Genomic DNA, 110,820 nt, shown 5'->3' on the forward strand with positions numbered 1-110,820 from the left:
CACAGGGCGCCAAGTTCCAGGCGCTGTCGCACGGCCCTCCAGAGTTGCCCATGGGCGAAGGCGTGGCCAAGCGGGCTGAGCTTGGCATCGTCCTGCAAGGAGCGGGTCAGGCTCTCCAACCGGATGCGGAAATCCGCGACATCCTCTTCGGTGCGCGGCCCGCGCTCATCACCGTCCGACGCGGCCTCCTCTGCCATGGCCCACAGGCCCGCGGCATCGATCGGCGGGTGCATGATCCACCCGCGTTCCCAGGCTGTGCTGAAGAAACGGGATGCACGGTCCACATTGCTGGAGCGTGCGAGCGGGTGGGGGCGCGGCGGGCTGCTCAAGCGTCAGAACTCGTTTGCTGCACTCTGCAGCTGGCTGAGGCGCTTTGGCGCGACCATGCGCCAGCTTCGATTGAGCCAGTCTTCGACATTGTCCCAGTCAACGCCCGGACGGTTCAAAATTATCCCCACCCATCCGCTCGCGCCATAATAAGCGGGCTTGAAATAGGTGTCGGGCGCCGTCTCGGCGAGGCTTTCCACCTCGTCAGGGCCGCCCGTCTTGACGAGCAGAGCGACATGCTCGCTGCCGTGATGCGTGTCGCTGAAATGCGCGAAATACTTGCCGCTCTTCCCACTCGTCCGCCAGGCCGGTGCACCGTGGCTCTCGCGCTCTTCGGCCTCGGGCATTGCCAGGGCCAATTCGCGCGCGCGCTCCAGCAGCCAATCGGCGCGATAATGCCGTCCGACATATTCGGCGAGCTTGCGCGGATAGAGCTGGTATTCGGCCAGGATTACCCGGCTTGCCAGACTTTCCGCCGTATCGCCGGGCAGGATAGCAACGGGCAGCTGGCCCAGCAGCGGACCGCCATCCAATTCCGGAGTCACGATGTGCACCGAGCAGCCACCGAAGGCATCGCCAGCATCGATTGCACGCTGATGGGTGTCGAGTCCCTTGTATTTCGGCAGCAGGGAAGGGTGGGTGTTGACCATCCGGCCTTCCCACCCGTCCACGAAATCTTCCGTCAGGATCCGCATATAGCCGCATAGCGCAAGATATTCGGCACTGCTCTTGCGCAGTGCTTCGTTCATTATCGCCTCGTGTGCGGAGCGATCCATTCCGCGGTGATCGTGAGCAAAGGTCGCGATACCTTCAGCTTCGGCAATGCCTAGGCCGGGCGCCTCCGGATTGTTCGAGGCGACGAGCACGATTTCGTACGGACAATCTGGCAGGCGCGAATGAAAGAGCAGGGCCGACATCGTCGTGCCATTGCCGGAAAGGAGGCACGCGACCTTCGCCTTTTCAGGCATCGTGCGATACTTCCCAATCGGCTCTGCCGCTCCAGGTTCCGACCGATCCGCGCACCGTGCAGCCGCGAGAGCCTTCGATGATCTCGCCGATCCGGTAGACGGTTTCGCCAGCATCCTGCAGCGCAGCCGTCACGGCGTCCGCCTGGCCAGGCGTCACCGCCAGGACCATCCCGATCCCGCAATTGAAGGTGCGCGCCATCTCGCCAGGCTCGATATTGCCCTGCGCCTGCAGGAAAGCCATCAGGCCGGACTGCGGCCACGCATCGGCATCGACCACGGCGCGGGCGCCTTCGGGCAGAACCCTCGGCAGGTTTTCGAGCAGGCCGCCGCCGGTAATGTGCGCCAGCGCATCCACGCGTCCGTCGCGCACCACGGGCAGGAGGCTCTTCACGTAAATTCTCGTCGGCTCCAGCAGAGCTTCGATCAGCAGACGATCCTGATCGAACAAAGCGGGGCGATCCAGTTTCCAGCCTTTGTCTGCGGCGAGGCGGCGTACGAGCGAGAAGCCGTTGGAATGCACACCGGAGCTTGCCAGGCCGAGCAGCACGTGGCCGGTCGCGACGCGATCTCCGGTCAATTGCTCGCCGCGCTCCACCGCGCCGACGCAGAAGCCCGCAAGATCGTAATCGCCATCGGCATACATGCCCGGCATTTCCGCCGTTTCGCCGCCGATCAGCGCGCAGGCCGCCTGCCTGCAACCGTCGGCAATGCCGGCGATCACACGCTCGGCCACGCCATTGTCGAGCTTTCCGGTGGCGAAATAGTCAAGGAAAAACAAAGGCTCTGCACCCTGAACGATCAAATCGTTCACGCACATTGCGACCAGGTCCACGCCGACGCTGTCATGCCGGTTCGCGTCGATCGCCAGTTTCAGCTTCGTACCGACCCCGTCATTGCCGGCGACGAGCAGCGGATCCTTGTAGCCAGCCGCTTTCGGATCGAAAAACCCACCGAATCCGCCGATCTCGCCATCGGCGCCGGGCCGCATCGTGGTCTTGACCAGCGGGCCGATCGCCTTGACGAGCCGGTTGCCCGCATCGATGGAAACGCCCGCCTGTTCGTAGGTGTAGGATTGCTTGCCGGAATTCATGCACCTGCCATAGGCTTTCGGGCTTGGATTTCCACTCGGCATTGGGCAAAAGGCTGGCGATTTCCCCGATGACGATGCTTTCCATCCCCTCCCGCCTTCGTGACGCGCCAGCGCCCGCCCTTGTCGGCGCGGTTCTGGCCGTGCTCGCGACGATGCTTGCGGTCACCGCGCTGGTGGCGCAGGTGGGCGGCAATCGCGGGATCGCGCCGGTCGCGAGCAGCACCGATATCGACGTGCGCGGGATCGAAGTGAACGTCACCGGCGATAATGCGGAGGACGCGCGCCAGAATGGATGGCGCGAAGCGCAGCGCCTGGCGTGGGAGAAACTGGACGGGCCCGATATTCCCGACTCCCGACTCGAGTCGCTGGTCTCGGCCATTGTCGTCGAGCAGGAAAATATCGGGCCGCGCCGCTACGTCGCCACGCTTGGGGTGATTTTTGACCGGCAACGCGCCGGCGCCCTGCTTGGTGCGAGTGGATCTCGCTCGCGCTCCGCCCCGATGCTCACTTTGCCGACCATGATTTCCGGCGGCACGCAAACCATGTTCGAAGTGCGCAATCCATGGCAGCAGGCGTGGGCGGAATACCAGTTCGGATCGAGCACCATCGATTACGTGCGCCCCTCCGGCTCGGGCGGTGAATCGCTTCTGCTAACATACGGCCAGACCGGTCGCCGCAGTCGTGCCTGGTGGAACAATATCCTCGACCAGTTCGGCGCGGCAGACGTGCTCGTGCCCATCGCCAATCTTCGCTGGGAATGGCCCGGAGGGCCGGTGGAGGGACGTTTCACCGCACGCTACGGCCCGGACAATCGTTTTCTCGAAAGCTTTACCATGCGCGCGGAAAGCGCCGAACAGTTGCCCGCCATGTTGCGCCGTGCCGTGGCACGTTTCGACGCGATTTTCTCCGAAGCGCTCGAGAGCGGCACGCTGAGCCCGGATCCGACGCTTACCCTCGACAATGTTGAGCTCAGTCCGCAGATCCGTGCGCTGCTCGACGAAGCGCGTCGTGCCGAAGCGGAAGAAAGCCGCGCTGAGGAGCGCGATGTTCCCGAGCCGACTGCGCAGCCAACGTCGGAGCCCAACGCGCTGGATCCCGACACGCTGGTTGCGGCAAGCGCGATCTATGTGGTGCAGGTGGCAACGCCTACCAGCGAGTCCTACGATACCGCGATTTCGCTCATTCGCGGTACGCCCGGTGTTCTGGGCGCGACCTATACGTCCACCGCAGTGGGCGGCAATTCCATCATTCGCGTGACTTACTCTGGCGAGCTGTCCGCACTGGCGGCCGCCTTGCGCTCTCGCGGCTGGGCCGTGAACGAGGGATCGAACGCGCTCGGCATTTCGCGCTAGGTGCGCAGGATCGGTGCGGCATGGAGCAGATCGCTCTTCCATTGAAGGCTGGCAGCGGGCCGGACCGGATCGTGATCGGAACCGGGAATTCAAAGGTCGCCGAAGCGCTGTCGGCTCCGCAAGGCTGGCCATATCGCACCGCCGTCCTCACCGGGCCGCCGCGTTCGGGGAAATCGCTGTTCGCGCGCTGGTTCGCCGAGAGCGAGCTGGGCGAGAGCGTGGATGATGCGCACACGCTGCCGGAGGACGCGCTTTTTCATCGCTGGAATCGCGCGCAGGAGAGGGGCACGTCCCTTCTGATAATTGGCGGAGAGCCGCCGTGGGATATCGCGCTACCCGATCTGAAATCGCGGCTGGGCGGATCGCTGCAGATGGAGATCGGTCAGCCGGATGACGATCTGGCGCGCGACCTGCTCCTGTCCCTCGCTGCCGAGCGCGGGCTCCCGCTGCGAGACGATGCCGCCGACTACCTTATTCCAAGGGCCACGCGGTCCTATGCCGATCTGGAACGGCTCGTGGCCACGATCGACCGCTTGTCCCTGGAGCGAAAGGCCCCACCTACTCTGGGAATTTGGCGTGATGCGCTGGAGGCCGTCCACGGCCCGCAGGAGCCGCGCTTGCTTTAGGCCGGTTTTGATGGGAAACTGATACGACGATGTTCGACAGGCTTGTCTCCTATCTCGACTCGGTTCGCGCGCGCGATCCTTCGCCGCGGTCCCGTTGGGAAATCCTTATTTATCCGGGCGTCATCGCCCTCGGTCTGCACCGCGTGGCGCACTGGCTTTACGAGGCCGAGCTGTTTTTCTTCGCGCGGGTGGTGAATCACTTCAGCCGTTTCCTGACCGCGATAGACATCCATCCCGGCGCCATCATCGGCCGGAATTTCTTTATCGATCACGGCTTTACGGTGATCGGCGAGACCGCTGAAATCGGCGACAATGTCACGATCTACCAATGCGTGACGCTGGGCGGCACCAATCCAACGAATGGAAAGGGCGGCAAGCGCCACCCGACCCTGATGGACGGAGTCATCGTGGGGTCCGGCGCGCAGGTTATCGGCCCGATCACCGTGGGCGAGCGGGCGCGCATCGGCGCGAATGCGGTCGTCACGGATGAGGTACCCGAGGGCGCGACCATGATCGGCCTGAAGGCCAGATCCACGCTCGTTCCGGCGGAAGACTGGATACGGGAATTCATCCCATACGGTACGCCTTGCGATGAGCCATGCGAACCTGCGCCGACCGAGCGTGTGCAATTGCTGGAACAGCAGATCGCTGCGCTCACCCGGCAGGTGGAGGCTATGAGCAAGGCGCTGCCTGCGGACCAGAGGGCCGAGGGCGGCGAGGCCGACCTTTTCGCTGAACGCAAAAGCGGCGCCGAGCGTTGATGTCCGCTTCGCCAGGCGCGCCAAATGTCGTTCCGTTTCCCGGCAACCGGCAGCCGCAACAGGTCGGTTTCGAGCGGGCCGAGCTCATGCGCATTCTCGATCTCTACGGCCGCATGGTCGCTGCTGGCGAATGGCGCGATTATGCGATGGACTTTGCCAAGGATTGCGCCACCTTCGCCGCCTTCCGCCGTGCTGCGGATACGCCCCAAATGCGCTTGGAAAAGCGCCCGTCGCTGCGCAATCGACAGGGCATGTGGGCGCTTTTCGGAGAGCAGGGCCAAGTGCTCAAGCGTGGGCATGAACTGGCTAGCGTTCTTGCCCCGCTTGAGCGTCGTCTGGTAAAAGCCGTCGACGCTTGATCAGGCCGCAGCGAGATATCCCGTGATCGGCAGCCTTTCTTGAAGCGAACCCGGCAGGCGGTCCACCAGTGCGGTGCGGATCGGTGCCCAGAACGCAGATAGCGTAAGTAGGGCCGAACCGATCACAAGTGCGGTGAGCGCAAAGGTCAGCTCCACCGCGCCGAACCGGTCGAACAGGAAGGTCAGCGCGATCAGCACGTAAGCGAGCGCCGATACGAGCAGCGCCCGGCGGTCGATAGCGAGGGCGACGAGGCCGAACGCGATGTACACTCCTAGCACGGCCAGCGCCGCGCCGACGCCAAGCTGGTCATTGTCCATGACGCCGATAAGCGCGAAGACCGGATGCGCGATCATCGGAGCGGCGACCAGGTGCAGCCAGAAGGCAACGTCGCTGCGGCGGGTCTTGCGTTCTCGGTCGCTCGTGTCCCAGCGCATGGCGAAAGCGAAGACGCCAAGTCCGGCAGCGAATACGAGCGTGAGGATGATGGTCTCCATGTCGGTATTCTGCGGCTCGAAAACGGTTGCGATTGCTGCGGCGAGAAGTGCGATCACGGTGACCGCTACCGACGCTGCGCCTGCGGCGACCGTGATTGGCACCATGAAGCGCTTCCAGTGAAACCATGCGCCCGCGGCGGCGGCCAGACCGGCGGCGCCCAGCACGAGAGCGACGACTTCATCCGTCATGTCGGGAAAAATAGACCAACCGACTCCGAAAGCCGTGGCAGCGACGCCTCCGATAAAGGCGAGCAGCAGAAGGATGCTGGGCAGAGCCATACGCCGCCGACGGGTGAAGAATTCGGCCAAGCCCCACGCGCTCGCCGCAACGAGCACGCCTCCGAACAGAGCCGTCAGCGCGCTCCGGAGAGTAGAGAAGGCGTAATATGTCTCCCACTGCTCCTGCGAATAATCCATTCGCCAATTCATCGCATCGATTAGGTCGGGGTATACGCCGCGCGCCACCTCCCCGGCGATCGCCTGCCCGACGGCGCCCATGGCTACCAGCATGATGACAACACCGATGGCGACGAAAATGTCATTGAAGGAGCTGACCAGTCGAAAGTTCTCTTCATCCGTGATCGGCATCTTGCGCATCTGCGCGACATGGCTGCGCAACGCGCTTGCCGCATCTTCGGTCATCGCTCCGCCCGCGACAGCGTCGCGTAGATCCTGCTCACTATACATCGACGTTCCCCCGTCTTTATCCCGGCGAAAATGTGCCGTCTCTGTGTTGCAATGTCAATACACCCATTCAGCCTAGCGCTTCCAGTGCGGCGACCAAATCTTCCAGTCCATCGATCGTGGCATCGCCCCCCAATTCCGCCAACCGCACGTCGTGATAGCCGTAGCGGCAGGTGACCATTGGCACGCTCGCGGCCTTGGCGGCGCGCACGTCGTAGGTCGAATCGCCCACCATCGCCGCGCGGCCTCCGCCGCAATCGGCGATGGCGGCGCAGAGCATATGGGATTTAGGCTTGGCTCGATCCCACCCCAGTGTGTCCCCGCCATAGATCGCTGCGAAGTGGTCCGTCATCCCCAGTGCATCCAAGAGTTCGCGCGCTGGCTTCTCGGACTTGTTGGTGCAGATCGCCAAGGCGCATCCGCGCTGCGCGAGCGTGTCCAGAGCCGCCTTGCAGCCGGGGAAGGGGACGGTGTTCTCGGCGATATTTGCCCAGTAATGCTGATGAAGTGTCGCGATGAGGATTTCATAGGTCGTGTGATCAACGTCACCGCCTGTGGCGTGCAAAGCGTTGGAAAGCATCATGTCGGTCCCTCCGCCGATCATCGAGCGGAATTTTGCGAGAGGGACGGGTTTGCGGTCGATCAGTGACAATGCGTGGTTCACAGCCGGGCCAAGGTCGAGCGCTGAGTCCACCAGTGTTCCGTCGAGGTCGAAAAGGACGATGTCGAAGGGAAAATCGGCCATGGCATACGCGCATTAGAGAGCGATGTGGAAACCGCAATCGTTTGATGGCATTGGCCCCTGCATGACCGAAAAGAGACAGATTGCCGCGATCATCCTTGCTGCGGGCAAGGGCACCCGCATGAAGAGCGCAACGCACAAGGTGCTGCACGAAGTGGGTGGGCGTTCGATGATCGAGCATTTGCTGGCGAGAGTCGAAGCGTTGGGCCCGCAAAAGCTGGTCACCATCGTCGGTGAATCTCGCGAACAGCTGCACGATCGGCTGGGCGAACGCACCGCTTTCGCCGTGCAGGAGCCGCAGCTCGGCACCGGACATGCGGTGCAGCAAGCGGAAGGCGAGCTTAGCCAGTTCAGCGGCGATGTACTGGTTCTCTACGGCGATGTGCCGTTCGTTTCGACCGCGACGATGCGCGCCATGATCGATCGGCTCCACGCCGCCGATGCACCGGCCGCCGTCGTGTTAGGTTTCGAGCCGGAGGATCCGCTACGCTACGGCCGCGTGATCGCGCAGCAGGGTCGGATCATGAAGATGGTCGAGTGGAAGGATGCTACCGATCAGGAGCGCGCCTGCACGATGTGCAATTCGGGCTTGCTCGCCGCGCGCGCCGAAGCCCTTTTTCCGCTGCTGCGGCGCGTTTCGAACGACAATGCGCAGGACGAATATTATCTGCCGGACATCGTCAATATCGCCATCGCCGACGGGCACAATTGCGCCGTGGTCAGCACGGACCGGCCCGATGAGGTCACCGGCATTAACAGCCGCGCTGAACTCGCCGCTGCGGAGGCGCAGTGGCAGACGCTCAAGCGCGAAGAGGCGATGGAAGCGGGCGTGACTCTGCGCGCGCCCGAAACCGTGTTCTTCAGCTACGACACCGATCTTGCCGAGGACGTTGTGGTCGAACCGAACGTGGTGTTCGGCCCTGGCACCAGCGTCGCGAGCGGCGCGCATATCAAGGCGTTCAGCCATCTCGAAGGCGCGACCATCGGCGAGGATTGCGAAGTAGGCCCGTATGCTCGACTGCGTCCCGGCGCGGTGATGGAGAAGAGCAGCAAGGTCGGCAATTTCGTCGAGATGAAAAAGTCCGTGCTTGGCGAAGGCGCGAAGGCCAGCCACCTCACCTATCTCGGCGATGCGACGGTGGGCGAAGGCGCGAATATCGGCGCCGGCACGATCACCTGCAATTACGACGGCTATTTCAAGCACCGCACCGAAATCGGCGATCGGGCCTTCATCGGCTCCAACAGCGCGCTCATCGCACCGGTGAAGATCGGAGCCGACGCGATCGTCGCCGCCGGGAGCGCCGTCAGCCGCGATGTCGATGACGGGGAGCTGCGCATGGTGCGCGCCGAGCAGATGGTAAAGCCGGGCTGGGCGGATCGCTTCCACGACACCATGAAGAAAAAGAAAAAGGCCGAAAGCAAGTGACCGACCGCTACGAGGGCAAGCCCTTCCTGCGCCTGCTCGACAGCTACGTGCTCGACACGATCGGTCATCTGGACGAGGCCAATCGCAAATGGCTGGTCGAAGCCGAACCATTCTTTCGTGAAACCTTCGTCGCTTCGGGCGGTTGGCGGGATATCGTGGCGCAGCGCATGCAGTTTCCGGACGGCATGGATGCGTCGATCGTCGAAGTGTGGACCAAGGGGCGCACAAAATTCATGGCGATGGGCGGCGAAGAGCTTGATCCGGTCGAGTTCACCCACCGCTTCGTCGACACCAATTTCCCGCATTGATGCGGTAGGGGAGCAGATCCAATGTGCGGAATTATAGGAATTGTAGGCACGCGCGATGTCGCGGCGCGGCTGGTCGACGGTCTCAGGCGGATGGAATATCGCGGCTATGACAGCGCCGGTGTCTGCACCGCGCATGATGGCGAGCTGCTGCGCCGCCGCGCCGAAGGCAAGCTCAACAATCTGGTCGAGGAGCTGGCCAGCAATCCCGCGCCAGGCGAAACCGGGATCGCCCACACGCGCTGGGCCACCCATGGCGCTCCGACGCAGAAGAATGCGCATCCGCACGCCACCCCGGCCGTCGCGCTCGTTCACAATGGCATCATCGAGAATTTCAAGGAGTTGCGGGACGAATTGCGCGCCGATGGCCGCACCTTCGAAAGCGACACCGATACGGAAGTCGTCGTCCATCTGATTTCGCGCTGGATCGAGGAGGGCATGTCGCCCGAAGAGGCGGTGCAGACCGTACTTCCCCGCCTGCGCGGTGCATTTGCGCTGGCCATTGCCTTCCGCGATCATCCCGATATGTTGATCGGCGCGCGGCTTGGTTCGCCCCTTGTCGTCGGCCACGGAGAGGGGGAGATGTTCCTCGGCTCCGACGCGCTCGCGCTCGCGCCGCTGACGCAGGAGATTTCCTATCTAGAAGAAGGCGACTGGGTCACGATCACGCGTGACGGTGCGGCCATCCGCGATGCGGACGGAAACGAGGTCGAGCGCGAAGTGCGCACATCCGGCGCGTCCGCCGCGGCGATCGAGAAGGGCGATTATCGCCACTTCATGCAGAAGGAGATCTTTGAGCAGCCGACGGTGGTCGCGCAGACACTGCGCTCTTACCTGCGCCCGGGCGAGCAGCGCGTCGCACTGCCGCAAATGGATTTCGACATCACCGCGATCAACCGCATCACGCTGGTCGCCTGCGGCACGTCGTATTACGCCGGTCTCGTTGCGAAATACTGGTTCGAGCAATTCGCCCGCGTCCCGGTCGACATCGATTTCGCCAGTGAGTTTCGCTATCGCGAACCGATCCTGCCCGAGGGCGGGCTTGCGCTGTTCATCAGCCAGAGCGGAGAGACGGCGGACACGCTGGCGGCGCTGCGCCATTGCCGTGAACAAGGGCAGACCATTGCCGCTGTCGTCAACGTGCCGACCAGTTCGATGGCGCGTGAAGCCGATCTGCTGCTCCCGACCCATGCCGGGCCCGAAATCGGCGTCGCCTCGACCAAGGCCTTCACCTGCCAGCTTGCCGTGCTTGCCGCGCTCGCCGCGCATTTCGCAGTCAAGAAGGGCCTGATGGATCGCGAGGAAGAGGCAGAGGTCGTCGAACACCTGCTCGAGGCGCCAGCGTGTCTCAATGCCGCGCTCGACCACGATGAAGAGATCAAGGAGATGGCGCATCTGATCGCCCCGGCGCGCGACGTGCTTTATCTCGGGCGTGGGGCGGATTTCCCCTTGGCGCTGGAAGGTGCGCTGAAGTTGAAGGAAATCAGCTATATCCACGCCGAAGGCTATGCTTCTGGCGAGATGAAGCATGGCCCCATCGCCCTGATCGACGACAAGGTTCCCGTCATCACACTGGCTCCATCCGGGCCGCTGTTCGAGAAGACGGTTTCCAACATGCAGGAAGTGCAGGCGCGCGGTGGGCAGGTGGTGCTGATATCGGACAGGAAGGGTATCGAGGCGGCCGGTGAAGGGTGCATGGCGACCATCGAAATGCCAAAGGTGCACCCGCTGATCGCGCCGCTCGTCTATGCCGTGCCGGTGCAGCTGCTCGCCTATCACGTGGCGGTCGCCAAAGGCACCGACGTTGATCAACCACGCAATCTGGCGAAGTCCGTCACCGTCGAGTGATCGGCGACGTGATGCAAAAAATGCGGCGCTTTACGGGGCCCTAACCATTTCGCGCCTATGGCCGAAATGTGAGCAAGAACCCGACCGGATTGCCCAAATTGCCTTTGCGTCTCAACGCATTGGAAGTGGTTGGCCTGCGTTCGCCGAGCGAAGGCGATTGGTCGCGCCTGCGCGCCCTGCAATATTCCGATATCCACAAAGCGTCCCGCATCCGTCTGTTCGCGCACGCTATCGCGGCGACATTGGTGCTGACGCTTTTCATCGGATCGATCCCCATCTGGATACTCGGCATCTGGATGGCGTCCGTTGTCGGAAGCGTCTTCTATGTCGGCCGGATCGAGCAACAATTCATCGGCGTGGCGCGGCGATCGATGTCGTATCAGGAATTCTGCCGACATGCCGGGGCGGTCGCAATATGCGCGGTGCCGTGGGTGCTCGCGCTGTTTTTCTTCGTGCCGCACGGCAACCTCGCGCAGCAATTCGGACTGTGGACGCTGGTTGCGATGCTGATCGCGGGAAGCGCCGTTACCTCGTCTTCCGCGCCCGTTTCGGTCATCGTGTTCGATCTGGTCGTCGGCGTAACGGGCGCTGGCTCCTTCGTCATCAGCGGGGACGCACTGTTCGCCATTGCCAGCTTCGCATTCGTCTTGGCGATGGTCGCCGGCGCTCTCTCCTCTGCGCGGACATATCTATCGGCTCGCATCGCGGAAGCGGGTGTCGCCGAAAAGGACGAAGTCGTTTCGCTGCTGCTGCGTGAGTTCGAGGAGAAGGAGTCCGACTGGCTCTGGCAGGTCGACAACAACCGCACCCTGCGCGCCGTTAGCCCGCGCTTCGCTTTCGCCCTTGGTCGCACCCCCGCGGAAGTGGAAGGCGAGCGCTTTATCAAGCTTATCGCGGGCGACGATTTCACCAGCGGACAGGTGCCGCGCAGCCTGCACGATCTCGCCGAACGCCTGAAACGGCGCGAGAGCTTTTCCAACCTTCTGGTCGAAGTGATAATTGCCGAGCAGCGGCGTTGGTGGGAGCTTTCAGGGACGCCGATGCGGGACAATGGCGGCGGATATATCGGCTTTCGCGGCGTGGGTTCGGACGTGACCGAGCAACGCGAAAGCGACGAGAAGATCGCCTATCTCGCCCGCTACGATACGCTGACGGGACTTCCCAACCGCCTGATGCTCACCGAGGCTCTGGGCGAAGCGATGCGCTTTTCCGAGCAGTGGCGTTCGCGCTGCGCGTTCCTGATGATCGACCTCGACCGATTCAAGCAGGTCAACGATTCGCTCGGTCACCTCGTCGGCGACCGCCTGCTCAAGCAGGTCGCGGAGCGCCTGCAGGAAGTTTGCACCGACAACGAACAATGCGGACGACTGGGCGGCGACGAGTTCGCCGTGGTGTTGCGCGACGCGACCGATCACCTTGTCGTCGACCACGTTTCCGACGCGATTATCGAACATCTTTCCAAGCCATACATCGTCGACAACCACACGCTGTTCATCGGTGCTAGTGTCGGCTCGGCTATCGGACCGCGCGACGGACAGACCGTCGAGACGCTCATGCGAAATGCCGATCTTGCCCTTTACCGGGCGAAGGATGACGGGCGCGGGATGCACTGCACTTACGAGCCTTCGCTGCATGCGCATGCCGAAGAGCGTCGGACGCTTGAGCTTGCCCTGCGAAAGGCGATCGCGAATGACGAGCTGCAGCTGAATTTTCAGCCCGTCGTCGATGCCAAGACCGAGGGCGTCGCGAGTTTCGAGGCGTTGCTGCGCTGGAACAGCGCGGAACATGGCTTCGTCAGCCCGGCAAAATTCATTCCGCTCGCCGAAGATACCCGCCTCATCATTCCCATCGGCGAATGGGTCATGATCGAGGCCTGCCGCCAAGCCATGCGCTGGCCTGCGGAAATTCGCGTTGCGGTGAATGTCTCGGGTGAACAGCTTCTCGAGCCGGACTTTGCCGCCACGGTGGTAAAGGCGCTGACGGCGACGGGCCTACCGGCTCACAGGCTGGAGATCGAGGTTACCGAAAGCGTGTTCCTTCGCGATCCCAAGACGGCGAATGCGACACTGGAAGAAATTGTCGCGCTTGGCTGCTCCGTTGCGCTGGACGATTTCGGCACGGGCTATTCGTCGCTCGGCTACCTTCGCAACAATCGGTTCAGCACAATCAAGGTGGATCGCAGCTTCGTCCAGGGCGCGGCGCAGGAAAGCCCGGAAAGTATCGCGATCATCCGCGCCGTTGTTGCGATGGCGCAGTCGCTGGAAATGTCGACGACAGCCGAAGGCGTGGAGACCGCTGAAGAGGCCGATCTCATCCGCTCGTTCGGCTGCACGAAGATCCAGGGATATTACTTCGGCCGACCGATGGGTGCAGAAGAAGCCAAGTCGCTGGTCTTCCGGACGCGCCGCGCGGCTTAGGCGCTCGCCAGCGCGCCGATTGCGCTTTCGAACAAACGCCTGCCATCGCTGCCGCCATGGGCGTCCTCGATTGCGCGCTCAGGGTGGGGCATCATGCCAAGCACATTGCCTGCCGCATTCAGAATGCCGGCGATATCGCGGCGCGACCCATTGCAGTTTTCGGTGTAGCGGAAAGCCACGCGGCCATCGCCCTCCAGCCGATCCAGCGTGGCATCGTCGGCGAAGTAATTGCCATCGTGATGCGCCACCGGGATTTGGATCCGCTCACCGGCCTCGAAGCCGCCTGTGAATATGCTCTGCGTATTTTCGACGACCAGTTCCACCGTGCGGCAGATGAAAGTCTGTTCGGCATTGCGCATCAGGGCGCCGGGAAGCAGGCGCGCTTCGGTCAGCACCTGGAAACCGTTGCAAACGCCCAGCACCGGCACGCCGCGTTTGGCCGCTTCCGCGACGGAGCGCATGATCGGGCTGTTGGCCGCCATCGCGCCGCTGCGCAGGTAATCGCCGTAGGAAAAGCCACCAGGCAGGGCGATGAAGTCCAGACCATCGGGCAAGTCGGCATCGCCATGCCAGATCTGGAACGGATCACGACCCGACACTTCGCGCAGCGCGACGAGCATGTCGCGATCACAATTGGAGCCGGGGAAAGTGACGACCGCGGTCTTCACGCTGCGACCTTCTCGATGCGGTAATTCTCGATCACCGTGTTGGCGAGAAGCTTCTCGCACATTTGTGACAGGGCCTCGTCGCTCGTCTCATCGGCCACGTCGAGTTCGATCAGCCGCCCGACGCGCACGTCCTCCACCCCGCCGAAACCGAGGCTTTCCAGCGCGTGATGCACTGCGCGGCCCTGCGGATCGAGGACGCCGGGCTTCAGGGAAATATGAATGCGGACTTTCATGGCAGAGCGGCCTCTTGCGATGCGGAGAATTGCGCCGCTGCCTATGGCGAGATGCGGGCCGAACGGCAAGGGGGCGGCGCGGGTGATCCCCGGGCCGCCCCTATTCAGAACCGATTGGCAGTGGGTCAGTCTTCGGCGACGAGAATGCGCGTATCGGCGCGCCGTTCCGGCACGAGATAGGTCTGCGCCATCTGCTGCAGCTGCGCGGGCGTGAAGCTGTTCATCACCGCTTCGATCTCGCGCACCCGGTCGAGCCGATCGGCTTCGCTCTGCGCATCGTTGACCACGCCCAGCCAGAAGCCGTTATTCTCTCGCGACTGGCGGATGTTTTCGAGGATGGGCTGGCGCGCGCGCAGCAGCATGTCATCGCTCACCGCTTCGTCGCGAAGCTCGGCTGCAAGGCGCGTAATGATACCGCGCACATCGTCCGCCTGCGCAGGATCAATGACCGCGGCGAGGCTGAGCGTGCCGAGATCCTCGAAATCGGAGCTGGTCGAATTGGAGACAAGCGGGCTGTAGGTGGCCGCCAGTTCCTCCCGCAGCGTTTCGATCGCCTTCAAGCGCATGAGGCCGGACAGTAGCGTCAGACCCACATCTTCGCGGAAGTCGCCATCGTCTGTCGTGCGCCAGATACTGCCGATCAGCGCCTGATCGGCCTGGCCGGTATGGGTGTACTCGTTCACTTCGTCACCGGAGAGGTCGACGAAGGTGACTTCGCGCTTTTCTTCGTAATCCGTGAATTCGGCCTGCCGCTCCGGCAGCGCGCCGAAGCTTTGCGCGACCGCTGCAATCGCCGCATCCGGATCGATATCGCCGACGATGCCGATCTCGATCGCGCCATCGGTGGCCGCTTCCAGCACGGCTGCCTTGAGTGCTTCGCGATCGACGGAGTCGAGCTGTTCCCGCGACGGGAAGGCGAAATATGGTCCTTCGGCGATCTGCTCGCTGGAGCGGAGTCCGAAGACCTGCGACGGCTGCGACAGGATCTGGCCCCAGATGGTGTCGATAAACGCGCCGAAACGCGCATCGGCCTCGGGACGCAGGCCGATATCGGTGAGATAAGCGGCCGCGACCTTCATCTGCGTGTCGATATCGTCGGCCGTCGTCGTGCCGCCGACCGAGAAGGTGTCGGTGCCGGAACCGATGCCGCGACTGACCTGCTTGCCCGCCAGAATCTCGGTAAGCTCGTCGGAACTATGCTGGCCGAGGCCACCGACTTCGGAAGCGAGCTGCAGATAGATGCCGGCGGCCGCCGCATTCATGTCGTCGAGCGCGAAAGAGCCGCCATCCATATTGACGGAGAAGCGCACGCGGCCCGGCTCGAAATCGGTCTGCTTGATATTGAGGCGGACATTGTTGGCGAAGGTAACGGTGCGAATGCCCAGATCGTCGATCATCGTGTCCGCGATAACGCTGCCGGGCATTCCCCAATCGTCATAGGCGAAAGCGACGGCGGCGGTGTCTTCCGGTTCGGCGACGGCGAGGGCTGCGCTTTCATTGTAGACCGCAGCGACCGCTTCGTCGCCGCCTTCGAGTTCCTTCGCCGTAACGCGAACCAGAGGCTGGCCTTCGTCCCACGCGTCGCGGAAGGCGGCATTGACGTTTTCGAGGGTGAGCTGCGGGCGCATCGCCTGGAACAGATCATAGCGCCATTGCGGATCGGTGACGAAGTCGTTTTCCGTCGCCACATTCACCAGCGCCATCGCCAGTTGCGAATTGGTGCGCGCTCCGGCCTGCTCGGCGCTGCGGCGCAGCGCGCTGTCGACCTGGGTGAGCGCGTAGTTCAGTTCGTTCTGGGTGAAACCGTATTGCAGCGCGCGGCGCAGCTCCTGCTCCGCGATGGCGAGACCCTGGTCCCAGGCTCCATCGCGCGTGCTGACGCTGATCGCGGAATATTCGGCCACATCATCGTCGGTGCCGATGCCGAATCCGCCGCCAAGGATCGGGCTGTCTTCCGCATTGGCGATGCGGGTCATGCGACGATCGAAGATGATCGTCGCGAGGTTCTCGAGCTGACCGGACATCCGCTCCGCCACAGAGTCTACGGGATCGGTGTAGGGTCGCAGCTGATAGATTGCGGCGCCTTCTCCGATGGTCGGATCGACAAAAGTATCGAATTCGGTCTCGCGGTCGAAATTCGCGGTGCCGAGCGAGGGTTGTGTTCCCGCGTCACCGCGCGGCTGCCAGTCGGCAAAGCGGTCCCGAATCTTGGCCTCCATTTCAGCCACGTCGAAATCGCCCACCGCAATGAAGGTCACATTCTCGGGGCGGTAGAAGCGGTAATAAAGATCGCGCAGACGCTCTGCCGGGGCTTCGCGCAGCACGGAATCAAGGCCGATCGGGAAGCGGCTGACATAGCGCGTTCCGGGAACGCGGAAGTCGAACAGATCGCGGAAGTTGCGCAGGCCCGCGGTGTCGCGCACGCGGCGCTCGCTGACAAGAATTTCGCGTTCGCGGTCGACGGCTTCGGGATCGAAGGTCAGCTCGCTCGCCGCTTCGCGCATGAGGAAGAGCGAGGTGTCGACCGTCTCGTCATCCACATTGGGAGCTTCGAGCATGTACACCGTCTCGTCGAAACTGGTGTAGGCGTTGGTATCCGCGCCGAAGGAAAGGCCGAGCCGTTCGAGCAGCGGGATCATCTCGCCTTCGGGAACGTTCGTGGAGCCGTTGAAAGCCATGTGCTCGATGAAGTGAGCGAGGCCCTGCTCGTTCTCGGCCTCCGCCGTGGAGCCGAAATCGACATGCATGCGGAAAGAGGCAGCGCCATCGGGCGTGTCGTTCTGCATGATCGCGTATTTCATGCCGTTTTCGAGGGTGCCGTACGTCACGGCAGGATCGGGCACGATGTCGCTCGCTTCGACGCCCCAGCCTTCGACCGGGCCCTGCTGCGCCATTGCCGGCGCAGCCAGGCCGAGCGTCAACGCCAGGGTTGCGGTGGAAATGCTTGCGGAAAGCGCGCGGCGTATGGTCATCGGTAAAATCCCTCTCTCTTCAATTGGATGAGGAGGTCGCACGCGCCCCTGCGCGCAATGCCCCCTTCGTAGCATATACTATGCAGCCGCGATGAACCGGAGACAACTGGCTTTGGGTCGGTATCTGCCTACTTCTTCGGCTTGGGCGGGGTCTGACGAAGGCGCGAGCGGTGCGCGTCCATGTCCAGCACTTCGCCGGGTCCCTTATCCTCGCCATTGAGCAGGCCGAGGCGCCGGGCGACTTCCTGATAGGCCTCTTCCTCTCCGCCCAGATCGCGGCGGAAGCGGTCCTTGTCGAGCTTCTCGCCCGTGTTGAAGTCCCACAACCGGCAATTGTCCGGGCTGATCTCGTCAGCCAGGATCACGCGGCTGAAGTCGCCATCGTAGATGCGTCCGAACTCCAGCTTGAAGTCGACCAGCCGGATGTCGACCGCCGCCAGCATCCCGCTCATGAAGTCGTTGATGCGGATGGCCATCGCGGCGATATCCTGCATCTCCTCGTGCCCCGCCCAGTTGAAGGCGGCGATGTGCTCTTCGGAGACGAGCGGATCGCCCAGCGCGTCGTCCTTCAGGTAGTATTCGATCAGCGTGTGCGGCAGCATCTCGCCTTCCTCGATGCCGAGGCGCTTGGCTATGGAGCCCGCCGCAACGTTGCGCACCACCACTTCCAACGGGATGATCTCGACCTGCCGCACCAGCTGTTCGCGCATGTTGAGGCGGCGGATGAAGTGGGTGGGGATGCCGATATGCGAAAGGCGGGTGAAGACGTGCTCGCTGATGCGGTTGTTGATCACGCCCTTGCCGTTGATCGTGCCGCGCTTCTCCGCGTTGAAGGCGGTGGCATCGTCCTTGAAGTACTGGATGATCGTGCCCGGTTCGGGGCCTTCGTATAGGATCTTGGCCTTGCCTTCGTAGATCTGGCGACGACGGGACATGCAGCGGGGCCTTTCAGCTGTTCCAAAAGCGAGCGCCCCGGCGTTGCGAAGCGCGTTCGCAGTGGCCGGGGCGCGGTTGGCAAAGCCTATACACCCGCGCGACTGCAAGGGCAATCGGCCCGGCCGAGCGCGAAGGGGGTGTGACAAGTGTGACAGTGTCCAGGGCCGAAACGGCGATATGTGACCTTGGCGGCGCGAACGTGTGACCTTCAGGCAAGTTATTGTGACCCTTCGCGCCGAAGCTGTGACCTTCCGCCGGGAAACCGTAACCCGGCAGGTGTGACCTTCCAGGCCGCCGATTGTAACCCTGCGGCGGGAGAAGGAGTTGGTCGCGGACGTCATGCCGCCACGTACAGCAAGCAAACACGGCTGTAGGACAGACTAAAGCCACATGCTCCGCTGCTCGCCCGGGGAGCGTTGCCGACCGTGCAGCCGGGAGCCCTACGAATGCAGCTTTGCCGCGGTTTCCGCCACGCGCTTTCCGAGATAGCGCGCGCCGTCCAGCTCGACTTGGCTCGGCTGGCGGCTGCCATCGCCGCCGGCGATCGTCGTGGCGCCGTAGGGCGCGCCGCCTTTCACATCGTCCGTGCCCATCTGGCCCTGGAAGCCATAATCGAGACCCACGATCGTGCAGCCCATATGCAGCAGATTGGTAAGGATGGAAAACAGCGTCGTTTCCTGACCGCCATGCTGGCTGGCGCTGGACATGAAGGCGGCGCCCACCTTTCCGATGAGCGCGCCTTTCATCCACAATCCGCCGGTCTGATCCCAGAAAGCGGCCATCTGGCTCGACATCCGGCCATAGCGGGTCGGCGTGCCGACCACGATGCCGTCATATTGGGTGAGAGCGTCCGGGCCTTCGATGACTTCGTGGCCTTCCATTGTCTGGAAGCCCGCGCCCTCCACCACCTCCTGCGGGGCGGTTTCGGGGACGTGGCGAATGTCCGCCTCGTGCCCGGCATCCCGCACACCTTCGGCCACGGCTTCCGCCATTGTCGCGGTGTGTCCGTAAGAGGAATAGTAGAGAACGAGAATGCGGGCCATCGGGCAATCCTTTGCTGTGAGCGTATGATGGTGCAATGAGGGGCGGACCCGCACGGTTCCGGCGGGCGACTTGCAACCCGCGCGCGCCTCGCCAGATTGGTCGGCCAGCTTTTCACCGAGGATCCCCCGCATGGAATCGATTGCCGCCGACCTGGAAACGATGAAGCGCGTCCCGCTCGCCGATGAGCATGTCGCGATGATCTGCGAGATCGGCGAGGAGCGCGACTATGCGAAAGGCGACATGGTCGCCGAAGTCGGCGCGCCGATGGATGAATTCGTCTATGTGCTAGACGGCGAGATCGAAGTGGTCGACCCGTGGTCCGGCAATCGCCTGCTCGACGCTTCGCTCGGCCCCACGCAATTCATGGGCGAAATCGCCTTTCTCAACGCGGGCAGCTGGTTCCTGCCGATGCGGGCGGCCAAGGACACGAAGGTGATCGCCGCCCCGCGTGAGGCGATGCTGGAGCTGATGAGCATGGTGCCGGAGCTTTCCGACCACATCATCAACGTGTTTGCCGCCCGTCGACGTCGCCAGTTCGAGCTGCAGAACAGCTCGGTCAAGCTGATCGGCGCGGATCGGGATGGCAATGTGCAGCGCATCGAGAGTTTCCTGCGGCGCAACCGCATTCCGTATGAAAGCTACGATCTCGACGGGCGGGACGAGGAAGCGCTGGAGGTCTGCAACCTTACCGGGCACGAGCCTGCCGTCGTCATCGGCAAGAACCAGGTGATGGAGGAGCCGACCCCGCGCAAGGTCGCCCAGCGCCTCGGTCTCGACCTAGACATCTGCGCCAATCGCGAATTCGACGTGCTGATCGTCGGCGGCGGGCCGAGCGGCGTGGCGGCCGCCGTCTATGCCGGGGCCGAGGGGCTGTGCGCGCTCGTCGTGGAGGACACGGCGATCGGCGGGCAGGCGGGCACGTCCAGCCGGATCGAGAATTACATGGGCTTTCCCACCGGCATTTCGGGCGCAGACCTCGTCTATCGCGGCGAGATACAGGCGATGAAATTCGGCACCCGCTTCGCCATGCCGCGCCGCGTCGGCTCGCTCGAGAAACGCGAGGACGGGCTATTCTGCGCCACGCTGGACAATGAGGACGAGGTCTGCGCGAAGACGGTGATCGTCGCCACTGGCGTACAATATCGCCGCCTCCCGCTGGACCGGCTGGAGGAATTCGAAGGGCAGGGTATCTATTACGCCGCAACAGATATGGAAGCGCGGTTCTGCCGCGGATCGGACGCGGTGGTCGTGGGCGGCGGCAATTCCGCGGGGCAGGCCGCCATGTATCTCAGCCGCACGGCGAACCATGTGCATGTGATCGTGCGCGGGGACAGCCTGGCGGATTCCATGTCCGAATATCTGACGAAGCGGCTGGAAAGCGATCCGAAGATCACCGTGCACTACAACACCGAAGTCGGCGCGCTGCATGGCGACGTCCGGCTGGAAGCGGTGACGCTGAAGGGCGCGGATGGCGAGGAAAAGCAGAGCTGTGGCGCGCTTTTCATCATGATCGGCGCGGCGCCCAATACCGGCTGGCTGGAAGGGCTGGCCGATCTCGACGAGCGCGGCTTCGTGAAGACCGGCGACGATATCGGCGCAGGTTCGCCTTACGAAACCTCCACGCCGGGCATTTTCGCCGTGGGCGATGTGCGATCCGGCTCGACCAAGCGTGTCGCAAGCGCGGTGGGCGAGGGCAGCGTGGTGATCGCCGCGGCGTGGGCGCATGTCGCGAAGGTTGAGGAAGAAGTCTGAGGTTCGTGGTCACGTTCGCGGTGACAGTGGAGAGACTGTGTTTGTTTGTGTCCGCGCCTCCGCGCGGACATCCTCGCTAGACGCGCAGCAAGCTGCGCCCGCTGCGGGCGGCCGTGCGGCCTTGCCGCCTCGCGGCGGAGCTCCGCAAAGCCTTTGAGATATAGCGCCACTATCGTCGCGTTTATGCGACGACAGCGCGCGAATTGCGCGCCCGCAGCGAGTCCGGCTCTGCCGGACGGAAGCGAGGAAAGCCAAGGGAGCGGACGCGACCGCCGGCGCTTGAGGCCAACAAGCAAACCATTTTCTTCCTTGAAGAAAATGGTGCCCGGGGGCGGATTTGAACCACCGACACGACGATTTTCAGTCGTCTGCTCTACCCCTGAGCTACCCAGGCACATGATCGTGGCGGACGATATTCGGGGTGACCCGCCAGCGAGTGAAGCGCGCCTATGGCGAAGCGCGCCGCGCTTGGCAAGGGGGTATCAGTCCTCCCGCGCCACATCCTCTGGAGAGGCGGCCAGGCCGGGCACGGCGTAGCCATCGTTGAACCACTGCGCCAGATCCCTGTCGCGGCAACGCTGCGAGCAGAAGGGCGTGAATTCGGCCATGCGAGGCTTCTTGCAGATGGGGCAGGGTCGTGATGTCATGCGGCGATAAGCTGGGCATGCGGGGCCGCGATGGCAAGGGCCGGATCGGGCCTGATCGACAGCTCTTTTCCGGTGCGCCGCTTCAGTTCCGCCAGCCACTCTTCGCTCAGTCTCGCCAGCACCGAAGGGTGCGCAGCCAGTTCCACACTGCCCGGCCCCTCCAGCCGCTCGGCCCGGCGCAGCAGCAGCCGCGCCGCCGCGCCCGCAGGATCGTGGCGCAGCAGATGCAGCAGCGAAGGACGCGCAAAGCGAGACACGATCTGCACGAAGCCGAAGCCGTTCATAGCCGTGCGCTCATGGTCGAAATCGGCAAGAGCATCCTCAATGGCGGCATCGACGGCCTTGCGATCCGCCTTCGCTTCCAGCGTCGGGAAATCGACGCCGATCACCCCGCCAAGGTCGAACAGCGCGATACCCTCTGCCAGAGGCGCGATAGCGGCGAACGCCAGGTCGCGCGCGGGCAAGTGACCGTCCACGTCAACCACTGTCATCGCCGGGGTCGGCGCGAAATGCAGCGATCCGCCGGAAAAGCGCAGCACGCCTTCGGCCGCCACTGAGTAGATCGCTTCCCAGTCGCCCGCCGGGAAGGCGCGCATCGGTCTTGCGCTTTCGAGACTGTCCGCCAGCGAGGGAGCGGGGCGTAGGGGTTCGTCCGTCGGGCGGACATGCGCCAGCTTCACGCGGTTTGCTTCGCCAATGCGGCTGCGCGTGACGAGGAAGCGCAAATCGGCGCCTTCGCTCGCGTCGCGTGGGAGTTTGTCGACCAGCGCCTCTTCACCGCTCGCAAAGCGGGCACGGCCGCGCTGTGCCCCCTTCGGCTTTGCGATCAGCGTGCCTTCGGCGATCTCGCCCGCTTCCAGAGCGCCTGGCCAGCGGATGCGGGCGGCAATGGCGCGATTCCCGCGATAGAGGATCGCGCGTTCCTCTCCGATGCCGTGTTCGACTTGCCAGCCGTCAGACATCGAAGCCCGCCGCGCCCAGCAGCGTTCGCGTTTCGTACAGCGGCAGGCCGATGACGCCTGAATGGCTGCCCTGTATCCACGGGATGAAAGCTTCGGCCATGCCCTGGATCGCATAGCCGCCCGCCTTGCCGTGCCATTCGCCGCTGGCGATGTAGGCGTCGATCTCCTGCGGGGAGAGGCGCTTGAACTTCAACTGCGTTTCGGAAAGCCGCTCCCGCACATAGCCATCGGGTGCAGCGAGCGCGATGGCGCAGAGCACCCGGTGGCGGCGACCCGACAGCAATTCCAGGCACCGCCGCGCCGTCCCCTCGTCCTCGGCCTTTGGCAGTATGCGCCTGCCCGCCGCGACCACCGTATCGCCCGCCAGTACATGCGCGGCGCCACCATCGATGGCTGCCGCCTTCTCGCGCGCCATTCGCAGCGCATAGTCGCGTGGGATTTCGCCTTTGAGCGGCGTCTCGTCGATATCGGCGGGAGACACGCCATCCGGCTCGACACCCAGGCGCGCGAGCAGGTCACGCCGCCTTGGGCTGGCCGATGCAAGGATGAGAGAAGGGCGCGGCGTCGCCATGCCCTTGATATCAGGAGCCCTGATAGCCCGGCGGACCGCCACGCCCCGGCATGAAGCGATAGGTGATGCGCGCCTTCGTCAGATCGTAGGGCGTCAGCTCGCACAGCACTTCGTCGCCAACCAGCACGCGGATGCGGTTCTTGCGCATGCGCCCTGCGGTGTGACCCAGAACCTCGTGACCGTTTTCGAGCTCCACCCGGAACATCGCGTTCGGCAGCAGCTCCACCACCTTGCCGCGCATTTCGAGGAGTTCTTCTTTAGCCATCCGGTATCTCAAGTCCTTTTGCATTCATGCAGAAAATGTGTCGGGCGCGCATAGCGGCACCCTTTGGAAAAGGGAAGAGCGCCCTGCGTCGGGGAAACTGTGGCCGGCTTGTCACGCATCGGGCGCGACAGCTTGTTACAAAGGACCACCTTGCCTTGTTGCGCGTTGCGCTCGATAGACACGAAACAGGTGGGGACCGAAAACTTTCGTTCAAGGATCACGGATTTGCGCCGCACCCGATTAACCAGCCTTATCGCCATTTCGAGTGCACTGTGCTTTTCCGCCAGTGCCATGGCGCAGGATGGCGAGCCCGAGCCCTCGCCCGCGCCAGAGCAAACGCAAGACGATATCGAGGTGGATGCCATCATCGTGATCGGCGCGCGGCTGGCCGGCACGGTCGAAAGCGAGCAACCGCCGCTGCTGGAACTCGATGCAGACGATATCGCCGCATACGGCGTCGGGTCGATTGCCGAGCTGCTCGAACAATTGGGCCCGACGGTGACGAGCGGCAGGGGACGCGGCGACGGCGCGCCGGTGATCCTCGTGAACGGTGTACGCATCGGATCCTTTCGCGAATTGCGCAGCTATCCACCCGAAGCGATCGAGCGGACCGAGGTGTTCAGCGAGGAAGTCGCCCAGCAATATGGCTATTCACCCGACCAGCGGGTGGTGAACATCATTCTCAAGGACAATTACCAGAGCATTGAATTCGAAACGGAATACAGCCAGCCTTTCGATGGCGGATTCTCGCAGCAGGAAGCGGAGACCACCTATCTGCGCATCGATGGACGCAGCCGCCTGAACGCCAATCTGGAATTCGACAATACGTCCCCGCTGACCGAAGGCGAGCGGGACATTATCCAGGCCGATGGCAGCCAGCCGACATTCGCTACCGATCCCGGCCCTGCCGATTTCCGCACTCTGGTGGCCGATGCACGCGGTTACGAGGCGACGCTCAACTGGGTGCGCACGCTCGATACCAGCGGCACCTCGCTCAGCCTCAACGCGACCTATGAGCGAGACGAGCGATTGAGCCTGCAAGGCCTGGACAGCGTGCTCTTGACCGATCCGCTGGGCGAGACGGCGCTGCGCACATTCAACGCCGTCGATCCGCTCGCGGTCGATTCCGTGACGGACAGCTATTCGGCGGCGGCCACGTTCAACACCGATATTGCCGATTGGGAAATCACCGCGACCGCGGATGCGACGCTTTCGGACTCGCTCAGCCTCACCGATCTTGCGCTCGACACGGATGCGCTGGTGCTCGCCGCTGCGGCTGGCGATCTCGCGCTGGATGCCGATTTCGGCACATTCGGCGATGCAGGGTTCGAGCGGGCGGAGAGCGATACCTACACAGTCAACGCGCTGGTTACCGCGCGCGGCAATCCGGTCCTGCTTCCCGCCGGTGAACTCTCCACCACGCTTATCGCCGGATATCGCGCCAACGGCATCGAAAGCGTGACGACCGGCGATATCGAGTCCAGCGTCGATCTCGATCGCACGCGCTGGCAGGGCGGGATCAATCTCGGCATCCCGATCACCAGCCGCAGCGAAGGTTTCGGCGGCGCGCTCGGCGACATCTCGCTCAACCTCAATGGCGGTGTCCTGGAACAATCGGATTTCGGCACGCTGACCGACTGGTCCGCCGGGATCACCTGGGGCATTTTTGCCGATATCACGCTGGCGGCGACCTATGTGGAGCGTGAAAGCTCGCCGTCGCTTACCCAGCTTGGCGCGCCGCAGATCGTCACGCAGAACGTCCCCGTTTTCGATTTCACGACCGGCGACACGGTGCTGGCCACGGTGACGAGCGGCGGCAATCCCGATCTGCCCGCGCAGCAGCAGAACGACTGGATTTTCCGCGCGATCTGGGAATTGCCCGAATTCGCCGACTTCCTCGACAACGGCACGTTTCAGGTCGAATATTTCGACAACAGTTCGCGGGACACCACGAGCGGTTTTCCATTCCTGACGCCAGCGATCGAGGCGGCGTTTGCTGATCGTGTGACGCGCAATGATGATGGCCGCCTGACCGCACTCGACCGACGTTTCGTGACCTATGCCGAGCAGGACACGCGCAGCCTGCGCTTCGGCCTCAATCTTCGCGGCTCCTTCGGCGAGCCGGACGAAGAAACGCAGGAACGTCCGGCTGGTGAGGCGCGCGGTCGCCCCGGGAGCGGAGGCAGTGAGGGCCGTCGCGGTCCGCCCAATGCGGAGCGGTTCGCACAGATCCGCGCGCAATTCTGCGAAGCCGAGCCGGACGTGCTGCTCGAACGGTTCCAGGCGGCCGCCGATGCCGCTGCCAATGGCGAGGATCCGCCGGTGGGCGAGGATGGCGAGCCGATCAGCCTGCCGCCGCGCTTGCTCGAACGGCTGACCGGAGAAGACGGTCGGATCGATCCCGAGCGCTTCAATGCGCTGCGTGAACGCTTCTGCAGCGGAGACGGCCCTCCGGCCGGGGCGCGCGGCGGCGGGGAAGGCGGCCCGCAGGCGCGCGGCGAAGGGCGGCGAGGTGGCGGCGGCGGACGCCGTGGCGGCGGTCGAGGGATTTTCGGCGCTGGCGATGGCCCACCTGTCTGGCGCTGGTTCGCCAATCTCAATTACACGGTCGCGCTGGAAAACACCGTACTGATCGCCGAAGGTATCGATCGGCTCGACCTGTTGAATGGAGACGCCCTGTCGAGCACCGGCAATCCGCGCCACAGCGTGCGCTGGCGTAGCGGACTGTTCTATGACGGCTACGGCGCGTTTATCTTCGGCGACTACACCGGTTCATCGCGCATTACAGGATCGGACGTGCTCGGCACGAGCAGCGATTTGTTCTTCGACGATTTCGTGAGGATTGACCTGCGCACATTCGTCGATCTCGGCCAGCGCGACGGCTTGGTGGAGGCGGTGCCCTTCTTCAAGAATGTTCGCGTGGGCTTCGATATCGAGAACATCTTCGATGCGCGCCAGCGCGTGACCGATGGCAATGGCGATACGCCGCTGGCCTATCAGCCCTTCCTGCTGGATCCGCGCGGGCGAACATTCGAGCTGGAGTTTCGGAAGTTGTTCTAGGCTTCGTCATTGCGAGCGCAGCGAAGCAATCCAGTGCCGGCGTTTGCACTGGATTGCCGCGTCGCCTTCGGCTCCTCGCAATGACGTTTAGAGAGCGCTTCCCGCCGCGTAGCCGCTCGCCCAGGCCCATTGGAAATTGTACCCGCCGAGCCAGCCGGTGACGTCGACCGCCTCTCCGATGGCATGAAGGCCTGGCACGCTTTTCGCCTCCATCGTCTTGGACGATAGCTCCGCCGTCGAGATGCCGCCCGCCGTCACTTCGGCCTTGGCGAAGCCCTCACTGCCATTCGGGTTGAAGCGCCATGCGCTCAGCCGCTCCTCCGCCGCCCGCAACCGCTTGTCCGGCACATTGCCGAGATCGCCCTCAATACCGAGCTGATCCACCAGCACGTCGGCCAGCCTGTCCGGCAAGGCATCGCGCAATATCGAGCGCAAATGCACAGATGGCGTGTCCCGCTTTGCTTCCAGCAGCCAGCCTGGCGCGCGGTCCGGCAGGAAGCGGATCGTCACCGGCTCGCCATGCTTCCAATAACTCGACGCCTGCAGGATGGACGGCCCGGACAGCCCGCGATGGGTAAAAAGTGCCGCCTCGCGAAACGCGGTCTTTCCTGCTCTCGCCTCGACCTCTGCGGCGACGCCCGACAATTCGCGGAACAGCACCTCCTCGCCGCCCAGCGTCAGCGGCACCAGGGCGGGGCGCGGCTCGACCACTTTCAGGCCGAATTGTCGGGCGAGGCCGTAGGCGAAATCGCTCGCGCCCATTTTCGGGATGCTCGGCCCGCCAGTCGCGACGACGATAGCCCGTGCGGTGAAGCGACCGTGCTGCGTAGTGGCGGAGAAGAGCTCACCCTCGCGAGCCACCGCGCTCACTTCCTCGCGGCAGCGGATCGTGACTTTGCCCGGCCCCGCAGCGCATTCCTCCAGCAGCATGTCGACGATCTGGCGTGCCGAACCGTCGCAGAATAGCTGGCCGAGCGTCTTTTCATGCCATGCGATGCCGTGCCGCTCCACCAGGTCGAGGAAATCGCGCGCCGTGTAACGGGACAGCGCGCTCTTCGCGAAATGCGGATTGGCGCTGAGATAATTGGCCGGACCCGCTCCGATATTGGTGAAATTGCAGCGCCCGCCCCCCGAGATCAGGATTTTCTTCCCGACCTTATCGCTGCGCTCCAGCACCAGAACATCGCGGCCACGCTGTCCGGCGATTGCGGCGCAGAACAGCCCGGCGGCCCCACCGCCAAGCACGATGGCATCGAAATGCTCGGCCATCAGGGGGTCGGGAGCGCGGTTTCCGGCTCCCGCCGTGCCGCCACGAAATAGAGGACCGTGCCGAGCGCGACCATTCCGAGGAAGACGGTCACCGCCTGTCCACTCACTTGCAGGGCGACGAACAGGCTCACCGCTATGGCGATGATGGCGCAGGCGAGATGGATCGGGTTCAATCTGCCCTCACGAAATTCGAGCGTGGGCAGCGCGGCGGCACAGATGCCGTACGTCACCAGCCGGATCAGCGTGCCAGCCACCGCCAGCACGGCGAAGCCTTCCCATACGCCGAACAGGATCGATGCGCCGCCGGTGAACAGGATAGCGTTGGCCGGCGTCCCGTATTTCTCGCTCACGCCGAGGAACCAGCGCGGCAGCATGCCTCGCTGCGCCATGCCGTAGATGAGGCGCGGCTGGGTGGTCGACCCGTTGAAATTGTTGGCGGCGATGCTGAAGGCGGCGGCCACGACGATGGCGACCGCGCCGATATCGCCCATCGTTTCCAGCGCCGCGCCGGCCAGCGCGTTGTCCTCGTTCGGCACGGCAGGCGCGATAGCGAGATAGGCCCAGATCACCGCCATGTAGAGCGCAGTAACAGCGGCGACCATCGTCACGATGGCGAGCGGAATGTCGCGGCGCGGACGCTTCATTTCGCCCGCCGGTTCCGTCACCGCCTCGAACCCCATGAAGGCGTAGAAGGTGAGGAGGACAACCGTCTCCACCTTGCTGAATTCGGGGATGGCGAAACCGATGCCGGGATTGCCCGCAAACAGCGCCGAGACGACCAGCGCGACGAGTGGCACCACCTTGATTACCGTCATCACGCCCAGCGCACCGACCGCACGCGTCATGCCGACGAGGTTCACCCAGGTGATGATCGCAAGGATCGTCGCGATCGCGCCTGCCTCCATCACCGGGTCGGCCATCCAGGGAAACAGCGCGGCGAGGTAAGCGACCATGACGCTGGTGTTGGCGGCGGCGGTGACGATGGCGCTGGCATAGCGCGCCCACCCGGCCTGAAAGCCGACGAAGCGCCCGAAGGCCGCCTCTCCATAGAGCACAGGCCCGCCGCTATTCTCGAACCGCCCCGCAAGCCAGGCATAGCACAGCGCCAGCGGCATGAAGGCGACGCCGCCCGCCAGCATCAGCCACGGGGCGAAGCTGCCGACGCCTGCGGCCAGCACGGCGGGCAGGGCGAAGATCCCCGCGCCGATCATGCCGTTCACCGGAAAGAGCGCCGTGCCCCAGAAGCCGACCGTGCGCGGCGGTGCCGTGAGTTTGTCCATCGGCGGGGAGATGCCCGCCTGCGCCCGGCGAAGCAAGCGATTGAGAAACGCGCATCCCCCGCCTATCTCCTCAACCATGTCGCGCACCGAAGCAGGTTCTCCGCCCGATCCCCGGGGCAAGGAGCGGTTCAACGAAGAGCGCGCGACGTACACGGTGAAAGGCGGCAGCAGTCAGCCCGATCTCGAGGTCGGCGTGAAGGCCATTCGCGATGTCGTGAAGGTGCTGAAGCCGACGCCGGGCGTCTACCGGATGCTCGATGCGCGGGGCGATGTGCTCTATGTCGGCAAGGCGCGCAGCCTGAAGGCGCGGGTGGCCAATTACACGCAGATCAAGGCGCTATCCAACCGCTTGCAGCGCATGGTCAGCCAGTGCCGCGGCATGGAAATCGTCACGACGGGATCGGAGGCCGACGCGCTGCTGCTGGAAGCGCAGTTCATCAAGAGATTTCGCCCGCCTTACAACGTCTTGCTGCGCGATGATAAAAGCTTTCCTTTCATCCTGCTGCGCGAGGGGCACGACTATCCGCGCATCCAGAAGCATCGCGGCGCGCGGCGGGCAAAGGGCAGCTATTACGGACCCTTCGCCAGCGCCGGCAGCGTCAACACGACGATTAATGCGCTGCAGAAACTGTTCCTGCTAAGGTCTTGCACGGACAGCTTTTTCAGTCGTCGGGACAGGCCCTGCCTGCTTTATCAGATCAAGCGTTGCAGTGCGCCGTGCGTCGGCCGGATCGACAAGGACGGCTATGACCAGCTGATCCAGGAGGCGAAGGATTTTCTCGGCGGGAAGTCGGGCGCGGTGCAGGCGCGGATCGAAAAGCAGATGGCCAAGGCGGCCGAGGATCTCGACTTCGAAACCGCCGCCCTGCTGCGCGACCGCTTGCGCGCGGCGACCTTCATTCAGGGCTCTCAGGCAGTCAACGCGGACGGTGTGGGCGACGCCGATGTCTTCGCGCTTCATGCCAAGGGCGGCCAGATCGCGGTGCAGGGCTTCTTCGTTCGCGGCGGACAGAACTGGGGCCACCGCGCCTTCTTTCCGAAGAACACGGGCGACCTGGAAGAAGGCGAAGTGCTCGCCGATGTGCTGCTGCAATTCTACGAAGAAGTGCCGCCGCCGCGCCATATCCTCATCGATCGTGAATTGCCCGAGCAGGAACTGTTGGAGGAAGCCTTCAGCGGCTTGGCCGAGCGCAAGGTGGCCATTTCCACGCCCCAGCGGGGTGAACGCCGCAAGCTGATGGAGCAGGCCAAGCGCAACGCCGTCGAAGCGCTGGAACGGCGCCTTGCCGAAAGCGGCACGCAGGCGAAAGTCATGCGCGAGTTGACCGAATTTCTCGAGCTGCCCGAAGTGCCGACGCGGATCGAGGTCTACGACAACAGCCATATCCAGGGTGCAAAGGCGGTGGGTGCGTTCATCGTCGCCGGGCCGGAAGGCTTCGTGAAGAACCAGTATCGCAAGTTCAACATCAAGACCGCGCAGACGAATGACGATTTCGGCATGATGCGCGAAGTCATGGAGCGCCGCTTCAGCCGCGCGATGAAGGAGGATCCGGATCGCGAGAAGGCGGGAGTGTGGCCCGATCTCGTCCTGATCGACGGGGGCAAGGGGCAGATGTCCTCCGTGCGCGACACTTTGGAGGAGCTTGGCATCGACGACGTGCCGCTGATCGCCATCGCGAAGGGTCCGCATCATGGGCGTGAAGGGCGCGAAGTCTTCCACTTTCCCGACGGGCGCGAAAAGACGCTGCCGACCAATTCGCCTGTGCTGTTCTATCTCCAGCGCCTGCGCGACGAGGTGCACCGCTTCGTCATCGGCGCCCACCGCGCGAAACGCAGCCGCGCCATCACCGCATCACCGCTGGATGAAATCCCCGGTATCGGCCCGGCCCGAAAGCGCGCGCTGCTGCTGCATTTCGGCACAGCCAGCAAGGTCCGCGCCGCGGCGCTGGACGATCTGAAACGCGTGCCCGGCGTCAGCGAGAGCGTCGCGCAGACAGTGTATGACTTCTACCACGCGAGCGGGTGAGGCGCCTCACCGCGTCCCGTCGCTCCAGCCGCCTTTCATGTGCGAGCCGTCGCAGAAGGGCTTGTTGCCGCTCTGGCCGCAGCGGCACAGCGCCATGCGGTTGCGAAGCTCGTAATCCTCGCCATCGGCGGAAACGACGCGCAGGCCGCCTTCGACATAGAGCGGTCCGGAGCATTCCTCCGCCGGATCCTGCGTGACGGAAATGCGCTGTCCGCGCTGGGCGTGGACGGGTTCTCCGGTCTCGTTATCGATCGCGACCAAACGGCCCGATACGCAGTTCGATATCTGGTCGAGGAAAATGGCCGCATGCTCCGGATCGTCGGTCTTCTCGACCTCTTCCCACACCGTCTTGTGCGTGTCGCAGAAGCGGGCGATGGCGCAGAGATCTTCCTGGTCGAGCAGGGTATAGCGCGGGCCTTCCATGCGCTTGGCCTGCTTTTCGTAAGGCGCGCGGTCGGCGACCTCGGTGCCGTCGAAGCCCTCTTCCGCGTGGGAGCCGTCGCAGAAGGGCGCGTTGCTGCTCTGGCCGCAGCGGCACAGCATCATGGTGGGCTTGGACTCGAAATCGCCGGTCTGCTGCCAGTTAATGCTCTCGCCCGCAGCATTCACGCCGATGGCCTGTTCGATCAGCGGCACGCGGCCTTCGACCTTGTAGGGGCCGTCCTTGGTGACGGTGATCTTCATGTCATCGGCCATGTCATTGCTCCACGAGATTGCTTTGCGCGCGCATGCGGCGTTCCTGAAAGGCGAAGCGCGCGGCCTTGCCGACATCGCCCTGAAAGGAGATGTTGACGGTGGCGCCTACGGCCGATCCCACGACCGGCACCAACATTCCCGCCCGGCTGCGGAATCCGGCAAGGGCAATGGCGCGAGAGACGCGCTCTATCGCCTGGTCGACCACCGGCAGGATGCGCTTGTGATCGGCGATGATGAGATCCCCATGGGGACCGATCATCGCCTCCAGAGCGGCAATGCGCGCCTTGCGCTCCTTCGGATCGTTGATGGCGCTGAGTTCGAGGATTTGCAGGCGGAACAGCTTCTCCCGCTCGCCTTCGCCATCATAGCCATAGGCGCGCCCGGTGTCGCGGATGACCCGCAGCGCGATGCCGATGGTGGCGGGGATATCGAGCCCGGCTGTCAGCACGCCACCGAGGCCGGCCGCAGCCCCGCTTGCCCCGCTGATCCCGCGCGCAGCACGGGATACGCGCTCCGAAGCGCGACGTGCGGCGGCGATGTCTTTGGGGTCGTGATCGAAGTTCACCAGCGCAGGCGCGCCGACGGCGGAGTCGATACCTTTAAGCACCGCCTCAACCAGCGATTTCGGCACGATGTCGGCAACCGTCTTGCCGAGCGGGTGGGTGAGGCGTTCGACTCCGCGGCCGAGCCAGGAGGCCTTGCTGCGACGAAAACGGTCCTGCTGTTTCTGGAAATCCATGCGGAGGAAACGGCGTGCCGGCGCGCCCGTTCCGCCGCATCATTCCATATGGCGCAGCATGCCTTCCTGCGTCACGCTGGCGACCAGCCGTCCGTCGCGCGTGAAGACCTGTCCGCGCGAATAGCCGCGCCCGCCGCCGGACCACGGCGCTTCCATCGCAAACAGGAGCCAGTCGTCGAGCGAGAAGGCCTCGTGAAACCAGACGGCATGATCGAGGCTCGCGCCCTTGACCTGGCCGCTATGGATGCTCTTGCCGTGCGGCTGCAGCGCGGTGGCAAGGATCTGGAAATCGGAGATGAACGCCAGCGCCGCGCGATGAACGGCGGGGTCCGACGGCAGGGGAGCAATGGTGCGGAACCACACATGGCTGACGGCGGGGCGCTTTTGCGGCGCAAGCCAGTCGCGCGGCTCGACCGACCGGAAATCGACCGGGAAGGGACGCAGCAGCAATTGCTTGATCGGGCCGTCCGGCACCTTGCCGGCAATATCCTGGCGGATCTCGGCGTCCGGCGTCAGTTCTTCCGGCGGCGCGATATCGGGCATGTCGGGATGCTGGTGGCGCGGCCCCTCGACCGGCGTCTGGAAGCTGGCGGTGAGGTTGAGGATGGGCTTGCCTTCCTGGCTCGCCACGACGCGGCGATTGGAAAAGCTGCGTCCGTCCAGATCGCGCTTCACCCGGTATTCGATGGGCAGATCGTCGCTGCCGGGGCGCAGGAAATAGGCGTGGAGCGAGTGCACATCGCGCCCATCTGCCACCGTGCGGCTCGCCGCGCCGAGCGCCTGCGCAATGGCCTGTCCGCCGAAAACGCGCCCTGTGCCGTCCGGCCGGCGGCGCCCTATGAAGGTATCGCCGCCCTTCGCGTCGAGATCGAGCAGGAAGACGAGGTCGGCGACGATCTTTTCCGGCGTCAGATTGCTGGCTTGCGCTGATTCCATGGCTGCGGCCCATGGCGGCGCGCGCGGCCATCCGTCAAGCCATACGCAAAAGCCCCGCCCGGATCGTCTCCGGGCGGGGCCATTTGTCCGCGCTCCGCTAGCGAGGGAAGCGGATCAATGCGCGAGAGCCGCCAATAGCAGCAATGCGACGATATTGGTAATCTTGATCATCGGGTTCACGGCAGGGCCTGCGGTATCCTTGTAAGGATCGCCGACCGTATCGCCCGTCACCGCGGCCTTGTGGGCTTCCGAGCCCTTGCCGCCGTGATTGCCGTCCTCAATGTATTTCTTCGCATTGTCCCATGCGCCGCCGCCGGCGGTCATGGACAACGCGACGAACAGGCCGCCCACGATCACGCCGAGAAGCAGGGCACCGAGCGCCGCAAAGGCGTTTTCCTGTCCGGCCACCGCGAGGATGACGAAATACACCACGATCGGCGCGAGCACCGGCAGCAGCGAGGGGATGATCATCTCCTTGATTGCAGCCTTGGTGACGAGGTCGACCGTGCGCGCATAGTCGGGCTTTTCGGAGTAATCCATGATGCCCGGCTTTTCCTTGAACTGAGCGCGCACATCCTTGACCACGTCGCCAGCGGCGCGGCCAACGGCGGTCATGCCCATGGCTCCGAAGAGGTAGGGCAGCAACGCGCCGAGGAGCAGGCCGACGATGACGTATGGATTCTCGAGCGAGAAATCGACGTCGGCTGCCGGGAACAGCTCCGCAAGGTCGGTGGTGTAGGCCGCGAACAGCACGAGAGCCGCAAGGCCCGCCGAACCGATGGCATAGCCCTTGGTCACGGCCTTGGTGGTGTTGCCGACCGCATCAAGCGCATCGGTCTTTTCACGCACGCTTTCGTCCAGACCGGCCATTTCCGCGATGCCGCCGGCATTGTCCGTCACCGGCCCGTATGCGTCCAGCGCCACGACCATGCCCGCAAGCGCCAGCATGGCGGTGGCGGCATAGGCGATGCCCATGAGCCCGGCGAGCTGGTAGCTGACGATGATACCCGCCACGATGGCGAGCGTCGGCAAAGCGGTGGACTCAAGACTGATGGCAAGACCCTGGATCACATTGGTGCCGTGGCCCGTTTCCGAGGCCTTGGCGATCGAGCGGACCGGACGGAAATTCGTGCCGGTGTAATACTCGGTGATCCAGATGATGACGCCGGTCAGCAACAGGCCGATCAGCGAACACCAGAACAGGTCCATGCCGGTGAAAGGCGCGATGGACGACGTGCCTTCTTCGGCAATCGGCGCACCGGGATCGACTGCGCCGAGGTTTTCGCCGCCGATCACCGCATTCATGTCGCCCAGCGCATATTGCGTAACGAAATAGATCAGCGGTACGGAAAGGACGGCGGTGACGATGAAGCCCTTATACATCGCGCCCATCACGTTCGTGCCGCCGCCAAGCCGCACGAAATAGGTGCCGATGATGCTGGTGACGATGCAGGCACCGCCGATCAGCAAGGGCAGGGCGACCAGCCCGGCGAAAACGTCTGCGTCAGAGTTGAACAGCAAGAGCAGCGTCAGCACCATCGTCGCACCGACGGTGACGACATAGGTCTCGAACAGGTCGGCGGCCATGCCGGCACAGTCGCCGACATTGTCACCCACATTGTCCGCAATGACGGCGGGGTTACGGGGATCGTCCTCCGGAATGCCGGCTTCGACCTTGCCGACAAGGTCGGCGCCCACGTCCGCAGCCTTGGTAAAGATACCGCCGCCGAGACGCGCGAAGATCGAGATCAGCGAGGCACCGAAGGCCAGCGCCACCAGAGCATCGACGATGATCCGCCGCTCTCCGGCATCGGAAAGCGACAGGCCCATCACGTTGACCAGCACATAGTAGAACACGGCGATGGCCAGCAGGGCGAGACCCGCGACCAGTAGGCCAGTGATTGCCCCCGCGCGGAAGGCGAGAGTGAGGCCCTGTTGCAGGCCCTTCATCGCCGCCGCCGCCGTGCGCAGGTTCGACTTCACCGAGATATTCATCCCGATGAACCCGGCCACGCCCGACAGGATCGCGCCGATCACGAAGCCGACAGCGCTCAGCCAGCCGAGGAATATGGCGACCAGCACGGCCACGACCACGCCGACCAGCGCGATGGTGGTGTATTGCCGCTTCAGATAGGCTTGCGCGCCTTCCTGAATGGCCCCGGCGATTTCCTGCATTTTTTCGTTCCCGGCATCCGCGCCGAGAACCTGACGACTGGTGACGAAGCCGTACACGACGGCAAGCAGCCCCAGGACAATAGCTATGAGTACGAGGTCCATGACCTTGCTATCCCCTTCCCAAAATGAAAACGACCCGGTTTGCCGGGTTCGCGTGACGGGAAGGCTTAGCAAGGCGGCGCACATCCACAAGCGCAAAACGCGCAGTTTTGCACCGAGTCGGGAAAATTCGCCTGTCGAGCCTCGCTATTCGCTGTCCGGCGCGTGCCGATAGCCGAGCCCGTCGGCGTTAATCACTGGCTCGCCATCGAGGAACAGAGGCGCGAAACCGCGCGGCTCGACGCTGCCGATGCGGGTGGCAGGCACGGGCGGGAAGGTTCCGTCTGGCAGGGTGAAGAGCAATTCGTAATCGTCGCCCCATGTCATGCAGTCATGCCGACGATCGGGATCGACGACCGGCACTTCGCCGCTATCGATCGCGATCGATAGCTCGCTCGCCTCGGCCATGCGGAATGCGTCGAGAAGCAGACCGTCGGAAATATCCATCATGGAATGGGCCAGCGGGGCGAGATCGCGCCCTTCGGCAAGGCGCGCCATCGGGCGGGCGTAGGCGGTGGTGTCGCCATCCGTTTCGTCGCGCAAGGTCTCGTAGCCGAGCATCGCCGCGCCGAGCGTGCCGGTAACGAACACCGCATCGCCGATCTCGGCACCGGCGCGGGACGGGACAGGCGTGTGGCTCGCCCTGCCGATAGCGGTGAGGCCGAACGCGCGCGGACCATCGCCTGCCACTGTATCGCCGCCCAGCAACGGCACGCCGTAATGCGACAGCGCTTCGTCGAGCCCTTCGATGAACGCCGAATCGTTCTCGCCCAGCATGTGGCCCAGAAGAATGCCGACAGGCTCCGCGCCCTTCGCAGCAAGGTCGGACAGATTCACGGCCACCAGCTTCCAGGCAACATCGGCCATGTCCTGCTGCGGCAGGTAATGACGGCCTTCGATCATCATGTCGTGGGTAAGCACCAGCGTTTCCGCGCCGATCTCGATGACGGCGGCATCGTCCGCCAGGCCGCGCGCACCGTCATGCAGCATCAGCCCGCGCAAGGTGGCGATAAATTCGGTTTCATTCATGTTCGTCCCCCCCGATTGCGCGAGACTAGTCTCTGACATCCTTCGCCACCGCGTCCAGCACGCCGTTCACGAACTTCGCTTCGCGCTCATCGAAAAAGGCGTGGGCGACGTCGACATATTCGCTGATAGCCGTCCCCACTGGAATGTCGGAGCGGGCCATCAATTCGTAGGCGCCGCAGCGCAGGATCTGCAGCATCGTCTTGTCCAGCCGCAGCAAGGTCCAGCCTTGTGCCAGCTTTCCTGTCAGCGTCTCGTCGATCTCGGCCTGGCGAGCGATCACGCCGGAGACGACGTCGTCGAAGAAATCGACCTCGGCATCCTCGTACTGGTCGTCCTCGATTTTCGCGCCGAGGCGATGCTGGTGAAACTCGTCCAGCAGTTTGGCGAGAGCGGTCTTTTCCATGTGCCACTGGTAAAGCGCCTGCACGGCGGCAAGGCGGGCGGCGGAGCGGGCGCGGCTGCGGGCGGGCGTGTTCATCAGAGCCTCACCGTCACACTGCGGGCATGAGCGGGCAGCCCTTCGACTTCGGCAAGAGCGGCGGCCGCGGGGCCGATGTCTTTCAGCGACTTTTCGTCGAGTTCGATGAAGCTCGTGCGCTTCATAAAATCGAGCACCGACAGCCCGCTGGCGAACCGTGCGCGGCGGCCGGTCGGCAGGACGTGGTTCGGACCGGCCACGTAATCGCCGACGGCTTCCGGCGTGTTACGGCCAAGAAAGACGCTGCCGGCATGTTTTATCTGCGCGAACATCGCTTCTGGGTCGGCGATCGCGAGCTCGACATGTTCGGCGGCAAGGCGGTTGGCGAGCGCGGGGGCCTCTGCCGCCAGATCCTCCACCACGATCACGACGCCGTGATTTTCCCAGCTCTCGCGCGCGGTCATCCTCGTGCTCAACTGCGCCAGCAGCACGTCGACCGCATCCTCCACGGCGGCGGCGTAGGCGGCACTGTCGGTGATGAGGATGGACTGGCTGTCGGGATCGTGCTCGGCCTGGCTCAGCAGGTCGGCGGCGATCCAGTCGGGATCGTTCTCTTCATCGGCGATGACGAGGATCTCGCTCGGCCCCGCGACCATGTCGATGCCGACCACGCCGAAAAGCTGGCGCTTCGCCTCTGCGACCCAGGCATTGCCGGGGCCGGTGATGACGTCGACCGGCTTGATCCGCGTCGTGCCGTAGGCGAGCGCGGCCACGGCCTGCGCTCCGCCCACGCGCCAGATTTCGTCGACACCGCAAATATGCGCGGCGGCCAGCATCAGCGCATTCATCTCGCCATGCGGGGTGGGGGTGGTGACCACCAGCCGCTCGACTCCCGCGACCTTGGCAGGAATCGCATTCATCAGCAGACTGGAGGGATAGGCCGCGCGCCCGCCCGGCACATACATGCCTGCTGCCTCGACTGCGCTCCACCGCGCGCCGAGGCGCACGTTCTTCTCGTCGCGATAGTCGCGGTCTTCCGGCTTTTGCCCTTCGTGATAGGCGCGGATGCGCTCCGCCGCGAGGTCGAGCGCGCGCTTCACTTCGGGTTCGAGGAAATCGTAAGCGGCCTTTGTCTGGTCCGCCGAAATGCGCCAGCTGGTAAGCTCCGCCGTCAGCGCATGCTTGTCGAACCGCATCGTAAGGTCGCGCAGCGCCTCGTCACCCCCGGCGCGCACTCTTTCGAGGATGTCGCGCACGTCGCGCTCGACGCTGTCGTCGCTCTCGCGCCGGTCCTCGACGATGCGTGTGAACTGCGTCTCGAAATCGGGCTTGTTTGCGTAAAGGCGGCGCATCAGGCAGCGTCTTTCATTGTGGCGTTGCGGAAGCATTCGACCAGCGCAGCGACGCGCGGATCGGTTTTCAATGCGGCGCGGTTGACGATCAGGCGGCTGGTGACCTGCATGATCGTGTCTTTCTCTATCAGACCATTCGATTTCAGCGTCTGCCCGGTGGAGACGAGATCGACGATCCGTCCCGCAAGGCCGCTATAAGGCGCAAGCTCCATCGCGCCGTTCAGCTTCACGCATTCGGCCTGGATGCCGGCCTTCTCGAAATGGCGGCTGGTGATGTTCGGATATTTCGTCGCGACGCGCAGATGGCTGGCATTGCCGTATTTGTATTCGACCGGCTCCTTCGGCTCGGCCACCGAGAGGCGACACGCGCCGATGCCGAGATCGACGGGTGCGTAGAGCTCCGAATAGTCGAATTCCTCGATCACGTCGGAGCCGACGATGCCTGCCTGCGCCGCGCCGAATGCGACGAAGGTGGCGACATCGAAGGCCCGCACGCGGAAAATTCGCATCTGTCCGCTTTCGTCGGCAAAGCTCAGCGAGCGATCCGCCTTGTCGTGAAAGGCCGCTTCGGGCACGACGCCCGCACGCTCCATCACGGGCACCGCCTCTTCGAGAATGCGGCCCTTGGGAACGGCGAAAATGAGGGGTCCGAAACGGGTGTCGGCGCTGTCGTGGGTCATCGCCGCGCGATGTAGGGGCGAAGCGGACAAAGGGCAATGCGAATGGCGGAAAGCGGCGTGATGGCGATCGGGAGCGTGGCGGAAGCCATCGCGTGGCAGGCCGATCATGCAGAGCAATCCGGCGCGCAGGGCACGGCCCGCGTGATCCGCGCGCTCATCCCGGTGCTGGAAAGCGATACTGCAGTGGGGCGGCGCATGGCCAACTGGCAGGGGCTCACGCTGGAAGATGCCATGCCGCTACGCATCGCGGGCGGGCTGCATTCGCTCCATCTCGCGGGCGAGGAGGATCGCCTGGGCGATATCTATGCCGGTCTGATCACCGATCAGGGGCAGGTGGATGCGCTTGTCGGTGAGACAGTAGAGACTTTCGATTACCGGCTGCTGCCCTGGCTCGATCGTCCGCCGCAGACCAATGTAGCAGGACGTTCCGCGATGGTGATGGCGGCGCTGTTGTGGCTTGGCGAGCATATCGCGCCGCGTTTCGAATTGAACGAAATCGGGGCCAGCGCGGGCATTAACACGATGATGGGGCGCTTCGCCTTCGATCTGGGCGGCGTGACGACGGGGCCAAGCCTATCATCGCTCCGCATCGCGCCCGACTGGCGTGGATCGCCGCCTCCATCGAAGAAAGTGGAGATCGTCGGCGCGAAAGGCTGCGATGTCGCGCCGATCGACCTCACCGACCTGGCGCAGGCCGAGCGGCTGCGCGCCTATATCTGGCCCGAAGCGAGCGAGCGGATGGCCCGGCTCGATACCGCTATCGCCATGGCCGAGCGCGCGCCGCCTGAACTGGTGCGCCAGGACGCCGCCGATTTCGTCACCGAAAGGCTGGCGGCAGAGCAGCAGGACGGCGTCACCCGCGTGCTATTTCATACCGTGATGTGGCAATATCTGCCCGAGGCGACCCGCGATGCAATCACCGCGGCGATGGAAGCAGCCGGGGCGAACGCCGCGCCGGAACGCCCGCTCGCCTGGATCATGTCGGAAACCAATCGAGAGACCTTCAAGCAGGAATGCCGCGTGCGATACTGGCCAGGCGGCGCTGAGTGGACGATGCTGGCCGAAAGCCACCCGCACGGCACATGGGTGGAGTGGCTGGTCTAGGCCTTCAAAAATCCATCCAGCGCCGCGTTCACCTTGTCCGGCGCTTCCCACGGGATGAAATGCCCCGCACCCTCGACCCGCTCGACAGTGAGGTCTTCCACCCAGTCGCCAAGGCGATCCACATTTGCGGGCAGCAGCGCCTCGTCACCCATGCCCCAAACCACCAGCGTAGGAATGGCGATTTTCGGGAAAGCCGGTTCGGCGTAGCTTGGCGGAAGGCCGACGGGTTCCTGCATCGGCGGCACGGCAATGCCGCTAGCGCGATACCAATTCAGCATGGCGAAAGCGCGGTCGGGATCGGCCCACTGCTCGATCAGCAGTTTCTGCTCTGCCGGATCGTTCTCGACTTTGCCCGTCCAGTCCACCGCCTTCATCAGCAACGGCGCGAGACCGTGTTCGCGAACCAGCGCGTCGTTCGCCGGATCGCGGAAGGCGCGCATATACTGGCTGGCTTCGCGTTGGGACATGTCTTCGAACAGCAGCCGCTGGAAGACCGCGGGGTGCGGCGCGTTGGCGATCACCGCGCGCTCCACCACACCGCTGGCCTGCCCGAAGGCGGCGACGCCCCAGGCAAGGGCGCCGCCCCAATCGTGACCGATCACCGTGAAGCGCTCTACGCCCAGCGCCTGCGCCAGACCGAACACATCACCCACCAGAGCCTGCGCCTCGTAGTGCTCCGCCCCCTCGGGCCGCGAACTGTCGCCATAGCCGCGCTGGTCGGGCGCGATGCAGCGGAAGCGGGTGTTCAGATGCTCGACCTGGTAACGCCAGGTGCGGTGATTTTCGGGAAAGCCGTGCAGAAAGATCAGCGCCGGCGCGTCGCGCGGGCCGCTGTCCCAGACATCGAGCGCGATGCCATTTGGCAGCTCGACCCGCGCGAGATCGCTCACGCGCCGATATCCCGGCTGGGAATGCCGAAAAGCTCGATGGTGAATTTCAGCGTTGCACCACCCGGGATGGGGCCACGCCCTTCGAGACCATAGGCCGAAGTCGCCGGAATGACGATCTCGGCGGTGTCGCCCACGCCCATTTGCGGAATGGCGATCTGCCAGCCTTCGATCAGGCGAGAGAGCGGGAAGGTCGCCGGCTCACCGCGCGCGACCGAGCTGTCGAACACTTCGCCGTCGACGAAGCTGCCGGTATAATGGATGGTTATTTCGTCCGATACGCTGGGCGATGGGCCGGAGCCGTCGCCAGCGGTGCGGCGGAACATCACGCCATCCTGCAACCGTGTCCATCCGCGCGTCGCTGCCGCTTCGGCAAGCGCTGCTTGTTGCATGTTGTGCCAGGCGAGGCTGCCGACTTCCGGCGCGTCCTGTGCGGCGGCGGGCGTAGCGAGCAGAAGGGCGGCGAGGGGGAAGGTGAGTTTAGTCATGGTGCAGGCGATAGCGCGCCTCTTTCGCCCCGTCACCTCGTCATTGCGAGCGGAGCGAAGCAATCCAGTTCCGGCTGGACTGGATTGCCGCGTCGCCTGCGGCTCCTCGCAATGACGACTTGCCGCTGTTGCTCAGGGATAGCTCACGGTCTTCGGCTGGCCATCGGGGAGTGGGATAAACTCCTCCGCATCGCCAGGCACCTTCGCGAAGCACCCTTCGCGCCAGTCTTCCTTCGCCTGCTCGATCCGCTCCCGGTCGCTGCTGACGAAATTCCACCAGACGTGGCGCTTCGTCGAGAAGGCTTCACCACCGAGCAGCATCACGCGCCCGCCCGCGCGGCTAGCTAGCGTCATGGCCTCACCGGGTTTCAGGATCACGAGGTCGTAAAGCGCGATGGGCTCGCCATCCAGCTGCGCCTCGCCGCCGACAAGCATCACTGCGCGCTCGTCAGCCTCGGCATCGATCGGGATGGAGCCGCCTTCCTGCAGGAACATCTCGGCATAGATCGTCTCGGCATGGGTGGTGGTCGCCGCGCGCTCGCCCCATAATTCGCCCATGATGACGCACGCGGCAGCGCCATCGCCCTCGATGCGCGGTAAGTCGCTGACCGCTTCGAAGGCCGGGTCTATCTCTTCCTTGCCGTCCGGCAAGGCCAGCCAGGTCTGCATGCCGTAAAGCGAAGGCCCCTTGGCGCGTTCGGTCTGCGGGCTGCGTTCGGAATGCACGATGCCTTTCCCTGCCGTCATCAGGTTGACCGTGCCGGGATGGATGGTGGAATTGGTGCCGAGGCTGTCCCGGTGATCGATCGCTCCGTCGAACAGCCAGGTGACCGTGGCCAGATTGATATGCGGATGCGGCCGCACGTCCATGCCGTTGCCCAAATCGAGCTGCGCCGGTCCGAACTCATCGACGAACACGAACGGCCCCACCATCCGCGCCTCACGCGATGGCAGTGCGCGCCGCACGGTGAAGCTGCCGAGATCGTGGCTGGTGGGCGTGACGGTCTTCAGGATGCTCATGTGTCGTCCAGTTCCTCGTAATGGCGGAAAATGCCGTCCTCGTTGAATTCCAGCCGTCGCTCGCTCGCGAGGTAATCGGCGACGCTCTCGATCTCCGGCACCGCGCCTTGCAGACCTTCCAGGTTCACCCAGCTGCCCTGCATTTCCTTCATGTAATTGGGGAAGGCGTAGTCCAGGCCCTCCATGATCTGGAACAGGCTGGTGTCGACATGGCTGGGTTGCTGCCCGAGCATGAACGGGCCGCCATTCGCCGCCAGCGCATTGTCGAAATGAATGAGGTATTTGGGAATGCGCTGGGCGCGGAAATAGCCGGCCTTTTCGAAAGCGGCATCCATCTGGTCCGCGTAGAAGAGATCATGCGCGATAGGGTGGTGGACGCTATGCACTTCCTCCACGAAATCGGCGATGTCGAGCTGCAATTGCAGCAGCCGAAGATCCGTCTCCATCTCGCCGGAGCCGTGGCCTTCCTTATCGGAAAGATATTGCAGGACCAGCGCGGTCTGGCCGATCGTCACATCGCCATCGACGATGTAGGGCGGGGCGTAAGGGCGAATGCCTTCGAGGCCGTGCATATGCTCGACCATGGCATCGGCGCTCTGCTCGCGCGCCATGTCGGTGTAGTCGATCTCGAACGCCTCGCAGAACAGGCGCACGAATTCGCCGCGACCGGGAATGTCGGGCCAGTACCACAATTCGATGCTCATGTCGGGGCCTCTCCCGGCGCGTAGCATTTCATGGCGAAGGCGTGGACGCGCTCGCCCGGAATGTCGCCCAGCGCAGCGAGCACTTTTCGCTGGCGCGCGAGGCGGGACATGCCATCGAACTGCGAGGATTCCACAATGACCGTGAAGTGACTTTCGCCGCTGCCATCATCGCCCGAATGCCCCGCATGATGCGCGCTGTCGTTAATCACTTCTAGCCGCGTCGGAGACAGCTCCTCGCGCAGCCGCATTTCAATTTCCGTCTGCATTTCGCCTGCCATGGGGGTTCCCTAACCGCTGTTCGCTCCCCATGCTAATGGCGATGCGTTCCCAGAAGTTCCACGGCAGATATGATAGTGACGGGCGCGAATGCCAGCACCCCACGTGCCGCGAAGCGGGCGAATTTCGCGCCCCCGGCGCGCAGGGTAACAGCTTCGACGGACCGGGTGACTGGCGCTGGTTCTGCCTCGATCACGTGCGCGAATTCAATGCGGGCTATGACTGGTTCGACGGGATGAGCGCGGACGAGATCTATGCGGCGCAAGCGCCCGGCTCCGGTTGGCAGACCGAGATACCCGCTTTCCGTCCCACCGCGGGCGCCGACGGCATGCCGCGCTGGGCCGACTTCGCCGATCCGCTCGATGCCATTGGGGCGCGGGCAGGCGAGGTTCGACGGGCGGCTGCGGGTCGCAAGCATGAGCGATACAGCCGCTTTACGCCGCGCGAGCGTGAAGCGCTTTCGGTGATGGGGCTTGGCCCGAAGGCCGACCGAAAGGAATTGCGCCAGCGCTATTCGAGCCTGGTCCGACGCTATCATCCGGACCGCAATGGCGGCGACCGCAGTCATGAAGGACGTTTGCAGCGTGTCGTGGAGGCTTACCAGCTTTTGAGGCGGGCAGCGGCGTTCGGCTAGGGGCGCTGCTTGAACGCCCAGCGCAGCGTGCCGCCAAGACCGTTGGTGACGAGGCGAGAGGGCAGCGCGGCGAGGCCCGGGCTCTCCAACCCCAGCATGGTCCTCGCGAAGGGCGGCAGCAGATTGACCGCGGCATTGGCGAGAAAGGGCTGGATCGCTCCCGCAGCACCCGGTGTCTTGCCCTCGACGATCAGCTCCGCAACTTCGCGCGCTTCCGGTCCGGCGGATAATTCGCCGCGCATGTCGCGGAAGATCGCCTGAGCCTCGGCCTTCGTTTCCGGCACCGGGTCCGCGCCAAGCTTGCGCGCGATAAGGGCGAACTGGCGGAAATACTCGTCTTGCTCAGACAAGGGCATGTCGGGACGGACATGGACGAGCCACGCCTCGAGAAACATGAGCGCTTCCGTCACATGCACCCAGGCGAGCGTGCGCGGATCGGTGGCGGAATAGGGCGTGCCGTCGGGCAGCGTGCCCTTCACCTGCTTATGAATACGATTGACCCGCTCGATGGCCTCGTCGGCGGCGTCCCGGTGGCCATAAGTGGTCACGGCGATAAAGCGCGCCGTGCGGCGCAATCGGCCATGCATGTCCGCGCGGAAATTGGAGTATTCCAGAACGCCGCGCAGCGCGTGCGGGTGGAGCATCTGCAGCAGCAGAGCGGCCATGCCTCCCACCATCATGCTCACCACATCGGCATGGACCATGCGGACCGGTGTGTCCTTGGCGAAATAGGCGTCGTCCGATGGCGGCACGGGCGCTTCGCCGCTGGCGGTGTCGTTGAAAACGCCGCGCACGCCCTCGACCAGCTTCAGCCGGAGAAATTCTGCTGGATCGAAAAGCGCGCGACCGGCCATGCGAGCGATATAGTCCGTTTGGTGGCGCTTTTCAGCCCCCTGCTGCGCCGGTGCTGCGCTTGTATGCGTCGCGGGCGCGCAATCGTTTGGCATAGGCGGCAAAGCTGTCGCGCGCCGGCATGGTCTCGAATTGCAGGCCCCAGTCCACCGCCGCGCCGACATAGACGTCCGCCATGGTGAAGCGCTTCCCGCAAACGTAGTCGCGGCTCGATAAACAGCCATCGAGCGTGTCCATCACCCGGTCGTAGCTTCCGAAACCGGCCATGCCTTCCTGCTAAGCGCCCTTCGGTTCCCAGCCCATTGCATGATTGGTGACGGCGGCCTCGACCGGCCCTGCGGCGAAAAACATCCAGCGGAAGTAGTCCGCCTTTTCTTTCTCACGCGGCAGCAGGTCGGGCGCATCCATCTCGGCCAGATAGTGGCAAATCGCAGCCGCTTCCGTGATCACCCGATCCCCGCCATCGGCGTGGTGGATGATCGTCGGCAACTTCCCCATGGGGTTCGCCTCCAGCAGCGCGGCGGGCTTCGCTTCCCACTCGACCTGCACGATCTCCGGCTCGACCCCCGCCTCGGCGAAAGCCCAATGGGCAATCTGCGCGCGGCTCATCGGATTGAAGAAGAAGGTATATTTGCTCACGAGTCGCGCCCCATCGTGTAAATGGGTGAGAAGCCACCGTAGATGAGGCGTTTGCCGTCGAAGGGCATGTCGGACATTTCGGCCCAGAAAGGATCGCTTTCCATCTTCTCCTCGGCGGCGTCGCAGGTCGCCTTGTCGGGCCAGATCATCCAGGAAAAGACGATCTTCTCGCGCGCCTCCGCCTTCACGGCCCTGCGGAAATCGGTGAGCTTGCCGTCGGTGACGTTGTCCTCCCACGTCTCCACGATCTCGCTCACGCCGTATTCGCGGAACTTCTCCGCCGATTTCTTCGCAAGCGCCAGATATGCGTTTTTCTTGTCCTCCGGAACCGGAATAAGAAAACCCTGAACGTACATAGCCATTCTCCTCCACCGCGACCCGAATACTGTGTTGCAGGGCCTCCATAGCACGTCTAGGCACCGCCGCCGAGATGAACGAGATGACGACGAACAGCGAAACCGGCTCCACCATCATGGCAGCGCCCGACACCGAAGTGGACGTGCGCGAAACCTTCGGCGTCGATGTCGACATGAAAGTGCCCGCCTTTTCGAAGGCGGACGAGCGCGTTCCCGATACGGACGAAAGCTACGTCTTCGATCCCGATACGACGCTCGCGATCCTGGCGGGCTTCTCCCACAATCGCCGCGTCATGATCCAGGGCTATCACGGCACTGGCAAGTCCACGCATATCGAGCAGGTCGCCGCGCGTCTCAACTGGCCGACCATCCGCATCAACCTGGACGCGCATATCAGCCGGATCGACTTGATCGGGCGTGATGCCATCGTGCTGCGCGACGGATTGCAGGTCACCGAATTTCGCGAAGGTCTGCTGCCCTGGGCGCTGCAGCATCCAGTCGCACTGGTATTCGACGAATACGATGCGGGGCGTCCGGACGTGATGTTCGTCATCCAGCGCGTGCTGGAGCAGGCGGGCAAGCTGACCCTGCTGGACCAGAACCGCGTCATCCGCCCGGATCCGCATTTCCGCATGTTCGCGACGTCCAACACGGTGGGGCTGGGCGATACGAGCGGGCTCTATCACGGCACGCAGGCGATCAATCAGGGGCAGATGGACCGCTGGAACATCGTTGTCGGCCTGAATTACCTGCCCGCGGAGACCGAGCGCGAGATTGTCGCCGCGAAGACGACGCTGGGCGATGATCTGGTGGCCGACATGATCCGCGTGGCGGACCTGACACGGCAGGGCTTCATGAACGGCGACATCTCCACCGTGATGAGCCCGCGTACGGTCATCACATGGGCGCAGAACACGGAAATCTTCGGCGATCCCGGCTTTTCTTTCCGCCTCAGCTTCCTCAACAAATGCGACGAGGCGGAGCGGATGCTGGTTGCGGAATATTACCAGCGCGTGTTCAACAAGGAGCTGCCCGAAAGCGTGGTTTCCAAGAGCTAGCCCTTGCGCGCACGCCCCGGCTGTGGTGCTATCCGTTCAGCACCGATTACAACGCAGATGGGCACGCGTAACTCATGAAAAAATTTCTCCTTCTCGGCGCGTTTGCGCTGGCCGCTTCCGCCACTCCGGCGCTCGCCGAAGATCCGGTGACGGATCGCGCCACGCTGGAACGCGATGTGCGCGTTCTTGCCGATGACGACATGGAAGGGCGCGAGGCGGGAACGCCCGGCTACGACCGTGCGGCTGCCTATGTCGCCAGCCGCTTCGCCGATATGGGCCTCGAGCCCGGCGGAGACGATGGCGACTGGTATCAGCGTTTCGGCCTCGTGCGTCATTCCGCGGCGCGCGACAGCCGCCTCTCGATCCGCGGTGCCGATGGCAGCGACATAAAGGCGACTTTCGGCGAAGACTTCGTCGGCGGCGGAATCGCCAGCGCTAGCGGCGACAGCGTAACGGCCGAAATGGTCTTCGTGGGTTACGGCCTCGACCTGCCCGATCTCGGCTATGACGATCTTTCCGGCGTCGATCTCGAAGGCAAGATCGCACTCTGGACGTTTGCCGTGCCAGAGGGCCTCGACTCGCTCGAGACGATCCACATCCAGCGTTCCGCCATGCAGCGCTTCGCCGCGCGCGGCGCGGTCGGTGCGATCATGCTGTGGACGCCCTCCATGGATGAGCGGATCAATTGGGAACGCGGTCGCAACTTCATCGGCCGTGTCGGCGGCGTGACGTGGATGGGTCCGGACGGCGTTGCCCATGACGATGCGCGCGGGATGGAATTCTCGCTCATCGCTTCGCCCGAGCTTTCCCGCCGACTGCTGCAAGGCCAGCCGCTCGACTACGAAGCTTTCTCTGCTGCGCAGGCGAACGATCTCGCCGTCGTGCCCAGTTTCGCGACCGGTATGACCGCCCGCGTCGCTTACGAAAACGCATTCGAGCCGATGCTGGAAACGAGCAATGTGATCGCCATCCAGCCCGGCACAGATCCCAGCGTGGCGGACCAGTATATCGTCGTGACCGCGCATCTCGACCACGAAGGGGCCAATGGCGAGGGGCCCGATCCGATCTATAACGGCGCGATGGACAATGCGACCGGAACGGCCGCGATGCTCGAAATGGCGAGGCTGTTTGCGGCCCAGCCGCAGCGCCGCCCGGTCATGTTCGTTGCACTGGGCGCGGAAGAGCTGGGTCTGCTCGGCTCGTCCTACCACGCGGCCAATCCCGGACTTGAGCAGGGCTATCTGGCGGCCAACGTCAATGTCGACATGCCGGTGCTGACCTGGCCTTTTTCGGACATCGTCGCCTTCGGCGCAGACCGCTCCAACCTGCTTGGCGAAGTCTCCAGCGCGGTGAACGAGTATGACCTGAAGCTGGTGCCTGATCCCAATCCGAGCGAAGCGTTCTTCTTCCGCTCCGATCAGTATTCCTACGTCCAGGCGGGCATTCCGGCCGTCTATGTCGAGCTCGGCTTCGGCAATGGCGGGGACGTTGCGCAGGAATCTTTCTTGAGCACACATTACCACAAAGTGTCGGATGAGGCGGACCTCGTGGACTACGAACAGCTCGGTCGCTTCGCCGACGTTGCGTATCTCGTCACTCGCAATATCGCCAATATGGACGCGCAACCGGCCTGGAACGCGGGTGATTTCTTCGAGCGAGCCTTCCCCCGCCGCGTTCCGATCGGTAAATGATCGCGCGCGCCATCGCGAGGCTATGAAGGTTCGCGACGGGGCGTGGCGAAGCGCGGACCATTCCATGCATATTAACCATGCCCGGCATTGCCAGCCCCCGATTGCCCGGTAACATCCATGCTCGCAGCCGGGTTCGGCGGTACTTTCCTGGACAATTCGGGGACGCATGTGAAAAGGGATTTCCAGTTCGAGCCGATCGATGGGCTCGAGCTCGCCACCAACGGGCTGGTCTCGCAGGGAAGTGCCGTCGGGCGCGGCGGCGAATTGCCGCCAGTTGGGCGGCGTGGCGCAAATGGCGACGTCACCATCGTCGATCTGGTGCACACCTCCACCGAAGACGACTTCTTCTACGCCAAGCCGGATGGTGCCGATAAGCCCGGCAAAGGTGGGGGTGGCGGCGGTGGCGGCGGTTTCACGCCCGACGCTTATACCAGCGGACCGGCCGATGCCTCTGCAGATTTCAACATCACCATCGTCTTCGAAGGCACGTGGACGCAGTCGCTCTACGATATTTTCGTGGCTGCGGCAGACTTCTACACCGCGCTGATCGCCGGGAATTCGACCTTGCCGATGCCAGCGATTTCGAAGCTGCCGGCCTGTTCGACGATATCGTGCTGCACGAAATGGGCCATGCGCTCGGCTTCGGCACGATCCGGGATCGCCTTGGCCTGATCAATCCGGACAACAGCTTTGCAGGCGAACTCGCCCAGGCGGAATCGCTCGTCGAATTCGGCATCAGCCGGATCGAAGTGGAGACCGATGGCGGGCCGGGCACCGCGTGCGGCCATTGGGACGACGACACCTACACCAACGAGCTGATGACCGGCTTCATCTCCGACCCGAACTATTACAGCTAGTAGAGCGCAGCTTCCTATGGCGATCTCGGCTACCAGCTGGCGGACAATTTCCGCGCGGTGGTGGACGAACTCAATATCGCCTGAGCCATGTGGCACAGGCAAATCGAAGGGGCGGGCGTTGGGAGCGACCGCCCCTTTGTATTCGTCGTCACCGCATATTCAGCGGCAGCGGGGCAGCGACAGGCCATGACGCAAAAGCGCTCGCATCTGCTGTGTTGCACTGCTAACACGCCCCGGTGACCGGCATGTGGCGATTCCCTTTCCAAAAGCGCGCGCGCGAAGAGCTGCGCGGTGACTGGTCGGAACGCGATCTCGCTTTAGAGGATGCGCCATGGTCGCCGCTGCACGGCCTGGACGACATGGATCGCGGGGATCGTCGCCCGCCCGAATTCGAAGAACCCTCGCGCTATGCCCGCGGCTGGCGCCGGTTCATGCCGGGACGCGTGCGGGACCGATCGTGGCTGTGGTGGATCAGCCGCTGGATCGCAGCCATCCTGCTGATCTTCATGCTGCTTGTCGGCTATCTCGCTGTTACCGCACCGCTCAACAAGTCGCTCCAGCCGATCGCGCCGCCGCAGATCACGCTGCTGGCGGCAGACGGAACGCCGATCGCCCGCAATGGCGCAATGGTGGACGAGCCGGTGGAGATCGCGGACTTGCCGGACCATGTGATCCAACCTTTCCTCGCCATCGAGGATAGGCGGTTCTACGATCACTGGGGCGTCGATCCGCGCGGCATTGCGCGCGCTGCCTTCACCGGTGTGGGCGGCGGCTCTACCATCACCCAGCAGTTGGCGAAGTTCACCTTCCTCAGCCCCGAACAGACGCTGACGCGAAAGGCGCGAGAGGCGCTTATCGCTTTCTGGCTGGAAGCGTGGCTGACCAAGGACGAGATCCTCGAACGCTACCTCTCCAATGCCTATTTCGGCGACAATATGTATGGCATTCGCGCAGCGAGCCTGCATTATTTCTACCGGCACCCGGAAAATCTGAAGCCGGAGCAGGCGGCGATGCTGGCGGGCCTTCTGCAGGCACCCAGCCGTCTCGCGCCAACGCGCAATCCGGACCTCGCGGCAAAGCGATATGCGCTCGTGAAGAATGCGATGGTCGCGGCAGGATATCTGACGCAGGAGCAGGCCGATGCAATGCGCGTGCCCGCGCTCGACGTGCGAACACGCAACGATTTGCCCACGGGCACCTACTTCGCCGACTGGGCCCTGCCCGAAGCGCGCGAACTGTCCGATATATCCTACTCCCGCCAGACGCTGACGACGACGCTGGATTCGCGGCTGCAGGGCATCGCGCGCCGCGTCATCGATCGCGCGCCGCTGGGAGAGGCGCAGGTGGCGCTCGTCGCGATGCGAACCAATGGCGAAGTCGTCGCAATGATCGGCGGCAAGGATTATTCGCAAAGCCCGTTCAACCGCGCCACGCAGGCCCGCCGACAACCGGGATCCACCTTCAAACTGTTCGTCTATCTCGCCGCGCTGCGCGATGGCTGGGATGCCGACGACACGATCGCCAACACCGAATTCACGAGCGGCAGCTATCGCCCCAGCAACTATAACAGCCGCTATTCGGATGAGCTGACGCTCCGTGAGGCGTTTGCACAGAGCTCCAACGTGGCCGCCGTGCGCCTGTTCAACGCGGTGGGCAGTGAAGCCGTAATCGAGACCGCGCGCGATCTGGGCGTCACTTCTGCGTTGCCGACGGGCGATCCCAGCCTCGCGCTCGGCACCAGCACGATGAGCCTGCTCGAGCTGACTGCCGCCTACGCCGGCGTCGCCGCCAATGCCTATCCGATCGAAGCGCGCGCCTTCCCCGCGGAAGAAGAGGGCTGGTTCGACTGGCTCGCCGATGGGCGCGGCAGCCTCAATCGATCGGACCATCAGCAGATGCTGGAACTGCTTCGCGGTGCGATCAATAACGGCACCGGCAGCGCGGCGACGCTGTCTGTGCCGAATTTCGGCAAGACCGGCACGACGCAGAACAATCGCGACGCGCTGTTCGTAGGCTTTGCCGGCGATCTGGTGGTGGGCGTGTGGATCGGAAACGATGACAATTCGCCGCTGGACGGTGTTACCGGTGGGGGCCTTCCCGCCCGCATCTGGCGCGATTTCATGCGCGGCGCGCTGGGCACGGAAGCCGCTCCGCCGCGGCCCACTCCGTCACCCGATCCCAGCGGCCCGGTTGAGCCGCTCGACGTCCCCGACCTGGAGGACATTCCGCTCGGTGACGGCCGCCGCCTGATCATCCGGGACGGCGAAGCGATTATCGTGACCGATATCGATGGCGTGCCGGTCGAAGTCGGCGTGCGCGACGGGGATTTTTCTTTCGAGGTCGATGAAGAGGCTGCCGAGAGGCGGATAGAGGAGGCGTTGCGGCGTGAGGCCGAACCGGTGCCTTAGGCGAATTAGTTCTGCGGCGTCACCAGATACTTCTCTCCGGTCGCCATCTGTGCGTAATCCGTGATCGCATCCTTGGTCAGCATTCCCTCCAGCCCGACGCGAGCCTTGTAGCTGCTGGCGAAAGTGGAGGTGAGGCCATCGACGATCCGCGTCCGCAGACTCATCAGTGTCGGCATGTCGCAGCTCGCAAGGAAGGGCATGAGCAGCCAGCCCGAGATCGTCCAGCCGAAGCCGTAGCTGGGCGTCAGGATCGTCGGAGATAGGTCGAGCCGGCCGTAGATATACATCTTCTTCGCCTGGTCGGAGCCGTAGCGGCTGTATTCGCTCATGTCCTTCGCCGCGACGCGCTCCATGGCGCGCAGGCAGGTGTCGGTCGTGGTCCCGCCGCCAATGGGATCGAAGCCGAGAAAAGCCTTCGTCTCTCCGATTGCGCCTGCGAGTTGCTTTTCGAAATCGTCATCGGAAGAGTTGACCGTATGGCTCGCGCCCTGATCCTTCAATAGCGAGGCCTGCTCCTCCCGACGCACGATATTGACCAGCACCATGCCGTCCTCTTGGCAAATACGGTTCAGCATCTGGCCGAGATTGCTGGCCGCAGCGGCATGGATCATCGCATCATGCCCTTCGCGCTTCGCCGTCTCGACGAAGCCGAGCGCCGTCATCGGGTTGACGAAGCTGGACGCGCCTTGCTCGGCCGTGTGTTCGCCCAGCGGGATGCACATCATCGCATCGGCAATGGCATATTCGCTAAAGGCATTACCGGGCACGCAGGCGACCCGCTGCCCCAGCAGGGCCTGCGCCATCTCGTCATCGCCAGCCGCGACCACCGTGCCCGCGCCTTCATTGCCGACCGTCTGCGGTTTGCCGTGCCGCGACGACTGCGCCGCTGCCACCTGCGGGTGCAGCTGCATCTCGATCTTGCCGGGGAAATATTCGGCGTTCTCCAGATCCGCGCCGGTCGTCATCAGGAATAGGTCGGACGGGTTGATCGGCGCGGCTTCCATGCGGACGAGCACCTGGTTGCCCGTCGGCTCGGGAAAGTCGTGCTCCTGCAATTCCAGCACCAGCGTGCCGTCCTGCGAAAGCGTCGATACGAGTTGGCGGCCGGTTGTGGTCATTTAAATCTCCTGTTCCTCATCCGGATAACGCGCGGCGACGAAATATAGCCCCTCCGGTGGGGCATTCAGCCCGAGCGCGGCACGGTCCCGCGCTTCGAGCGCTTCTTGCATCTGTTCCACCCGCCACTGCCCCTGTCCGACCAGTGCGAGGCATCCGACCATGGAGCGAACCTGGTGGTGCAGGAAACTGCGCGCGGCGGCGCGGATCAGCACTGCATCGCCTTCGCGGCTGACATCGAGCCGGCCTAGCGTCTTTTCCGGACTGGCACTTTGGCAGTGCACGCTGCGGAAGGTGGTGAAGTCGTGCTGGCCGACCAGCGCCTGCGCCGCCTCGTCCATGGCGTCGGCATCGAGCGGCCTGGCGATGTGCCAGGCGCGCCCCTTTTCCAGCGTCAGCGGCGCGCGGCGATTGCGGATGCGATATTCGTAGCTGCGCCCGATACACGAAAAGCGCGCATGCCAGTCGTCGGGTTTCGCCTCGCAGTGCGTCACGGCAACCGGCTCGGGCCGCAGATGCGCGTTCAGCGCTTCCATAAGGCGGAACGGCTCGAACGGTTTTTCGATATCGAGGTGGCTCCGCATGGCGAGCGCGTGGACGCCGCTATCGGTACGCCCGGCACTGTGCAGTGTGACGTCCTTTCCGGTGATGCGCTGCGCCGCTTCCTCCACGCTCTGCTGGACGGACGGGCCGTTCTCCTGCCGTTGCAGGCCGAAGAACGGACCGCCGTCGAATTCGAGCGTAAGCGCAAAGCGGGTCAATCGAGCATCGTCCCCGCTGTCACCGGTCGCCCGCGCAGAAAATCCTCGCGCCCCATCGCCGGCTTGCCCGCGCGTTGCAGCGTGACAGGTCGCAGCGCGCCGCTGCCGCAGGCGATGGTTATGTCGTCGTCGAGCACCTCGCCGGGCGCGCCGTCGCCCTCGACCAATTCGGCCATCAACAGCTTCACCCGCTCGCCGCCCAATTCGAACCAGCTTCCGGGGAAGGGTGAAAAGGCGCGCACTTCGCGTTCCAGCACTTCGGCAGGTTTCGAGAAATCGAGCCGCGCCTCCGCCTTGTCGATCTTCGGCGCATAGGTTGCGAGGGCATCGTCCTGCACCTCCGGCTCCAGTTCGCCCAGCCGCTCAAGCGTCTCGACCATCAAATCAGCGCCAATGGCGGCGAGTTCGTCATGCAATTCACCCGTTGTCTTGCGAGCGATCGGCGTCGCGCTTTTCAGCAGCATCGGGCCGGTGTCGAGGCCCGCTTCCATCTGCATGATAGCGATGCCGGTGTCCTTATCTCCCGCCTGCACCGCGCGGTGGATCGGCGCCGCCCCGCGCCAGCGCGGCAGCAGCGATCCGTGCACGTTGAGGCAGCCATGCTTGGGTGCGTCGAGAACGGCTTGCGGCAGCAGAAGTCCATAGGCGGCGACCACGGCGATATCGGCTTCCAGCGCTGCCAGTCTTTGCTGCTCTTCAGCGCTTTTAAGGCTGACAGGGTGGCGAACCCCGATCCCCAACGCCTCGGCCCGGACATGCACAGGTGATGGCCGCTCCTGCTTCCCACGACCGGCGCGGCGCGGCGGCTGGGTGTAGGCGGCGACGACATCGTGGCCCGCCTCCACCAGCGCATCGAGCGTCGGCACTGCGAAGTCGGGCGTTCCCATGAAGATGATGCGCATGTCCGGCCTTCCTATCCGTAGCGCGCGGCCCTATCTGGCAGGCGATGGCATCGCAAGAGATCGAAAACCTGGCCTCCGCCCTTGCGCGCCTGCCCGGCCTCGGCCCGCGTAGCGCGCGGCGCGCCGTGCTGTGGCTGGTAAAGCACCGTGAAACGGCGCTGAAGCAGGTTCTGCACGCTCTCGAAGCGGTTCAGGACAAGCTCGTCGAATGCGAAACTTGCGGCAATGTCGATACGCAGAACCCGTGCACGATCTGCGCCGATCCCAAGCGCGATGCGAAAAGCATTTGTGTGGTGGAGGACGTCGCCGATCTCTGGGCGCTGGACCGCGCGCGGCTGTTCACCGGGACCTATCACGTGCTCGGCGGGCGTCTGTCCGCGCTCGATGGCATCAGGCCGGAAGACCTTGCGATCGACAGCCTGATGGGCCGCGTGGAGCAGGGCGGGGTGGACGAGGTCGTGCTCGCCATGAACGCAACGCTGGAGGGACAGACGACCGCGCACTACATCGCCGAGCGGCTGGAGGATCGGCCTATCCGAATTACCCAGCTTGCTCATGGGCTGCCGGTGGGCGGAGAGCTCGACTATCTCGACGAAGGCACGCTGGCGCAGGCGCTCCGCGCGCGAAGGCCGCTATCCTAAGCCCACCCCGCTGCGACTAACCTCGCCTGCGGCTCGCTAAGTCTCGCTCCCCTCCTGCTTGCGGGAGGGGCCAGGGGTGGGCCAGTCCCGTTGAACATTCGACCAAACGGAACTATATTTATCGCCATGGCCATACGCGAAATCCTTGAAGCGCCGGATCCCCGGTTGAAGACCATTTCCAAGCCCGTCGAGACCTTCGATGCCGGGCTGAGGACGCTCGTCGACGACATGTTCGAGACGATGTACGCCGCGCACGGTATCGGCCTTGCCGCAATCCAGGTGGGCGAGCCGATCCGCCTGCTGGTCATAGACCTGCAGGAGGAAGATCCGGACGCAGAGCCCGTCGAATGCGAACATGACGGGCACAAGCATACCCACCCAGCGATCAAGAATGATCCGCGTGTCTTCGTGAACCCGGAAATCCTCGACCCGAGCGAGGACATGGGCACTTATCAGGAAGGCTGCCTGTCGGTTCCCGAGATCTACGCCGATGTCGAGCGCCCGGCGCGTTGCCGCGTGCGCTGGCAGGATCTCGAGGGCAAGAGCCACGAGGAAGAGATGACCGGAATGATGGCCGTGTGCATCCAGCACGAGATGGACCATCTCAACGGCATCCTCTTCATCGACCATCTCAGCCGGCTGAAGCGCGGCATGGCGCTGAAAAAGCTCAAGAAGATGCGCGAAGCGGCCTGATCCGCTCGGCACACAAAAAGGGCCGCTCCATCGGGGCGGCCCTTTTTGTTTGGCGGTTGGCGTCGATCAGCTGCGCGCGTGTTCGACCATCCCCTGCAGCGCCTTCGTGCAATCCTCGACCACTTCGCGGCACATCCGCTCGCAGCGATTGCAGTGCGGATTGTCGTGCTTCGCGCTTTCTTCCGCGCAGACCTTGCAGGCGATGATGCACGCTTCGAGCAGTGACTTGATCACTACCGTATTGCCATGCGTGCGCCGGGCGGCCACCGTGCTGACGGCCTGGCAGATGTCGGACGCGTCCGAGCATTTGCGGATGCATTCGGACATGTCGCCCTGTTCGGCATTGCAGGCATCGACACACGAATTGCAGATTGCGGCGGCGTACATGGCATGCTTCACCGCCTCGCCCAGCTCGTCGTTATAGTCGGACCCGACGCTCGGGTGGTCCTGGATCATTTCCTTGATCGACATTTGGGTAATCTCCTTTGCCTGTCGAGCGCACGGGGCGGGGGATTGGTTCCGATTGATGCTTGGCAGCCGCGCCGCGTTCGGCCTATGTTCCTCGCATGGATACGACCCCAATTTTGCTGATTTTCGTTGCACTGCTGCTGGGCGCAGGGGCTGGCTGGTTCTTAGGCTCGCGGCCCGTCGGCGAATGGAAAGAGCGCCATGCCGCCCGCGATGCCGAGGCGCGGGAGCTGGACGAGAAATTTCGCAAGGCCATCGTCGATCTCGAAGGCGCGAGCGTTCGTGCGCAGAAGGCCGATGCGCTGGGCGAGCAGCTGGAAACGGTGCGCTCGGAACGCGAGACGCTGCGCGCCCGGCTCGCGACGCTGGAGGCGGATGCCGCCAATCATGACAAGCAGCTGACCCTGATGAAGGAAGCGCGCGAGGAATTGCTGACACAGTTCCGCGCGGCGGGCAGCGACATTCTCGGCAAGGCGCAGGAGAAGTTCATCAAGGATGCCGCCGAGCGCTTCGGCAATTCGGAAAAAGCGAACAAGGAAGCCGTCGCCAATCTGCTCAAGCCGGTGAACGATCGGCTGCAGAAGTACGAAGAGCAGGTTGGCAGCCTCGAGCGCCAGCGCAGCGATGCCTTTTCCAAGCTTCATCAGCAGATCGAAACGATGCGGCTGGGGCAGGAAGAGGTTCGTCGCGAGGCGCAACGACTCGGCAATTCGCTGACCAATGCACCCAAGGCGCGGGGCCGCTGGGGCGAGCGTGCGCTGCAAAACCTGCTCGAGCAGTGCGGCCTTGCCGAGCATACCGATTTCCACCTCGAGCAGTCGATGGATACGGCAGAGGGGCGGCTGCGGCCCGATGCCATCGTCAACGTCCCGGGCCAGAAGAAGCTGGTGATCGACTCCAAGGTTTCGCTCAATGCCTACCAGGCCGCGTTCGAGGCGGACGACGATGACGAGCGCAAGCGGCATATGGCTCTGCACGCAAAGTCCATGCGCGGACATGTGCAGACGCTGGGCGCGAAAAGCTATCAGAGCCAGTTCGAGGAAGCGCCCGATTACGTTGTGATGTTCGTGCCTGGCGAGCATTTCGTCGCCGCCGCGCTCGAAGCCGACCCCGAACTATGGGATTACGCTTTCGACAATCGCGTACTCCTCGCAACGCCCACCAATCTTGTCGCGATTGCGCGTACCGTTGCACAGGTGTGGCGGCAGGATGCGCTGGCGGCGGAGGCGCAGGAAATCGGTCGAATGGGCGCGGAGCTCTACTCCCGGCTGGAAACGGCGGCTGCGCATCTCAAGCGCATGGGCGGCGGGCTTGAAACGGCCGTCACGAATTACAACAAATTCGTCGGCAGCTTCGAGCGCAATGTCCTTTCCTCCGCGCGGCGGATGCAGGAAAAGGGCATAGAGATCGGCAAGAAGGAGATCGACGACGTGCCGCTGGTCGAGGGGACGCCGCGCTACAATGCGGATGACATGACCGAGGAGGACCGCGCGCTGCTCGGCGCCGCAGATCCCAAGCGTGAGGCGGCGGAATGAAGTTGCTTGCCGTGCTTCCGGTGATCGCGCTGGTGCTCACCGGTTGCGACCGTTCCGACCCGCCGGCTGTCAAGATGGAACGCGCTGCTGAGGAGCTGGTCAAAGAGGTCGAAGGGGAGAACCTGCCTCAGCAAGCAGCTGGCCCCTTCGCGCCGCGCGATGAATGCACCGATCAGCCGGGCGCGGCAGAATTTCTGTCGCAGCTTCGCCGTGCCATTCGCGATCGCGATGCCGAAAGCGTGGCCGCCCTGGCGGCAGAGGACGTGCGGCTGACGGTCCTGGACGATGCGGGCCGCGCTCGTTTCGTGGAATTGCTGGATGCCAGCGGCGGAGAGCGCTGGAGTGCGCTCGACGACCTGCTCGAGCTCGGCTGCGCGTCGGATGGTGCGACCATGACCATGCCGTATTTCGCAGCGCAGGAAATCGCCGGAGAATGGATGGAAACGGCTATCGTTACCGGTGAGGATATTCCAGTCTACGAAGCGCCGGACGCGAGTTCGCCCGATATCGCCCGCTTGTCCTGGGAAGCCGTTAGGCGTGTCGACAACACCTCGGACGGCATGGCGGCGGTCACCTGGTCCGAGGAGGGGACGGGAAGGCCACGCGAAGGCTTTATCCGCAGCGAAAACCTGCGTTTGCTGGCTGATTACGAATTGGGCGTCTCGCGGCGCAACGACCGCTGGCGTATCACACATTTCGTGCAAGGCGACTAGCTCTCCAGCGAGGCAAGCACCTCGTACCCCAGCACCGCCGCCGCCACAGCGGCGTTGAGCGAGTCCGCCCGCCCGCGCATCGGCATCGTTACGCGCAGGTCGCATGCCGCCTCGTAGTCCTCCGGCAGGCCGCGCGACTCGTTGCCGACCAGCACGAAGCACGGCGCTGTATAGGGCGCGCCGCGGTGGGGAACGGCATCGCGCAGGCTCGCAGCGACGAGCTGTCCTTCGCCGCCTCTCAGCCAGCCGATGAATTCCTCCCACGGTGCGCGGGCCAGCTTCTGCGTGAATACTGCGCCCATGCTCGCCCGCACAGCCTCGACGCTGAAGGGGTCCGCGCAGTCGTCCACCAGGATCAGCCCGCCAGCGCCGATGGCATCGCCGGTGCGCAGCATGGTGCCGAGATTGCCGGGATCGCGCAGCGCTTGCGCGACCAGCCAGATGGGCGCTGCGCTGCGGTCGAGCGCGGTCAGCGAGGTGTCGAACTCCGCGAACACGCCGACAACGCCCTGTGGATTGTCCTTACCCGTAATCTTGGAGAGAATATCGGGCGTGGTCTTTACGATCTCACCGCCCGACGCCTCCACTGCCTGTTCCAGCGCGCGGAGCAGCGGATGCGGATCGCGCGCCTGCGCCATCACCAGAATTTCCGGCACCCGCCCGCTTTCGCGCGCGTCGGTCAGCAGGCGCAGCCCTTCGGCGAGGAACTTGCCCTCGCGCTTGCGGTGCTTCTTCTCGCGCAGGGAGCGCAGATATTTGACCGTAGGATTGGAAAAGCCGGTGATTTCGCGGCGCATTATCGCCGCGCCTATTCTTCGCCGAAGCCGGTTTCGACCAGCGCGGAAAGCTCCGCCAGCCGTTCTTGCGCGGCATCGCCCTCTACCCGCAGGGTCACGGTGTCACCCTTCGCCGCGCCTAGCATCATGAGGCCGAGGATCGAGGTGCCGAGCGCTTCGTGACCATCCTTGGCAACAACAACCTTGCTGCCGTCCATTTCCGCCGCCGCGGCGACGAATTTGGCGCTTGCCCGGGCATGCAGCCCGCGCTTGTTGACGATGACGAGATCCCGGCTGTGTCCGCTCACGCTCGTGCTCCCCCTCAGGCGTGCTGTCCCAGAAACTCCGACGCGACCGTTATGTAATTGCGCCCGGCATCGCGCGCCGCCTGCGCCGCATCCGCCAGCGTCATTTCCTTGCGTGCACCGGCAAGACGGATGAGCATCGGAAGGTTGATACCGGCGATCACCTCGGTTTTGCCCGCTTTCAGCAGCGAAATGGCGAGATTGGACGGCGTCCCGCCGAACAGGTCCGTCAGCAGGATCGCACCGGCGCCGCTATCGACCGTCCTGATCGCCTTGGCGATGTCCTTGCGGCGGCGTTCCATGTCGTCATGGGGGCCGATGCAGATCGTGGCGACCGCATCCTGCTGGCCGACGACATGCTCCATCGCGGACACGAATTCCTCGGCCAGCCGGCCGTGGGTGACGAGAATAATGCCGATCATCTGGGTTGGCAGCTCTTCGGGTGCGACTCTCTCTCAGGGGCCGGGCGATATGTCACGGATGCTGCGTGCCTTCCACGAGTTCCGCCGCGCGCGACCCCAGATTCCTATGCAGGACCGTGGGCGAAAAGCCCCCATCGCGCAAGACCTGCGCCATCTTCTCTGCCGTGTAGACACTGCGATGTCTCCCTCCGGTACAACCGAAGGCGATATTGACATAGGCCTTGCCCTGATCGGCATAGCGGGGAAGCAGTTCAAGCAGCAGGCTGCGTATCTTGTCGAAGGTGCTGGCGAAGACGGCGCTCTTCTCGATAAATTCCCCGACCGGCGCGTCAAGCCCGGTCTGTTCGCGCAAATCCTCCTGCCAATGCGGATTGTCGAGGAAACGCATGTCGAAGACAAGATCGGCCGTCGGCGGCATGCCGCGCGAAAATCCGAAGCTTGAAACGGTGACGGTCATTTCCCTGGGCGCGGTCTGGCCGAATTGATCGCGGATCGTCTGCTTGAGGTCGTTCGTGGTGAAATCGGTCGTGTCGATAAGCGCGTCGGCCCAGCGCCTGAGCGGGCTGAGCAATTCGCGCTCCGCCGCGATGCCGGAGGAGACCGGCAGATCCTGCGCCAGGAAATGCCGCCGCCGCGTCTCGTTGAAGCGACGTTCCAGCTCGTGCCCGGCGCAATCGAGAAACAGCGTGGTGACGGCGATATCCTCGTCATCGACCATGCTTTTGACTTGTTCGATGACTTCCGACGGCACGAAACCGCGCGTTCTGCAATCGAATCCGATGGCGAGCGAAAAAGATTCGCTGTCCGGTCCGATAAGCCGATCGAGCAGGCGGATGGGAAAATTGTCGATCGATTCCCAGCCGAGATCCTCCAGCTCCCGCAACGCGGTGCTCTTGCCCGCGCCGAGCATGCCGGTGACAAGGAGAATGCGCTGCCGCGCCAAAGAGGCTGTGTCGGCCATCAGCAGGCGATGTAGCGTGGCTGCAACAAAAGTGAAGTGAATGCGCTATTGCGCATCGTCGTCGATCCCGTGGATTTCCAGCGCGGCTTCGGTCCGAAGGGCGAGGGCGGGGGTGTCGGGATAGAGATCGATCTGAGGCAGGGACTGCCCGAGAAGCGTCGCTTCCGCCACGCCCAGAGGCAGCCGTTCGGCATCGGCGGTAAGGTGGATGAGTATCGCCAGAGGCGCGGATGTCGTCGGCACTTCCAGCAGTCCGACATTGCGGATTTCGATCAGGCCTTCGGTATTGGGCGGTGGCGAGGCGACGATGCGCTGCGTGTCCGGATCGACTGCCACGCTCACGCCGTCATCGCCGACGAGATCACCGCCGCGATCGAGCAAGGCCAGGGCGAGGGAGGATTTCCCGCTGCCGGGCTCTCCACTGATGAGAATGCCGCGTCCACGCATCGCGACGCAGCTGACATTGGCGAGCACTTCGCTCATTCGCAAATCCCCTCATCCGGCCTACTCATGCGGCGGGCAAGTCGAGGACCAGCCGCGCACCGCCCAGTTCGCATGGATTTTGATCCACACTGAGCGAGCCGTCATGCGCTTCGGCGATCGTGCGTCCGATGGCGAGACCGAGGCCGCTGTGATTGCCGAAATCCTCGTCCTCCGGTCGCTGCGAATGAAAGCGCCGGAAGACCTTTTCGCGCTCGCTTTCCGCAATGCCCGGGCCTTCATCGCACACGCTGGCGCGGACACGGTCGTCGCCGCGCTCGACGCGGATCAAAATGCGCCCGCCTTCCGGCGAGAAGGAGACGGCATTGTCGAGCAGGTTTTCCGCAACGCGCTCCAGCCGTATGGGCACGCCCATCACCAGCGGTGATCCATCGCCCTGCTGCACGTCCACTTCGCAAGTGCCGGTTTCGCCGCGATCGCGCTTGCGAGCGACGACGTTGATGAACAGTTCCGCCAGATCGACCGCTGCGAACGTCGCGCGGCTGAGTTCGGCATCGATGCGGCTTGCTTCCGAGATTTCGGTCACCAGCCGGTCTATCCGGCGCACGTCGTGGGCCGCGACATCGACCAATTGCGCGCGCACCTCCGGATCCTCGACCTTGGACAGGGATTCTGTCGCGCTGCGCAAGCTCGCCAGCGGGTTCTTGATTTCGTGGGCGACATCGGCGGCGAATGCTTCGACTGCGTCGATGCGATGGCGCAAGGTGGCGGTCATGTCCGAAACCGCCCGGGCGAGCAGGCCAATCTCGTCCCGCCGCTCGTCCATTCGCGGCACTTCTACCTCGCGGGAGCGTCCCTGCCGCACCCGGCTTGTGGCAAGGACGAGGCGGCGCAGCGGGTCGATGATCGTGCTGGCGAGGTAGAGAGAGAGCACGGTCGAGACGAGAAGCGCGAGGAGGATGATCGTCATGAGGCTGGTGCGCGCGGAGCGGACGGCCTGAGTGATGTCGACCGCGTTGCGCGTGGTCAGCAGCGTGGCGCCGTTCACCCCAACTGGCGCGGCAGCATTGATGACTGGCGTTCCATCCGGCGCGCGGCGCAACTCGATCTGCGACAAACCCTGCTGACGCACACGCGCGACTTCCGGCCAGGCGTCGGCACCCCTGTCTTCCGGCTCGACATATGCGGGCGCAGATGGCGCGCCGACCACGACGTTGACGGCATTGTCCGTCCAGCGAGCGAGGTCTTCGAGAAACGGCTCGGCTATCGGATCGTCGAAGGTGAAGCTGGGCTCGTCCAGATCGAAGCTGTCCGCGATCAGTTCACCTTCGGGATCGTACATGCGCAGTCGCATGCTCTGTTCGCGGCCGATCTGGCTGAGCAGGGCCTCCTGACGCTCTCCCGTCGCACCCGCCAGCGCCTCGGCGGTGATCTGCGCCTCGATGCGAGCCAGCTTGAAACGTTCGTCGAGCAGCTGGCGGCGGTAGGAATCGAGGAAGAACAGGCTGCCCGCCAGCACCAGCAACGGGATCAGATTAACGGCAAGGATACGCTTGGTGAGCGACGTGCCAAATGGAAAAGCGAGCCGCTCCAGTCGACTTGCCGCCGCGCCGCTGTCAGCCATCGGAGAAGCTGTAACCCGCGCCGTAAAGCGTCTCGATCGCGCCGAATTCGGGATCGACGCTACGGAATTTGCGCCGCAAGCGCTTTATGTGACTGTCGACGGTGCGATCGTCGACGAACACATCGTCCGGGTAGGCGGCATCCATCAGCTGGTTGCGGCTTTTGATGACGCCGGGGCGCTGGGCCAATGCTTCGAGGATGAGAAACTCGGTGACGGTCAGGCTTACCGCGCGCCGGTCCCAGGTCACCTGGTGGCGCGCCGGGTCCATCGACAGGCGACCGCGCACGATCATGTCCGTTGCGCTTGGATTGTCTTCACCGGAAGCGGGCGGGGCAGGCTCGTGCCCCTCCTCCAGCGGCGCGGCACGGCGCAAGATCGTGCGGATGCGAGCGAGCAGGAGGCGCTGGCTGAAAGGCTTGGCGATGTAGTCGTCCGCGCCCATCGCCAAGCCGGCTTCCTCGTCCTCTTCCTGATCCTTGCTCGTAAGGAAAATTACCGGAAGATCGGACGTGGCGCGCAGTTTCTGCAGCAATTCCATGCCGTCCATGCGCGGCATCTTGATGTCGAACACGGCCAAGTCTGGCGGGTTGGTTTGCAGGGCCGCCAGCGCCGCCTCACCATCGGAGTAGACGCGTGTGGCGTAACCCTCCGCCTGCAGCGCAATGGAAAGAGTGGTAAGGATGTTGCGGTCGTCATCGACCAGCGCGATCACCCGCTGGTGTTCGCCGGGCACGGGCCCGTCGGGCGCGCTTTCGCCATCCTGCATGGTGTCGTGATTCGGTTCCGTCATCGTGATGTGAACGGGCGTAACTTTTCGCGGCGGTTTTCACAACGCCGCACGCAGCAATCCCACCGGAAAACCGGTCTGCCTGCATGTGAACGATAACATGTCGTGATGATTGTGATCTGGCGCGTCCAGCAAATTGACGCGGCAAATTCAGGCCCCTATGCGCGGCGAAGAAAAGTCACGCATACGAATGCGTAGCTCTGTGATTCCGCGTTCCGAGGAGACTGTTTCCGTGTCCGTTCCGCTTTCCGTTTCGCTGTCCGATCAAGGCATTGCGACCGCCGCCACCATCCACGCGAATCTCGGCACCGCCGCGCTGGTCGAGCACGCCATCGCCAACGGCGAAGGGCGGCTCGCCAAGCATGGCCCGCTCGTCGTGGAGACGGGCAAGCACACCGGACGCAGCGCGAAAGACAAGTTCATCGTGCGCGATGGGGAGACCGAGGACACGGTGTGGTGGGACAACAATGCCAGCATGTCGCCCGAACACTTTGCCGCGCTGAAAGCGGACTTCATGGCGGCGTTGGGCGAAAAAGACACGCTCTACGTCGCGGATCTGTTCGGCGGCTCCCAGCCGGAGCACCGCGTACGCGTGCGGGTGATCAATCAATTCGCCTGGCATAATATGTTCATCCGCACGATGCTCTGCCGCCCGACGGCTCAGGAGCTCGAGGGCTTCGATCCCGAATACACCGTAATCGACCTGCCGGACTTCAAGGCGAACCCCGGCCGTCACGGAACGCGCGGCGAAACTGTGATTGCGGTCAACTTGTCGGAAAGGCTGATCCTGATCGGCGGCACGCATTACGCCGGTGAGATGAAAAAGAGCGTCTTCGGCATTCTCAATTATCTGCTGCCGCCAAAGGGCGTCATGCCGATGCATTGCAGCGCCAATGTGGGGCCGGACGGAAAGACGGCGGTGTTCTTCGGACTGTCGGGCACGGGCAAGACGACGTTGAGCGCCGATGCCAGCCGCACGCTGATCGGCGATGACGAGCATGGCTGGTCCGACACCGCAGTCTTCAATTTCGAAGGCGGCTGCTACGCCAAGATGATCCGCTTGAGCGAAGAGGCCGAGCCTGAAATCTACGCGACCACGAAGATGTTCGGTACGGTCCTCGAAAACGTGGTGATGGACCCGGACACGCGCGAGCTCGATTTCGACGACAACTCGCTCGCCGAGAACAGCCGCGGGGCCTACCCGATCGATTTCATTCCCAACACGTCGGAAGAAAATCTTGGGCCCGTGCCGAGCAATGTCGTGATGCTGACCGCCGATGCATTCGGCGTATTGCCCCCGATCGCGCGGCTGACGCCGGACCAGGCAATGTATCATTTCCTGTCGGGCTACACCGCGAAAGTGGCGGGCACCGAGATCGGCGTGACCGAGCCGGAAGCGACTTTCAGCACTTGCTTCGGTGCGCCGTTCATGCCGCGCCATCCGAGCGTGTATGGCAATCTGCTGAAAGAGCGCATCGCCAAGGGCGGTGTGCAATGCTGGCTACTCAACACCGGCTGGACAGGCGGCAAATACGGAACGGGCAGCCGCATGCCGATCAAGGCGACGCGCGCCCTGCTGAACGCAGCGCTCGACGGCAAAATGGATAAGGTCCAGTATCGCAAGGATCCCAATGTCGGCTTCGACGTACCGGTCAGCGTGCCGGCCCTGGCCGCGGCGGGCGTCGATCAGTCCATTCTCGATCCGCGCAGCACTTGGGACGATCCGGAAGCCTATGATCGTCAGGCCGAAAAGCTCGTCCAGCTCTTCGTGGACAATTTCCAGCCCTTTGCCGCACATGTCGACGAGGGCGTGCGCCAGGCCGCGCCCGGTGTGGAAGCGCAGACCGCCTGATTTCAAGGCCTTACGTTTGGAGAGGAGAGCCCCGCCCGGTTTCGCGACCGGAGCGGGGCTTTTTCTCGGCACAATTCGCGCGCACAAACGTCAATCCGGCAGACATTCAGGAGACACGACCGATGAGTATTTTCGACCAGATCAAGAACGCCGCCCACAATCACCCCACCGTCAAGAACATGGCGGAGAAGATGGGCATCGATCAGGAAGATGCGGAAAAGGCCATCGCCGCGCTGACCGAAGGACATCAGGCCGAGGGCGATACACTTGACGTCGCGGCCGACAAGAGCGGTCTCGACAAGGGCATGCTAAGCCAGGTGATGGAGCATGTGGGCGGCGAAGGATCGCTGACCGGCTTCATGCAGATGCTTGACAAGGATCATGACGGCAATCCGCTGAACGACATCGCCGGCATGGCCAGCGGCCTGTTCGGCAAGAAGTAATGAGCCTCGCAAACATCCTGCAGCAGACCGGCGTCATCGAAAGCATGGCGCGAGAGCTGAATATCGATCAGCAGACCGCGCGCGTAGGCGCCGGTGCGCTGCTGCCTGCCATCGTCGCCGGCATGGGGCGCAGCTCCACCGGCGGTGCGGGCGGGGATGCGCTGGGCGGCCTTGGCGGGCTGGCCGGCGCGATCCTTGGTGGTGGCGGTGCCAGCGGCGGCGGTTTGCTCGACGCGGTGCTCGGCACCAAACCGACGCCGGTTCAGCAGGGCAACGACATTCTCGGCACAATTTTCGGGAACAAGGATGTCAGCCGTTCGGTCGCAGGCGAAGTCGCCTCCGTCACCGGGCTGGACGAAGGGCTGCTGAAGAAAATGCTGCCGATCCTGGCGATGGCGGTGGCGGGCTATCTCGCCAAGCAGGCGACGCAGGGCGATGGCACGCCCGGCGGCGCAGGCGCGGGCCCGCTCGGCGGGATCCTCGGCTCGATCATCGGCGCAATGGCGAAGCGCTAACCGCTCTGGCGGCCGATATACCGCTCGACATTGCGACCAAGCACATCGAGCGGGGCGTTGCCGCCTTCGACCACGGCGAGGTTGAAATCGCGCAGGTCGTAGGCGCCGCCTAGCGCCCGGCTCGCCATGTCGCGCTGCCGCAGGATTTCGAGCTTGCCGACCATGTAGCCGGTCGCCTGGCCGGGCCAGCTGCAATAGCGATCGATCTCGTTGGTCGTCTCCGCCACGCCGACGCCGCTATTGGTGTGGAAATAGTCGATCGCCCGCTGCCGCTCCCAGTTCTTGGCGTGCAGGCCGGTATCGACCACAAGCCGGATCGCGCGATACGCCATCGCCTGCAAATAGCCGAGCTTCCACGCCGGATTGCCATCGTAGGCGCCTAGCTCGACCGCCAGCTGCTCGGCGTAGAGCGCCCAGCCTTCGGAGAAGGCATTGAAGGCGAGGATCGCGCGGATAAGCGGCAGCTGGTTCGAATATTCGCCTTCCCACACATGGCCAGGAATCGCCTCGTGATGGGTAAGCGTCGGCAAGTCGTAACGGCGATGCAGATCGGTATCGCGCAGATTGATCCAGAAGGTGCCGGGGCGCGATCCGTCGACCGCCGGAGCGCCGCCATAGGCGGTGGGCGCGCCAAGCTCCTCGTTCGGTGGAATGCGCTTCACCTGCACTTCGGGGTCCACTACGCGGGCAAAGGCGCGGGGCATCTGGCCACGGATATATTCGATGCGCTGCTCGAGAAATTCCATGATCTCCGCGCGGCCCGCATCGCCCTCTGCAAATTTGAACCGGTCGTCCTGCGACAGCTGGATCATGCGCTGGCCCGGATTGCCCTCGGTATAGCCGAGCGTGCGCAGGATCGGGTCCATCTCGGCATGGATATCGGCCAGCGTGTCGATGCCCAGCTGGTGAATCTCATCCGGTGAGAGGTTGGTGGTGGTGGAGGACTTCAGGCTCCAGCGATACCAGTCCTCTCCGTGGGGCTGGGCCGACATGCCGGGCGCGCTATCCGCCATCGCGGCTTGTGTGCGGAGCTCGGCCAGTTGCGCCTCGAGAGCGGGCGCGACCTGGCCGGTGACGATATCCTGCGCGCGCGCCTGCCAGGCTCCGGCAATGCCCTCTTCATTGGTGCGGCGCACGAGCGATTCCACCAGAGCGCCGCCTTTCATTGCATCGGTCAGCTGCCGTTCCATCTGGTCCATTGCGCGGGCGAGCAGGAAGTCGGGAGGGACGACGCCCATGGCGCGCGCCGCCTGCATCCGGGACAATTCGCCGGCAAGCACGCCGGGTATCTCTTCCAGCCGCGACACATATGCCTCGGCATCGGCCTCGTCCCGGATGGGATGATCGGAATCGAGCGCGCGCGGCAGGTCGATATAGGCGCCGACATTCTGGATGACGGGGTAGGGCGCGGTGCGCCAGCTGCCGACAGGGATGTCGCCAAAGGGCAGGTCGAACCCTTCGATGGCTGTCGCATAGGCGCTTTCGACCACTTCGAAACTGGTGCGCGTTGCGGGATCGAGTGCGGTCTTGTCGAAAGCGCGGGCGCGGGCGAGATCGTTTCGCAAGGTTGCCGCATAGGCTTCCTGCCCGGCTTCGGAAGAATTGCCGAGACGGCTGCGTAGCGCTGCGTAATCGCCCGTATCGACGCCGAGGCTCGACGCCCGCAGCGGCTCGTGGCTCAGCAGATTATACGCGAACTGATCGAGCAGTGCTTCCGCTGTGAACTGACTGGCCGAGGCAGGCACGGTCGCGCAGCCGGGCAGGACGGTGAGCGCGGTGGTTGCGCCGAGCGCTCCAACAAAGGAGCGACGGGAAAGCGACAGGTCTGTGATGTTGTGCATGACAGGAGTGGTCGCCCAAGCCGTGGCTTCCGTCAAGCGCGCGTGCGCGTTACACCGCCGCCATGTTCGACCTGATCGTCTCGCTCGTCATCCTCACCGCGCTGGCCCTGATCGCGGGGGCCGTCTTCCTGCTGAAGCGCGGCAATCGCAAGCAGGCGGTGCTGATGGGTATCCTGGCGCTGGTGATGGTCGCCAATGTCGCGATCTGGCTGGCACCCACGGAAAGCGGCGGGTCGCTGGCCGACGCCGCCGCCTCCGGGGAGGAGTAGCCTACTCAGGTATCTGCCAGCGCACGCTGCCATTATACGTGCCGACCACCTGCGCGCCCGAACTGTCCGTCGCCGCATCGAAACGCGCGCGGCTTTGGATGAGGCGGCACGTCGCGCGGTCCAGGCTCGAATGACCAGTGCTCTGCGTAATCTCGCAGCTATTCACCCGGCCATTGCTGCCGATGACGAGGCGATAGCGCGCCGTGCCCTCACGCTCGCGGCGCAGATCGCTGTTCGAATAATCGTCATTGGTGATCCAACCCGCGGGGCCGTTGCGCGGCACGGCGCCGACCGGCGTGAAGGACGGCGCCGGGCTTGGCGTGATGACCGGGCCGGGTTCCGCAGTCGGGATCGGCTTCGGCACCGGCACGCGCACCGTCTCCGTCGGCAAATCGCGTATCGGCTCCACCGGGATATTCGTGGGTTTGTCGAAAATGATGGGCGGCTTGGGCGCGGTCACCGTGGAGGGAGGCTGCGAAGTCTCGGGCGGCGTCTCGGGCGTTTCTTCCGGGAGCGGCGGCAATGGCTCGACCACCACGGTGCCTGTGAATTCCGGCGTCGGCGGCGCGATCACTCCGGTCACGGCAAGGCCGGTGACGAGCCCCGCGCCCAGCAAGGCGTGAATGGCGATCACCGAAACGGCGGCCTTTGCCCTGTCACCTGCATCAGGTGTAGCATTGGCATAGGACATGACGAACTCTCCTCTTGCTGCGACCCGCTCGTGCGAGGCATGTTATACTGTTACATTAGCGAGAGATTTTCGCAAAGGCAAGCCTGCGCGGAAAATCACGCTGCAAGCCGCAGAAAAGCTTAAGAAATCGCTGTCCGACGCGCGCCGGTCAGGTAATCGGGCAGCTCGGATCGAGGCGGAAGTCGAGATAATTGTCGACCGACTTCATCAGCTCGTCCTGCTCGTTCTCGAAGAAGTGGTTCGCGCGCGGGATTTCGTCATGATGGATCGTGATATGCTTTTGCGTGCGCAGCTTTTCGACCAGTTTCTCGACCGCTTGCGGCTGCACGACCGTGTCGGCGGTGCCCTGGACGAAGATGCCCGATGCGGGGCAGGGGGCGAGGAAGCTGAAATCGTACATGTTCGCAGGGGGCGCGATGGAGATGAAGCCGCGGATTTCCGGACGGCGCATCAGCAGCTGCATGCCGATCAGCGCGCCGAAGCTGACGCCCGCGACCCACGTAACCTGCGCTTCGGGATGAATCTGTTGCACCCAGTCGAGCGCACTGGCCGCATCGGAAAGCTCGCCGATGCCATTGTCGAAGCTGCCCTGGCTGCGGCCCACGCCGCGAAAATTGAAGCGCAAGGTCGCAAAGCCGCGATTGACAAAGGTCTTGTAAAGCCTCTGCACGATCCGGTCGTTCATCGTGCCGCCGCCTTGGGAATGCGGATGCAGGATCATGGCGACGGGTGCGCGCGGGCGCGGACCGGGGCTGAAACGACCTTCGAGGCGGCCTTCGGGGCCGGGAAAAATAACGTGCGGCATGGGCGGGTTTGGCCTTGGCAGTGTGTGGTTTCTCGCGCGACTGGCGCGGCGGAAGTCGGCGGCTATATAGGCATAATGCCGCGTTTCGCAATTTCCTTTCCATGACCCGTATCTATCTGGACCATGCCGCGACTTCCCCGCTGCGCCCTGAAGCGCGCAGCGCGGTGGAGGAGGGCTTTGCTATGTGGGCCAATCCGTCTTCCCCGCATGCCGAGGGGCGCAAGGCGCGCGCGGCGCTGGAAGATGCGCGCGATCGCTGCAAGGGCGCGCTGGGATGGCAGGGGGAGCTGATCTTCACCAGCGGCGCAAGCGAGGCGGCGGCGCTGGCCCTGCACCACGCAAAGGCGGGAGCGCGGCTGGTGAGCGCGGTGGAGCATGACTGCATCCTCGGCACCGTACCCGACGCGGAGCGGCTGCCTGTGCGGCCTGATGGTGCGCTCGATGTGGAAATGCTCGCCGAGGCCGTGCAACGAGAGCGGCCGCTGGTGGCCGTACAGCATGTCAATTCCGAGACCGGCAATCGGCAGAACCTCGCGGCCATCGCAAATGTCGTCGGCGAGGCTGGAGGTTTGCTGCTTGCCGATTGCGCGCAAAGCGCCGGAAAGATGCCGCTCCCGCCCTGCGACATGGCCATAATTTCGGCGCACAAGTTCGGCGGCCCCATCGGCATGGGCGCGCTGCTGGTGCGCGATCATGCGATGCTGAAGCCGGTCGGCGGACACGAGCGTGGCTATCGGCGCGGTACGGAGAACCTGCCGGGCGCACTCGGCATGGCGGCAGCTTTGGACGCGGTGGGGGGCGACTACTCGGCGGCCAGCTTCGATCCCCTGGCGCGAGCCGTGCGCGATCTGGGCGGCACATGGCTGGGAGACCAGCTGGCCGACCCCACACCCTATGTCGCGGCGCTCGCCATGCCCGGCATGAGCGCGACGGCGCAGGTCATGCGGTTCGACATGCTGGGTCTTGCAGTGTCGCAGGGCAGCGCCTGTTCCAGCGGCACGATGAAAACCAGCCACGTTCTGGGCGCGATGGGCCTCGAGGACGCACTTGCAGCGCGCACGATCCGGGTTTCCATTGGCTGGAATACAACGCAACAGGAACTCGATGCCTTCGCACACGCTTGGGCAGGACTGGCATGATCTATCTCGACCATCAGGCGACCACGCCGCTTGCACCCGAAGCCCGCGACGCCATGATGACGTGGCTCGACACAGCGGATGGAAGCGGCTTCGGCAATCCGCACAGCCCGCACCGCATGGGCAGGCAGGCGGCTGCGGCCATCGACTTCGCGCGCGATCAGGTGGCGGCGCTGCTGCCTGCCGGTGGCCGCGTGATCTTCACCGGCAGCGCGACCGAGGCGTTGAATCTGGCCATGCGCGGAACGCGCGGGCGCGGTGGGGAAGGCGGCGCGATCTCCGTCTCCGGCATCGAACATTCAGCGGTGTGGGACACCGCCGAGACGCTGGGCAAGCGCCACGTCCTTAACGTCGCCGCGAATGGACAGTGCAACACCAACCAGTCGCTGCCGAAAGACACGCGTCTGGTCTGCGTGATGCAAGTCAATAACGAGATCGGAACGATCCAGCCGACGGTCGAATGGCATCGCAAGGCCAAGGCGGAAAACGCGCTGTTTCTGTGCGATGCGGTGCAAAGCTACGGCAAGATCGAGGTGACGGGCGCGGACATGATCGCGATCTCCGCACACAAGATCTACGGCCCGAAGGGCATCGGCGCGCTCTGGGTGCGCGATGGTATCGAGCTCAGGCCGGAGATCACCGGCGGCCTTCAGGAAGGCGGGGTGCGATCCGGCACGCTCAGTCCGGCGCTTTGCGCAGGCTTCGGCGCGGCGGCGAAGGAAGCGAAGGATCGCATGGCGCAGGACGCCGAGCATCACGAGGATCTGTGGACGCTGGCGCGCGACATGTTTGCCAGCAATTGGGCGCTCAACGGGGATGAGGACACGCGCTGGCACGGCAATCTCAACGTCCGGCGCAAGGGCCTCGATGTCTCGCGCCTGATGAGCGACTGCCGCAATGTCATGTTCTCCGCAGGCAGCGCCTGCGCCAGCGGATCGGGCAAGCCGAGCCAGGTGCTCAAAGCCATCGGCCTATCGGACGAAGCGGCGAAGAATTCCATCCGCATCGGCTGGGGCCGCTATACGTCGCGCGAGGACCTGGAAAAGGGTGTCGGCGAAATCCTCAAGGCGGCGAACAGCCAGTGAAGGTCCAATTCATCACGCGCGACGGGGACAGGGTCTTAGCCGAAGCCACTGCGGGCGAAGATCTGCTGCGCGTGGCACAGGGTGCAGGCATGCCTCTGGAGGGAACATGCGAGGGGCAGATGGCCTGCTCCACCTGCCACGTGATCGTCGCGCGCGATTGGTTCGGCAAATTGCCCGAAGCGAGCGAGGAGGAAGAGGACATGCTGGACCTTGCCGCAAACGTGCAGGCCACCAGCCGCCTCTCCTGCCAGATCCTGCTTGACGAGACGCTCGACGGCCTGACCGTGAGCATCCCGTCCGACAGCGTCGACGCGCGGGGCTTCTAAGCCTCGGCAGGCCCTTTCAGCCGGGCCTTTGCCCAGCGCACGCCATACACACCGGCAGCAACTGGCAGACCGATCGTCGCGATGACGATGGCAAAGGCCAGCATCCAACCCAGGACCGTCCCGATGGACGAAATGGCGCTGGCGGCGGGCGCCAGTATCTCGCTCGTCGTCGCGGGAGCGGCGGCGCTGGCATAGTCGATATTGATCCGCGTGTAGGCGACGCGGCCGCGCATTTCCTCCAGCCAGCTGCGCGCCTGGTCGATCTCTTCATTGATGCGCGCGACGGAGCGCTCGGCCTCGACCAGCTCTTCGACACTGCCATTGCGGGTGCGAAGCACGTCCATCATCCGATCGCGAAGGGCGATGCGACTGCGCAGACGCGCCTCGGTGTCGATCATATTCTTCGAGAGGTCTTGGCCTGTGATCGCATGCGTCACCTGCTCGCCGCCCGCGGTTTCCGCCGCGCCGCTGAGGTCGGAGCCAAAACTTCGGGCCTGGTCTGCTATCACCGCGAGTTCGAGCCTGCCCGACGCGTAACCGTCCTCCACGCTGCCGGAATGGCTCTGCGAGACGATCTGGCAAACATAAGGTCCGCGAGCCTCGCACATGTCGGCGTGGCGTAATTGCAGGTCTGCAATGTCTTCGGCGGGAAGGCGAAAGCCGTATTCGTAAATGTAAGACATTTTCGGAAGATTGACCGGGATGTCCGGTCGGCTTTCCAGCGTGGCGATATCGGCTGATGCAGGCGGGGCGCTGGCGGCTTCGTACTGCAGCACGCTTTCAGCCGCCACGTCGGTCTCGGCCATGTCGACGCTATCGCCATATTCGGCCTGCTCGCTACACGCCGCAAGAGCCAGACACGCCACCGCTACGCCACTTAAGAAAATCCTCTGCCGCATTTTGGCCTCCTTTTTGCCTTATTGTCGCCATAATTGAGGCAAGCGAGGCAAAATGGCAAGCACCATCGCGCGCCGGAGCGGCCGGAGCTGCTGATATTTTCCGTAATTCAGTATGTTAGCCGCTTAGTCGCGCGGCTGGTCCACCCGCACTTCGCGCTCCCGTTTCAGGAAGGCTGGGCCGATATCGCGCTCCGCCGAAGCGTCGAGTCGCGCAGCAAAGGCGAGCATGTGTTCGCGGATGCGGCATTCGAGCTTCCAGCCGCTCTTCGGATCAGATGCCCGTGCCAGGAAACGCACCCGCATCGCCTGGGCATCGTGGCTGATGACTTCGCACGCGGCGTCTTCCACGTCGATGACGCCGTCGTCCTCTTTGGCGAAGTCGCAGAATTCCTCGCGGAGCTTCGCGACATCGGCGCGGCTGTCGAATTCGCACTCGGCGCGCACGATCAGGCTGGCATCCTGCCGCGTCCAGTTTTCGAAACTGTCATCGGTAAAGTCGCTGACCGGCGCGATCAGCCGCTTTTCATCGGCAGTGCGAAGCCGCAAATGGGTGAAACCGATCTTTTCGACATAGCACCATTTGCCATCGTAATGGATCGCATCGCCGATCCGCGCGGTCTGGGCGAAAGCGATTTGCACGCTCGCCATGATGTCGCCCAGCGCCTTGCGCCCGGCAAATACCAGCACGAGGCCGAGCACGCCCGCCGATGCCATGATCGAGAAGCCGAGCGTCGTCGAGAGGTCGCTCGCCACCAGCAGGAAGCCCACGCCACCGAGCATCACGATCGCGGTAATGATACGGCGAATGGCGCTGAGCCGGGTGTAGAAATTGCGATCCTCGTAATTTTCTGGCGCTTCCAACTTGGCTGAGCGGCGGCTTGTGGCAAGATCGAACAGCGCCTCCATCACGGAAAGCACGATGCCGATCACCGCAAAGACGATCAGCAGCAATTGCAGCGGGTCGAGAATGTCGCGCACTGGACCTGAGAGGCGAAAGAAGGTCGCGCGAACAAGCGCGATCGTCCCGGCAAAAGCCAGCAGCGTGAGCGGGATATGGACGGCGGAAAGGATGCTGCCGAGCTTGGTATCGCCTTCCACACCTTCCCGCAGCCGCGAGATGGCCTTGTAAGTGAGCGCCGCGGCCAATCCGCCGGCCAGCAGGATGATCGGCAGTGCAACGACTTCCCACCAGGCCAGCGTCAGGAATGCCTGCTTTCGCGCCCAGTCGGGCAGGGCGCGCTCGAAGCCTGTCGGTCCGTAATAACCATAGAGCTCGGGAACATTGTCCACCGTCTGGCGACTGAAAACCCACACCGGCTCGCCGCCTTCGGGCTGCAGGCGAGCGATGCGCATGGGGTATAGGCGGCTGTTCAGCGCGAGCCGCGCCACGGTGAGCGAGCGGCGCGGCGTCCCCGCCATCGGGTCGTCCTTGCTGCTCTGCGTATCGACGGCGTCGGGGCGATCGGGCAGGTCCGTCCAGCTTATGGAGACCGAGCGGTGGAGCAGATCGTAAAGCTGTGCGGCATAGAGTTCGCGCGCGGTCTGATCGGGATCGTCGAGAGCGTCGAAGTCGAGCGCTGCAGCCGCTGTCTGCCAGTCTTCCACTTCGCCTGCCGCCATGAAGCTTTCGACAAGGCCGCGCGGTGTTTCGAGGTCGAGCGGATTGTCACCCGGCGCTTCGCCATTCTCCAGCGTGTCGACTTCGTAAACGTACGGATCCGGCGCGGCGGCCACGTCGCGATCGTCCTGCGCGGCGAGAGGTATCGATATGGCCGCAAGCAAGGCCAGCGCGACTGCGGCAAAGAACGATGCGGCGATGCGTGTCATGAAATTCCCCTTGCCCGCCAAATGCACGAATCCTGCGATGGGTCCGGTCCCGGAACGCAAAAGGCCCCACCGCTTCTTCAGCGGCGGGGCCATGCAAAGCCCGATATCAGGGAAAGGGGAATATCCCGATCAGGCAGCTTCCATTTCGTTTTCGGTTTCGGCCTGCTTCTCCAGCTGGCTCATGATTGCTTCGCAGAAAGCGGGGATATCGTCGGGGTTGCGGCTGGTGATGATATTGCCATCGACTGCGGCTTCCTCATCCACGATGTCGCCGCCCGCATTCTCGAGATCGGTGCGGATGGAGGGCCAGCTTGTCACTCTCCGCCCATCGATGATGCCCGCTTCGGCGAGCATCCACGGGCCGTGACAGATCGCGGCGATCGGCTTGCCCGCCGCGTCGAAATCGCGAACCAGCTGGACGGCCTTGTCTTCCATCCGCAAGATATCGGGATTGATCTGGCCACCGGGCAGGACGAGCGCGTCAAAATCGCTTTCCTCTGCCTCGGCCAGTGTCAGATCGACCGTGACGCTGTCGCCCCAGTTTCCATCGTCCCAGCCCTTGATGCTGTCCTCTTCCGGGCTGACGACGACCACCTCGTAACCGTTCTTTTCGAGCGTTGCCTTCGGCTGCTCGAGTTCCGACTGTTCGAAGCCGTTGGTGGCCAAAATCATTACGCGTTGCGGCATGTCGCAAATTCCTTCGCTTGAGAGTTTCCTTGATCCGATAACGCATGGGGAAATCGCTGCGTTCCGCGCTGTCCGGTGGGCCGTGACGGTGATAGGGCGAGCCGCATGGCAGAGACCGAGAACAACATTGCGGGCCCGGAGGATGACGGGCAGGGCATCATTCGCGAACCCTTCGAAAGCGCGCTTTCGGAACGGTATCTGGTCTATGCGATGTCCACGATCACGGCGCGCTCGCTGCCCGATCTGCGCGATGGTCTGAAGCCGGTCCATCGCCGCCTGTTATGGACGATGCGGCAGCTGCGCCTCGCGCCGGAAAACGCTTTCAAGAAGTCGGCCCGCGTGGTGGGCGACGTCATCGGCAAGTACCACCCGCATGGCGACACGGCGGTCTACGATGCGATGGTGCGCCTCGCCCAGCCGTTCACGCTGCGCTATCCCCTGGTGGAGGGGCAGGGTAATTTCGGCAATATCGACGGCGATAACGCCGCTGCCTATCGCTACACCGAAGCCCGCCTGACCCGCACCGCTATGCAGCTGATGGCTGGGTTGGACGAAGGCACGGTCGATTTCGTCCCGACATATAATGGCGAGGAGGAGGAGCCCGAGCTTATGCCCGGCCTGTTCCCGAACCTGCTGGCCAATGGCGCAAGCGGGATCGCGGTGGGCATGGCGACTTCCATTCCCAGCCACAATGTCGCCGAAGTGCTCGATGCCGCCGAGCTGGTGCTGTTCAACAAGGACGTCACCCACGAAGAGCTGATGGCGGTGTTCCACGGCCCGGATTTTGCGACCGGCGGGCTGGTGGTGGACGGGCCGGACGCCATTTCCAACGCCTACGAGACGGGCCGCGGCAGTTTCCGCGTACGTGGCCGGTTTCATGCGCCGGAGGCGGAAAGTGCGGAGGATAGCGAAGCGGGGATCGAGCGGCAGAAAGGCGGGGGCTACCAGCTCGTCATCAGCGAGATTCCTTACCAGGTGCCCAAGGGCAAGCTGATCGAGCAGATCGCCGCCGCCATATCCGACAAGAAGCTGCCGATCCTGGAGGACGTGCGCGACGAAAGCGACGAGAGCGTCCGCATCGTGCTCGTCCCGCGCAGCCGCAATGTCGACCCGGAACTGCTGAAGGAAAGCGTCTACAAACTCACCGACCTGGAAACGCGTTTCGGCCTCAACCTCAACGTGCTCGACCATACGCGCACGCCGATGGTAATGGGGCTGAAGGAGCTGTTGCAGAACTGGGTCACGCACCAGACGCTGATCCTCCAGCGCCGCACAACGCATCGCCTGGCGAAGATCGCGGATCGGCTGGAGCTCCTCGAAGGCTATATCATCGCCTTCCTCAATCTCGACCGCGTAATCGAGATCATCCGTACCGAGGACGAGCCCAAACCGGTGATGATGAAGGAATTCGGCCTGACCGACCGGCAGACCGAGGCGATCCTCAATATGCGGCTGCGATCCTTGCGTAAGCTGGAGGAGATGCAGCTTCGCACCGAGAAGGATGAGTTGCTGAAGGAGCAGGACGAGCTGGAGAAGCTGCTCGCCAGCCCGGCGCGCCAGAAAACTCGGCTGAAGAAAGATATGGCGGCGCTGCGCAAGGAATATGGGCCCGACACGGCGCTCGGCGCGCGGCGGACCACGATTGCCGAAGCTGCGCCCACGGTGGAGTTCGATCCCAATGCGATGATCGAGAAGGAGCCGGTGACCGTCATCCTCAGCCAGAAGGGCTGGGTACGCGCGGCGAAGGGGCATGTCGATTTGGGGAAGGATGGCGCAGGCGATTTCAAATACAAGGAAGGCGACGCACCGGCCTTTGCGGTACATTGCCAGACCACCGACCGCTTGCTGCTGGTCGGCGACGATGGCCGCTTCTTCACCCTTGGCGCGGACAAGCTGCCCGGGGCACGCGGTTTCGGGGAGCCGGTGCGCAACACGCTCGACATCGATGCCGCCGCGCAGATCATCGCGCTGATCGTCCACGCGAAGGACCGGCAGGTGCTGCTCGCCAGCACGCTGGGCAAGGGCTTCGTCGCCGTGACGGACGAATTGCTCGCCGAAACGCGCAAGGGCCGGCAGGTGGTGAACCTCAAGGGCGATGCGAAGCTCACCGTCGCGCGGCCCGTGGAGGACAGTCACGATCATGTCGCCGTGGTCGGTGAGAACCGCAAGCTCGTCGTCTTCGCGCTGGAGGAAATGCCGGTGATGACGCGCGGGCAAGGCGTGACGCTGCAACGCTACCGCGATGGCGGCCTGTCCGATGCCACCACCTTCACGCTGGCCGATGGGCTGAGCTGGGCGATGGGCGGCAAGGGCGACCGCACCCGCACGGAAAACGAGATCGGCATGTGGAAAGTCGCGCGCGGCGCGGCGGGCAGATTGCCGCCGCAGGGGTTTCCTAAAACCAATCGGTTTTAGGATTGGTTGTTTTGAGTCTGCGCATCCGCGCGGACATCCTCGCTGCTATTCCCTCCGCCGGGACGTCGTTCCGGCTGCGGGGCAGCTGCGGGCGCGCAATTCGCGCGCTGTCGTCGCCGAAGCGTCGATATCAGCGCTTCTTCACAAGGAGTCTGCGGAGCTCCGAGCGAAGCGAGGCAAAGGCCAACGCCCGCCCGCAGGCGCCCCGAAGCGTAGCGAAGGGATCAGCGCTGAGGACGAAGCCGCGGATGCGGCTTCGCAAAACGAACAATCAAAACAAACAAAAAAGAACCGACGGATCGCTCCGCCGGTCCTTCCTTGCGACCCGATTGGCTCGGGTTATGGCTTAGCCGGCGGTTGCCGCCAGCGCTTCCATGATCGCGGCCATTTCGGCGAGGACGATCAACGCGCCGTCCTGGTCGAGCGCGAACATGTCGCGCTGCAGGTTCATCGGCTGGTCCATGTGCGTCACCACGATGCCATTGTCGTTGATCTCGTCGATCGTGCCGAGCGCCTGCGCGTCGGCAGTCTTCACCTCGGCGCCCACAACCAGCGCGGCTTCGAGAGCGACCTGCTGCTCGGCAACGAGCTGGCCGAAGGCGGCGTCGAGTTCGGTCTTGGTCGTGTTCAGCGTCCACACGCCTTCGCGCTCGGCAAAGGCTTCGGTGCCGAGCGGAACCTGGTGGGTGCCGGTATCGACCACCACGGTGGTGCCGTCATTGGAAAGAACGGTGCCGATCTCGGCATCGTCATTGCCCACGATGGCAACGCCGGCATCCTGCGCCGCCGCGGGAGCGGCGGCGAAAGCGGCGATGGTGGCGGCGGTAAGAGCGAAACGCTTCATGCAAATCTTTCCCTTCATCCGGGCCGCGCTTGCGCGAACGGCTCCGTAGTTCATGTAACCCCGACATGGTCGGAAATCTGTCGAACGGGCGGCACACCCCGGCTGGGGTAGACACTCCGCGAGCCCGAAGGCCCGCGTTCCCGTCAATTGGGTATGTAGCACATCCCCATGAACGCTACCTGCATGGCGCAGTGCGGCATTTCAACCCTTTATGCTGCGTGTGCGAAGGGGCGTGCTCAATCCGACAGCGCGTCTTCGAGCAGTTGATCGACGCGCGCGGCATCTGGGAAGCCTTCCGCGATCCAGCGGGTTTCCACCACTTGCAGGATTCGCGCGACTTCCGGCCCTGCTCCCACACCGCGCGCGACGATGGCACCGCCTTTCAGCGGGAAACGGGGCGGCTTCCAACCAGCCAGCGGCGCGGTCGTCTGCCCATCGAGCAGCAGCAGGTCGCGCGCCATGGACACGCCTTCGCGATAGGCGAGGGCATGCGGCCTTTCGGGCGCTCCGCTCCGCTTGGCTAGACGCGCAAGCTGCTTGCGCTGGCTGTTGGAGAGACGCAGCCGCGCTGCGACCTGATCGGCCAGCTTGACATCGGCAGGCAGCAGAGCGGCGAGACGGCGGAGGGGCGAGGGGGCTGCATTTTCGGCCTGCTCGTGCGCGATGAGCGCGCCGAGGGCATCCAGCTGGGCATCGCCGCTTTCGGGCAGGATGACATCGAGCACACCACGATCATGCATGCGCCGCAGCGTTTCAGCCGGATCGGGCAGGGCGAGAATCGCCAGCAATTCCATCGCCACGCGCTCGCGGCTCAGACCCTTCATGGTCGGTGCCAGTTCGGCGCATGCCTGCTCGGCTTCGTCATCGAGCTCCGCGCCGAAGCGGGCCTGGAAGCGATAATAGCGCAGGATGCGCAAGTGATCTTCGCGGATCCGCTCGCGCGCATCGCCAATAAAGCGAACGCGGCGCGCTTGGAGATCGTCCAGCCCGCCGAAGTAGTCGTCGATCGCAAGCGTATCAGGATGGGCGTAGAGCGCATTGATGGTGAAATCGCGCCGCGCGGCATCGTCCCGCCAGTCCTCGGCAAAAGCGATGGTGGCGCGGCGGCCATCGGTGGCCACATCCTTGCGCAGCGTCGTCACCTCGACATTCCCTCCGGGGAGCACTGCAGTGACCGTGCCGTGATCGATACCGGTGGGGATGGGCTTGATGCCGGCTGCCTCCAGTCGCTCGATGACTGTGTCCGGATGCAGCGTGGTGGCGGCGTCGATGTCCTTCACCTCGTCGCCGAGCAAGGTGTCGCGCACCGCGCCGCCGACCCAGCGCATATGCTCAGCGCCCAGCGCAGCGACCAGCCGCGCGAGGTCTTCGCGCTGGGTCCAGTCTGCTTTTGGTAAAGTGGTCGCCAATGCAATTCCGTCCTGTTCGGGCCTGCCGCCTCTATCCGAGCAAGTCTTCCCACACCAGCCGGTGAGAGAGGTTGGCGATGATCCCCGCCGTGATGCCCCAGATGCGATGGCTCTCCCACGTGATTTCCGTGTAGGGCAATTCAAAGCCGCCGAAATTGCCCATCTTTCGCACGTGATTGCGCCTGTCGAGCACGAAGCGCAGCGGTGCCTCGAACCAGCCATCCACCTCGCGCGGATCGGGCGTGATCGGAAGGCCTGCCGGGACGACGCCCAGCACGGGCGTCAGATTGAAGCCGGTGCCGGTTGCGAAAGCCTGCGCGCTTCCAACCACGCGCACCATGGCGGGCGGAATGGCGAGCTCTTCCTCCGCTTCGCGGAGCGCGGCGGCGATGGCATCCTCGCCAGGCTCCAGCTTGCCGCCGGGGAAGGCGACTTGTCCGGGATGCGCAGCCATCGTTTTCGGGCGATGCGTAAGGAGCAGCCCGGGCTCGGGCGCGTCCGTCACAGCCATCAGCACGGCCGCATCGCGCAAGGGTTGAGGGGCCCACTGGCTGTCGTCGCGCAGCCCGACCGTGCCGACTTGCGCATTGTCCTCGAACAGCTGCGCAACGCGGTCGAACAGGTCACTCATGCCGGGCGCAATGCGAAAGTCGCGCCCTGGCTGCCGACCGAAAGATCGCCGCCATCGGCCAACGCAATATCCGCCAGTTGCAGCCAGGTGGACCGGTCCAGCCGCGCTTCGCAGCCGTGGCGGACGGAGAGGTAGATCGCGGGTGTATCGGCATCGCCTTGCGCGCGCAGCGGATTGTGCGGCCCGGCGAGCACCAGCTCGTCCGTGTTGAGGCGAAAGGCGAGCGCATCCCCATCGGCTTTGCAGTCGACGGCGATGAAGGCGGCATCCTCGACATCGATCGCCTGCTTGTGATGCGGGGTGACGAGGAAATAGCGCCCGTCATCCTCGCGCCGCAGCAGGCTGGCGAATGCGCGCACCATGGCGGGGCGGGTGATCGGGCTATCGCGGTGAAACCAGCGCCCATCGGCGGTGATACGCATGCCGCTGTGTTCGGTTTCGGGCGGATCCCACGTGTCGAGCGGCGGCAGGTTTCGCGCCGCGACCTGCTCGGCGATCTGGGCCAGGGAGAGGCCGGCAAGCTCTGGTGGGGGATCGTAAGGCATCGTCGGCTCCCGCGATGGCAGAGCGTGTCAGCCGCGCCAAGGGCCGAGCGTGCCGCTTTCGGGCAGAACCGCCGGATTGGGCGCGCGAACCAGCAGCCGTTTTTGCTCGAACGGGCCGGGCAGGGTCCAGCCTTGCGCGGGTGCGGCGATGAAGCCGAAGCGGTTGTAGTAGTCGGGATCGCCCACCATCACCTGCGGCAGCGCGGCCTTGGGATCGAGCGCGCCAGTCATCGCCGCCATCAGCGCATGGCCAAACCCCTCACCCTGATGTTCCGGCACGACAGCCACCGGGCCGACCATCAGCATGGGATGCCGCCGCTCCTGATCGTCGGTAAGCGCGACCGGCCAAGTCTGGATTGTGCCGACCAGCATTTCGTGCGCATCCAGCGCGGCGAAACTGAGGGCGGGGAGCCAGTCAACGCCGTCTCGCACCTTGTACGCCGTGCGGGCATGTCGGTCCGTCCCGAAAGCGCGGTCCAGCAGCGCCTCGATCATGTCGGGCTCGACCGCTTCCAGCGGGATCAGGGTGGCGGTATCGTCCATGGGCCGCGCGCCGATAGGGCGGCGCGGCTATCGGCGCAACGATTTGCTGCGATTAGCCGGCAGGGATGAGGCGCAGCAGGCGCCCACCCTCGTCATCCTCGATCACCCAGATCGCGCCATCCGGCGCCTGGGCGATGTCCCGCAGACGTTCGGGAAATTCGTAGCGCGATTCCTCCATGGCGGTGTTCGCCCCCGCATTCGCGGAAATGCGGCTGATCGAGGTGGTGCGCAGATTGGCGACCAGCACTTGGCCCTGCCAATCGCCGAACATGCTGCCGGTATAGAAGATCATGTCGCCGGGCGCGATGACCGGGCTCCAGCTGATCGCAGGCTTGGCAAAGCCATCGTCCGGCGTGTGATCGGGTATGTCGCTGCCATCGTAATTGTCGCCGTTGGAGCGGATCGGCCAGCCGTAGTTGGCGCCGCGCTCGACATGGTTGAGCTCGTCGCCGCCCGCCGGGCCATGCTCGATTTCCCAAAGCTCGCCCGCGGGCGAGAAGGCAAGGCCGAGAATGTTGCGATGGCCGTAGGACCACACTTGATTGGTAGGCGAGCCACGATCGGCAAAGGGATTGCCCGCGGCGGGCGTGCCGTCGAGATTAAGGCGCACGATCGTGCCGAGATTGTTGCTCAAATCCTGCGCCGGATCCTGCTCCTGCCGGTCGCCACTCGCAATATAGAGATGCTGGCCGTCGGGCGAGAATGCGATGCGGTGCGAATAGTGCCCCTTGCGCTCGCCGCCGCGGCTCTGCTGCCAGACCTGCTGGAAATTTTCGATCCGACAGGCGTCGATGCGGTCGCAATCGAGCGTGCCGCGGCCCACGGCAGCGACGGTCGTTTCGCCAGCGGAGGCCTTGGCCCAGCTCAGATACACCATGCCACTGGTGGCATAGTCGGGCGCGAAGGCGATATCGCCGAGGCCGCCCTGGCCTTCATAGACCACGTCGGGCGTGCCGGTGACGGTCGCGGTGCGGCCGCTGGTCGGATCGTAGACCAGCAGGTCGCCATCCTGCTGCGTCACGAAAAGGCGGCCCGTTCCCGGCTCGAACGCCATTGCCCAGGGATTGGGCATTTCGCCGTGGCTGCTCGCCGCGAAGGGCGAACTGCCTTGCAGCGCGACGGGTTCACCGGAGACGACATTGCCCTGCGGCGCGGTGGTCGAGGTCGGGGCGGTATCCCCGGTTTGCCCGCCCTGGCAGCTTGCGAGGGCGATGGAGGCGAGGGATATGGCGGAGCTGAGGAGAAGATTTCGCATGATGCAGGGAACGCCTTCCTGTGATTTTTGTGCCGAGCTCGGCCCCGGTCCCTTCATCGCCGGTGTCGACGAGGCTGGGCGCGGGCCGCTTGCAGGCCCGGTTGTGGCCGCTGCCGTCCTGCTGTGCAAGCCGCGACCCAAAGGCATCGGCGATTCAAAGAAGCTGACGGCAAAAGCGCGGGGCGAGGCGGAAACGCGTATCCGCCAGCGCTGCGCCTTCGGCATCGGCGTGGTCGAGGTCGAGGATATCGACCGGCTCAATATCTTCGGCGCGACCATGCTGGCAATGAGCCTGGCGATGGAGCGATTGTGCGAGGCCGTCGCCAATCACGATCTGGCCGCGCTGATCGACGGCAACCTCACGCCGCAAGGCCGCTGCGAAAGATGGCGCTGGGACGCGACGCCGGTGGTGGGCGGAGATGGACGCGAACCGGCGATCGGAGCAGCCAGTATCCTCGCCAAGCAGTATCGAGACAGGCTGATGGCCGAAGCCGCTGCCGAGCATCCCCATTACGGGTGGGAGCGAAACAAGGGCTATGGCTCGAAAGAGCATATGGAGGCGCTGCGCCGGCATGGCCCGACGCCGCTGCACAGGCGATCATTCGCCCCGGTGGCGCAAATGGAAATGGCGCTGTAACGCGCGGCCATGGTCATTCTCATCGCAAGCATTGTCGGCGGCCTTGTCGGCCTGTTCATCGGCGGGGAGCTGCTGGTGCGCGGTGCCGTTTCCATCGCCAACCGGCTCGGCATTTCGCATCTCGTCACCGGCCTCGTCATTGTCGGGGCAGCGACATCCATGCCAGAAATGGTCGCGAGCGTGCAGGCCGCGCTCGCAGGATCGCCCGGCATTGCGTGGGGCAATATCGTCGGGTCGAACCTCGCCAACACGCTGCTGATCCTCGGCGCGACCGCGCTGGTCGCGCCCATCGTCATGCACGGCGTGGGAAAACGCGATGCGGTGGTCGGCCTGCTGGCCACGCTCCTGTTCTGGGGCATCGCCTCGGCGCAGCTTGCTTCCGTATGGATCGGATTTGGATTGCTGGCGGCGCTCGCTGCTTATGTCGTGTGGCGCATCAACCACCCGCCCGAACTGGGCGACGATGACGACGAAGGCCCACCGCTCGGCACGTTCGCTGCCATCGCGCTGTTCCTGGTAGGGCTGGGCATCCTGGTGGGCGGAGGCGCGCTGCTGGTCGACGGTGCGATCGAGCTGGCAACAATTGCTGGCGTGTCCGATGCCGTGATCGGGCTGACCGTGGTGGCCGTGGGCACTTCTCTTCCCGAACTTGCCGCATCGCTTGCCGCCGCGCTGAAAGGCCGACCGGACATGGCCATCGGCAATGTCGTGGGTTCCAACATCTACAATCTGCTGCTGATCGGCGGCGCGACCATGACCATCGCCCCATTGCCGGTCTCACCCGAAATCCTCGATATCGAGGTGCCGGTTCTTGCCGCGTCGGCGGTGCTGATGCTTCTGCTGTGCCGCTATGCCAAGCGTATCGGTCGCGTGCTCGGCCTGCTGTTGCTGGCCGCGTTCGCCGGGAACACCGCGCTGCTATTTGTGTGATCGCCAGAGGCTGAGTCCTCAGCGCCACACCCCAGCATATGGAGTCCACTGGCCAGTAGGGGACTCAACATCTTGTGCCGGACTCGCTTCGTTCTCCTCCTGCGATGGCGCGGCGCGGCATAATTGCCGCTTGACCCGCGGACTCCGCGAAACCTACCCCCTGTGGATAACTCGGGGAGTATCACGTGGGTCAGCTGACGAAAATCCGCGCGCCGAAGCGCCAGAAAAAGGCCGTGCCGGTCGACACGTCCACCTTACCGCTGGGCAAAATCCTGTCCGGCGATTGCGTGGAGCGGCTGCGCGAATTGCCCGATGCCAGCGTCGATCTCGTCTTCGCCGACCCGCCTTACAATCTCCAGCTTGGCGGCGATCTCAACAGGCCCGATGGCAGCCATGTCGATGCCGTGACGGACGATTGGGACCAGTTCGACAGCTTCACGATTTACGACAATTTCACAAGGGATTGGCTGACCGAGTGCAGACGGGTTCTCAAGCCCGATGGCGCGCTGTGGGTGATCGGCAGCTATCACAATATCTACCGTGTCGGCGCGATCCTGCAGGATCTCGGCTTCTGGATTCTCAACGATGTGGTTTGGCGCAAGACCAACCCGATGCCGAACTTTCGCGGCACCCGCTTCACGAACGCGCATGAAACGCTGCTCTGGGCGAGCCAGGGCGAAAAGGCGAAATATCACTTCAACTATCGCGCGATGAAAACGCTGAATGACGAGCTGCAAATGCGAAGCGACTGGACCTTCCCGATCTGTTCGGGCGGGGAGCGTTTGAAGGACGAGGCGGGCCACAAGGCGCATCCGACGCAAAAGCCCGAGGCGCTGCTGTATCGCGTGCTGCTGGCGACGACCGAGAAGGGCGATGTGGTGCTCGATCCGTTCTTCGGCACCGGCACGACGGGCGCGATTGCGAAGCGGCTGGGGAGATCATGGATCGGTTGCGAGCGCGAGGCGGCCTATCGCAAGGTGGCGCGCGCGCGGATCGACAAGGAAATGCCGCTGGACGAAAGCGCGCTCACGACGATGCAGAGCCGCAAGAGCCAGCCGCGTGTCGCCTTCGGCGCGGTGGTGGAGGCGGGCCTGCTGAAGCCCGGGACGCAGATTTTCGACAAGAAGCGCCGCTGGAAGGCGACGGTGCGGGCCGATGGCTCGATCGAGTGTGGCAAGGAGACCGGCAGCATTCACGGCGTCGGCAAAACCATTCAGAACGCGCCGAGCTGCAATGGCTGGACCTTCTGGCACTACGAAGCGGGCGGCGAGGTCAAGCCCATCGACGCGGCGCGGGGACTGTATTTGCTTGCGGCGGAGGATTGATTGCGGCTTTGCTTTTTCGTCATCCCAGCGGAGTCGGGGATCCAGACAACGCCCGTGGAGCGACTAGACAGCTTGGATAGGCCCCTGCCTGCGCAGGAGCGACGAGAAGTTTCCTACCGGCATCCCGCTGTGCTTTACCTAGCGGCATGATGGGCGCCGCCAACTTCGCTAAAGCTACACCTTCCAGCCGTAGGGTCACAGATTTTGCCCGCAAGGTAACAGATCGTGTTTCTCCGCCAGGACACTGTAACACTTGTCACACCCCCACCGCCAACCCGTTGAAAGCACACACATGACCACCGACAAGCTCTACATCCAGCCGCTCACCACCGTGTCCGGTCCGCAGGCGGTCGAAGGCGACGCGGTGCGGTTGGCGGGCGGTATGGTCTATGCGCGCGAGTTCGCGGTCATCGTGCGGCGGGAGGGCGCTGTCGTCAGCCGCGAGGTCGTGACCGCGGACGGCATCGAGGCGGCGCTTGCCCGGCTGCCTGCCGAGCTGGGCGCGGAGGCCGAGATGCAGTGGTCGAACCTGCGTATGGCGCATCCGCCGATGCAATTGGGGGACCGCACGGTCCGGCTCGATCAGCCGCAAGTGATGGGCATCCTCAACGTCACGCCGGACAGCTTCAGCGATGGCGGCAAGTTCATGGACGATCCCGAGGCGATGCGCAGCCACGCCGCCGCCATGCACGAAGCGGGCGCCGCCATCATCGACATTGGCGGGGAAAGCACGCGGCCGGGCGCCAAGGCGGTCTGGGAAGGCGAGGAGATCGAACGGGTACGTCCCGCGGTCGAGCAATGCGTCGCCATGGGCGCTGTGGTCAGCGTGGACACGCGCCGTCCGGCGGTGATGGAAGCCGCGCTGGATGCGGGCGCGCACATCATCAACGATGTCTCGGCGCTGCGCTACGATCCGCGTTCGCTGGAATTGGCGGCCTCGGTCGATGCGCCGGTCATCCTGATGCACGCGCCCGGCACTGGCGAGGATCTGCATGCCGACGGCGATTACGATGCCGTGCTGTTCGATGTGTTCGACATGCTGCGCGAAGTGCGAGACAGGGCCGTTGCGGGCGGCGTGGCGCGGGAGCGGATCGTCCTCGATCCCGGTATCGGTTTCGGCAAGGCGGTGTCGGACAATCTTGCGCTGCTCAATGGGCTGGCGCTGTTCCATGCGCTCGGCCAGCCGCTATTGCTCGGCGCAAGTCGCAAGCGGATGATCGGCGCGCTCAGCAATGAAGCGCCTGCGCATGAACGTATTGGCGGTTCACTCGCGCTCGCCCAGGTCGGGATGGATGCGGGCGTACAGCTGCTGCGCGTGCACGATGTTTTCGAGACGGTACAAGCGCGAAATGTCTGGCGCGGCATGCGCGATGCCGCGCTCACCGACTTTGGCGGGCTGGTCGACTAGCTCGCCGCGCGTCCCACGCCGTCCGCCTCGCGCACGGCGGACGCGATGCTGTAAATCACCTCTTCGAATTCGTTTGCAACGTGGTCGGGGAGATTGTCGCCAACGCTGCGCGCTATCAGGATGGTACGATCGCGGCTTGGCAGGAAGAGGTATTCGGTCACCACCGCGTCTGCTTGCGAGCGATAGGCAAATCCCTCCACGCCCGAGCGCTCGACAGTATCGACGCCATATGCCGACTGTCCTTGGAAATGGCCCCGATACTCGCCGATTGGACGGGGAAGCAGGGCAAGCGCAAGGCCGGGTTCCCGCTCCGCATTGCAGCGCGTCGGAACGTCGTCCGCACCATACATGCAGCCTTCCTGACCGATGCGCGCCGCGCGGTCCGCAGGTATCAGCTTGGTGGCCGTGTGGTGCCTGTCGTTTGCGGGAGGTATTGCGATATCGACATCGGCCGCAGTGAGCAGGCGCGGATCGAAGGAATAGGTGATGTGGCCCAGTGTCGCCGTACTTTCGGAAGTGTCGGGCCGAGGCGAAACGGCCTCTGCCGGGTCGTTGGATTGCGCTCCATCATCAGAAGGTCCGCACGAGGGCAGGGCAAGCAGGGCGGCTGAAATTGCAAGAATGTCACGATATTGACGCATGTTAGGAAAGCGCGCGAAGGGCTCTTTCCGTTCCGCTTTTTCTCGCAGCTGAAAAACGATCTGTCGATGCGCGAAGGCCGCAGAAACCCTGGACTTTAGGCTGCGTTATCGATGCCGAGATCGGACAGTTTGCGATAAAGCGTCGAGCGCCCGATGCCCAGCCTGCGAGCCACTTCCGTCATGCGTCCGCGATAATGGCCGATGGCGAGGCGGATCACATCGGCCTCGATCTCTTCCAGCGGGCGCAGATTGCCGTCGGCCGTGTAGAGCTGGACGCCTGCGCTCTCACGCAGCGGCACATCGGGCGCTTCGCATTCGCCGACGATCTCGCGCAATTGCGGGAAGTCCTCGGTGGTCAGCGCATCGCCATCGCAGAACACGGCCGCGCGGAAGAGCACCGCCTGCAGCTGGCGCACATTGCCGGGCCATTCGAAGGCCGAGAGGAGGTTCAAGGCGTCCGACGTGATGCCGAGCGGACGCAGGCCCGGCTGATCGCCGATACGGGTCAGGAAATGGCGGGTGAGAGCGGGCACGTCGCCGCTGCGTTGGCGAAGGGGCGGTAGCTCCACCGCGGTGCGGGACAGGGCGGCAAGCAGGCGCTCCCGGAAATGACCGGTCGCGACCAGATCGGCGAGCGGCAGATTGCTGGCGGCGATGATGCGCACATCCACCTTGAACGCATATTGTGCCCCGATCGGCTTGACCTGCCCGCTTTCGATAACGTCGGCGAGCCGATCCTGCAGATCCGTCGGCAGGCGATCGACCTCATCGAGGACAAGCGTCCCGCCGTCGCAATGCTGCAGGGCCCCGACCTGCTGGTCGAACGCGCCGGGGAACGCCCCCTTTTCATGGCCGAACAGTGCCGATTCCATGCTGCTGGCGGGAATGCCCGACACGTTGAGCATGCGAAATTCGGTCTTGGAACGCGGCGAGGCGGCGTGCATCGCGCGCACAAGCATGTCCTTGCCGGTGCCGCTTTCGCCTTCGATCAGGACATGACCATGCCCCCGTGCGGCCTTGGCGGCCTTTGCCAGGGCATCGCGGAAAGGCGGCGCGGTGCCGACCATGGCGTCGAAATCGAGATCGCTTTCGAATTTCTCCGACAGCGGGGTCAGCTCGTCCTGTGGAGCTTCCAGCGTAGTTGCATTGCGCAGCGCCTGCATCAGGCGATCGGGCGCGACGGGCTTTACCAGATAATCGGTAGCCCCCGCGCGCATCGCCTCTACCGCAAGCTGCGGGCTGGTGCTGGTCGTCAGCATCAGGATGGGCAGGGCGGGTCGGCGCTCTTTCAACTCGGCGATGAGCTCGCAGGCGCGGTCGCCCGGAACCCACTGGTCGAGGATGATGGCGGAAAGCTGCATCCCCTGCCGCGTGCCCAGCGTCGCGATGGCCTTTTCCGAATCGCCGACGACAAGCGTGCGCCAGCCTTCGCGCCCGGCGAGGGCGGAGATCAGCCGGCTTTGCGCCGGTTCATCGTCAATCAGCATCAACAGACGCTGTTCGGTCTCGGCCATGCAACTTCACCAATTCGGCCCGGCTTTTCCGGGGGATCGGAGAACCGGTTAACGGCAGGGGGTAAAAAGCCCATTAAGCTTGCCTGTCCTTATGTTGGGAGGGGGTGGGGCTTGAGCGCGGGCAAGCGGCGCGATACAGCCGTTCGCAATATGACATCGACATTCGCGAAAGGGGCATGAAGCCAGATGGCAAATCCGCACGACATGAAAAAAGCGCACGGCACGTATGCGAGCTTTATCGGCATGCTGAAATGGGCCGTGCCGCTGATCCTGGCGATCGCGTTCTTCGTCGTGATCCTGATTGCCTGACCCGACCGGGCAGCGGATGCGGATCGCGATCCTGAAGGAGCGTGCGACCGGTGAGAACCGTGTCGCCGCGACCCCGGAAACGGTAAAGAAGTTCGGCGCCCTTGGTGCCGATGTCGCCGTGGAGGCCGGTGCAGGCACGGGAGCCGCGATCACGGATGAGGCGTATCGCGATGCCGGGGCGGAGCTTGGCTCGGCCGATGCGGTCGTCAGGGAAGCCGATATCGTGCTGGGCGTCCAGGCCCCCGATCCGGCGCTATTGCAAGGGGCCAAGCCCGGTGCCTGGGTTGCTGCGACATTCGATCCCTTCGGCGAGAGAGATCGCGTGGATGCCTATGCCCAGGCGGGGCTGGAGGCGCTGTCGATGGAATTCATGCCGCGCATCACCCGCGCGCAGAGCATGGACGTCCTTTCCAGCCAGTCCAACCTCGCCGGATACAAGGCGGTCATCGCCTCGGCAGACACATATGGCCGCGCCTTCCCCATGATGATGACGGCGGCGGGCACCGTTTCCGCCGCGAAGGTCTTCGTCATGGGAGTCGGCGTCGCGGGCCTGCAGGCGATCGCCACGGCGAAGCGCCTCGGCGCGCAGGTAAGCGCGACCGATGTCCGCTCGGCCACGAAGGAGCAGATCCAGTCGCTGGGCGCGAAGCCGGTTTTCGTCGAAGAAGTGGAGGGGATCGAGGGCGAGGGCAGCGGCGGCTACGCGACGGAGATGAGCGCGGAATACCAGAAGGCGCAGGCCGAACTGGTGAGCGCGCACATCGCCAAGCAGGACATCGTTATCACCACCGCGCTGATCCCCGGCCGTGCGGCGCCGCGCCTGATTTCGGACGCGCAGATCGCGACCATGCGCGAAGGCAGCGTGATTTACGATCTCGCTGTTGCGCAAGGCGGCAATGTCGAAGGATCGAAGCCCGACGAGGCCGTCGAGAAGCACGGCGTGAAAATCATCGGCTTCGGCAACACCGCCGGCCATCTGGCAGCGGATGCAAGCGCGCTGTTCAGCCGCAACCTGTTCAACTTCCTCAACGCCTTCTGGGACGAGGAGCAGCACAAGCCAGTGCTGGACGAGGAGATCGGCGACGCGGTGCGGCTGACGAAGGGCGGCAAGGTCGTGAACGAGAGGTTGCACGACACGGCCTGACTACCTCCAATGGTCCCTGCGGGGGTGAATCTCGGAACATCGCGCATCGTCAGGCCGTTGATTCAGCACAACCAACCGGAGATCACCAATGCGCCTTCCTCACGTCCTACTCGCCGCTGCCGCCGCCGTAGCAACCGCTGGCTGCGCAACCACGGACGGCATGATGATGTCCGACCAGACCGTCACGGAAATCGTGGTGGCGTCGCCCAATCACACCACGCTGGAACAGGCAGTGGTTGCCGCCAACCTTGCCGCGACGCTGAATGGCGATGGGCCGTTTACCGTCTTCGCTCCCACCGACACCGCTTTCGCCGCGCTTCCCGCATCGCTGCGGACAGCGGCGATGAACGACACGGACCTGCTGAGTTCGGTACTGACCTATCACGCCGTGTCGGGCCGGGTGACCGCCGCCGATCTCATGGCGCAGATCGCCGCGGGTGGCGGTACGGCCAACCTCACGACCGTGAATGGTGCGACCCTTCGCGCCACGATGCAGGGCAATTTCGTGCGCCTGACCGGCGCCAATGGCAGTTCCGCCTTTGTCGAGACGGCCGATATCGGAGCCTCCAACGGCGTCATCCATTCCATCAACGGTGTGCTCCTGCCGCCGATGTAATCGCCACCGTCGATCGATCCCCCTGGAAAGGCCGCGCCACGTGCGCGGCCTTTTTTGTGCACCGCGCATATTCGTGCCTCGACACCTCTTCCCCCTTCGGCAATAAAAGTCTGAAGGGAGAGCGTCGTTCATGGACTTTATCAGCATCCTGTCGATCTTCGTGCTGGCGTGTTTCGTCGGCTATTACGTCGTCTGGTCGGTCACGCCCGCCCTGCATACGCCGCTGATGGCGGTGACGAATGCGATTTCCAGCGTGATTATCGTCGGCGGCCTGATCGCCGCTGCGGAGGCGGGAAGTGATGTGGCGAAGTGGCTGGGTCTCGCTGCGGTGGTACTCGCGAGCGTGAATATTTTCGGCGGCTTCGCGGTGACTGAGCGGATGCTCGCCATGTACAAGAAGAAGGACAAGTAAATGAAGTTGTCTTTCTTCGCAGCCGCCGCAGCATACCTTGGCGGGTATGAAGGCGGAGCAGGTTCCGGCACGCCGACCTTGGCGATGCTTGCCTACTTGATCGCGGGCGTATTCTTCATTCTCGCGCTGCGCGGGCTTTCCAGCCCTGCAAGCAGTCGCCGCGGTAATCGTTTCGGCATGGTCGGTATGCTGATCGCCGTTGTGACGACACTGGTGACGCACGATATCGCCAACCTGCCGGAAATCGGCGTGGCGATGTTGATCGGTGGTGCGATCGGCTTCATCATCGCGCGGCGCATCGCCATGACGGCGATGCCCGAACTGGTAGCGGGGTTCCACTCGCTGGTCGGCCTTGCCGCAGTGCTGGTCGGCTGGGCGGCCTATCTCAATCCCGCGGCATTTGGCTTGCTCACCGCTACGGGCATTAGTCCCATAAGCAAGATCGAGATGGGACTCGGCATCGCCATCGGCGCAATCACCTTTTCCGGTTCGGTCATCGCGTTTGCCAAGCTTTCTGGCCGGATGAGCGGGTCGCCGATCCTGCTGCCTGCGCGACATGTCATAAATCTCGGCACACTTGCGGCGATTATCGTGCTGACGGCATTGTTCGCTATGGCGACGGGGCCGGACGCAACATTGCCTTACATCGCGGCGTTGACGGTGCTCGCCTTCATCATCGGTTTCCTGCTGATCATCCCCATCGGCGGGGCGGACATGCCGGTCGTGGTCTCGATGCTGAACAGCTATTCCGGCTGGGCGGCAGCGGCGATGGGCTTCACGCTTGGCAATACGGCGATGATCATCACCGGCGCGCTGGTCGGTTCGTCGGGCGCGATCCTGAGCTACATCATGTGCCGGGCGATGAACCGCAGCTTCATCTCCGTGATCGCGGGCGGGTTCGGCGCGGACGATAGCGGCGGCGGCAGCGGCGAGGCAAAGGAGCAGCGCCCCTACAAGCAGGGTAGCGCGGCGGATGCGGCCTTCATGCTGGAACAGGCGGAAAAGGTCATCATCATCCCCGGATACGGCATGGCCGTGGCCCAGGCGCAGCACGCGCTGCGCGAAATGGCCGACATGCTGGAAGAGAAGGGCGTGGAGGTGAAATACGCCATCCACCCCGTCGCTGGACGCATGCCAGGGCATATGAACGTGCTGCTCGCCGAAGCGCAGGTGCCTTACGAAAACGTGTTCGAGCTGGAGGACATCAATAGCGAATTCGCGCAGGCGGACGTCGCCTTCATCATCGGCGCGAACGATGTGGTGAACCCGGCGGCGAAGACGGACAAGTCCAGCCCGATCTACGGCATGCCGGTGTTCGATGTCGGCAATGCGAAACAGGTCTTCTTCATCAAGCGCAGCATGGGCGGCGTGGGCTATGCCGGTGTCGATAACGATGTCTTCTACATGGATCAGACGATGATGCTGCTGTCGGACGCGAAGAAGATGGTCGAGGAAATCGTCAAGGCGCTCGACTAGCGGGGAACGGGCGCAGTCGCGCGCCGTTCGGACCGGATACACGAAAAAGGGGCAATGATTTGCGCAAGCTAGGCATGATCGGCGGCATGAGCTGGGTTTCGACCCACCGCTTCTACGAGCGGGTCAACCGTATCGTGCAGCGCGAAACGGGCGCGCCTGCCTCCGCGCCCATGCTCATCGAAAGCCTGGATTTCGCGAGCGTCTTTCGCCCGCAGAGCAGCGAGGAATGGGACAACGCCGTGCGGATCGTAGCCGAGTCCGGCAAGCGGCTGGCCGATGCGGGCGCGGAAATGCTGGTGATCGGGGCCAATTCCATGCACAAGGCCTATGCCGAGGTGCAGGCGCAGGTCGAGATACCGGTGCTCCACATCGCCGAATGCGTGGGCCGCAAGATGAAAGCGGACGGCGTGCAGACAGCGGTGCTGGTCGGCACCAAAAGCGTCATGACCGAAAGCTTCTACCGCCGCCGCCTCGTCGCTCACGATGTCGATTTGATCCCGCCGGACATGGACCATGTCGAACAGCTGGACCGGATCATCTATGAAGAGCTGATGGTGGGCAAGGCGAAGAAGGATTCCGGCCGTACGCTGCGTTCCATGTTCACCCGCTACGAGGCGGATGGCGCAAAAGCGGTGGTGCTCGCCAATACCGAGCTCGAACTGATCGTCGATGTCGATGCGAATGTCATCCCGATCTACGATTGCATGGGCATTTACGCCAGGGCGGCGGCGGACTGGATCATGGGCGAAAAGGCCGAATAGCGCCCGCGTTCCCCAGCTGTTCCCGTTGTCACCCGGTGGCCGCTCGCTTAGCGCAGCGGCCATGTCCCGCGCCCCCTATGCCGCCGATCCCGAGACAAGCCGCGGGCGCGAATTCGATCAGCCGGGCCACACCGCACGCGGGCCCCGCAGCGCTTTCCAGCGCGACCGGGATCGCATCATTCATTCGATCGCCTTCCGCCGGCTCGCGGGCAAGACGCAGGTGTTCATCGCCCCCGATGGAGACCATTACCGCGTCCGCCTGACGCACAGTCTCGAGGTCGCGCAGATCGGGCGCGTCATTGCCCGCCAGCTGGGCCTCGACGAGGATCTGACCGAGGCTCTGTGCCTTGCGCACGATCTCGGCCATCCCCCTTTCGGCCATTCCGGGGAGGACGCGCTGGATGCCGCGCTTAAAAGGCGGGGCGGTTTCGACCACAATGGCCACACGTTGAGAACGGCGATGCGGATCGACAGCCCCTATTGCGGCATGCCGGGGCTCAATCTCAGCTGGGAAGTGCTCGAAGGGCTCGCCAAGCATAACGGACCGGTCGCGGAACCCGAATGGGCACTGGCCGAGCTCGATGCGCAATTCCCGTTGGAGCTCACCCGCTATCCGACGCTGGAAGCGCAGATTGCGGCGCTGGCGGACGATATCGCCTATGACAATCACGATATCGACGATGGCCTTCGCGCAGGCTTTCTGGAGCTCGACGACCTGCTGACGCTGGATTTCGTCGCCGATATCTGGCGCGACGTCGAAAAGCGCTTTCCCGGCGCGTCGCAGGAGGAATTGCTGCGCGAGCTTGTGCGAAGCCAGATCGGGATCATGGTCAATGACGTGCTGAAAATGACCGAAGAGGGACTAAGAGGGGTCGATAGCGTGCAGGACGTGCGCGATGCCGGGCACGCGCTTGCCGCTTTCTCCCCCGAGATGGCGCAGCGCGAAAGGCGGCTGAAGGCTTTCATGTACGATCGGCTCTACCATCACGAGGAGCAGCTGCGCACCGCGGGGCTGGCCAAGGACGTGATCGCACGGCTTTATGCCGCATACGACCAGAAGCCCGATCTGATGGCGGCAAGCTGGGCCACCTCGATCCCCGAAAGCGAGCCGGAACGCGGGCGGCATATCGCCGATTTCATCGCCGGGATGACGGACAATTACGCCATGCGCCAATATGCGGCGATCTTCGGATCGGCACCGGAAGGGCTTTCCAATGTCTGAGAATATCAGGGCGCTGCTCGTCGGCGCCACAGGCCTGATCGGCCGAACCGTCATCGCCCGCTCGCCAGATTTGCGCGGGCTCGTCCTACAGGCATTGGCACGGCGCGAAATGAAATTTCCGCAAGGTGCGCGGATCGAGCTGGTGCTGGCACCCAGCGAGGAATGGCCCAATGTCGTCCAGCAGCTTTCGCCCGAAGCGCTGATCTGCGCGCTCGGCACCACCCGCCGCAAGGCCGGAAGCAATGAAGCGCGCCGCGAGGTCGATCACGATCTCGTTCTCGAATTCGCAACCGCGGCGAAGGAAGCCGGTGTGCGCAATTTCGTGCATGTCAGCTCGGTCGGCGCGGACCGCTATTCGAAGAACGCCTACCTGCAGGTGAAGGGGGAAACCGAGCACGACCTGAAGGCGCTCAAATTTCACCGGCTCGACATATTACGGCCCGGCCTGCTGCGCGGGCGGCGGGAGAACGATATTCGTCCGCTGGAAGCGTTGGGCCAGATGGTCGCGCCGATGGCCGACATGTTTCTTTCCGGCGGCAAGAGCAAATTTAGATCCATGCGCGCGCCGGACCTTGCCGACGCGGCTTTGCAGGCGGCGTCGTCCAAGGCGGGCGGGCAGTTCATTCACGAACACGATGCGATCATGCGGCTGGCGCGCGAATTTCAGCGTGCACTGGCGGTGGCGGAGGAGGCTGAGTGAACTGGGATCTCGCTTTCAATATCGCGCAGGGCTGGACGATCCTGATGTGGGCCGTGCTCATCCTCGCGCCGCGCACGCAGTTGGTGCAGACGGTGATATTCTACGCCGGGGCGGGCCTGCTGTGCTTCGCCTACGCGCTGTTCATGGCGCTGGTGCTGACCGGCGCGGTCGATCCGGCGGCGACGGGTGAGGGCGGTGGAGGCGGCTTCACGACCATCGAGGGCGTGCGGGCGCTGTTCGCATCCGACGGCGGTGTCACGATCGGCTGGATACATTACCTCGCCTTCGATCTGTTCGTCGGATTGTGGATCGGCAGGGATGCGGACCACAAGGGCTTTTCGCGATGGGTGCAGGCGCCGGTGCTTGTGCTGACGCTGATGGCCGGCCCCGCCGGACTTCTCGTCTGGATCGCAATTCGCGAACGCCGTGCGCGGGCGGCGGCCGGGCCGCGCCGGGTCTCGCGTTGAAGCGCCACGCCCCTGCCACACAGCGCAACCGGGCCGCCATCGCCGGCGTCCTTGCCGAAGAGCTGCCCGACGCGGGGACCGTCCTGGAAATCGCCAGCGGAACGGGCGAGCATGCGATCTATTTCGCGCGCCGCTTCACGCAGCTTGCCTGGCAACCCAGCGATCCCGATCAGGAGGCGCTAACTTCGATCGCGGCGTATCGGGAAGAGTCGGCTCTGGCCAATCTGCGCGCGCCGGTCGCACTCGATGCGAGCGAGCATGGTTGGCCACGGGAGGAGGCAGCCGCCATCCTGTGCGTCAACATGATCCATATCAGCCCGCCCGAGGCGACGCGGGGACTGTTGGCGGGCGCGGGGCGTCTCCTCAATCAGGGCGCGCCGCTGATCCTTTACGGCCCGTTTTTCGAGCGCGAGGTCGAAACCGCGCCGTCCAATCTCGCATTCGATGCCAGCCTGAAATCGCGCGATCCGCGCTGGGGCATTCGCGATGTCGCCTGGCTCGACGAGCTTGCGAGCGCGGCGGGGCTGAGCAGAACCCGCCGCGTCGAAATGCCGGCGAACAATCTGATGCTCGTCTATCGCAAGTCCGCATAGCAAAACGCCCGCCGGATCGCTCCGCCGGGCGTTTCAGCACAAAATCGGTAATCGATCAGATGGCGCGGTCGCCAGCTTCGCCGACGGACTCGATGTCCTGGCCAAGGCCCTTGATCGTGTTGCACGCGGTGGCGGACACGGCGAGGGCGGAAACGCCGATGGCGATCATAATCTTGCGGATCATTGCAAACTCCTGGTCTTGCGTGGCTTTGACGCCCTGTTGACGTGAAAACCTACCAGCACCGGTCAAGTTCCGCCAGCGCCTTGCACGATGGCAGCCCTCTGGCGGCTCAGAACCCGCTCACGCCAGGTGATGAGCAGGCCTGCACCGATCACCAGCGGCGCGCCGAGCCAGGTGGTGACGGGCGGCACGGTGCTGAAGACGATCCAGCCGAGCAGCGTCGCCCAGATGAGATTGGAATAGTCCATCACGATGACGCTCGACACCGTGCCGTATCGCAGCGCTAGCGTGATCAGCACCTGGCCCCACGTGCCGGTGATGCCGATGCCGAGAAGCAGCAGCCATTGCTGCGCGGTAAGCGGCTCGTGCACGAAAAAAAGCGCGGGCAGGGCGACGATGACGGTCGCGACGGCAAACCAGAACACGATGGCGACGGGATGATCCGTCCGCCCCAGATCGCGGATCTGGATAGAGATGAGCGCGATCATGAATGCGCCGCCCAGCGCCACCATCGCGCCGAACAGCGGAATGTCGTTGCCGCCCGGCTGCGCGATGACAAGGATGCCGGCAAAGCCCGCAATCACCGCGGACCAGCGCCATGAGCCGACCGTTTCCTTCAGCAGGACGATCGACAGGATGACGGCGAAGATCGGGGCGGAGAAGGACAACGCCGTCGCTTCGGCAAGCGGCAGCAGGATCACGCCGCCGAAATTCAGGACCATGCCGACAATGCCATATCCCGCCCGCACGGCATGTGCCTTTGGTCGGTCGGTTCTTATCAGGTGCATGCCGCCAGCCATCGCCGCCCAGGCGAGCACGATGGGAACGGAGACGAACTGGCGCCAGAAAATGATCTCCAGCAAATGCACGCCGGTATCGTCCGCCAGCTTGATAAGAACGGCCATCGCCGCAAAGCCGCCAATGCCGAGAAGGCGCAGGAGAAGGGCCAGCAAGGGCCGGTCGGCGACGGAATGGCTCACCGCCGCGCCATAGGCCAGCGCGCGGGGCGATCAAGCGTTGTCGGCGCGGGCCGGTCGATCTATTTCGCAGCCGAGATGGTCTGGCCCGATTTCATCACCTTTGCGAGCGATGCGACCCGCTACATGCTGGCGGGCGCGGCGCTGCTGGTGCTGTCGGCAATCGCTGCCTTGGGAGAGAGACGTCGTGCGCGCCGCAAGCACCCCGATGCGGTCGGCGTAATGCCATGGCGCGACATCGCCGCGCTCAGCACCTTTGCCGGGCTGGCGCTGCTGGCGTTCGGAGCGATCGGCTGGCTGCGCGGATAGGGCTTTCCTACAGGCTGGCAGCGTGCGTAGCTTCACCGCAACGCTCTTTCACACCTGTCGATATCGCGCTTGGCTGCGGCCTTTGCAAACACTTGCCCGCCGCATGTGTTTCATCAACCAACGCTTACAGACACGCTTCCAGATAGGCCTGGTCGAATCCGAATTGGCGCGCTTTTTCAAGCGTATAGGGGCGAAGGCCGGAGGAACGATGCTCACCGATGATCTTGCCGTCCTCGCTCTCGTCGAGATATTCGAAGTTGAACAGCTCCTGCGTCACGATCACGTCGCCTTCCATGCCGATCACCTCGGTGATGTTGGTGGTGCGGCGCGAACCGTCGCGAAGGCGCTTCACCTGCACGATCAGATCGACGGATTCGGCGATCTGACGGCTGATGGCTTCTTTCGGGATCTTGATGTCGCCCATCAGGATCATGTTTTCCATACGGCCCAGACATTCGCGCGGACTGTTGGCGTGCAGCGTACACATGGAGCCGTCATGGCCGGTGTTCATGGCGGCGAGGAGGTCGAAACATTCCGCTCCACGAATTTCGCCCAGGATGATCCGGTCAGGGCGCATACGCAGGGCGTTCTTCACAAGATCGCCAATGGTGATGGCGCCCTGGCCCTCCAGGTTCGGCGGGCGGGTTTCCAGCGGCAGCCAGTGCGGCTGCTGCAGGCGAAGTTCGGCGGCGTCCTCGATGGTCAGCACACGCTCGCCCGGGTCGATCATTTTGGACAGCGAGTTGAGCATCGTCGTCTTGCCCGAGCCGGTACCGCCCGAGATCACGACGTTCATGCGGCAGGCACCGGCAATTTTCAGCGCCGTACACATCTTGTCGTTCATCGAACCCCAATCGCGCAGATTGTCCAGCGTGATGGGCTTTTCGGAGAACTTACGAATGGAGATCGCGGTGCCGCGCAGCGAAAGCGGTGGCACGATGACGTTGACGCGGCTGCCGTCTTTCAGGCGGGCGTCGGCGAGCGGCGTGGTCTGATCGACGCGACGGCCGACCTGGTTCACGATGCGCTGGGCGATCTGGAAAAGGTGCCCTTCGTCGCGGAACTTGATCGGCGCGACGATCAGCTTGCCCTTCTTTTCGATGTAGGTCTGGTCCGGGCCGTTGACCATGATGTCCGACACGTCGGGATCGCCAAGCAGCTCTTCCAGCGGACCGAAGCCGAGCAATTCGTCGATCAGCACCTTTTCCAGCGCGAACTGCTCGCGCCGGTTCAGCGTGACCTTCAGTTCGGCCAGCACTTCCATGATGATCGGGCGAAATTCCTCGGAAAGCTCTTCCTTGGAAAGCGTCGCCGCCGCTTCGGGATCGACACGTTCGAGCAGGCGCGGCAGCACCTGTTCCTTGATCTTGTGGACGCTGGCTTCGAAGCCGCCGATTTCCTGCTTTTCGTGAATGGCGTTGGCGCGTTCGGAAAGGCGATCCATCGCATCGGCGTTTCGATCATTACCGGCGGAAACCGGTGCACCTTCTGGCGGGACGGGCGGGAATTGCTCTCCGCCTTCTGCGGGCTTTTCCGCATCCGGGGCGCCGCCATTGCCGCCGCCGCCGCGCATCGGCTTGGCAACACCGAAGCTCGGGCGTGCGCCCTTGCTCATTCCGCCGGTGCCATTCTTGCGTCCGAAAGCGCTCATCGATTGCCCCTCGTCAAATTCAAATCGACCGCGCCCGAAACGGATGCAGTCATTGCGTAAGGGCGGTGTCGCCGAGTTTGGTAAATAAATCGCAAACCTTGTGTCCGCGATTTTGGCGATCGCGTCCGATCCGGTGGCATTTCCGAGCTTCGCACAAACACGTTGAAGCCATGCGGAGCGCCCCCTAAGCGGCTTTCAGCGACGCAAGCAGGAACAGTCGACATGCAACAATCGGACAGGGCGGGGCTGCTGTTCGCCCTGGCCGGGTTCACCCTCCTGTCCATCGGCGACACGGTGGTGAAAAGCATGGCGGACGAATGGACGCCAAGCGCGCTCGCGGCCGTACGCTACACGCTGGGCGCGGTCGGCCTTTCGGCGCTGCTGATGGCGCGGGAAGGCACCGCACCCCTCCGCACCGTTCCGAAACCGGCCATCCAGGCGATGCGCGGGCTCGGCGTCGGGATCGCGACGCTCGCCTTCTTCGCCAGCGTGTGGGTCATGCCGCTGGCCGATGCCGTCGCCATCACCTTTACCCAACCGATGATCACTGCGCTGCTGGCGGCCTTCTTCCTCGGCGAGCGGCTGCGGGCGAGCACCCTCGGCGCAACGGTCGTCGCGTTTGTTGGCGTGCTCATCATCCTGCGGCCGAACTTTGCGGAGATCGGCTGGGCCGCGGTCTTCCCGCTGATCTGCGCGACCGGCATGGCCGTGCTGATGACGGCCAACCGCGCGGCGAGAGGCGCGGGAAGCGCGCTGGCGGCGCAGGCTTACGTCGCCATCGGCGGAGCGGCCGTGCTTGTTACCGCGGCAGCCATCGGGCATTTCAGCGGTTATGAGCAGCTGCGCTTCTATTGGCCGGAATGGCATGTCCTCGCCCGCACGGCATTCGTGGCGGTCAGCGCCAGCACCGCGCACTGGCTCGTCTTCATGGGCACGGAAAGGGCGGGAGCGTCGACCATCGCGCCGATGACATATATCCAGATCCTCGTCGCATCGACGCTGGCCTGGATCTTCTTCGACGAGGTGCCCGACCTGATCGCCATCGGCGGCGCGGGGCTGATCATCGCCTCCGGTCTCTGGCTCTGGCGGCAGGGGCAAAAGCGCGCTGCCGATACCGAGCACCCCTGATGCGGTGACACTGCATGGTCCCTCGGAAACGACGCGTGCTACGTTGGTTCGAATAGGGTGATGAGCGCGAAAGATGAACAGTTGGACTGCTGGTTATGCGAAAGGCCGCTCGGTCGCAATGTGCAATGGCATCATACCGTGCCCAAATCGAAGCGCGGCCGGGAGACCGTTGCCGTCCATCCGATCTGTCACAAGACGATTCACGCGCATTTCAACAATGCCGAATTGGCGCGGATGGATGGCGAGCGCGCTCCCTTGCTGGAGCAGGCGGACATGGCGAAGTTCCTGCGCTGGATCGCAGACAAGCCGCCGGACTTCCATGCACCGACGCGGCGGCCGAAGATCTGACGAAGTTGACGCTGCCGACCTTCTCAAAAAACGACAAAAGGGGCCGCAGCTTTCGCGCGGCCCCTGTTGTGAAGGAGCGCGTTTCGGGCGCAAAGCCCTGTTCAGCCCTCGACGTGTTCCGCCAGCACGGTGAGGCCTTTGTCGCCGACTTCGGCAAAGCCGCCGCGCACTTCGATGCTCTCCGGCTCTCCACCTTCGGTCTTCCACACCTGAACCGCGCCGTCGCGAATGGTGGACATGAAAGGCGCGTGGCCTTCCAGCACGCCGAATTCGCCTTCGCTGCCGGGCACGACCACCATGTGGACGTCTTCCGAGCGCACGAGCTTGGATGGGGTTACGAGTTCGAAATGCAGTGCCATTGTCATTCGCTTTCCAGTTTCGCGCCGTCCCTAGCGGCCGTGTCGGGCCTGTCCAGCCCCAGATAGAGTAGAACGGCAATCGCGCCGCCGATGAAATAGCCGAGCGCGGTCAGGATCCGCTCCCATATCATAGCGTAGCCAACGGTCTGCCACGCGATCAGCGGCACCAGTGCGATCAGCGCCGCGCTGCCGACGAACGGCCACAGGATGCCACGCGTCCTGCCTCGCCAGATCTGCACCATGCAGCCGAAATTCACGCCGACGACCGGAAAGGCGATGAGGTAAAGCCACCACGGCTCGTAACCCTGGCCGAACACCGCATTGGCAAGATCGGCAAAGGCCTCGTCGAACAGCTGCCAGCGATCGACACGCCACCGATGGATGTCGAAGGCCGAAATCAGCAGGAATACCGCGATCCCGGCCTGCGCCAGGCGGCGGAGGAGCTGCTGCGACTGCAGTTCCGACTCCGCCATCGTAACTTAGGCGTCTTCCGCCATCTTCTTGGCTTTCTCGACGGCCATTTCGATGCCGCCGACCATGTAGAAGGCAGCTTCGGGCAGGTGATCGTATTCACCTTCGACGACGGCCTTGAAACTCTTCACCGTGTCTTCCAGTTGCACAAACTGACCAGGGATGTTGGTGAACACCTCGGCGACGTGGAAGGGCTGGCTGAGGAACTTCTGAATCTTGCGCGCGCGGGCGACGGTGAGCTTGTCCTCTTCGGAAAGCTCGTCCATTCCCAGAATCGCGATGATGTCCTGCAGACTTTTGTACTTCTGCAGCGTTTCCTGAACCTTACGCGCGGTTTCGTAGTGCTCCTGGCCGACGACGCGCGGTTCGAGAACGCGGCTGGTCGAATCCAGCGGATCGACCGCGGGGTAGATGCCAAGCTCCGAAATGGCGCGGTTCAGCGTGGTCGTCGCATCGAGGTGCGCGAAGGATGTGGCGGGGGCAGGGTCGGTCAAGTCATCGGCAGGCACATAAATGGCCTGCACCGAGGTGATCGAGCCCTTGGTGGTGGAGGTGATGCGTTCCTGCAGGTTGCCCATGTCGGTCGACAGGGTCGGCTGGTAGCCCACCGCCGAAGGAATACGCCCCAACAGCGCCGACACTTCCGAACCCGCTTGGGTGAAGCGGAAGATGTTGTCGACGAAGAACAGCACGTCCTGCCCTTCCTGGTCGCGGAAATATTCCGCCATCGTCAGGCCGGACAGCGCCACGCGGGCACGCGCGCCCGGCGGTTCGTTCATCTGGCCGAAGACGAGCGCCACCTTGGAGCCTTCCGAAATGGCTTCGCCAGCGTCGTTCTTGGCGATGACGCCCGCATCGAGGAATTCGTGATAGAGGTCGTTGCCCTCGCGGGTGCGCTCACCCACGCCGGCGAAGACCGACACGCCGCCGTGCCCCTTGGCGATGTTGTTGATGAGCTCCTGGATGAGCACGGTCTTGCCCACGCCGGCACCGCCGAACAGGCCGATCTTGCCGCCCTTCGCGTAAGGCGCGAGCAGGTCGATGACCTTGATGCCGGTGACGAGGATGTCGGCTTCGGTCGACTGGTCGACGAATTCGGGCGCCTCTGCGTGGATCGGCGCGCTCATATCGGCACCGATGGGGCCGCGCTCGTCGATCGGCTGACCGACGACATTCATGATGCGGCCGAGCGTCTTCGGGCCGACCGGCACGGTGATCTGCGCGCCGGTGTTGATCACTTCCTGGCCGCGGACGAGGCCGTCCGTGCCGTCCATCGCGATTGTGCGAACGGTGCTTTCGCCGAGGTGCTGCGCGACTTCGAGGACGAGCGTATTATCGCCGTTCTTGGTTTCGAGCGCGGCGAGGATCGGCGGCAATTCGCCGGGAAAGGCGACGTCGACGACGGCGCCGATGACCTGGCTGATCGTGCCGTTGGTGGTCTGATTGAGAGCGGGTGCGGTTGCCATGATGATTTCCTGTGGCGTCAAATGTCTACGTGGTGCGAATCATGTTCGCTGCAAATTGCTTCGGCGTTGTCGAGAACCCAGTTCTCGCCGCTTTCGTCCGCCGCCAGCGTGGCATCGTGACGCAGCGCGGTGTCCTCGCCGAGGCCGAATTCACACGATACGGTTTCCGCGCCCATCGCGCGCTTGCAGACGGATGTGCTGACCGGCTCTGCCGCGGGGCAGGTGGATGCGAACACTTCGGCGAAGAGCGCTTCGTCCGGCGCGGGCAGCGACACGACCGGCTCTGCAGGCGCGGTGTCCACCGGTTCGGGCGCGGGTTCTTCGCCGCAAGCTGCGAGGAGGGCGAGGGGGGTAAGGGCGAGAAGTTTCTTCACGTTTATTCCTTGGATTTCCTAAACAATGCACCAATCGCTAGTGCCATCGGTCTTTGTATATCTTTTTGCCTTGACCTCATGTTCCGACCAAGGGCCAGGATATTCGACGAATTCGCGTCCGCCGTCGGTTTTGCCGTCGCTAGCTGGAAATGGAATACCCCGACGGACAAACCGAGACTCGTAGCGACAATTTAATGTTTGAGCTTCGTCGTTCCAATCGCAGGTCTCGTTCCGTTGTTCGGAATAACCGAATTCGGGTATCACTCTGATGTCGGTTGCGCATTGACCAGTCTCGACGCAAACGCAGCTTTGATCTGCTCGGTCCTCGCGCATCGAATGCGCTACGAAGTGTTCAATCTCCTCAAATGAAGGCTCCGGCGAAACGACCGATTCGTCTGGCGACGCATGCGCCGCACAGGCAGCCGTTAGTAAAACCAAAGCAGAGGCAAACACTGCGTACATATCACAGCGCCTCAGCGCCCGCGATGATTTCGATGAGTTCGGTGGTGATCGCGGCCTGGCGGCTGCGGTTGTACTGGATGGTCAACTTGTCGATCAGATCGCCAGCGTTGCGCGTGGCATTGTCCATAGCCGTCATGGACGCGCCCTGTTCGGACGCCTCACGCTCCAGCAATGCGCCGAAAAGCTGCGTCTTGACGTAGCGCGGCAGCAGTTCGGCGAGGATTTCCTCCTCGTCGGGCTCGTATTCCACCGCGGCATCGGACGCTTCTACGGTTTCGGGAGAAGGCACGGGCAGCAGCTGAACCGTAGTCGGGTCCTGTGCCAGCGCGCTCTGGAAGATCGGGTAGACGAGGTGGGCGATATCGAATTCGCCCTTCTCGAAGCGCGCGACCAGGTCGTCGGCAATCGCCTCGGCCTCTTCGAAGCCGATATTGCGCACGGCGGACGTATCGAAGTGATTGTCGATCCGGTCGGCATAATCGCGCTTGATCGGCGCGCGGCCCTTCTTTCCGACGAGGTAGAAGGAAACGTCCTTGCCCTGCGCGAGCAGTTCCTTCGCCTGCTTCTTCGCCTCTTTCACGATATTCGCGTTGAGACCGCCGCACAGCCCCTTGTCGGTGTTCACGACCACCAACAGGTGCTTGGCATCATTGCCGGTGCCGCGCAGCAGCAGGGGCGCGCTGTCGCCGCTCACCTTGCTGGCGAGCGAGCCCATCACGTCCGCCAGGCGATTGGCGTAGGGACGCGCAGCCTCGGCCGCGGCCTGAGCTTTGCGCAGCTTCGCGGCGGCGACCATCTGCTTGGCCTTGGTGATCTTCTGGGTCGATTTGACCGACCCGATCCGATCCTTGAGTTCCTTCAAAGAGGCCATGTCGGCTCCCTAGATTCTCGTTTCAGGCTCAGGCGAACTGCTTGGCGAAGGTGTCGAGCGCGCTGACGGTCTTGTCCTTCGTGTCGCCTTCGAACTTGCCGCTTTCGCGGATTTCGGTGAGCACGTCGGCATGCTCGTTGCGCATGAAGCTGAGCATCGCGGCTTCGTATTCGGTTACGCGGTCCACGGCGACATCGTCGAGATAGCCGTTGGTCCCGGCGAAAATCGACACGGTCTGTTCCTCGAACGGCATGGGCGAGAATTGCGGCTGCTTCAGCAGCTCGGTCAGGCGCGCACCGCGATTGAGCAGCTTCTGCGTCGAGGCATCGAGATCCGAACCGAACTGCGCGAAGGCCGCCATTTCGCGGTACTGCGCCAGCTCCAGCTTGATCGAGCCTGCAACCTTCTTCATCGCCTTCGTCTGTGCGGCACCGCCCACGCGGCTGACCGACAGACCCACGTTGATGGCCGGGCGGATGCCCTGGAAGAAGAGGTCCGTTTCCAAGAAGATCTGCCCGTCCGTGATCGAGATCACATTGGTCGGGATATAGGCCGACACGTCGCCCGCCTGCGTTTCGATGATCGGCAGCGCGGTAAGCGAGCCGCCGCCATTGTCCTCGTTCATCTTCGCCGCACGTTCGAGCAGGCGGGAGTGCAAGTAGAAGACGTCACCCGGATAAGCTTCGCGGCCCGGCGGGCGGCGCAGCAGAAGCGACATCTGACGGTAGGCGACGGCCTGCTTGGAGAGGTCGTCGTAAACGATGACGGCGTGCATGCCGTTGTCGCGGAAGAATTCGCCCATCGCGCAGCCGGTGTATGGCGCGAGATATTGCAGCGGAGCGGGCTCCGACGCGGTGGCGGCGACGACGATGGAATATTCCATCGCGCCGTTTTCCTCGAGGCTCTTCACGATCTGGGCGACGGTGGAGCGCTTCTGGCCGACGGCGACATAGATGCAGTAGAGCTTCTTGCTCTCGTCATCGCCCGCATTCACGCCCTTCTGGTTGATGAAGGTGTCGATGGCGACGGCGGACTTGCCGGTCTGGCGGTCCCCGATGATGAGTTCGCGCTGGCCACGGCCGACAGGCACGAGCGCGTCGATCGCCTTGAGGCCGGTCTGCACCGGCTCGTGCACGCTCTTGCGCGGGATGATGCCCGGCGCTTTGACTTCAACGCGCTTGCGCTCGACATTCTCGATCGGGCCCTTGCCGTCGATCGGGTTGCCCAGAGCGTCCACCACGCGGCCCAGCAGGCCCTTGCCGACGGGCACGTCCACGATGGTGCCGGTGCGCTTGACCGTGTCGCCTTCCTTGATGTCCGTATCCGAACCGAAGATCACGACGCCGACATTGTCCGCTTCCAGGTTCAGAGCCATGCCCTCGACGCCGTTGGCGAACTTGACCATCTCACCGGCCTGCACCTTGTCGAGGCCGTGGATACGGGCGATGCCGTCACCGACGGAGAGCACGGAGCCGACTTCGCTGACTTCGGCATCGGTGCCGAAATTGGCGATCTGGTCCTTGATGACCTTGGAGATTTCTGCGGCGCGGATTTCCATTATTCGAACCTTTCGGGTGCGGACAGTGTCAGGCGGTCTTCATGGCCTGTGCAAGGGAGTTGAGACGGGTACGGATCGAGCTGTCGATGCGCTGCGATCCGATGGTGACGACGAGCCCGCCCAGAAGGTGGGGATCGACGCGCGATTTGAGTTTCACGGTGCGGCCTTCACGGGCGCGCAGCTTGGTTTCCAGCGTGGCGATCTGCTCGTCGGTGAGCGCGTGGGCGCTGGCGACTTCCGCCTGCACTTCACCGCGCTGGGCGGCGGCGATGGTGGCGAAGGCGCGGATCATGCCGGGAAGGGCGGACACACGGCGATTGTCCGCCAGCACGCCGAGAAAATTGCGGGTCAGATCGCTGAGGCCGAGGTGATCGCCAATGCCGCTCATCACGCTAGCGATCTGGCTGCGGCTGATTTCCGGATTTCTGATCAGCGCGCGCAGCTCATGCGATTCGGAAAGCGCGGCGTCGAGCCGTTCGAGATCGGATTCGACCGCCGTCACGGTCCCCGCTTCACTGGCGAGTTCGAACAGGGCAGAAGCGTAACGCCCTGCCAGGCTGGCCTGAATACCGGCGGAAAGCTCCACGCGCGAGAGTCCTCTTGGGTCCGAGAAACGGAAAAAATCGAGTGCTGCGGAATCGGGTGCGCGAGGCACCTCTCCAAAGCTGGCGCGCGCCTAGCAAAGGGGTGGAGCGAGTGCAAGCGGTGTGGGGTGGACGGCGCTAGCCGACGCAACCTCCGGATGACGCCAGGTCGGCCACGCCGGTCAGGTCGGCAGTGGATGCAGCGGCGAGGGCCTCTTCGTGGGACTGTTTCTCCGCAAAGGTGGCATCGTATACCGCTTGAAAGCTACGCGCCTCATCGGGAGTGCAAAGGACGACGTCGGCACCGACGCTGAAAAACATCTCAACACACGCAGTTCCGTCGTTGGTCGCGAAGCAGTCGAGCTTCGTCGAAACCGGGGCGCAGGCTGTAGCTTCTCCAAAGATCAGGAACGGCTCTACGAAGGCATCATATTCCGAATAGCATTCGTCACTGCCGCCTGTCTTACGGCATTGGCATGCGGCGGACGCCAGCGCCTCTGCCTTGGCGAACTGCGGAGCGGACATCGTCTGCTCGGCATGCGTTGCAGCTTCGGCCTCGAAGAGGCGCGAAGCACCTCCGTCGATCGCCCAAACCGCTCCTGCTGCAAGCAAAAGCGCCGCCGACCAGATCATGAAAAGGCGTGATTTCATCGTGTAGTTTCGTCATTCAAGTGGCGGCATGCATACACCAGCCGCTCGTTCGGAGTGTCTGGCAGCGCGCTCGCGATCGCGTTCTGGCTGCCGCCGAGATCGCGCGCGGTACCCTCGTCGGCACCGCAGGAGGGCGCATTGTACTGGCCGCGCGCGCTGCGCGCATCGGTCATCCCTTCGCGCGACAACAGGTAGCGCTCCATGGTGAAGCGCCCGCTTTCGGGATCGAAGCTGTTGACCGACACGGCGGCCTCATTTGCCGGAACGAAGATGCGGGTCCATTCGCCCTGGTCGAGGCCATATTGCGTCCGGCCGTTGACGCACCCGCTCTCGCTCCATTCGATGGCAATGTCCTCTGCCGGACCTCCCGTCACGCGGCTGCGGCTCTCATCGAGCACGCATTGATAGGTGCCTGCGCGCGCCGTCGCCGGTGGAGGGATCGCGCCGCCTTCTTCGCTATCCATCTCGGCGCGCAGTCGTTCTTCCACGCGTGTCTCTATCTGCGAATAAGCGGGGCGCGTAATCCAGGCGATCATCGCCCCGACGATCGCAATGAGCGCGATCCCACCCGCGATGGCGCGCAGGCGATAGTCCTTCTGCCGATGTCCGTACGCCGCGACGCCGCCCGCACCGATGGCAATGAACAGCAACAGGAAGGCGAGGGCGAAGCGGTTTTCCCGCTGCGCCATAACCTCGTAGCCGACGTCTCGGCGTACTTCGGCCGTGCGCCGGTCCTGCGCCTCGGCCTGCGCAGCGGCGCGCTCTGCAGCATCGGCACGGGCTGCATTCTGGCGGGCCTGCTCTTCTGCGTCGAGTTCGGCGAGACTGCGGCATTCAGCCGCGTTGATGCGCGGCGTCACGTCATTGGCGCGCAGGAAGGGGAGCAGTTCGCGCGTTGAGACCGCGAAGAAGAACTCGGCATCCGATCC

Annotated in this window: 118 protein-coding genes and 1 tRNA gene (2 of these 119 cut by a window edge); 47 read left to right on the forward strand and 72 right to left on the reverse strand. The window is 63.9% G+C overall.

Features of this window, described 5'->3' with window-relative positions; translation table 11 throughout:
• The 3 genes in view from D6201_RS01145 to purM are tightly spaced (at most 3 nt apart) and all read right to left on the reverse strand, a layout consistent with a single transcriptional unit that may run on beyond the window.
• A protein-coding gene (locus D6201_RS01145; RefSeq protein WP_242447385.1) for a sulfotransferase family protein crosses the window boundary here: on the reverse strand, positions 1-329 show its beginning. 901 nt of this gene lie to the left of the window's left edge; the window shows 329 of its 1,230 coding nt (coding positions 1-329); it begins with the start codon at positions 327-329; its stop codon lies off the left edge, out of view.
• Between the two features lie 3 nt (positions 330-332).
• On the reverse strand, positions 333-1,295 hold the full coding sequence (purN, locus tag D6201_RS01150; protein WP_120047038.1) for a phosphoribosylglycinamide formyltransferase: 963 nt from the start codon (positions 1,293-1,295) through the stop codon (positions 333-335).
• The gene (gene purM, locus D6201_RS01155; protein WP_120047039.1) at positions 1,288-2,385 is read right to left on the reverse strand and encodes a phosphoribosylformylglycinamidine cyclo-ligase; all 1,098 of its coding nucleotides are present in this window, start codon (positions 2,383-2,385) and stop codon (positions 1,288-1,290) included. Before purM ends, purN begins: the two co-directional genes overlap by 8 nt.
• Positions 2,386-2,453: 68 nt before the next feature.
• On the opposite strand from purM, the gene D6201_RS01160 reads away from it, so the two are divergent.
• The 4 genes from D6201_RS01160 to D6201_RS01175 are packed head-to-tail and all read left to right on the forward strand — an operon-like array spanning position 2,454 to position 5,483.
• Complete coding sequence (locus tag D6201_RS01160; RefSeq protein ID WP_242447386.1) at positions 2,454-3,737, forward strand: heavy-metal-associated domain-containing protein; 1,284 nt, start codon at positions 2,454-2,456, stop codon at positions 3,735-3,737.
• A 20-nt stretch (positions 3,738-3,757) separates the two neighbouring features.
• Entirely contained in the window at positions 3,758-4,363 is a 606-nt protein-coding gene (locus tag D6201_RS01165) for an HdaA/DnaA family protein (RefSeq protein WP_120047040.1), read from the forward strand.
• Positions 4,364-4,392: 29 nt separating this feature from the next.
• The gene (gene epsC / locus D6201_RS01170; RefSeq protein ID WP_120047041.1) at positions 4,393-5,124 is read left to right on the forward strand and encodes a serine O-acetyltransferase EpsC; all 732 of its coding nucleotides are present in this window, start codon (positions 4,393-4,395) and stop codon (positions 5,122-5,124) included.
• Complete coding sequence (locus D6201_RS01175) at positions 5,124-5,483, forward strand: DUF2794 domain-containing protein (protein ID WP_120047042.1); 360 nt, start codon at positions 5,124-5,126, stop codon at positions 5,481-5,483. Before epsC ends, D6201_RS01175 begins: the two co-directional genes overlap by 1 nt.
• Here D6201_RS01175 and D6201_RS01180 read toward each other — a convergent pair whose 3' ends face one another.
• Both D6201_RS01180 and D6201_RS01185 read right to left on the reverse strand, forming a co-directional pair.
• Positions 5,484-6,665 (reverse strand): hypothetical protein, encoded by a 1,182-nt coding sequence (locus tag D6201_RS01180; RefSeq protein WP_120047043.1) that lies wholly within the window; start codon positions 6,663-6,665, stop codon positions 5,484-5,486. It abuts the gene before it with no gap.
• Between the two features lie 67 nt (positions 6,666-6,732).
• The gene (locus tag D6201_RS01185) at positions 6,733-7,407 is read right to left on the reverse strand and encodes an HAD-IA family hydrolase (RefSeq protein WP_120047044.1); all 675 of its coding nucleotides are present in this window, start codon (positions 7,405-7,407) and stop codon (positions 6,733-6,735) included.
• Between the two features lie 61 nt (positions 7,408-7,468).
• Between D6201_RS01185 and glmU the strand changes: the two genes are divergently transcribed.
• The 4 genes from glmU to D6201_RS01205 all read left to right on the forward strand — a co-directional run bounded on the left by glmU (position 7,469) and on the right by D6201_RS01205 (position 13,400).
• Positions 7,469-8,830, forward strand: a complete 1,362-nt coding sequence (gene glmU, locus D6201_RS01190) for a bifunctional UDP-N-acetylglucosamine diphosphorylase/glucosamine-1-phosphate N-acetyltransferase GlmU (protein ID WP_120047045.1) — start codon at positions 7,469-7,471, stop codon at positions 8,828-8,830.
• On the forward strand, positions 8,827-9,138 hold the full coding sequence (locus D6201_RS01195; protein WP_120047046.1) for a hypothetical protein: 312 nt from the start codon (positions 8,827-8,829) through the stop codon (positions 9,136-9,138). Before glmU ends, D6201_RS01195 begins: the two co-directional genes overlap by 4 nt.
• 21 nt (positions 9,139-9,159) lie before the next feature.
• Positions 9,160-10,983: a glutamine--fructose-6-phosphate transaminase (isomerizing) gene (gene glmS / locus D6201_RS01200; protein ID WP_120047047.1), complete on the forward strand. Its 1,824-nt coding sequence runs from the start codon at positions 9,160-9,162 to the stop codon at positions 10,981-10,983.
• Between the two features lie 68 nt (positions 10,984-11,051).
• A complete protein-coding gene (locus D6201_RS01205; protein ID WP_242447387.1) occupies positions 11,052-13,400 on the forward strand; it encodes a putative bifunctional diguanylate cyclase/phosphodiesterase in 2,349 nt (782 codons plus the stop codon).
• Here D6201_RS01205 and purQ read toward each other — a convergent pair.
• From purQ to wrbA, 5 genes are all read right to left on the reverse strand, one after another.
• A complete protein-coding gene (purQ, locus tag D6201_RS01210; protein WP_120047048.1) occupies positions 13,397-14,068 on the reverse strand; it encodes a phosphoribosylformylglycinamidine synthase subunit PurQ in 672 nt (223 codons plus the stop codon). The genes D6201_RS01205 and purQ overlap by 4 nt on opposite strands.
• Positions 14,065-14,301, reverse strand: coding sequence for a phosphoribosylformylglycinamidine synthase subunit PurS (gene purS / locus D6201_RS01215; RefSeq protein WP_120047049.1), 237 nt, complete (start codon positions 14,299-14,301; stop codon positions 14,065-14,067). Before purS ends, purQ begins: the two co-directional genes overlap by 4 nt.
• Positions 14,302-14,426: 125 nt before the next feature.
• The gene (locus tag D6201_RS01220) at positions 14,427-17,273 is read right to left on the reverse strand and encodes a M16 family metallopeptidase (RefSeq protein WP_165853468.1); all 2,847 of its coding nucleotides are present in this window, start codon (positions 17,271-17,273) and stop codon (positions 14,427-14,429) included.
• Positions 17,274-17,401: 128 nt separating this feature from the next.
• On the reverse strand, positions 17,402-18,208 hold the full coding sequence (gene purC, locus D6201_RS01225) for a phosphoribosylaminoimidazolesuccinocarboxamide synthase (RefSeq protein ID WP_120047051.1): 807 nt from the start codon (positions 18,206-18,208) through the stop codon (positions 17,402-17,404).
• Between the two features lie 441 nt (positions 18,209-18,649).
• Complete coding sequence (gene wrbA / locus D6201_RS01230; RefSeq protein ID WP_120047052.1) at positions 18,650-19,252, reverse strand: NAD(P)H:quinone oxidoreductase; 603 nt, start codon at positions 19,250-19,252, stop codon at positions 18,650-18,652.
• Between the two features lie 130 nt (positions 19,253-19,382).
• On the opposite strand from wrbA, the gene D6201_RS01235 reads away from it, so the two are divergent.
• Positions 19,383-21,005 carry an FAD-dependent oxidoreductase gene (locus D6201_RS01235; protein WP_120047053.1) on the forward strand — a complete coding sequence of 541 codons (1,623 nt, stop codon included), beginning with the start codon at positions 19,383-19,385 and terminating at the stop codon, positions 21,003-21,005.
• A 319-nt stretch (positions 21,006-21,324) separates the two neighbouring features.
• On the opposite strand, the gene D6201_RS01240 is transcribed toward D6201_RS01235, so the two are convergent.
• The 6 genes from D6201_RS01240 to D6201_RS12885 all read right to left on the reverse strand — a co-directional run bounded on the left by D6201_RS01240 (position 21,325) and on the right by D6201_RS12885 (position 23,743).
• Positions 21,325-21,399 (reverse strand) — tRNA-Phe (locus D6201_RS01240).
• 88 nt (positions 21,400-21,487) lie between these two features.
• Complete coding sequence (locus tag D6201_RS01245; protein ID WP_120047054.1) at positions 21,488-21,652, reverse strand: DNA gyrase inhibitor YacG; 165 nt, start codon at positions 21,650-21,652, stop codon at positions 21,488-21,490.
• Positions 21,649-22,614, reverse strand: coding sequence for a ribonuclease E/G (locus tag D6201_RS01250; RefSeq protein ID WP_120047055.1), 966 nt, complete (start codon positions 22,612-22,614; stop codon positions 21,649-21,651). The genes D6201_RS01245 and D6201_RS01250 overlap by 4 nt, the downstream gene beginning before the upstream one ends.
• Positions 22,607-23,185: a Maf family protein gene (locus tag D6201_RS01255; RefSeq protein ID WP_120047056.1), complete on the reverse strand. Its 579-nt coding sequence runs from the start codon at positions 23,183-23,185 to the stop codon at positions 22,607-22,609. The genes D6201_RS01250 and D6201_RS01255 overlap by 8 nt, the downstream gene beginning before the upstream one ends.
• A 10-nt stretch (positions 23,186-23,195) precedes the next feature.
• Positions 23,196-23,450, reverse strand: a complete 255-nt coding sequence (gene infA / locus D6201_RS01260; RefSeq protein WP_120047057.1) for a translation initiation factor IF-1 — start codon at positions 23,448-23,450, stop codon at positions 23,196-23,198.
• An 8-nt stretch (positions 23,451-23,458) separates the two neighbouring features.
• Positions 23,459-23,743, reverse strand: a complete 285-nt coding sequence (locus D6201_RS12885; protein WP_165853455.1) for a hypothetical protein — start codon at positions 23,741-23,743, stop codon at positions 23,459-23,461.
• Between D6201_RS12885 and D6201_RS01265 the strand changes: the two genes are divergently transcribed.
• Positions 23,742-26,510, forward strand: coding sequence for a porin family protein (locus D6201_RS01265; RefSeq protein WP_242447388.1), 2,769 nt, complete (start codon positions 23,742-23,744; stop codon positions 26,508-26,510). The genes D6201_RS12885 and D6201_RS01265 overlap by 2 nt on opposite strands.
• A gap of 87 nt (positions 26,511-26,597) precedes the next feature.
• Here the strand turns inward: D6201_RS01265 and D6201_RS01270 are convergent, their stop codons facing one another.
• Together D6201_RS01270 and D6201_RS01275 are read right to left on the reverse strand one after the other, a co-directional pair.
• Positions 26,598-27,779 (reverse strand): BaiN/RdsA family NAD(P)/FAD-dependent oxidoreductase, encoded by a 1,182-nt coding sequence (locus D6201_RS01270; protein WP_120047058.1) that lies wholly within the window; start codon positions 27,777-27,779, stop codon positions 26,598-26,600.
• Positions 27,779-29,059, reverse strand: a complete 1,281-nt coding sequence (locus D6201_RS01275; RefSeq protein WP_120049121.1) for an APC family permease — start codon at positions 29,057-29,059, stop codon at positions 27,779-27,781. The genes D6201_RS01270 and D6201_RS01275 overlap by 1 nt, the downstream gene beginning before the upstream one ends.
• Before the next feature lie 76 nt (positions 29,060-29,135).
• Between D6201_RS01275 and uvrC the strand changes: the two genes are divergently transcribed.
• The gene (gene uvrC, locus D6201_RS01280) at positions 29,136-31,085 is read left to right on the forward strand and encodes an excinuclease ABC subunit UvrC (protein ID WP_120047059.1); all 1,950 of its coding nucleotides are present in this window, start codon (positions 29,136-29,138) and stop codon (positions 31,083-31,085) included.
• A gap of 6 nt (positions 31,086-31,091) precedes the next feature.
• Here the strand turns inward: uvrC and D6201_RS01285 are convergent, their stop codons facing one another.
• The 8 genes from D6201_RS01285 to hisG all read right to left on the reverse strand — a co-directional run bounded on the left by D6201_RS01285 (position 31,092) and on the right by hisG (position 39,209).
• Entirely contained in the window at positions 31,092-31,781 is a 690-nt protein-coding gene (locus D6201_RS01285) for a CDGSH iron-sulfur domain-containing protein (protein ID WP_199798170.1), read from the reverse strand.
• A 1-nt stretch (position 31,782) separates the two neighbouring features.
• Positions 31,783-32,520, reverse strand: a complete 738-nt coding sequence (locus tag D6201_RS01290; RefSeq protein WP_120047060.1) for an EcsC family protein — start codon at positions 32,518-32,520, stop codon at positions 31,783-31,785.
• Positions 32,521-32,559: 39 nt separating this feature from the next.
• On the reverse strand, positions 32,560-33,456 hold the full coding sequence (locus D6201_RS01295; protein ID WP_120047061.1) for an acyl-CoA thioesterase: 897 nt from the start codon (positions 33,454-33,456) through the stop codon (positions 32,560-32,562).
• Positions 33,457-33,570: 114 nt separating this feature from the next.
• The gene (locus D6201_RS01300) at positions 33,571-35,733 is read right to left on the reverse strand and encodes a sodium-translocating pyrophosphatase (protein ID WP_120047062.1); all 2,163 of its coding nucleotides are present in this window, start codon (positions 35,731-35,733) and stop codon (positions 33,571-33,573) included.
• A gap of 144 nt (positions 35,734-35,877) precedes the next feature.
• Positions 35,878-36,759, reverse strand: coding sequence for a thiamine-phosphate kinase (gene thiL / locus D6201_RS01305; RefSeq protein ID WP_120047063.1), 882 nt, complete (start codon positions 36,757-36,759; stop codon positions 35,878-35,880).
• A 25-nt stretch (positions 36,760-36,784) separates the two neighbouring features.
• A complete protein-coding gene (nusB, locus tag D6201_RS01310) occupies positions 36,785-37,237 on the reverse strand; it encodes a transcription antitermination factor NusB (protein ID WP_120047064.1) in 453 nt (150 codons plus the stop codon).
• Positions 37,237-38,529, reverse strand: coding sequence for a histidinol dehydrogenase (hisD, locus tag D6201_RS01315; protein WP_120047065.1), 1,293 nt, complete (start codon positions 38,527-38,529; stop codon positions 37,237-37,239). Before hisD ends, nusB begins: the two co-directional genes overlap by 1 nt.
• Positions 38,529-39,209, reverse strand: a complete 681-nt coding sequence (hisG, locus tag D6201_RS01320) for an ATP phosphoribosyltransferase (protein WP_120047066.1) — start codon at positions 39,207-39,209, stop codon at positions 38,529-38,531. The genes hisD and hisG overlap by 1 nt, the downstream gene beginning before the upstream one ends.
• 42 nt (positions 39,210-39,251) lie before the next feature.
• Between hisG and D6201_RS01325 the strand changes: the two genes are divergently transcribed.
• Positions 39,252-40,313 (forward strand): DUF2332 domain-containing protein, encoded by a 1,062-nt coding sequence (locus D6201_RS01325; protein ID WP_120047067.1) that lies wholly within the window; start codon positions 39,252-39,254, stop codon positions 40,311-40,313.
• Here the strand turns inward: D6201_RS01325 and D6201_RS01330 are convergent.
• From D6201_RS01330 to D6201_RS01350, 5 genes are all read right to left on the reverse strand, one after another.
• Positions 40,310-41,203 (reverse strand): alpha/beta fold hydrolase, encoded by an 894-nt coding sequence (locus tag D6201_RS01330; protein WP_120047068.1) that lies wholly within the window; start codon positions 41,201-41,203, stop codon positions 40,310-40,312. The two genes, D6201_RS01325 and D6201_RS01330, sit on opposite strands and share 4 nt — an antisense overlap.
• The gene (locus tag D6201_RS01335; protein ID WP_120047069.1) at positions 41,200-41,688 is read right to left on the reverse strand and encodes an FKBP-type peptidyl-prolyl cis-trans isomerase; all 489 of its coding nucleotides are present in this window, start codon (positions 41,686-41,688) and stop codon (positions 41,200-41,202) included. The genes D6201_RS01330 and D6201_RS01335 overlap by 4 nt, the downstream gene beginning before the upstream one ends.
• A 132-nt stretch (positions 41,689-41,820) precedes the next feature.
• Positions 41,821-42,708, reverse strand: a complete 888-nt coding sequence (locus D6201_RS01340; RefSeq protein ID WP_120047070.1) for a pirin family protein — start codon at positions 42,706-42,708, stop codon at positions 41,821-41,823.
• Positions 42,705-43,412, reverse strand: a complete 708-nt coding sequence (locus tag D6201_RS01345; protein WP_120047071.1) for a glutathione S-transferase — start codon at positions 43,410-43,412, stop codon at positions 42,705-42,707. The genes D6201_RS01340 and D6201_RS01345 overlap by 4 nt, the downstream gene beginning before the upstream one ends.
• Entirely contained in the window at positions 43,409-43,690 is a 282-nt protein-coding gene (locus tag D6201_RS01350; protein ID WP_120047072.1) for a BolA family protein, read from the reverse strand. Before D6201_RS01350 ends, D6201_RS01345 begins: the two co-directional genes overlap by 4 nt.
• Before the next feature lie 41 nt (positions 43,691-43,731).
• Between D6201_RS01350 and D6201_RS01355 the strand changes: the two genes are divergently transcribed.
• Positions 43,732-44,322, forward strand: coding sequence for a DnaJ domain-containing protein (locus tag D6201_RS01355; protein WP_120049123.1), 591 nt, complete (start codon positions 43,732-43,734; stop codon positions 44,320-44,322).
• Here D6201_RS01355 and D6201_RS01360 read toward each other — a convergent pair.
• From D6201_RS01360 to D6201_RS01370, 4 genes are read right to left on the reverse strand one after another with little or no spacing between them, the layout of a single operon-like run.
• The gene (locus tag D6201_RS01360; RefSeq protein WP_120047073.1) at positions 44,319-45,176 is read right to left on the reverse strand and encodes an oxygenase MpaB family protein; all 858 of its coding nucleotides are present in this window, start codon (positions 45,174-45,176) and stop codon (positions 44,319-44,321) included. The genes D6201_RS01355 and D6201_RS01360 overlap by 4 nt on opposite strands.
• A 31-nt stretch (positions 45,177-45,207) precedes the next feature.
• Positions 45,208-45,441, reverse strand: a complete 234-nt coding sequence (locus D6201_RS13205) for a glutathione S-transferase C-terminal domain-containing protein (protein WP_340137514.1) — start codon at positions 45,439-45,441, stop codon at positions 45,208-45,210.
• Between the two features lie 9 nt (positions 45,442-45,450).
• Complete coding sequence (locus D6201_RS13210; RefSeq protein ID WP_340137515.1) at positions 45,451-45,813, reverse strand: glutathione S-transferase family protein; 363 nt, start codon at positions 45,811-45,813, stop codon at positions 45,451-45,453.
• Positions 45,810-46,175: a DUF1428 domain-containing protein gene (locus D6201_RS01370; RefSeq protein ID WP_340137516.1), complete on the reverse strand. Its 366-nt coding sequence runs from the start codon at positions 46,173-46,175 to the stop codon at positions 45,810-45,812. The genes D6201_RS13210 and D6201_RS01370 overlap by 4 nt, the downstream gene beginning before the upstream one ends.
• A gap of 68 nt (positions 46,176-46,243) precedes the next feature.
• Here D6201_RS01370 and D6201_RS01375 point away from each other — a divergent pair, with 68 nt between their 5' ends.
• The 5 genes from D6201_RS01375 to D6201_RS01395 all read left to right on the forward strand — a co-directional run bounded on the left by D6201_RS01375 (position 46,244) and on the right by D6201_RS01395 (position 52,183).
• A complete protein-coding gene (locus D6201_RS01375) occupies positions 46,244-47,227 on the forward strand; it encodes an AAA family ATPase (RefSeq protein ID WP_193725681.1) in 984 nt (327 codons plus the stop codon).
• A 74-nt stretch (positions 47,228-47,301) separates the two neighbouring features.
• Positions 47,302-48,918 (forward strand): M28 family peptidase, encoded by a 1,617-nt coding sequence (locus D6201_RS01380; protein WP_120047075.1) that lies wholly within the window; start codon positions 47,302-47,304, stop codon positions 48,916-48,918.
• Positions 48,919-49,035: 117 nt separating this feature from the next.
• Positions 49,036-49,590, forward strand: a complete 555-nt coding sequence (locus tag D6201_RS01385) for a hypothetical protein (protein ID WP_120047076.1) — start codon at positions 49,036-49,038, stop codon at positions 49,588-49,590.
• Positions 49,530-49,775, forward strand: coding sequence for a leishmanolysin-related zinc metalloendopeptidase (locus D6201_RS01390; RefSeq protein ID WP_133303916.1), 246 nt, complete (start codon positions 49,530-49,532; stop codon positions 49,773-49,775). Before D6201_RS01385 ends, D6201_RS01390 begins: the two co-directional genes overlap by 61 nt.
• A gap of 359 nt (positions 49,776-50,134) precedes the next feature.
• Entirely contained in the window at positions 50,135-52,183 is a 2,049-nt protein-coding gene (locus D6201_RS01395) for a transglycosylase domain-containing protein (protein ID WP_422664713.1), read from the forward strand.
• Positions 52,184-52,188: 5 nt separating this feature from the next.
• On the opposite strand, the gene D6201_RS01400 is transcribed toward D6201_RS01395, so the two are convergent.
• From D6201_RS01400 to fmt, 3 genes are read right to left on the reverse strand one after another with little or no spacing between them, the layout of a single operon-like run.
• Positions 52,189-53,301: a zinc-binding dehydrogenase gene (locus tag D6201_RS01400; protein WP_120047078.1), complete on the reverse strand. Its 1,113-nt coding sequence runs from the start codon at positions 53,299-53,301 to the stop codon at positions 52,189-52,191.
• On the reverse strand, positions 53,302-54,060 hold the full coding sequence (gene truA / locus D6201_RS01405; RefSeq protein WP_120047079.1) for a tRNA pseudouridine(38-40) synthase TruA: 759 nt from the start codon (positions 54,058-54,060) through the stop codon (positions 53,302-53,304).
• Entirely contained in the window at positions 54,057-54,962 is a 906-nt protein-coding gene (fmt, locus tag D6201_RS01410) for a methionyl-tRNA formyltransferase (protein ID WP_120047080.1), read from the reverse strand. Before fmt ends, truA begins: the two co-directional genes overlap by 4 nt.
• A gap of 44 nt (positions 54,963-55,006) precedes the next feature.
• Here fmt and recR point away from each other — a divergent pair, with 44 nt between their 5' ends.
• Positions 55,007-55,603, forward strand: coding sequence for a recombination mediator RecR (gene recR / locus D6201_RS01415; RefSeq protein WP_120047081.1), 597 nt, complete (start codon positions 55,007-55,009; stop codon positions 55,601-55,603).
• A 126-nt stretch (positions 55,604-55,729) separates the two neighbouring features.
• Entirely contained in the window at positions 55,730-56,296 is a 567-nt protein-coding gene (gene def / locus D6201_RS01420; RefSeq protein WP_120047082.1) for a peptide deformylase, read from the forward strand.
• A 66-nt stretch (positions 56,297-56,362) separates the two neighbouring features.
• Here the strand turns inward: def and D6201_RS01425 are convergent, their stop codons facing one another.
• Positions 56,363-56,767, reverse strand: coding sequence for a four-helix bundle copper-binding protein (locus D6201_RS01425; RefSeq protein ID WP_120047083.1), 405 nt, complete (start codon positions 56,765-56,767; stop codon positions 56,363-56,365).
• 95 nt (positions 56,768-56,862) lie between these two features.
• Here D6201_RS01425 and D6201_RS01430 point away from each other — a divergent pair, with 95 nt between their 5' ends.
• Both D6201_RS01430 and D6201_RS01435 read left to right on the forward strand, forming a co-directional pair.
• Entirely contained in the window at positions 56,863-58,299 is a 1,437-nt protein-coding gene (locus D6201_RS01430) for a DNA recombination protein RmuC (protein WP_120047084.1), read from the forward strand.
• Entirely contained in the window at positions 58,296-59,012 is a 717-nt protein-coding gene (locus D6201_RS01435) for a hypothetical protein (RefSeq protein WP_120047085.1), read from the forward strand. The genes D6201_RS01430 and D6201_RS01435 overlap by 4 nt, the downstream gene beginning before the upstream one ends.
• Here D6201_RS01435 and D6201_RS01440 read toward each other — a convergent pair.
• Genes D6201_RS01440 through D6201_RS01470 form a run of 7 tightly spaced genes read right to left on the reverse strand, consistent with a single transcriptional unit; the run spans position 59,009 to position 64,307 of the window.
• A complete protein-coding gene (locus D6201_RS01440; RefSeq protein ID WP_120047086.1) occupies positions 59,009-59,809 on the reverse strand; it encodes a TrmH family RNA methyltransferase in 801 nt (266 codons plus the stop codon). The genes D6201_RS01435 and D6201_RS01440 overlap by 4 nt on opposite strands.
• An 11-nt stretch (positions 59,810-59,820) precedes the next feature.
• Positions 59,821-60,096, reverse strand: a complete 276-nt coding sequence (locus tag D6201_RS01445; protein WP_120047087.1) for an HPr family phosphocarrier protein — start codon at positions 60,094-60,096, stop codon at positions 59,821-59,823.
• Between the two features lie 14 nt (positions 60,097-60,110).
• Positions 60,111-60,515, reverse strand: coding sequence for a PTS sugar transporter subunit IIA (locus D6201_RS01450; protein WP_120047088.1), 405 nt, complete (start codon positions 60,513-60,515; stop codon positions 60,111-60,113).
• 52 nt (positions 60,516-60,567) lie between these two features.
• The gene (gene rapZ, locus D6201_RS01455; protein WP_120047089.1) at positions 60,568-61,476 is read right to left on the reverse strand and encodes an RNase adapter RapZ; all 909 of its coding nucleotides are present in this window, start codon (positions 61,474-61,476) and stop codon (positions 60,568-60,570) included.
• Between the two features lie 45 nt (positions 61,477-61,521).
• Positions 61,522-61,959 (reverse strand): HPr kinase/phosphorylase, encoded by a 438-nt coding sequence (locus D6201_RS01460; protein WP_120047090.1) that lies wholly within the window; start codon positions 61,957-61,959, stop codon positions 61,522-61,524.
• 25 nt (positions 61,960-61,984) lie between these two features.
• Positions 61,985-63,541, reverse strand: a complete 1,557-nt coding sequence (locus D6201_RS01465; protein ID WP_120047091.1) for a stimulus-sensing domain-containing protein — start codon at positions 63,539-63,541, stop codon at positions 61,985-61,987.
• Positions 63,534-64,307: a response regulator transcription factor gene (locus D6201_RS01470; RefSeq protein WP_120049126.1), complete on the reverse strand. Its 774-nt coding sequence runs from the start codon at positions 64,305-64,307 to the stop codon at positions 63,534-63,536. The genes D6201_RS01465 and D6201_RS01470 overlap by 8 nt, the downstream gene beginning before the upstream one ends.
• A 211-nt stretch (positions 64,308-64,518) precedes the next feature.
• Here D6201_RS01470 and D6201_RS01475 point away from each other — a divergent pair, with 211 nt between their 5' ends.
• From D6201_RS01475 to D6201_RS01485, 3 genes are all read left to right on the forward strand, one after another.
• Positions 64,519-66,180 (forward strand): phosphoenolpyruvate carboxykinase, encoded by a 1,662-nt coding sequence (locus tag D6201_RS01475; RefSeq protein ID WP_120049127.1) that lies wholly within the window; start codon positions 64,519-64,521, stop codon positions 66,178-66,180.
• Positions 66,181-66,302: 122 nt separating this feature from the next.
• Positions 66,303-66,623 (forward strand): hypothetical protein, encoded by a 321-nt coding sequence (locus tag D6201_RS01480; RefSeq protein WP_120047092.1) that lies wholly within the window; start codon positions 66,303-66,305, stop codon positions 66,621-66,623.
• Positions 66,623-67,138 (forward strand): DUF937 domain-containing protein, encoded by a 516-nt coding sequence (locus tag D6201_RS01485; protein WP_120047093.1) that lies wholly within the window; start codon positions 66,623-66,625, stop codon positions 67,136-67,138. Before D6201_RS01480 ends, D6201_RS01485 begins: the two co-directional genes overlap by 1 nt.
• Here D6201_RS01485 and D6201_RS01490 read toward each other — a convergent pair.
• Positions 67,135-68,979, reverse strand: coding sequence for a DUF885 domain-containing protein (locus D6201_RS01490; protein WP_120047094.1), 1,845 nt, complete (start codon positions 68,977-68,979; stop codon positions 67,135-67,137). The genes D6201_RS01485 and D6201_RS01490 overlap by 4 nt on opposite strands.
• Positions 68,980-69,041: 62 nt before the next feature.
• Here D6201_RS01490 and D6201_RS01495 point away from each other — a divergent pair, with 62 nt between their 5' ends.
• Entirely contained in the window at positions 69,042-69,248 is a 207-nt protein-coding gene (locus D6201_RS01495; RefSeq protein ID WP_120047095.1) for a hypothetical protein, read from the forward strand.
• A gap of 1 nt (position 69,249) precedes the next feature.
• Here D6201_RS01495 and D6201_RS01500 read toward each other — a convergent pair whose 3' ends face one another.
• Positions 69,250-69,939 (reverse strand): energy transducer TonB, encoded by a 690-nt coding sequence (locus tag D6201_RS01500; RefSeq protein WP_120047096.1) that lies wholly within the window; start codon positions 69,937-69,939, stop codon positions 69,250-69,252.
• A 148-nt stretch (positions 69,940-70,087) separates the two neighbouring features.
• Positions 70,088-70,744: an alpha/beta hydrolase gene (locus D6201_RS01505; RefSeq protein ID WP_120047097.1), complete on the reverse strand. Its 657-nt coding sequence runs from the start codon at positions 70,742-70,744 to the stop codon at positions 70,088-70,090.
• A 101-nt stretch (positions 70,745-70,845) separates the two neighbouring features.
• Between D6201_RS01505 and D6201_RS01510 the strand changes: the two genes are divergently transcribed.
• Genes D6201_RS01510 through D6201_RS01520 form a run of 3 tightly spaced genes read left to right on the forward strand, consistent with a single transcriptional unit; the run spans position 70,846 to position 73,291 of the window.
• Positions 70,846-71,883: a cysteine desulfurase family protein gene (locus D6201_RS01510; protein WP_120047098.1), complete on the forward strand. Its 1,038-nt coding sequence runs from the start codon at positions 70,846-70,848 to the stop codon at positions 71,881-71,883.
• Entirely contained in the window at positions 71,880-72,965 is a 1,086-nt protein-coding gene (locus tag D6201_RS01515) for a cysteine desulfurase family protein (protein ID WP_120047099.1), read from the forward strand. The genes D6201_RS01510 and D6201_RS01515 overlap by 4 nt, the downstream gene beginning before the upstream one ends.
• Positions 72,962-73,291, forward strand: a complete 330-nt coding sequence (locus D6201_RS01520) for a 2Fe-2S iron-sulfur cluster-binding protein (protein ID WP_120047100.1) — start codon at positions 72,962-72,964, stop codon at positions 73,289-73,291. The genes D6201_RS01515 and D6201_RS01520 overlap by 4 nt, the downstream gene beginning before the upstream one ends.
• On the opposite strand, the gene D6201_RS01525 is transcribed toward D6201_RS01520, so the two are convergent.
• The 3 genes from D6201_RS01525 to D6201_RS01535 form a co-directional block, all read right to left on the reverse strand.
• On the reverse strand, positions 73,288-74,190 hold the full coding sequence (locus tag D6201_RS01525) for a DUF4349 domain-containing protein (RefSeq protein WP_120047101.1): 903 nt from the start codon (positions 74,188-74,190) through the stop codon (positions 73,288-73,290). The two genes, D6201_RS01520 and D6201_RS01525, sit on opposite strands and share 4 nt — an antisense overlap.
• A gap of 123 nt (positions 74,191-74,313) precedes the next feature.
• A complete protein-coding gene (locus D6201_RS01530) occupies positions 74,314-76,017 on the reverse strand; it encodes a mechanosensitive ion channel family protein (RefSeq protein WP_120049128.1) in 1,704 nt (567 codons plus the stop codon).
• Positions 76,018-76,146: 129 nt separating this feature from the next.
• On the reverse strand, positions 76,147-76,704 hold the full coding sequence (locus tag D6201_RS01535) for a type 1 glutamine amidotransferase domain-containing protein (protein ID WP_120047102.1): 558 nt from the start codon (positions 76,702-76,704) through the stop codon (positions 76,147-76,149).
• 105 nt (positions 76,705-76,809) lie between these two features.
• Here D6201_RS01535 and parC point away from each other — a divergent pair, with 105 nt between their 5' ends.
• Positions 76,810-79,119 carry a DNA topoisomerase IV subunit A gene (gene parC / locus D6201_RS01540; protein ID WP_120047103.1) on the forward strand — a complete coding sequence of 770 codons (2,310 nt, stop codon included), beginning with the start codon at positions 76,810-76,812 and terminating at the stop codon, positions 79,117-79,119.
• 346 nt (positions 79,120-79,465) lie between these two features.
• Here parC and D6201_RS01545 read toward each other — a convergent pair whose 3' ends face one another.
• The 6 genes from D6201_RS01545 to D6201_RS01570 form a co-directional block, all read right to left on the reverse strand.
• Positions 79,466-79,963 carry a hypothetical protein gene (locus D6201_RS01545; RefSeq protein ID WP_133303917.1) on the reverse strand — a complete coding sequence of 166 codons (498 nt, stop codon included), beginning with the start codon at positions 79,961-79,963 and terminating at the stop codon, positions 79,466-79,468.
• A gap of 236 nt (positions 79,964-80,199) precedes the next feature.
• Positions 80,200-81,372 carry a CCA tRNA nucleotidyltransferase gene (locus tag D6201_RS01550; protein WP_120047105.1) on the reverse strand — a complete coding sequence of 391 codons (1,173 nt, stop codon included), beginning with the start codon at positions 81,370-81,372 and terminating at the stop codon, positions 80,200-80,202.
• 31 nt (positions 81,373-81,403) lie between these two features.
• Positions 81,404-82,003 carry a CoA pyrophosphatase gene (locus D6201_RS01555; protein ID WP_120047106.1) on the reverse strand — a complete coding sequence of 200 codons (600 nt, stop codon included), beginning with the start codon at positions 82,001-82,003 and terminating at the stop codon, positions 81,404-81,406.
• Entirely contained in the window at positions 82,000-82,548 is a 549-nt protein-coding gene (locus tag D6201_RS01560) for a DUF1285 domain-containing protein (protein ID WP_120047107.1), read from the reverse strand. The genes D6201_RS01555 and D6201_RS01560 overlap by 4 nt, the downstream gene beginning before the upstream one ends.
• A gap of 27 nt (positions 82,549-82,575) precedes the next feature.
• Positions 82,576-83,091, reverse strand: coding sequence for a GNAT family N-acetyltransferase (locus tag D6201_RS01565; RefSeq protein WP_120047108.1), 516 nt, complete (start codon positions 83,089-83,091; stop codon positions 82,576-82,578).
• 52 nt (positions 83,092-83,143) lie between these two features.
• Positions 83,144-84,346, reverse strand: coding sequence for a PQQ-dependent sugar dehydrogenase (locus tag D6201_RS01570; RefSeq protein ID WP_120047109.1), 1,203 nt, complete (start codon positions 84,344-84,346; stop codon positions 83,144-83,146).
• Position 84,347: 1 nt separating this feature from the next.
• Here D6201_RS01570 and D6201_RS01575 point away from each other — a divergent pair, with 1 nt between their 5' ends.
• The 4 genes from D6201_RS01575 (at position 84,348) to folP (ending at position 88,646) form a co-directional block, all read left to right on the forward strand.
• Entirely contained in the window at positions 84,348-84,983 is a 636-nt protein-coding gene (locus tag D6201_RS01575; RefSeq protein WP_120049129.1) for a ribonuclease HII, read from the forward strand.
• 9 nt (positions 84,984-84,992) lie between these two features.
• On the forward strand, positions 84,993-85,913 hold the full coding sequence (locus D6201_RS01580) for a calcium/sodium antiporter (protein ID WP_120047110.1): 921 nt from the start codon (positions 84,993-84,995) through the stop codon (positions 85,911-85,913).
• A gap of 194 nt (positions 85,914-86,107) precedes the next feature.
• Entirely contained in the window at positions 86,108-87,238 is a 1,131-nt protein-coding gene (locus D6201_RS01585; protein ID WP_120049130.1) for a site-specific DNA-methyltransferase, read from the forward strand.
• 292 nt (positions 87,239-87,530) lie between these two features.
• On the forward strand, positions 87,531-88,646 hold the full coding sequence (gene folP / locus D6201_RS01590; RefSeq protein ID WP_120047111.1) for a dihydropteroate synthase: 1,116 nt from the start codon (positions 87,531-87,533) through the stop codon (positions 88,644-88,646).
• On the opposite strand, the gene D6201_RS01595 is transcribed toward folP, so the two are convergent.
• Together D6201_RS01595 and D6201_RS01600 are read right to left on the reverse strand one after the other, a co-directional pair.
• On the reverse strand, positions 88,643-89,287 hold the full coding sequence (locus D6201_RS01595) for a hypothetical protein (protein WP_120047112.1): 645 nt from the start codon (positions 89,285-89,287) through the stop codon (positions 88,643-88,645). The two genes, folP and D6201_RS01595, sit on opposite strands and share 4 nt — an antisense overlap.
• Before the next feature lie 95 nt (positions 89,288-89,382).
• Positions 89,383-90,801 (reverse strand): sigma-54-dependent transcriptional regulator, encoded by a 1,419-nt coding sequence (locus tag D6201_RS01600; protein WP_120047113.1) that lies wholly within the window; start codon positions 90,799-90,801, stop codon positions 89,383-89,385.
• Positions 90,802-91,005: 204 nt separating this feature from the next.
• Here D6201_RS01600 and D6201_RS12890 point away from each other — a divergent pair, with 204 nt between their 5' ends.
• The 10 genes from D6201_RS12890 to D6201_RS01645 all read left to right on the forward strand — a co-directional run bounded on the left by D6201_RS12890 (position 91,006) and on the right by D6201_RS01645 (position 98,501).
• Positions 91,006-91,110 carry an aa3-type cytochrome c oxidase subunit IV gene (locus D6201_RS12890; protein WP_165853456.1) on the forward strand — a complete coding sequence of 35 codons (105 nt, stop codon included), beginning with the start codon at positions 91,006-91,008 and terminating at the stop codon, positions 91,108-91,110.
• A 16-nt stretch (positions 91,111-91,126) separates the two neighbouring features.
• Positions 91,127-92,254: an NAD(P) transhydrogenase subunit alpha gene (locus D6201_RS01605; RefSeq protein WP_120047114.1), complete on the forward strand. Its 1,128-nt coding sequence runs from the start codon at positions 91,127-91,129 to the stop codon at positions 92,252-92,254.
• A gap of 88 nt (positions 92,255-92,342) precedes the next feature.
• On the forward strand, positions 92,343-92,870 hold the full coding sequence (locus D6201_RS01610; protein WP_199798171.1) for a fasciclin domain-containing protein: 528 nt from the start codon (positions 92,343-92,345) through the stop codon (positions 92,868-92,870).
• Positions 92,871-93,000: 130 nt separating this feature from the next.
• On the forward strand, positions 93,001-93,282 hold the full coding sequence (locus D6201_RS01615) for an NAD(P) transhydrogenase subunit alpha part 2 (RefSeq protein ID WP_119585132.1): 282 nt from the start codon (positions 93,001-93,003) through the stop codon (positions 93,280-93,282).
• An 84-nt stretch (positions 93,283-93,366) separates the two neighbouring features.
• Entirely contained in the window at positions 93,367-94,758 is a 1,392-nt protein-coding gene (locus tag D6201_RS01620; protein ID WP_120049132.1) for an NAD(P)(+) transhydrogenase (Re/Si-specific) subunit beta, read from the forward strand.
• Between the two features lie 59 nt (positions 94,759-94,817).
• Positions 94,818-95,519, forward strand: coding sequence for an aspartate/glutamate racemase family protein (locus D6201_RS01625; RefSeq protein WP_120047115.1), 702 nt, complete (start codon positions 94,818-94,820; stop codon positions 95,517-95,519).
• A gap of 61 nt (positions 95,520-95,580) precedes the next feature.
• Entirely contained in the window at positions 95,581-96,741 is a 1,161-nt protein-coding gene (locus D6201_RS01630; protein ID WP_120047116.1) for a deoxyguanosinetriphosphate triphosphohydrolase, read from the forward strand.
• The gene (locus D6201_RS01635) at positions 96,734-97,441 is read left to right on the forward strand and encodes an NAD(P)H-binding protein (RefSeq protein WP_120047117.1); all 708 of its coding nucleotides are present in this window, start codon (positions 96,734-96,736) and stop codon (positions 97,439-97,441) included. Before D6201_RS01630 ends, D6201_RS01635 begins: the two co-directional genes overlap by 8 nt.
• Positions 97,438-97,908 (forward strand): ABA4-like family protein, encoded by a 471-nt coding sequence (locus tag D6201_RS01640; RefSeq protein ID WP_120049133.1) that lies wholly within the window; start codon positions 97,438-97,440, stop codon positions 97,906-97,908. Before D6201_RS01635 ends, D6201_RS01640 begins: the two co-directional genes overlap by 4 nt.
• On the forward strand, positions 97,905-98,501 hold the full coding sequence (locus tag D6201_RS01645; protein ID WP_165853457.1) for a DUF938 domain-containing protein: 597 nt from the start codon (positions 97,905-97,907) through the stop codon (positions 98,499-98,501). The genes D6201_RS01640 and D6201_RS01645 overlap by 4 nt, the downstream gene beginning before the upstream one ends.
• Positions 98,502-98,556: 55 nt before the next feature.
• Here the strand turns inward: D6201_RS01645 and D6201_RS01650 are convergent, their stop codons facing one another.
• Entirely contained in the window at positions 98,557-98,685 is a 129-nt protein-coding gene (locus tag D6201_RS01650; protein ID WP_120047119.1) for an entericidin A/B family lipoprotein, read from the reverse strand.
• A gap of 62 nt (positions 98,686-98,747) precedes the next feature.
• Positions 98,748-99,662 carry a DMT family transporter gene (locus tag D6201_RS01655; protein ID WP_120047120.1) on the reverse strand — a complete coding sequence of 305 codons (915 nt, stop codon included), beginning with the start codon at positions 99,660-99,662 and terminating at the stop codon, positions 98,748-98,750.
• Here D6201_RS01655 and D6201_RS01660 point away from each other — a divergent pair.
• Complete coding sequence (locus tag D6201_RS01660) at positions 99,654-99,968, forward strand: hypothetical protein (protein ID WP_133303918.1); 315 nt, start codon at positions 99,654-99,656, stop codon at positions 99,966-99,968. The two genes, D6201_RS01655 and D6201_RS01660, sit on opposite strands and share 9 nt — an antisense overlap.
• 124 nt (positions 99,969-100,092) lie before the next feature.
• Here the strand turns inward: D6201_RS01660 and D6201_RS01665 are convergent, their stop codons facing one another.
• Positions 100,093-101,619 (reverse strand): TadA family conjugal transfer-associated ATPase, encoded by a 1,527-nt coding sequence (locus tag D6201_RS01665; RefSeq protein WP_120047122.1) that lies wholly within the window; start codon positions 101,617-101,619, stop codon positions 100,093-100,095.
• A 222-nt stretch (positions 101,620-101,841) separates the two neighbouring features.
• Here D6201_RS01665 and D6201_RS01670 point away from each other — a divergent pair, with 222 nt between their 5' ends.
• Together D6201_RS01670 and D6201_RS01675 are read left to right on the forward strand one after the other, a co-directional pair.
• On the forward strand, positions 101,842-102,747 hold the full coding sequence (locus D6201_RS01670; RefSeq protein WP_120047123.1) for a DMT family transporter: 906 nt from the start codon (positions 101,842-101,844) through the stop codon (positions 102,745-102,747).
• Between the two features lie 138 nt (positions 102,748-102,885).
• Entirely contained in the window at positions 102,886-103,095 is a 210-nt protein-coding gene (locus D6201_RS01675) for a hypothetical protein (protein ID WP_340137517.1), read from the forward strand.
• 101 nt (positions 103,096-103,196) lie between these two features.
• Here the strand turns inward: D6201_RS01675 and D6201_RS01680 are convergent, their stop codons facing one another.
• The 9 genes from D6201_RS01680 to D6201_RS01720 form a co-directional block, all read right to left on the reverse strand.
• Positions 103,197-103,454: an ATP synthase F1 subunit epsilon gene (locus D6201_RS01680; protein WP_120047125.1), complete on the reverse strand. Its 258-nt coding sequence runs from the start codon at positions 103,452-103,454 to the stop codon at positions 103,197-103,199.
• A 2-nt stretch (positions 103,455-103,456) separates the two neighbouring features.
• Positions 103,457-103,927, reverse strand: a complete 471-nt coding sequence (locus D6201_RS01685) for a hypothetical protein (protein ID WP_120047126.1) — start codon at positions 103,925-103,927, stop codon at positions 103,457-103,459.
• A 6-nt stretch (positions 103,928-103,933) separates the two neighbouring features.
• Positions 103,934-105,391, reverse strand: a complete 1,458-nt coding sequence (atpD, locus tag D6201_RS01690; RefSeq protein WP_120049134.1) for a F0F1 ATP synthase subunit beta — start codon at positions 105,389-105,391, stop codon at positions 103,934-103,936.
• Positions 105,392-105,408: 17 nt separating this feature from the next.
• On the reverse strand, positions 105,409-105,765 hold the full coding sequence (locus tag D6201_RS01695) for a hypothetical protein (protein ID WP_242447389.1): 357 nt from the start codon (positions 105,763-105,765) through the stop codon (positions 105,409-105,411).
• 463 nt (positions 105,766-106,228) lie between these two features.
• Positions 106,229-107,098 carry a F0F1 ATP synthase subunit gamma gene (locus D6201_RS01700; protein WP_120047128.1) on the reverse strand — a complete coding sequence of 290 codons (870 nt, stop codon included), beginning with the start codon at positions 107,096-107,098 and terminating at the stop codon, positions 106,229-106,231.
• 28 nt (positions 107,099-107,126) lie between these two features.
• Entirely contained in the window at positions 107,127-108,656 is a 1,530-nt protein-coding gene (atpA, locus tag D6201_RS01705) for a F0F1 ATP synthase subunit alpha (protein WP_120047129.1), read from the reverse strand.
• 28 nt (positions 108,657-108,684) lie between these two features.
• Positions 108,685-109,242: a F0F1 ATP synthase subunit delta gene (locus tag D6201_RS01710; protein WP_120047130.1), complete on the reverse strand. Its 558-nt coding sequence runs from the start codon at positions 109,240-109,242 to the stop codon at positions 108,685-108,687.
• A 136-nt stretch (positions 109,243-109,378) separates the two neighbouring features.
• On the reverse strand, positions 109,379-109,891 hold the full coding sequence (locus tag D6201_RS01715; RefSeq protein ID WP_120047131.1) for a hypothetical protein: 513 nt from the start codon (positions 109,889-109,891) through the stop codon (positions 109,379-109,381).
• Positions 109,888-110,820: the 3' portion of a S1 family peptidase gene (locus D6201_RS01720; protein WP_120047132.1), read on the reverse strand. It continues 633 nt past the right edge of the window; the window shows 933 of its 1,566 coding nt (coding positions 634-1,566); its start codon lies off the right edge, out of view; the stop codon is at positions 109,888-109,890. Before D6201_RS01720 ends, D6201_RS01715 begins: the two co-directional genes overlap by 4 nt.

It is taken from the genome of Aurantiacibacter aquimixticola (assembly GCF_003605475.1).
Classification (GTDB): Bacteria; Pseudomonadota; Alphaproteobacteria; order Sphingomonadales; family Sphingomonadaceae; genus Alteraurantiacibacter; species Alteraurantiacibacter aquimixticola_B.

Bases quoted from the DNA above. Each gene is read 5' to 3' on its own strand.
- D6201_RS12885 (WP_165853455.1), bottom strand. From the start codon at position 23,743: ATGGCACTGGCGGAAAAGCACAGTGCACTCGAAATGGCGATAAGGCTG.
- D6201_RS01620 (WP_120049132.1), top strand. From the start codon at position 93,367: ATGCTTGCCTACTTGATCGCGGGCGTATTCTTCATTCTCGCGCTGCGC.
- atpA (WP_120047129.1), bottom strand. From the start codon at position 108,656: ATGGAAATCCGCGCCGCAGAAATCTCCAAGGTCATCAAGGACCAGATC.
- folP (WP_120047111.1), top strand. From the start codon at position 87,531: ATGACCACCGACAAGCTCTACATCCAGCCGCTCACCACCGTGTCCGGT.
- purM (WP_120047039.1), bottom strand. From the start codon at position 2,385: ATGAATTCCGGCAAGCAATCCTACACCTACGAACAGGCGGGCGTTTCC.
- D6201_RS01515 (WP_120047099.1), top strand. From the start codon at position 71,880: ATGATCTATCTCGACCATCAGGCGACCACGCCGCTTGCACCCGAAGCC.
- glmU (WP_120047045.1), top strand. From the start codon at position 7,469: ATGACCGAAAAGAGACAGATTGCCGCGATCATCCTTGCTGCGGGCAAG.
- D6201_RS01450 (WP_120047088.1), bottom strand. From the start codon at position 60,515: ATGATCGGCATTATTCTCGTCACCCACGGCCGGCTGGCCGAGGAATTC.
- D6201_RS01610 (WP_199798171.1), top strand. From the start codon at position 92,343: ATGCGCCTTCCTCACGTCCTACTCGCCGCTGCCGCCGCCGTAGCAACC.
- D6201_RS01485 (WP_120047093.1), top strand. From the start codon at position 66,623: ATGAGCCTCGCAAACATCCTGCAGCAGACCGGCGTCATCGAAAGCATG.
- D6201_RS01235 (WP_120047053.1), top strand. From the start codon at position 19,383: ATGGAATCGATTGCCGCCGACCTGGAAACGATGAAGCGCGTCCCGCTC.
- D6201_RS01615 (WP_119585132.1), top strand. From the start codon at position 93,001: ATGGACTTTATCAGCATCCTGTCGATCTTCGTGCTGGCGTGTTTCGTC.
- infA (WP_120047057.1), bottom strand. From the start codon at position 23,450: ATGGCTAAAGAAGAACTCCTCGAAATGCGCGGCAAGGTGGTGGAGCTG.
- D6201_RS01340 (WP_120047070.1), bottom strand. From the start codon at position 42,708: ATGAGCATCCTGAAGACCGTCACGCCCACCAGCCACGATCTCGGCAGC.
- D6201_RS01395 (WP_422664713.1), top strand. From the start codon at position 50,135: ATGGATCGCGGGGATCGTCGCCCGCCCGAATTCGAAGAACCCTCGCGC.
- D6201_RS01470 (WP_120049126.1), bottom strand. From the start codon at position 64,307: ATGCAGGATGGCGAAAGCGCGCCCGACGGGCCCGTGCCCGGCGAACAC.
- D6201_RS01670 (WP_120047123.1), top strand. From the start codon at position 101,842: ATGCAACAATCGGACAGGGCGGGGCTGCTGTTCGCCCTGGCCGGGTTC.
- hisG (WP_120047066.1), bottom strand. From the start codon at position 39,209: ATGACCCACGACAGCGCCGACACCCGTTTCGGACCCCTCATTTTCGCC.
- D6201_RS01275 (WP_120049121.1), bottom strand. From the start codon at position 29,059: ATGGACAAACTCACGGCACCGCCGCGCACGGTCGGCTTCTGGGGCACG.
- D6201_RS01295 (WP_120047061.1), bottom strand. From the start codon at position 33,456: ATGGAATCAGCGCAAGCCAGCAATCTGACGCCGGAAAAGATCGTCGCC.
- D6201_RS01530 (WP_120049128.1), bottom strand. From the start codon at position 76,017: ATGACACGCATCGCCGCATCGTTCTTTGCCGCAGTCGCGCTGGCCTTG.
- D6201_RS01560 (WP_120047107.1), bottom strand. From the start codon at position 82,548: ATGCCTTACGATCCCCCACCAGAGCTTGCCGGCCTCTCCCTGGCCCAG.
- D6201_RS01385 (WP_120047076.1), top strand. From the start codon at position 49,036: ATGCTCGCAGCCGGGTTCGGCGGTACTTTCCTGGACAATTCGGGGACG.
- D6201_RS13205 (WP_340137514.1), bottom strand. From the start codon at position 45,441: ATGGCCGGTTTCGGAAGCTACGACCGGGTGATGGACACGCTCGATGGC.
- purS (WP_120047049.1), bottom strand. From the start codon at position 14,301: ATGAAAGTCCGCATTCATATTTCCCTGAAGCCCGGCGTCCTCGATCCG.
- D6201_RS01380 (WP_120047075.1), top strand. From the start codon at position 47,302: ATGAAAAAATTTCTCCTTCTCGGCGCGTTTGCGCTGGCCGCTTCCGCC.
- D6201_RS01335 (WP_120047069.1), bottom strand. From the start codon at position 41,688: ATGACTAAACTCACCTTCCCCCTCGCCGCCCTTCTGCTCGCTACGCCC.
- parC (WP_120047103.1), top strand. From the start codon at position 76,810: ATGGCAGAGACCGAGAACAACATTGCGGGCCCGGAGGATGACGGGCAG.
- D6201_RS01575 (WP_120049129.1), top strand. From the start codon at position 84,348: ATGCAGGGAACGCCTTCCTGTGATTTTTGTGCCGAGCTCGGCCCCGGT.
- D6201_RS01425 (WP_120047083.1), bottom strand. From the start codon at position 56,767: ATGTCGATCAAGGAAATGATCCAGGACCACCCGAGCGTCGGGTCCGAC.
- D6201_RS01325 (WP_120047067.1), top strand. From the start codon at position 39,252: ATGGCGGAAAGCGGCGTGATGGCGATCGGGAGCGTGGCGGAAGCCATC.
- D6201_RS01500 (WP_120047096.1), bottom strand. From the start codon at position 69,939: ATGTCCTATGCCAATGCTACACCTGATGCAGGTGACAGGGCAAAGGCC.
- hisD (WP_120047065.1), bottom strand. From the start codon at position 38,529: ATGCGCCGCCTTTACGCAAACAAGCCCGATTTCGAGACGCAGTTCACA.
- D6201_RS01490 (WP_120047094.1), bottom strand. From the start codon at position 68,979: ATGCACAACATCACAGACCTGTCGCTTTCCCGTCGCTCCTTTGTTGGA.
- D6201_RS01160 (WP_242447386.1), top strand. From the start codon at position 2,454: ATGACGATGCTTTCCATCCCCTCCCGCCTTCGTGACGCGCCAGCGCCC.
- def (WP_120047082.1), top strand. From the start codon at position 55,730: ATGGCCATACGCGAAATCCTTGAAGCGCCGGATCCCCGGTTGAAGACC.
- purC (WP_120047051.1), bottom strand. From the start codon at position 18,208: ATGTCCCGTCGTCGCCAGATCTACGAAGGCAAGGCCAAGATCCTATAC.
- D6201_RS01245 (WP_120047054.1), bottom strand. From the start codon at position 21,652: ATGACATCACGACCCTGCCCCATCTGCAAGAAGCCTCGCATGGCCGAA.
- D6201_RS01370 (WP_340137516.1), bottom strand. From the start codon at position 46,175: ATGGCTATGTACGTTCAGGGTTTTCTTATTCCGGTTCCGGAGGACAAG.
- D6201_RS01545 (WP_133303917.1), bottom strand. From the start codon at position 79,963: ATGAAGCGTTTCGCTCTTACCGCCGCCACCATCGCCGCTTTCGCCGCC.
- D6201_RS01650 (WP_120047119.1), bottom strand. From the start codon at position 98,685: ATGATCCGCAAGATTATGATCGCCATCGGCGTTTCCGCCCTCGCCGTG.
- wrbA (WP_120047052.1), bottom strand. From the start codon at position 19,252: ATGGCCCGCATTCTCGTTCTCTACTATTCCTCTTACGGACACACCGCG.
- D6201_RS01635 (WP_120047117.1), top strand. From the start codon at position 96,734: ATGTCTGAGAATATCAGGGCGCTGCTCGTCGGCGCCACAGGCCTGATC.
- D6201_RS01175 (WP_120047042.1), top strand. From the start codon at position 5,124: ATGTCCGCTTCGCCAGGCGCGCCAAATGTCGTTCCGTTTCCCGGCAAC.
- D6201_RS01465 (WP_120047091.1), bottom strand. From the start codon at position 63,541: ATGGCTGACAGCGGCGCGGCGGCAAGTCGACTGGAGCGGCTCGCTTTT.
- uvrC (WP_120047059.1), top strand. From the start codon at position 29,136: ATGTCGCGCACCGAAGCAGGTTCTCCGCCCGATCCCCGGGGCAAGGAG.
- nusB (WP_120047064.1), bottom strand. From the start codon at position 37,237: ATGAACACGCCCGCCCGCAGCCGCGCCCGCTCCGCCGCCCGCCTTGCC.
- glmS (WP_120047047.1), top strand. From the start codon at position 9,160: ATGTGCGGAATTATAGGAATTGTAGGCACGCGCGATGTCGCGGCGCGG.
- D6201_RS01290 (WP_120047060.1), bottom strand. From the start codon at position 32,520: ATGGATTTCCAGAAACAGCAGGACCGTTTTCGTCGCAGCAAGGCCTCC.
- thiL (WP_120047063.1), bottom strand. From the start codon at position 36,759: ATGAATGAAACCGAATTTATCGCCACCTTGCGCGGGCTGATGCTGCAT.
- D6201_RS01580 (WP_120047110.1), top strand. From the start codon at position 84,993: ATGGTCATTCTCATCGCAAGCATTGTCGGCGGCCTTGTCGGCCTGTTC.
- D6201_RS01505 (WP_120047097.1), bottom strand. From the start codon at position 70,744: ATGCCGCACGTTATTTTTCCCGGCCCCGAAGGCCGCCTCGAAGGTCGT.
- D6201_RS01360 (WP_120047073.1), bottom strand. From the start codon at position 45,176: ATGGCCGGTCGCGCGCTTTTCGATCCAGCAGAATTTCTCCGGCTGAAG.
- D6201_RS01350 (WP_120047072.1), bottom strand. From the start codon at position 43,690: ATGGCAGGCGAAATGCAGACGGAAATTGAAATGCGGCTGCGCGAGGAG.
- D6201_RS01475 (WP_120049127.1), top strand. From the start codon at position 64,519: ATGCGTAGCTCTGTGATTCCGCGTTCCGAGGAGACTGTTTCCGTGTCC.
- D6201_RS01535 (WP_120047102.1), bottom strand. From the start codon at position 76,704: ATGCCGCAACGCGTAATGATTTTGGCCACCAACGGCTTCGAACAGTCG.
- D6201_RS01400 (WP_120047078.1), bottom strand. From the start codon at position 53,301: ATGACCACAACCGGCCGCCAACTCGTATCGACGCTTTCGCAGGACGGC.
- D6201_RS01270 (WP_120047058.1), bottom strand. From the start codon at position 27,779: ATGGCCGAGCATTTCGATGCCATCGTGCTTGGCGGTGGGGCCGCCGGG.
- D6201_RS01600 (WP_120047113.1), bottom strand. From the start codon at position 90,801: ATGGCCGAGACCGAACAGCGTCTGTTGATGCTGATTGACGATGAACCG.
- D6201_RS01665 (WP_120047122.1), bottom strand. From the start codon at position 101,619: ATGAGCGCTTTCGGACGCAAGAATGGCACCGGCGGAATGAGCAAGGGC.
- D6201_RS01375 (WP_193725681.1), top strand. From the start codon at position 46,244: ATGAACGAGATGACGACGAACAGCGAAACCGGCTCCACCATCATGGCA.
- fmt (WP_120047080.1), bottom strand. From the start codon at position 54,962: ATGCGCATCATCTTCATGGGAACGCCCGACTTCGCAGTGCCGACGCTC.
- D6201_RS01460 (WP_120047090.1), bottom strand. From the start codon at position 61,959: ATGAGCGAAGTGCTCGCCAATGTCAGCTGCGTCGCGATGCGTGGACGC.
- D6201_RS01630 (WP_120047116.1), top strand. From the start codon at position 95,581: ATGTCCCGCGCCCCCTATGCCGCCGATCCCGAGACAAGCCGCGGGCGC.
- D6201_RS01715 (WP_120047131.1), bottom strand. From the start codon at position 109,891: ATGAAATCACGCCTTTTCATGATCTGGTCGGCGGCGCTTTTGCTTGCA.
- D6201_RS01555 (WP_120047106.1), bottom strand. From the start codon at position 82,003: ATGAGTGACCTGTTCGACCGCGTTGCGCAGCTGTTCGAGGACAATGCG.
- D6201_RS01440 (WP_120047086.1), bottom strand. From the start codon at position 59,809: ATGCGCCGCGAAATCACCGGCTTTTCCAATCCTACGGTCAAATATCTG.
- D6201_RS01565 (WP_120047108.1), bottom strand. From the start codon at position 83,091: ATGGACGATACCGCCACCCTGATCCCGCTGGAAGCGGTCGAGCCCGAC.
- D6201_RS01685 (WP_120047126.1), bottom strand. From the start codon at position 103,927: ATGGCGGAGTCGGAACTGCAGTCGCAGCAGCTCCTCCGCCGCCTGGCG.
- D6201_RS01660 (WP_133303918.1), top strand. From the start codon at position 99,654: ATGGCTCACCGCCGCGCCATAGGCCAGCGCGCGGGGCGATCAAGCGTT.
- D6201_RS01605 (WP_120047114.1), top strand. From the start codon at position 91,127: ATGCGGATCGCGATCCTGAAGGAGCGTGCGACCGGTGAGAACCGTGTC.
- D6201_RS01525 (WP_120047101.1), bottom strand. From the start codon at position 74,190: ATGCGGCAGAGGATTTTCTTAAGTGGCGTAGCGGTGGCGTGTCTGGCT.
- D6201_RS01265 (WP_242447388.1), top strand. From the start codon at position 23,742: ATGGCGCAGGATGGCGAGCCCGAGCCCTCGCCCGCGCCAGAGCAAACG.
- D6201_RS01430 (WP_120047084.1), top strand. From the start codon at position 56,863: ATGGATACGACCCCAATTTTGCTGATTTTCGTTGCACTGCTGCTGGGC.
- D6201_RS01435 (WP_120047085.1), top strand. From the start codon at position 58,296: ATGAAGTTGCTTGCCGTGCTTCCGGTGATCGCGCTGGTGCTCACCGGT.
- epsC (WP_120047041.1), top strand. From the start codon at position 4,393: ATGTTCGACAGGCTTGTCTCCTATCTCGACTCGGTTCGCGCGCGCGAT.
- D6201_RS01220 (WP_165853468.1), bottom strand. From the start codon at position 17,273: ATGACCATACGCCGCGCGCTTTCCGCAAGCATTTCCACCGCAACCCTG.
- D6201_RS01480 (WP_120047092.1), top strand. From the start codon at position 66,303: ATGAGTATTTTCGACCAGATCAAGAACGCCGCCCACAATCACCCCACC.
- D6201_RS01180 (WP_120047043.1), bottom strand. From the start codon at position 6,665: ATGTATAGTGAGCAGGATCTACGCGACGCTGTCGCGGGCGGAGCGATG.
- D6201_RS01165 (WP_120047040.1), top strand. From the start codon at position 3,758: ATGGAGCAGATCGCTCTTCCATTGAAGGCTGGCAGCGGGCCGGACCGG.
- D6201_RS01355 (WP_120049123.1), top strand. From the start codon at position 43,732: ATGCGTTCCCAGAAGTTCCACGGCAGATATGATAGTGACGGGCGCGAA.
- atpD (WP_120049134.1), bottom strand. From the start codon at position 105,391: ATGGCAACCGCACCCGCTCTCAATCAGACCACCAACGGCACGATCAGC.
- rapZ (WP_120047089.1), bottom strand. From the start codon at position 61,476: ATGGCCGACACAGCCTCTTTGGCGCGGCAGCGCATTCTCCTTGTCACC.
- D6201_RS01285 (WP_199798170.1), bottom strand. From the start codon at position 31,781: ATGGCCGATGACATGAAGATCACCGTCACCAAGGACGGCCCCTACAAG.
- D6201_RS01495 (WP_120047095.1), top strand. From the start codon at position 69,042: ATGTTCGACCTGATCGTCTCGCTCGTCATCCTCACCGCGCTGGCCCTG.
- D6201_RS01255 (WP_120047056.1), bottom strand. From the start codon at position 23,185: ATGGCGACGCCGCGCCCTTCTCTCATCCTTGCATCGGCCAGCCCAAGG.
- D6201_RS12890 (WP_165853456.1), top strand. From the start codon at position 91,006: ATGAAAAAAGCGCACGGCACGTATGCGAGCTTTATCGGCATGCTGAAA.
- D6201_RS01510 (WP_120047098.1), top strand. From the start codon at position 70,846: ATGACCCGTATCTATCTGGACCATGCCGCGACTTCCCCGCTGCGCCCT.
- purN (WP_120047038.1), bottom strand. From the start codon at position 1,295: ATGCCTGAAAAGGCGAAGGTCGCGTGCCTCCTTTCCGGCAATGGCACG.
- recR (WP_120047081.1), top strand. From the start codon at position 55,007: ATGGCATCGCAAGAGATCGAAAACCTGGCCTCCGCCCTTGCGCGCCTG.
- D6201_RS01595 (WP_120047112.1), bottom strand. From the start codon at position 89,287: ATGCGTCAATATCGTGACATTCTTGCAATTTCAGCCGCCCTGCTTGCC.
- D6201_RS01185 (WP_120047044.1), bottom strand. From the start codon at position 7,407: ATGGCCGATTTTCCCTTCGACATCGTCCTTTTCGACCTCGACGGAACA.
- D6201_RS01300 (WP_120047062.1), bottom strand. From the start codon at position 35,733: ATGGACCTCGTACTCATAGCTATTGTCCTGGGGCTGCTTGCCGTCGTG.
- D6201_RS01250 (WP_120047055.1), bottom strand. From the start codon at position 22,614: ATGTCTGACGGCTGGCAAGTCGAACACGGCATCGGAGAGGAACGCGCG.
- D6201_RS01570 (WP_120047109.1), bottom strand. From the start codon at position 84,346: ATGCGAAATCTTCTCCTCAGCTCCGCCATATCCCTCGCCTCCATCGCC.
- D6201_RS01700 (WP_120047128.1), bottom strand. From the start codon at position 107,098: ATGGCCTCTTTGAAGGAACTCAAGGATCGGATCGGGTCGGTCAAATCG.
- D6201_RS01680 (WP_120047125.1), bottom strand. From the start codon at position 103,454: ATGGCACTGCATTTCGAACTCGTAACCCCATCCAAGCTCGTGCGCTCG.
- D6201_RS01345 (WP_120047071.1), bottom strand. From the start codon at position 43,412: ATGAGCATCGAATTGTGGTACTGGCCCGACATTCCCGGTCGCGGCGAA.